General features: G+C 69.4%; 114 protein-coding genes, 1 tRNA gene, 4 pseudogenes and 2 riboswitches (2 of these 121 only partly in view). Of the genes and pseudogenes, 43 read left to right on the top strand and 76 right to left on the bottom strand.

The genetic code is table 11. The annotated features are described in order from the left end of the window. Positions 1-1052, top strand: the final stretch of a protein-coding gene (locus tag PV646_RS38495) for a Tex family protein (protein WP_500347354.1). The gene continues 1282 nt to the left of window position 1, outside the view; the window shows 1052 of its 2334 coding nt (coding positions 1283-2334); its start codon lies off the left edge, out of view; its stop codon occupies positions 1050-1052. A 54-nt stretch (positions 1053-1106) separates the two neighbouring features. Here PV646_RS38495 and PV646_RS38500 read toward each other — a convergent pair whose 3' ends face one another. Beyond that, positions 1107-2342, bottom strand: coding sequence for an ABC transporter substrate-binding protein (locus PV646_RS38500; protein WP_500347356.1), 1236 nt, complete (start codon positions 2340-2342; stop codon positions 1107-1109). A 430-nt stretch (positions 2343-2772) separates the two neighbouring features. Between PV646_RS38500 and PV646_RS38505 the strand changes: the two genes are divergently transcribed. Beyond that, positions 2773-4311 carry a phytoene desaturase family protein gene (locus PV646_RS38505; RefSeq protein ID WP_500347358.1) on the top strand — a complete coding sequence of 513 codons (1539 nt, stop codon included), beginning with the start codon at positions 2773-2775 and terminating at the stop codon, positions 4309-4311. On the opposite strand, the gene PV646_RS38510 is transcribed toward PV646_RS38505, so the two are convergent. The 8 genes from PV646_RS38510 to PV646_RS38545 form a co-directional block, all read right to left on the bottom strand. Beyond that, on the bottom strand, positions 4305-5165 hold the full coding sequence (locus PV646_RS38510; RefSeq protein ID WP_500347359.1) for an ABC transporter ATP-binding protein: 861 nt from the start codon (positions 5163-5165) through the stop codon (positions 4305-4307). The two genes, PV646_RS38505 and PV646_RS38510, sit on opposite strands and share 7 nt — an antisense overlap. 25 nt (positions 5166-5190) lie before the next feature. Continuing rightward, positions 5191-5568 carry a GntR family transcriptional regulator gene (locus PV646_RS38515; protein ID WP_500347360.1) on the bottom strand — a complete coding sequence of 126 codons (378 nt, stop codon included), beginning with the start codon at positions 5566-5568 and terminating at the stop codon, positions 5191-5193. A 36-nt stretch (positions 5569-5604) separates the two neighbouring features. Continuing rightward, the gene (locus PV646_RS38520; RefSeq protein WP_500347362.1) at positions 5605-6576 is read right to left on the bottom strand and encodes an ABC-2 membrane transporter-related protein; all 972 of its coding nucleotides are present in this window, start codon (positions 6574-6576) and stop codon (positions 5605-5607) included. Next, positions 6573-7307: an ABC transporter ATP-binding protein gene (locus tag PV646_RS38525; protein WP_500347363.1), complete on the bottom strand. Its 735-nt coding sequence runs from the start codon at positions 7305-7307 to the stop codon at positions 6573-6575. Before PV646_RS38525 ends, PV646_RS38520 begins: the two co-directional genes overlap by 4 nt. A 32-nt stretch (positions 7308-7339) precedes the next feature. Next, complete coding sequence (locus PV646_RS38530; RefSeq protein ID WP_500347365.1) at positions 7340-7789, bottom strand: SRPBCC family protein; 450 nt, start codon at positions 7787-7789, stop codon at positions 7340-7342. Positions 7790-7810: 21 nt separating this feature from the next. After that, on the bottom strand, positions 7811-8440 hold the full coding sequence (locus PV646_RS38535; RefSeq protein WP_500347366.1) for an SNIPE associated domain-containing protein: 630 nt from the start codon (positions 8438-8440) through the stop codon (positions 7811-7813). A 75-nt stretch (positions 8441-8515) separates the two neighbouring features. After that, positions 8516-9274 (bottom strand): LLM class flavin-dependent oxidoreductase, encoded by a 759-nt coding sequence (locus PV646_RS38540; protein ID WP_500347368.1) that lies wholly within the window; start codon positions 9272-9274, stop codon positions 8516-8518. A gap of 58 nt (positions 9275-9332) precedes the next feature. Continuing rightward, on the bottom strand, positions 9333-9803 hold the full coding sequence (locus PV646_RS38545; protein ID WP_500347370.1) for a hypothetical protein: 471 nt from the start codon (positions 9801-9803) through the stop codon (positions 9333-9335). A gap of 142 nt (positions 9804-9945) precedes the next feature. Between PV646_RS38545 and PV646_RS38550 the strand changes: the two genes are divergently transcribed. Next, the gene (locus tag PV646_RS38550; RefSeq protein ID WP_189155527.1) at positions 9946-10497 is read left to right on the top strand and encodes an NlpC/P60 family protein; all 552 of its coding nucleotides are present in this window, start codon (positions 9946-9948) and stop codon (positions 10495-10497) included. Here the strand turns inward: PV646_RS38550 and PV646_RS38555 are convergent. From PV646_RS38555 to PV646_RS38580, 6 genes are all read right to left on the bottom strand, one after another. Continuing rightward, a complete protein-coding gene (locus tag PV646_RS38555) occupies positions 10487-13345 on the bottom strand; it encodes an AfsR/SARP family transcriptional regulator (RefSeq protein WP_500347372.1) in 2859 nt (952 codons plus the stop codon). The genes PV646_RS38550 and PV646_RS38555 overlap by 11 nt on opposite strands. Positions 13346-13513: 168 nt before the next feature. Beyond that, entirely contained in the window at positions 13514-14008 is a 495-nt protein-coding gene (mug, locus tag PV646_RS38560; RefSeq protein WP_500347374.1) for a G/U mismatch-specific DNA glycosylase, read from the bottom strand. A gap of 10 nt (positions 14009-14018) precedes the next feature. Then, positions 14019-14336 carry a sunset domain-containing protein gene (locus tag PV646_RS38565; protein ID WP_500347375.1) on the bottom strand — a complete coding sequence of 106 codons (318 nt, stop codon included), beginning with the start codon at positions 14334-14336 and terminating at the stop codon, positions 14019-14021. A gap of 10 nt (positions 14337-14346) precedes the next feature. Next, entirely contained in the window at positions 14347-14805 is a 459-nt protein-coding gene (locus PV646_RS38570) for a hypothetical protein (RefSeq protein ID WP_500347377.1), read from the bottom strand. 74 nt (positions 14806-14879) lie between these two features. Next, complete coding sequence (locus PV646_RS38575; protein WP_500347378.1) at positions 14880-16553, bottom strand: bifunctional metallophosphatase/5'-nucleotidase; 1674 nt, start codon at positions 16551-16553, stop codon at positions 14880-14882. 65 nt (positions 16554-16618) lie between these two features. Continuing rightward, the gene (locus tag PV646_RS38580; protein ID WP_500347379.1) at positions 16619-17125 is read right to left on the bottom strand and encodes a hypothetical protein; all 507 of its coding nucleotides are present in this window, start codon (positions 17123-17125) and stop codon (positions 16619-16621) included. Between the two features lie 109 nt (positions 17126-17234). Here PV646_RS38580 and PV646_RS38585 point away from each other — a divergent pair, with 109 nt between their 5' ends. The 4 genes from PV646_RS38585 to PV646_RS38600 are packed head-to-tail and all read left to right on the top strand — an operon-like array spanning position 17235 to position 22895. Further along, on the top strand, positions 17235-17960 hold the full coding sequence (locus PV646_RS38585; protein ID WP_500347381.1) for a response regulator transcription factor: 726 nt from the start codon (positions 17235-17237) through the stop codon (positions 17958-17960). Continuing rightward, the gene (locus tag PV646_RS38590; protein WP_500347382.1) at positions 17938-19347 is read left to right on the top strand and encodes a sensor histidine kinase; all 1410 of its coding nucleotides are present in this window, start codon (positions 17938-17940) and stop codon (positions 19345-19347) included. Before PV646_RS38585 ends, PV646_RS38590 begins: the two co-directional genes overlap by 23 nt. Before the next feature lie 18 nt (positions 19348-19365). Further along, complete coding sequence (locus tag PV646_RS38595) at positions 19366-21087, top strand: ArnT family glycosyltransferase (protein WP_500347383.1); 1722 nt, start codon at positions 19366-19368, stop codon at positions 21085-21087. Further along, complete coding sequence (locus tag PV646_RS38600) at positions 21084-22895, top strand: ArnT family glycosyltransferase (protein WP_500347385.1); 1812 nt, start codon at positions 21084-21086, stop codon at positions 22893-22895. The genes PV646_RS38595 and PV646_RS38600 overlap by 4 nt, the downstream gene beginning before the upstream one ends. Before the next feature lie 201 nt (positions 22896-23096). On the opposite strand, the pseudogene PV646_RS38605 reads toward PV646_RS38600, so the two are convergent. From PV646_RS38605 to PV646_RS38640, 8 genes and pseudogenes are all read right to left on the bottom strand, one after another. Next, positions 23097-23636 (bottom strand): annotated as a pseudogene (locus tag PV646_RS38605) (SGNH/GDSL hydrolase family protein); the annotation flags it as partial. Between the two features lie 41 nt (positions 23637-23677). Then, positions 23678-24661, bottom strand: a complete 984-nt coding sequence (locus PV646_RS38610) for a phosphotransferase (protein WP_500347386.1) — start codon at positions 24659-24661, stop codon at positions 23678-23680. 474 nt (positions 24662-25135) lie between these two features. Beyond that, complete coding sequence (gene aspS / locus PV646_RS38615; protein ID WP_500347387.1) at positions 25136-26935, bottom strand: aspartate--tRNA ligase; 1800 nt, start codon at positions 26933-26935, stop codon at positions 25136-25138. 66 nt (positions 26936-27001) lie between these two features. Continuing rightward, the gene (locus PV646_RS38620; protein WP_500347389.1) at positions 27002-27358 is read right to left on the bottom strand and encodes a hypothetical protein; all 357 of its coding nucleotides are present in this window, start codon (positions 27356-27358) and stop codon (positions 27002-27004) included. Beyond that, complete coding sequence (locus PV646_RS38625; protein ID WP_500347390.1) at positions 27355-28383, bottom strand: hypothetical protein; 1029 nt, start codon at positions 28381-28383, stop codon at positions 27355-27357. The genes PV646_RS38620 and PV646_RS38625 overlap by 4 nt, the downstream gene beginning before the upstream one ends. Positions 28384-28461: 78 nt before the next feature. Then, positions 28462-29616, bottom strand: a pseudogene (locus PV646_RS38630) (S8 family peptidase); the annotation flags it as partial. A 118-nt stretch (positions 29617-29734) separates the two neighbouring features. Then, a complete protein-coding gene (locus tag PV646_RS38635) occupies positions 29735-30808 on the bottom strand; it encodes a S8 family peptidase (RefSeq protein ID WP_500347392.1) in 1074 nt (357 codons plus the stop codon). A 96-nt stretch (positions 30809-30904) separates the two neighbouring features. Next, the gene (locus tag PV646_RS38640; RefSeq protein WP_500347394.1) at positions 30905-32065 is read right to left on the bottom strand and encodes a S8 family peptidase; all 1161 of its coding nucleotides are present in this window, start codon (positions 32063-32065) and stop codon (positions 30905-30907) included. Between the two features lie 182 nt (positions 32066-32247). Between PV646_RS38640 and PV646_RS38645 the strand changes: the two genes are divergently transcribed. Then, a complete protein-coding gene (locus tag PV646_RS38645) occupies positions 32248-33147 on the top strand; it encodes a helix-turn-helix domain-containing protein (RefSeq protein WP_500347395.1) in 900 nt (299 codons plus the stop codon). On the opposite strand, the gene PV646_RS38650 is transcribed toward PV646_RS38645, so the two are convergent. From PV646_RS38650 to PV646_RS38685, 8 genes and pseudogenes are all read right to left on the bottom strand, one after another. Beyond that, positions 33087-33890, bottom strand: a complete 804-nt coding sequence (locus PV646_RS38650; RefSeq protein WP_500347397.1) for an alpha/beta fold hydrolase — start codon at positions 33888-33890, stop codon at positions 33087-33089. The genes PV646_RS38645 and PV646_RS38650 overlap by 61 nt on opposite strands. A gap of 13 nt (positions 33891-33903) precedes the next feature. After that, a complete protein-coding gene (locus PV646_RS38655) occupies positions 33904-35046 on the bottom strand; it encodes an acyl-CoA dehydrogenase family protein (RefSeq protein ID WP_500347721.1) in 1143 nt (380 codons plus the stop codon). Continuing rightward, entirely contained in the window at positions 35040-36887 is a 1848-nt protein-coding gene (locus tag PV646_RS38660) for an acetyl/propionyl/methylcrotonyl-CoA carboxylase subunit alpha (protein ID WP_500347399.1), read from the bottom strand. The genes PV646_RS38655 and PV646_RS38660 overlap by 7 nt, the downstream gene beginning before the upstream one ends. A gap of 5 nt (positions 36888-36892) precedes the next feature. Then, positions 36893-38443: an acyl-CoA carboxylase subunit beta gene (locus tag PV646_RS38665; RefSeq protein ID WP_500347401.1), complete on the bottom strand. Its 1551-nt coding sequence runs from the start codon at positions 38441-38443 to the stop codon at positions 36893-36895. Then, positions 38443-39555, bottom strand: a complete 1113-nt coding sequence (locus tag PV646_RS38670) for an acyl-CoA dehydrogenase family protein (RefSeq protein ID WP_500347403.1) — start codon at positions 39553-39555, stop codon at positions 38443-38445. Before PV646_RS38670 ends, PV646_RS38665 begins: the two co-directional genes overlap by 1 nt. Further along, positions 39552-41023 (bottom strand): annotated as a pseudogene (locus tag PV646_RS38675) (acyclic terpene utilization AtuA family protein). Before PV646_RS38675 ends, PV646_RS38670 begins: the two are co-directional and overlap by 4 nt. A 47-nt stretch (positions 41024-41070) precedes the next feature. Continuing rightward, positions 41071-41802: a TIGR03084 family metal-binding protein gene (locus tag PV646_RS38680; RefSeq protein WP_500347404.1), complete on the bottom strand. Its 732-nt coding sequence runs from the start codon at positions 41800-41802 to the stop codon at positions 41071-41073. After that, on the bottom strand, positions 41799-42380 hold the full coding sequence (locus PV646_RS38685; RefSeq protein WP_500347406.1) for a TetR/AcrR family transcriptional regulator: 582 nt from the start codon (positions 42378-42380) through the stop codon (positions 41799-41801). Before PV646_RS38685 ends, PV646_RS38680 begins: the two co-directional genes overlap by 4 nt. A gap of 72 nt (positions 42381-42452) precedes the next feature. Here PV646_RS38685 and PV646_RS38690 point away from each other — a divergent pair, with 72 nt between their 5' ends. Together PV646_RS38690 and PV646_RS38695 are read left to right on the top strand one after the other, a co-directional pair. Next, on the top strand, positions 42453-43184 hold the full coding sequence (locus PV646_RS38690) for a putative protein N(5)-glutamine methyltransferase (RefSeq protein WP_500347407.1): 732 nt from the start codon (positions 42453-42455) through the stop codon (positions 43182-43184). Positions 43185-43199: 15 nt separating this feature from the next. Beyond that, positions 43200-43547 carry a nuclear transport factor 2 family protein gene (locus PV646_RS38695; protein WP_500347409.1) on the top strand — a complete coding sequence of 116 codons (348 nt, stop codon included), beginning with the start codon at positions 43200-43202 and terminating at the stop codon, positions 43545-43547. A 52-nt stretch (positions 43548-43599) separates the two neighbouring features. Here the strand turns inward: PV646_RS38695 and PV646_RS38700 are convergent, their stop codons facing one another. Beyond that, a complete protein-coding gene (locus tag PV646_RS38700; RefSeq protein ID WP_500347410.1) occupies positions 43600-45576 on the bottom strand; it encodes an intein-containing Rv2578c family radical SAM protein in 1977 nt (658 codons plus the stop codon). Between the two features lie 38 nt (positions 45577-45614). Here PV646_RS38700 and pnuC point away from each other — a divergent pair, with 38 nt between their 5' ends. The 3 genes from pnuC to PV646_RS38715 are packed head-to-tail and all read left to right on the top strand — an operon-like array spanning position 45615 to position 48614. Beyond that, a complete protein-coding gene (pnuC, locus tag PV646_RS38705) occupies positions 45615-46187 on the top strand; it encodes a nicotinamide riboside transporter PnuC (protein ID WP_500347412.1) in 573 nt (190 codons plus the stop codon). Beyond that, on the top strand, positions 46184-47242 hold the full coding sequence (locus tag PV646_RS38710) for an AAA family ATPase (RefSeq protein WP_500347413.1): 1059 nt from the start codon (positions 46184-46186) through the stop codon (positions 47240-47242). Before pnuC ends, PV646_RS38710 begins: the two co-directional genes overlap by 4 nt. Before the next feature lie 34 nt (positions 47243-47276). After that, on the top strand, positions 47277-48614 hold the full coding sequence (locus tag PV646_RS38715) for a YibE/F family protein (RefSeq protein WP_500347415.1): 1338 nt from the start codon (positions 47277-47279) through the stop codon (positions 48612-48614). On the opposite strand, the gene PV646_RS38720 is transcribed toward PV646_RS38715, so the two are convergent. Continuing rightward, entirely contained in the window at positions 48535-48888 is a 354-nt protein-coding gene (locus PV646_RS38720; RefSeq protein ID WP_500347417.1) for a DUF1304 domain-containing protein, read from the bottom strand. The genes PV646_RS38715 and PV646_RS38720 overlap by 80 nt on opposite strands. A gap of 46 nt (positions 48889-48934) precedes the next feature. On the opposite strand from PV646_RS38720, the gene PV646_RS38725 reads away from it, so the two are divergent. Next, positions 48935-49771, top strand: coding sequence for a spermidine synthase (locus PV646_RS38725; RefSeq protein ID WP_500347419.1), 837 nt, complete (start codon positions 48935-48937; stop codon positions 49769-49771). Between the two features lie 14 nt (positions 49772-49785). Here the strand turns inward: PV646_RS38725 and PV646_RS38730 are convergent, their stop codons facing one another. From PV646_RS38730 to PV646_RS38740, 3 genes are read right to left on the bottom strand one after another with little or no spacing between them, the layout of a single operon-like run. Then, entirely contained in the window at positions 49786-50412 is a 627-nt protein-coding gene (locus PV646_RS38730) for a hypothetical protein (RefSeq protein ID WP_500347420.1), read from the bottom strand. Continuing rightward, a complete protein-coding gene (gene hisS, locus PV646_RS38735) occupies positions 50409-51656 on the bottom strand; it encodes a histidine--tRNA ligase (protein WP_500347422.1) in 1248 nt (415 codons plus the stop codon). The genes PV646_RS38730 and hisS overlap by 4 nt, the downstream gene beginning before the upstream one ends. 5 nt (positions 51657-51661) lie before the next feature. Further along, positions 51662-52351, bottom strand: a complete 690-nt coding sequence (locus PV646_RS38740) for an MBL fold metallo-hydrolase (protein ID WP_500347423.1) — start codon at positions 52349-52351, stop codon at positions 51662-51664. A 114-nt stretch (positions 52352-52465) separates the two neighbouring features. Between PV646_RS38740 and PV646_RS38745 the strand changes: the two genes are divergently transcribed. Further along, positions 52466-53323, top strand: a complete 858-nt coding sequence (locus PV646_RS38745; RefSeq protein ID WP_500347424.1) for a peptidylprolyl isomerase — start codon at positions 52466-52468, stop codon at positions 53321-53323. Between the two features lie 101 nt (positions 53324-53424). Here PV646_RS38745 and PV646_RS38750 read toward each other — a convergent pair. The 4 genes and pseudogenes from PV646_RS38750 to PV646_RS38765 form a co-directional block, all read right to left on the bottom strand. Further along, positions 53425-55659 (bottom strand): annotated as a pseudogene (locus PV646_RS38750) (RelA/SpoT family protein); the annotation flags it as partial. 173 nt (positions 55660-55832) lie between these two features. Continuing rightward, positions 55833-56009 carry a DUF397 domain-containing protein gene (locus PV646_RS38755; RefSeq protein WP_500347425.1) on the bottom strand — a complete coding sequence of 59 codons (177 nt, stop codon included), beginning with the start codon at positions 56007-56009 and terminating at the stop codon, positions 55833-55835. Further along, positions 55984-56838, bottom strand: coding sequence for a helix-turn-helix domain-containing protein (locus PV646_RS38760; protein ID WP_500347427.1), 855 nt, complete (start codon positions 56836-56838; stop codon positions 55984-55986). The genes PV646_RS38755 and PV646_RS38760 overlap by 26 nt, the downstream gene beginning before the upstream one ends. Positions 56839-56931: 93 nt before the next feature. After that, entirely contained in the window at positions 56932-58149 is a 1218-nt protein-coding gene (locus tag PV646_RS38765; protein WP_500347429.1) for an HNH endonuclease signature motif containing protein, read from the bottom strand. A gap of 303 nt (positions 58150-58452) precedes the next feature. On the opposite strand from PV646_RS38765, the gene PV646_RS38770 reads away from it, so the two are divergent. Together PV646_RS38770 and PV646_RS38775 are read left to right on the top strand one after the other, a co-directional pair. Continuing rightward, positions 58453-58728 carry a hypothetical protein gene (locus PV646_RS38770; protein ID WP_500347431.1) on the top strand — a complete coding sequence of 92 codons (276 nt, stop codon included), beginning with the start codon at positions 58453-58455 and terminating at the stop codon, positions 58726-58728. A 107-nt stretch (positions 58729-58835) separates the two neighbouring features. Then, positions 58836-59117 carry a hypothetical protein gene (locus PV646_RS38775; protein ID WP_500347433.1) on the top strand — a complete coding sequence of 94 codons (282 nt, stop codon included), beginning with the start codon at positions 58836-58838 and terminating at the stop codon, positions 59115-59117. 9 nt (positions 59118-59126) lie between these two features. On the opposite strand, the gene PV646_RS38780 is transcribed toward PV646_RS38775, so the two are convergent. From PV646_RS38780 to ruvC, 7 genes are all read right to left on the bottom strand, one after another. Next, positions 59127-59618 carry an adenine phosphoribosyltransferase gene (locus PV646_RS38780; protein WP_500347434.1) on the bottom strand — a complete coding sequence of 164 codons (492 nt, stop codon included), beginning with the start codon at positions 59616-59618 and terminating at the stop codon, positions 59127-59129. A 23-nt stretch (positions 59619-59641) separates the two neighbouring features. Further along, positions 59642-60796, bottom strand: coding sequence for a protein translocase subunit SecF (gene secF, locus PV646_RS38785; RefSeq protein ID WP_500347436.1), 1155 nt, complete (start codon positions 60794-60796; stop codon positions 59642-59644). Position 60797: 1 nt separating this feature from the next. Further along, positions 60798-62522, bottom strand: a complete 1725-nt coding sequence (gene secD / locus PV646_RS38790; RefSeq protein ID WP_500347438.1) for a protein translocase subunit SecD — start codon at positions 62520-62522, stop codon at positions 60798-60800. A gap of 189 nt (positions 62523-62711) precedes the next feature. Then, entirely contained in the window at positions 62712-63053 is a 342-nt protein-coding gene (gene yajC / locus PV646_RS38795; RefSeq protein ID WP_500347440.1) for a preprotein translocase subunit YajC, read from the bottom strand. Positions 63054-63155: 102 nt separating this feature from the next. Next, complete coding sequence (gene ruvB, locus PV646_RS38800; RefSeq protein ID WP_500347442.1) at positions 63156-64166, bottom strand: Holliday junction branch migration DNA helicase RuvB; 1011 nt, start codon at positions 64164-64166, stop codon at positions 63156-63158. After that, on the bottom strand, positions 64166-64747 hold the full coding sequence (gene ruvA / locus PV646_RS38805; RefSeq protein WP_500347444.1) for a Holliday junction branch migration protein RuvA: 582 nt from the start codon (positions 64745-64747) through the stop codon (positions 64166-64168). Before ruvA ends, ruvB begins: the two co-directional genes overlap by 1 nt. Before the next feature lie 30 nt (positions 64748-64777). Further along, complete coding sequence (ruvC, locus tag PV646_RS38810; RefSeq protein ID WP_500347446.1) at positions 64778-65344, bottom strand: crossover junction endodeoxyribonuclease RuvC; 567 nt, start codon at positions 65342-65344, stop codon at positions 64778-64780. A 136-nt stretch (positions 65345-65480) separates the two neighbouring features. Here ruvC and PV646_RS38815 point away from each other — a divergent pair, with 136 nt between their 5' ends. The 3 genes from PV646_RS38815 to PV646_RS38825 are packed head-to-tail and all read left to right on the top strand — an operon-like array spanning position 65481 to position 68207. Beyond that, the gene (locus tag PV646_RS38815; RefSeq protein WP_500347448.1) at positions 65481-66965 is read left to right on the top strand and encodes a diguanylate cyclase domain-containing protein; all 1485 of its coding nucleotides are present in this window, start codon (positions 65481-65483) and stop codon (positions 66963-66965) included. Further along, positions 66962-67393 (top strand): cupin domain-containing protein, encoded by a 432-nt coding sequence (locus PV646_RS38820; protein WP_500347450.1) that lies wholly within the window; start codon positions 66962-66964, stop codon positions 67391-67393. The genes PV646_RS38815 and PV646_RS38820 overlap by 4 nt, the downstream gene beginning before the upstream one ends. Positions 67394-67403: 10 nt before the next feature. Beyond that, positions 67404-68207, top strand: a complete 804-nt coding sequence (locus PV646_RS38825; protein WP_500347452.1) for an alpha/beta fold hydrolase — start codon at positions 67404-67406, stop codon at positions 68205-68207. A 3-nt stretch (positions 68208-68210) separates the two neighbouring features. On the opposite strand, the gene PV646_RS38830 is transcribed toward PV646_RS38825, so the two are convergent. Further along, a complete protein-coding gene (locus PV646_RS38830) occupies positions 68211-68891 on the bottom strand; it encodes an SDR family oxidoreductase (RefSeq protein WP_500347454.1) in 681 nt (226 codons plus the stop codon). 53 nt (positions 68892-68944) lie between these two features. Here PV646_RS38830 and PV646_RS38835 point away from each other — a divergent pair, with 53 nt between their 5' ends. After that, positions 68945-69979 (top strand): serine hydrolase, encoded by a 1035-nt coding sequence (locus tag PV646_RS38835; protein WP_500347456.1) that lies wholly within the window; start codon positions 68945-68947, stop codon positions 69977-69979. Positions 69980-70096: 117 nt separating this feature from the next. On the opposite strand, the gene PV646_RS38840 is transcribed toward PV646_RS38835, so the two are convergent. The 3 genes from PV646_RS38840 to PV646_RS38850 are packed head-to-tail and all read right to left on the bottom strand — an operon-like array spanning position 70097 to position 73039. Beyond that, complete coding sequence (locus PV646_RS38840) at positions 70097-70903, bottom strand: sugar phosphate isomerase/epimerase family protein (RefSeq protein WP_500347457.1); 807 nt, start codon at positions 70901-70903, stop codon at positions 70097-70099. Next, a complete protein-coding gene (locus PV646_RS38845; RefSeq protein WP_500347459.1) occupies positions 70885-71904 on the bottom strand; it encodes a dihydrodipicolinate synthase family protein in 1020 nt (339 codons plus the stop codon). Before PV646_RS38845 ends, PV646_RS38840 begins: the two co-directional genes overlap by 19 nt. Beyond that, the gene (locus PV646_RS38850) at positions 71897-73039 is read right to left on the bottom strand and encodes a Gfo/Idh/MocA family protein (RefSeq protein ID WP_500347461.1); all 1143 of its coding nucleotides are present in this window, start codon (positions 73037-73039) and stop codon (positions 71897-71899) included. Before PV646_RS38850 ends, PV646_RS38845 begins: the two co-directional genes overlap by 8 nt. Positions 73040-73161: 122 nt before the next feature. On the opposite strand from PV646_RS38850, the gene PV646_RS38855 reads away from it, so the two are divergent. The 3 genes from PV646_RS38855 (at position 73162) to PV646_RS38865 (ending at position 76625) form a co-directional block, all read left to right on the top strand. Next, positions 73162-74178: a LacI family DNA-binding transcriptional regulator gene (locus tag PV646_RS38855; protein WP_500347463.1), complete on the top strand. Its 1017-nt coding sequence runs from the start codon at positions 73162-73164 to the stop codon at positions 74176-74178. A gap of 114 nt (positions 74179-74292) precedes the next feature. Then, positions 74293-75603 carry a hemolysin family protein gene (locus PV646_RS38860; protein ID WP_500347465.1) on the top strand — a complete coding sequence of 437 codons (1311 nt, stop codon included), beginning with the start codon at positions 74293-74295 and terminating at the stop codon, positions 75601-75603. Next, the gene (locus tag PV646_RS38865; RefSeq protein WP_500347467.1) at positions 75600-76625 is read left to right on the top strand and encodes a hemolysin family protein; all 1026 of its coding nucleotides are present in this window, start codon (positions 75600-75602) and stop codon (positions 76623-76625) included. The genes PV646_RS38860 and PV646_RS38865 overlap by 4 nt, the downstream gene beginning before the upstream one ends. A gap of 4 nt (positions 76626-76629) precedes the next feature. Here PV646_RS38865 and PV646_RS38870 read toward each other — a convergent pair whose 3' ends face one another. Next, entirely contained in the window at positions 76630-76956 is a 327-nt protein-coding gene (locus PV646_RS38870) for a cupin domain-containing protein (protein WP_500347469.1), read from the bottom strand. Then, the gene (locus PV646_RS38875) at positions 76956-77732 is read right to left on the bottom strand and encodes a carbon-nitrogen hydrolase family protein (protein ID WP_500347470.1); all 777 of its coding nucleotides are present in this window, start codon (positions 77730-77732) and stop codon (positions 76956-76958) included. Before PV646_RS38875 ends, PV646_RS38870 begins: the two co-directional genes overlap by 1 nt. A gap of 25 nt (positions 77733-77757) precedes the next feature. Here PV646_RS38875 and PV646_RS38880 point away from each other — a divergent pair, with 25 nt between their 5' ends. Beyond that, positions 77758-78393, top strand: coding sequence for a GntR family transcriptional regulator (locus tag PV646_RS38880; protein WP_500347472.1), 636 nt, complete (start codon positions 77758-77760; stop codon positions 78391-78393). Here the strand turns inward: PV646_RS38880 and PV646_RS38885 are convergent. Further along, positions 78354-79712, bottom strand: coding sequence for an MFS transporter (locus PV646_RS38885; protein WP_500347474.1), 1359 nt, complete (start codon positions 79710-79712; stop codon positions 78354-78356). The two genes, PV646_RS38880 and PV646_RS38885, sit on opposite strands and share 40 nt — an antisense overlap. 46 nt (positions 79713-79758) lie before the next feature. Between PV646_RS38885 and PV646_RS38890 the strand changes: the two genes are divergently transcribed. Both PV646_RS38890 and PV646_RS38895 read left to right on the top strand, forming a co-directional pair. Further along, positions 79759-80451: a DUF2848 domain-containing protein gene (locus tag PV646_RS38890; protein ID WP_500347476.1), complete on the top strand. Its 693-nt coding sequence runs from the start codon at positions 79759-79761 to the stop codon at positions 80449-80451. Between the two features lie 50 nt (positions 80452-80501). Beyond that, positions 80502-81008 (top strand): GNAT family N-acetyltransferase, encoded by a 507-nt coding sequence (locus tag PV646_RS38895; protein ID WP_500347478.1) that lies wholly within the window; start codon positions 80502-80504, stop codon positions 81006-81008. A gap of 3 nt (positions 81009-81011) precedes the next feature. Here the strand turns inward: PV646_RS38895 and PV646_RS38900 are convergent, their stop codons facing one another. Further along, positions 81012-81668, bottom strand: a complete 657-nt coding sequence (locus PV646_RS38900; RefSeq protein ID WP_500347480.1) for an SDR family oxidoreductase — start codon at positions 81666-81668, stop codon at positions 81012-81014. A gap of 79 nt (positions 81669-81747) precedes the next feature. On the opposite strand from PV646_RS38900, the gene PV646_RS38905 reads away from it, so the two are divergent. From PV646_RS38905 to PV646_RS38920, 4 genes are all read left to right on the top strand, one after another. After that, the gene (locus PV646_RS38905) at positions 81748-82176 is read left to right on the top strand and encodes a winged helix-turn-helix transcriptional regulator (RefSeq protein WP_500347481.1); all 429 of its coding nucleotides are present in this window, start codon (positions 81748-81750) and stop codon (positions 82174-82176) included. Positions 82177-82186: 10 nt separating this feature from the next. Further along, complete coding sequence (locus PV646_RS38910) at positions 82187-82432, top strand: hypothetical protein (RefSeq protein WP_084401880.1); 246 nt, start codon at positions 82187-82189, stop codon at positions 82430-82432. Between the two features lie 90 nt (positions 82433-82522). Next, a complete protein-coding gene (locus PV646_RS38915) occupies positions 82523-83338 on the top strand; it encodes a 3-methyladenine DNA glycosylase (RefSeq protein WP_500347483.1) in 816 nt (271 codons plus the stop codon). A 63-nt stretch (positions 83339-83401) separates the two neighbouring features. Further along, a complete protein-coding gene (locus PV646_RS38920) occupies positions 83402-85108 on the top strand; it encodes a vWA domain-containing protein (RefSeq protein WP_500347485.1) in 1707 nt (568 codons plus the stop codon). Positions 85109-85121: 13 nt separating this feature from the next. On the opposite strand, the gene PV646_RS38925 is transcribed toward PV646_RS38920, so the two are convergent. Continuing rightward, positions 85122-85937 (bottom strand): aldo/keto reductase, encoded by an 816-nt coding sequence (locus PV646_RS38925; protein ID WP_500347486.1) that lies wholly within the window; start codon positions 85935-85937, stop codon positions 85122-85124. After that, a complete protein-coding gene (locus PV646_RS38930; protein WP_500347488.1) occupies positions 85925-86896 on the bottom strand; it encodes a helix-turn-helix transcriptional regulator in 972 nt (323 codons plus the stop codon). The genes PV646_RS38925 and PV646_RS38930 overlap by 13 nt, the downstream gene beginning before the upstream one ends. Before the next feature lie 49 nt (positions 86897-86945). Here PV646_RS38930 and PV646_RS38935 point away from each other — a divergent pair, with 49 nt between their 5' ends. From PV646_RS38935 to PV646_RS38950, 4 genes are read left to right on the top strand one after another with little or no spacing between them, the layout of a single operon-like run. Then, the gene (locus tag PV646_RS38935) at positions 86946-87323 is read left to right on the top strand and encodes a DUF3224 domain-containing protein (protein ID WP_500347490.1); all 378 of its coding nucleotides are present in this window, start codon (positions 86946-86948) and stop codon (positions 87321-87323) included. Positions 87324-87325: 2 nt separating this feature from the next. Further along, the gene (locus PV646_RS38940) at positions 87326-87985 is read left to right on the top strand and encodes a maleylpyruvate isomerase family mycothiol-dependent enzyme (protein ID WP_500347491.1); all 660 of its coding nucleotides are present in this window, start codon (positions 87326-87328) and stop codon (positions 87983-87985) included. Positions 87986-87996: 11 nt separating this feature from the next. Continuing rightward, positions 87997-88611, top strand: coding sequence for a class I SAM-dependent methyltransferase (locus PV646_RS38945; protein WP_452254860.1), 615 nt, complete (start codon positions 87997-87999; stop codon positions 88609-88611). Between the two features lie 13 nt (positions 88612-88624). Beyond that, positions 88625-88807 (top strand): hypothetical protein, encoded by a 183-nt coding sequence (locus PV646_RS38950; protein ID WP_500347492.1) that lies wholly within the window; start codon positions 88625-88627, stop codon positions 88805-88807. 45 nt (positions 88808-88852) lie between these two features. Here the strand turns inward: PV646_RS38950 and gcvP are convergent, their stop codons facing one another. From gcvP to PV646_RS38995, 9 genes are all read right to left on the bottom strand, one after another. After that, positions 88853-91747 carry an aminomethyl-transferring glycine dehydrogenase gene (gene gcvP / locus PV646_RS38955; RefSeq protein ID WP_500347494.1) on the bottom strand — a complete coding sequence of 965 codons (2895 nt, stop codon included), beginning with the start codon at positions 91745-91747 and terminating at the stop codon, positions 88853-88855. A 51-nt stretch (positions 91748-91798) separates the two neighbouring features. Continuing rightward, positions 91799-91899: riboswitch (glycine riboswitch) on the bottom strand. 3 nt (positions 91900-91902) lie between these two features. Next, positions 91903-92001, bottom strand: a riboswitch (glycine riboswitch). 56 nt (positions 92002-92057) lie between these two features. Next, complete coding sequence (locus tag PV646_RS38960; RefSeq protein ID WP_500347496.1) at positions 92058-93029, bottom strand: hypothetical protein; 972 nt, start codon at positions 93027-93029, stop codon at positions 92058-92060. An 87-nt stretch (positions 93030-93116) separates the two neighbouring features. Next, entirely contained in the window at positions 93117-93647 is a 531-nt protein-coding gene (locus tag PV646_RS38965; protein ID WP_500347722.1) for a MerR family transcriptional regulator, read from the bottom strand. A 390-nt stretch (positions 93648-94037) separates the two neighbouring features. Further along, positions 94038-94511, bottom strand: a complete 474-nt coding sequence (locus tag PV646_RS38970; RefSeq protein WP_030468959.1) for a bifunctional nuclease family protein — start codon at positions 94509-94511, stop codon at positions 94038-94040. A gap of 152 nt (positions 94512-94663) precedes the next feature. Further along, a complete protein-coding gene (locus tag PV646_RS38975; RefSeq protein ID WP_500347499.1) occupies positions 94664-95209 on the bottom strand; it encodes a MerR family transcriptional regulator in 546 nt (181 codons plus the stop codon). 48 nt (positions 95210-95257) lie between these two features. After that, positions 95258-95716 (bottom strand): glycogen accumulation regulator GarA, encoded by a 459-nt coding sequence (gene garA, locus PV646_RS38980; RefSeq protein ID WP_360392419.1) that lies wholly within the window; start codon positions 95714-95716, stop codon positions 95258-95260. A gap of 113 nt (positions 95717-95829) precedes the next feature. Then, complete coding sequence (gene gcvH, locus PV646_RS38985; protein WP_500347501.1) at positions 95830-96213, bottom strand: glycine cleavage system protein GcvH; 384 nt, start codon at positions 96211-96213, stop codon at positions 95830-95832. 42 nt (positions 96214-96255) lie between these two features. Next, positions 96256-96837: a cardiolipin synthase ClsA gene (gene clsA / locus PV646_RS38990; protein ID WP_500347502.1), complete on the bottom strand. Its 582-nt coding sequence runs from the start codon at positions 96835-96837 to the stop codon at positions 96256-96258. Positions 96838-96932: 95 nt separating this feature from the next. Continuing rightward, the gene (locus PV646_RS38995) at positions 96933-97148 is read right to left on the bottom strand and encodes a hypothetical protein (protein ID WP_500347503.1); all 216 of its coding nucleotides are present in this window, start codon (positions 97146-97148) and stop codon (positions 96933-96935) included. Positions 97149-97401: 253 nt separating this feature from the next. Here PV646_RS38995 and PV646_RS39000 point away from each other — a divergent pair, with 253 nt between their 5' ends. Then, a complete protein-coding gene (locus tag PV646_RS39000) occupies positions 97402-98070 on the top strand; it encodes an ANTAR domain-containing protein (protein WP_500347505.1) in 669 nt (222 codons plus the stop codon). Between the two features lie 180 nt (positions 98071-98250). After that, positions 98251-98607: an STAS domain-containing protein gene (locus PV646_RS39005; RefSeq protein ID WP_500347506.1), complete on the top strand. Its 357-nt coding sequence runs from the start codon at positions 98251-98253 to the stop codon at positions 98605-98607. On the opposite strand, the gene PV646_RS39010 is transcribed toward PV646_RS39005, so the two are convergent. Continuing rightward, complete coding sequence (locus PV646_RS39010) at positions 98570-99271, bottom strand: ATP-binding protein (RefSeq protein WP_500347507.1); 702 nt, start codon at positions 99269-99271, stop codon at positions 98570-98572. The two genes, PV646_RS39005 and PV646_RS39010, sit on opposite strands and share 38 nt — an antisense overlap. 169 nt (positions 99272-99440) lie before the next feature. Here PV646_RS39010 and PV646_RS39015 point away from each other — a divergent pair, with 169 nt between their 5' ends. Together PV646_RS39015 and PV646_RS39020 are read left to right on the top strand one after the other, a co-directional pair. Then, positions 99441-99809 carry an ATP-binding protein gene (locus tag PV646_RS39015; RefSeq protein ID WP_500347508.1) on the top strand — a complete coding sequence of 123 codons (369 nt, stop codon included), beginning with the start codon at positions 99441-99443 and terminating at the stop codon, positions 99807-99809. Beyond that, on the top strand, positions 99806-100636 hold the full coding sequence (locus PV646_RS39020) for a SigB/SigF/SigG family RNA polymerase sigma factor (RefSeq protein WP_500347510.1): 831 nt from the start codon (positions 99806-99808) through the stop codon (positions 100634-100636). The genes PV646_RS39015 and PV646_RS39020 overlap by 4 nt, the downstream gene beginning before the upstream one ends. Here the strand turns inward: PV646_RS39020 and PV646_RS39025 are convergent. From PV646_RS39025 to PV646_RS39055, 7 genes are all read right to left on the bottom strand, one after another. After that, a complete protein-coding gene (locus PV646_RS39025) occupies positions 100606-100926 on the bottom strand; it encodes a WhiB family transcriptional regulator (protein ID WP_500347511.1) in 321 nt (106 codons plus the stop codon). The two genes, PV646_RS39020 and PV646_RS39025, sit on opposite strands and share 31 nt — an antisense overlap. A 71-nt stretch (positions 100927-100997) precedes the next feature. Further along, the gene (gene argS, locus PV646_RS39030; RefSeq protein ID WP_500347513.1) at positions 100998-102731 is read right to left on the bottom strand and encodes an arginine--tRNA ligase; all 1734 of its coding nucleotides are present in this window, start codon (positions 102729-102731) and stop codon (positions 100998-101000) included. Positions 102732-102794: 63 nt separating this feature from the next. Then, on the bottom strand, positions 102795-103475 hold the full coding sequence (locus tag PV646_RS39035; protein WP_500347515.1) for a M50 family metallopeptidase: 681 nt from the start codon (positions 103473-103475) through the stop codon (positions 102795-102797). A 73-nt stretch (positions 103476-103548) separates the two neighbouring features. Then, positions 103549-104157, bottom strand: a complete 609-nt coding sequence (locus PV646_RS39040) for a DUF4383 domain-containing protein (RefSeq protein ID WP_500347517.1) — start codon at positions 104155-104157, stop codon at positions 103549-103551. A gap of 70 nt (positions 104158-104227) precedes the next feature. Next, positions 104228-104890: an SAM-dependent methyltransferase gene (locus PV646_RS39045; protein ID WP_500347518.1), complete on the bottom strand. Its 663-nt coding sequence runs from the start codon at positions 104888-104890 to the stop codon at positions 104228-104230. A 119-nt stretch (positions 104891-105009) separates the two neighbouring features. Continuing rightward, positions 105010-105081: transfer RNA gene (locus PV646_RS39050), tRNA-Glu, on the bottom strand. A 145-nt stretch (positions 105082-105226) separates the two neighbouring features. Then, the gene (locus tag PV646_RS39055) at positions 105227-106561 is read right to left on the bottom strand and encodes a PucR family transcriptional regulator (protein ID WP_500347520.1); all 1335 of its coding nucleotides are present in this window, start codon (positions 106559-106561) and stop codon (positions 105227-105229) included. An 81-nt stretch (positions 106562-106642) separates the two neighbouring features. On the opposite strand from PV646_RS39055, the gene PV646_RS39060 reads away from it, so the two are divergent. From PV646_RS39060 to PV646_RS39075, 4 genes are read left to right on the top strand one after another with little or no spacing between them, the layout of a single operon-like run. After that, entirely contained in the window at positions 106643-108064 is a 1422-nt protein-coding gene (locus PV646_RS39060) for a sodium:solute symporter family protein (protein WP_500347522.1), read from the top strand. Then, on the top strand, positions 108061-108999 hold the full coding sequence (gene speB / locus PV646_RS39065) for an agmatinase (protein WP_500347523.1): 939 nt from the start codon (positions 108061-108063) through the stop codon (positions 108997-108999). Before PV646_RS39060 ends, speB begins: the two co-directional genes overlap by 4 nt. Beyond that, positions 108996-110609: a thiamine pyrophosphate-binding protein gene (locus PV646_RS39070; RefSeq protein WP_500347524.1), complete on the top strand. Its 1614-nt coding sequence runs from the start codon at positions 108996-108998 to the stop codon at positions 110607-110609. The genes speB and PV646_RS39070 overlap by 4 nt, the downstream gene beginning before the upstream one ends. Continuing rightward, complete coding sequence (locus tag PV646_RS39075; RefSeq protein WP_500347525.1) at positions 110606-112009, top strand: aminobutyraldehyde dehydrogenase; 1404 nt, start codon at positions 110606-110608, stop codon at positions 112007-112009. Before PV646_RS39070 ends, PV646_RS39075 begins: the two co-directional genes overlap by 4 nt. On the opposite strand, the gene PV646_RS39080 is transcribed toward PV646_RS39075, so the two are convergent. Together PV646_RS39080 and PV646_RS39085 are read right to left on the bottom strand one after the other, a co-directional pair. Then, positions 111969-112328, bottom strand: coding sequence for a hypothetical protein (locus PV646_RS39080; protein WP_500347527.1), 360 nt, complete (start codon positions 112326-112328; stop codon positions 111969-111971). The two genes, PV646_RS39075 and PV646_RS39080, sit on opposite strands and share 41 nt — an antisense overlap. 17 nt (positions 112329-112345) lie before the next feature. Then, positions 112346-112497 carry the 3' end of a hypothetical protein gene (locus PV646_RS39085; RefSeq protein ID WP_500347529.1) on the bottom strand. It continues 454 nt past the right edge of the window, so only the last 152 of its 606 coding nucleotides appear in the window; the start codon falls outside the window, past its right edge; it ends in the stop codon at positions 112346-112348.

Consider the following 112497-nt stretch of genomic DNA (forward strand, 5'->3'; position numbering starts at 1 on the left):
CGTCGTCCGAGCTGCCTGGTCTCGACGTGTCGATCCGCGGCGCCGTCTCGATCGCACGGCGCCTGCAGGACCCGCTGGCCGAGCTCGTGAAGATCGACCCGAAGTCGATCGGCGTCGGCCAGTACCAGCACGACCTGGCGGAATCCAAGCTGTCGCGCTCGCTCGACGCGGTGGTCGAGGACTGCGTGAACGCGGTCGGCGTGGACCTCAACACGGCGTCCGTGCCGCTGCTGAGCCGCGTCTCCGGCATCACCGCCGGTCTCGCGGAGAACATCGTGCTGCACCGCGACTCCAACGGTCCGTTCAAGTCCCGCAAGGCGTTGATGAACGTCGCGCGGCTCGGCCCGAAGGCGTTCGAGCAGTGCGCGGGCTTCCTCAAGATCCGCGGGGGCGACGAGCCGCTCGACGCGTCCTCGGTGCACCCCGAGGCGTACCCGGTCGTGCGCCGGATCCAGGAGGCCGCCGGTGCCGAGCTGATCGGCAACACGGCGGTGCTGACGAAGGTGCGGCCCGAGCAGTTCGTGGACGAGCAGTTCGGTCTGCCGACCGTCACGGACATCCTCCGCGAACTGGAGAAGCCCGGCCGCGACCCGCGCCCTGCGTTCAAGACGGCGACCTTCGCGGACGGCGTCGAGAAGATCGCCGACCTCACCCCCGGCATGGTGCTGGAGGGCGTCGTGACGAACGTGGCCGCGTTCGGCGCGTTCGTCGACATCGGCGTGCACCAGGACGGTCTCGTGCACATCTCGGCCCTGTCCAACACCTACGTGAAGGACCCGCGCGACGTCGTGAAGTCCGGTGACGTGGTGCGGGTGAAGGTGCTGGAGGTCGACGAGGCCCGCAAGCGCATCGGCCTGACGCTGCGCCTGACCGACGAGCCGGGCAAGCCCGCTCCGAAGCAGCAGGGCGGCGGTGGCCGTGACCGCGGCGGCCGCCCGCAGCAGCGTGGCGGGCAGCAGCAGCGTGGGGGCCAGCAGCGCGGCGCCTCGACGCCGCCCGCGAGCGGTTCGATGGCGGACGCGCTCCGCAAGGCCGGTTTCGGCAACAAGTAGATCGACGAGAAACGGCCCCTCCCGGTGTGGGAGGGGCCGTTTCTCATTTGGTGGCTATTTGGCCCTGGTGCCCTTGGCCTTCACGAGCTCGGACTCGAACAGTTCCTCGACGGTCGTGAGACCGCCGGGCACCTTCGAGTCGACCTTGGTGATGTACGACTGCGTGGCGGACGGCCTGCCGACGAGCGAGTAGTGCAACGCGCTGGTCAGGCCCTGGGTGTCCAGGCCGTTGGTGCTGTGGAACGCGTCCAGCACGCCGTCACGCGTGAGGTCGCCCTTCTCGCAGGCCTTCTCGATGACCGAGAGGAACACCTTCGCGACGGTGTAGCCGTGGTCGACGTAGATCGCGGGCTTGTCGTTCGGGTAGTACTTGTTGAACGCGGCCGCGACCTCGCGCGGGCCGGGCTGGCTGCCGGTGAACGGCGCCACCGACGTCACCACGGACACCTGCTTCTCCACGGCCGGGCCGACCGGCGAGTCGAGGATCGCGGTGTCGAAGCCGACCACGTTGACCATGAACGGCACCTCCCACTTCAGCGCCGCGGCCACACCGACGGCGGCGGCGGTCTGGGCGGGGGTGGTGCTGAGCACGACGGCCTTGGCGCCCGCGGCCTTCAGGGCGGCGATCTGCTGGGAGAGGTCCGCGGCGGTCTCGCTGATCGGCTGCTCGACGATCTTCATGTTCCACTGCGTGCCGACGAACCGGCTGCCCTCGACGGCGTTGTCGCCGTAGCTGCCCTTGGCGTAGACGTGGCCGACGGTGTCCCCGTCCTTGATCACGCCCTTGCGCTTGTAGTGGTCGAGCCCGTTGATGACGTCGAGGTCGTACGTGGTGCCGACGATCATCATGTGCGGGTTGCCGAGCAGCGACGCGGCCCACGAGGCGGGCGCGGTCAGTGTGCGGGTCTGCATGATGTCGGGCTCGATCGCGGCGGTCATCGGCGTGCCCGCGAGTTCCAGCAGGCCGAGGACCTGAGGTTCGAGGTCGAAGTACGCGTCGAGCGCCTTCTGCACGTCGTACGCGTGGTCCTTCTGCTTGAGCTCGACCCTGCGCCCGCAGATCCCACCGCGGTCGTTGACCTGCTTCAGGTAGAGCTCGTAGCCCTTCATGCGGGTGAGAGCGGAGGCTTTGAACGGACCCGTCATGTCAGTGAGGATGCCGAGCGAGATCGTGTCGTCGGTAACGCCCGGCCCGGTCTTGACCTGGGCCTTTTCGGTCTCAGCACCGCAGCCGGCCGCGAGGACGGCGAGTGCCAAGGCTGCGGTGGGCAGTACACGGCGGAGGGGCATGCAGCAGTCCTTGTCCAAATGATCTCGGCATACTAAGCGGTAGCTCAGTATTGGGCGGGGATCCGATTAATGGCCCCTTATGTGCTACGGAACACAGACTCGTAAGGTTCATGTGACTACCGCTCGACTACGGAGTGTGCTAGCTCTTCGGTGCCGAACGAAATGAGATACGCGTGATCGGCCACATTCCGGGGTATCCACGGATGTGAAAAACGTCGTCACGGGTGGGTCCGGGAACGTCGGCACCGCGCCGCGCCGCCATTTGCCGTCCGAGGACGACCAAGTGGACGTGCGCGGACTGTCATCACCGAAAAACGCCTTCCGAAGTGCCGATGCGCACCACACGAGCACGGGGACAACTGGGATGGTGGCCCGAACACGACGCGCGTGATGTGCTGCGTGAGGTGATCACCGCAATGGGAGGACGTGCGTGAACGAGGTTGACGCGGTCGTCATCGGCTCCGGCCCGAACGGGCTGGTCGCCGCGACCCTGCTGGCGGACGCGGGCTGGGACGTGCTCGTCCTGGAGCAGCGCGACACACCCGGCGGTGCCGTGACATCGGCGGAGCTGACCGCTCCCGGCTTCACGAACGACGTCTACAGCGCGTTCTACCCCCTCGGTCTCGGCTCGCCGGTCATCGGCGCGTTGAACCTCGACGTGCAGTGGGAGCACGCACCTGCCGTGCTGGCCCACGTGCTGCCGGACGACCGGGTCGCGCTCCTCTCCCGTGACGTCGACGTCACCGCGAAGTCCGTCGGCACGTTCGCCCATTCCGACGCCGAGGCCTGGCAGGCCGAGTACGCGCGCTGGCGCAAGGTCCGCGACGGCGTGCTGGGCGGCTTGCTGCGCCCGTTCCCGCCCGTGCGCGGCGGGGTCTCGTTGCTGCGCACGCTCGGTCTCGGCGACACGCTGCGGCTGACGCGACTGCTGACCCAGCCCGTGCGGCGGCTCGGCGAGGAGCTCTTCGCCGGGGAGGGCGCCCGGTTGTTGCTGGCGGGCAACACGATGCACTCCGACCTCGGCCCCGACCAGGCCGGTGGCGCGGGCTTCGGCTGGCTGCTCGCGATGCTCGCCCAGGACGTCGGCAACCCCGTGCCGCGCGGCGGTGCGGGCGAGCTGACCGCGTCGCTCGTGCGCCGGTTCGGTGGTCGCGTCGAGACCGGCGCTCGCGTCACCGACGTGCTGCACGCGCGTGGTGTCGCCGTGGGTGTGCGTCTGGCGGATGGTTCCGTCGTGCGCGCACGCCGTGCCGTGCTGGCCGATGTGCCCGCCCCGAGGCTGTATCTGGACCTGATCGGTGGGGACGCGCTACCGGCGAAGCTCGCCGAGGACCTGAAGAGGTTCCAGTGGGACAGCGACACGATCAAGGTCGACTGGGCGCTGTCCGGCCCGATCCCGTGGACCAACCCCGAGGCCGCGCAGGCGGGCACCGTCCACCTCGGCGGCGACGTCAACGGCCTGGCGAACATCGCCCACGAACTGGCGTGCGGCAAGGTGCCGCGCAACCCGTTCATGATCGTGGGCCAGATGACGACGACCGACCCGACCCGCTCCCCCGAGGGCACCGAGGCCGCCTGGGCCTACACGCACGTGCCGCTGGGCGGGAACTGGACGCCGGACCGCCTCAAGCGCCGCGCCGACCGCCTGGAGCTGATGATCGAGGAACGCGCGCCGGGCTTCCGCTCCCGCATCGTCGGACGCTCGGTGCTCGGACCGGACCAGATCGGCTCGGTCAACGGCGGCACGGCGGCGATCCACCAGCAGCTGATCTTCCGGCCCGTCCCCGGACTCGGCCGCGCGGACACCCCGTTCGACCGGCTCTACCTCACGGGTTCGTCGGCGTGGCCGGGCGGCGGTGTGCACGGTGCGGCGGGCGCGAACGCGGCACGGGCGGCGCTGGCGCGGTGGGGTGCGGCCGGCGAGGTGTACAAGACCCTGATCCAGGGGCTGAACAAGGCGATCTACTGAGTGCGGGCGTGCTTGCGGGCGCGGGACGCCCGCAGGTACCCCATCACCAGCGCCTCCAGGTCGGGATGCGTTGTCTCCCAACCGGAAGGCACCGCGCCGCGCACCAGTGCCGTCGTCTGGCGCGGCGTGTGCGACGAGTCGACGACACCGTCCACGTCCAGCTCCAGCCCGGCGGGCCCGACCACGACGTGGTGGTCGTGCAGGATCTCGTCGATGTCGCCGGACACCTGCACGCGGCCCGCGTCCAGCAACAGCAGGTGGTCGCAGACGTCGCCGAGATCGGTGAGCAGGTGTGAGGACAGCAGCACCGTCGTGCCGCGCTCGGCGACCTCGGTCATGACTATCCGCAACGTCTCGTCGCGCGCCAGCGGGTCCAGATCGGACAACGGCTCGTCGAGCAGCAACACCCTGGGAAGCCGGCCGAGTGCCAGCGCGACGGCGACCTGCGTGCGCGCGCCGGCGGACAACGTGCGCACCTTCGCGTCCTTGTCCACTCCCGCAAGGAGATCCAGCACCTCGTCCGCGCGCTCGGACGACCAGCGGTCGTTCATCGCAGCACCCGCCCGCATCAGCTCGCGGACGGTGAACTGGTCGTAGAGCGGCCTTTTCTGGGTCAGCAGCGACACGTCGGGGTGCATCCGCCCGCGCACCTCCGTGCCGTGCACTCTGATCTCACCGCTGGTGGGCTTCGCGAGCCCGGCGATCAGGGACAGCAGGGTGCTCTTGCCCGCGCCGTTCGGTCCGACCAGCCCCGTCACGCTGCCTTCCGGCAACGAGAACGAGCACCCGTCGAGGGCCTTCGTGCGCCCGAAGTGCTTCGCGACGTCGCGAGCCTGCACTGGACCGGTGTTCATCGTGCTCCCACGTCCACAGTGGACATCAGTAGTGCGTGCCCCGCACGTCGGTGTAGATCGCGTCGACCTCGTCGGCCGAGAGCCCCTCGTCCACCGCGCGGTCCATCCACTGCTCCAGGTCCTGCCGCAGCGGCGCGTCCGCCCTGGCCGCGTCGGTGGCGAGCGAGGCCGTGACGAACGTGCCCATGCCCCGCCGCCCCTCCACGAGCCCCTCGTGCTCGAGCTCCCGGTACGCCTTCAGCACGGTGTTGGGGTTGACCCTGGTGGCCTCCACGACCTCCCGTGCCGTCGGCAGCTTGTCGCCGGGCCCGAGCAGGCCCATCCTCATGGCCTGCTTGACCTGTGCGGCGATCTGGAGATAGGTGGACACCCCGGAGTGCCGATCGATGCGAAACTCGATCACGCCGCTCAGCATAGGTGCCCACCCGTCCACCTCCGGTCACACCTGCCTGCGCACGGCCCACACCGCGCCCAGGACGAACAGCACCGCGAACCCCGCGAAGACCGACGCCTCCAGCAGGTGCAGCGTCGTCGCCTGCTCGGCGGGGATGATGTCGGCGTACCGCTGCGCGAGCCCGTTCTCCCGATAGCAGGTGTCCCAGTCCGGGATCTTCTGCGCGTCACCCTTGGCGGCGCAGTTCATCATCGGCGTCGGATCGGCGACGACGGCGCCCTTGGCGTCCAGGAAGCCCGACCGCACCACGAGCGGATTGCCGGGGAGGACGCGGTTGTCGTCCAGGTCGTTCGTGATCAGGCGGGTCGGCTCGATCAGGAACTCGCGCGCCCCGCCGACCACGACCCGTGCCGCGATGAACAGGCCGAGCGTCAGCGTCATCGCCACGAGCGTCCGCTTGAACAGCGCGCCCGCGACCATGCCGAGCGTGTAGGCGAAGATCGTGTAGGCGATCGGCGACACGCCCTGCGACTCGAAGGTCGTGAAGTAGAACTCGCCCGTCGACAGCGGCCCGAGATGACCGGCCACCTCCAGCCAGCTCTGCACGGCGAACTGGTAGACGGCCACCACGACCAGCGCGGGCACGGCCGCGACGAGGAACTTGGTCACCATCCAGCGCGTGCGGCTGACCGACTGCGTGAACGCCAGCGTGTGCGTGCCCTGCTCGAACTCCCGCGCGAACAACGGCGCGCCGACGAAGACACCGATCACCGCGGGCGCGGCGATCACCGTGCCCTGAGCGACGTGCAGCTTGTCGAACCAGGCGTCCTGGAAGTCGTCGGCGGCCTTCACCCGGCAGGCCTCGAAACCCTTCACGACGCAGTCCGCGAGGTTGCCCGCCGCGACGTCCGCGACCATTCCCGCCCGCCACAGCAGGATGGCGGTGACACTGACGACCAGGCCCGCGAAGAGCGTGATGAACACGGGCCGCTGCTGGCGCCACACGACCCACGTCATGCCGCCACCGCCGCACGCATGTGGGCGATCGCCAGCCCGCTGAGCGTCCGGTGCTCCGGGTACGCGGCGAGCAGTTCGCTCACCTCGCCCGCCAGCCGCACCCGTCCCTCGGTCAGCAGCACGAGGTGGTCGCACACGTCTTCCAGCTCCGCCAGCACGTGCGAGGACAGCAGCACCGTGATGCCCTGCGTCCGGCACTCGTCGACGAGCGTCCGCAACACGGTCTCGCGCGCCAGCGGGTCGAGGTCGGCGAGCGGCTCGTCCAGCATCAGCAACCGCGGCCGCTTCCCCAGCGCCAGCGCGAGCGCGACCCGCGTCCGCTGACCACCCGACAGCGTCCCCACCTTGGCCGCGAACGGCACCTGCGCCTTCTCGACCAGCTCCGCCGCGTACGCCTGGTCCCAGCCCGGGTTGGCGTTGCGGCCGTACCGCAGCGTCTCGGTGACCGTGAACTGCGGGTACAGCGGCTTGGCCTGCGTCAGGAACGCCACCGACCGGTGCATCCCGCTGCCGTTGGGCACGTCGCCGAACACGGAGATCCGGCCCGTCGTGGGCCGCAGCAGTCCGGTGATCATGCCCATCAGCGTGCTCTTGCCGGCTCCGTTCGGCCCGACGAGCGCGACGATCCGCCCCGCCGGGATCTCCAGCGTGCAGTCGCGCAGCGCCCAGCCCCGTGAGTACTTCTTCCCCAGCTCCTCCGCCAGGACCGGCGGGTGCTCCCTCTGACTCATGGGAGCAACCGTATCACCCTTTCACTAGTTACCTAGTTAAAGGGTGCAGCACGCCCCTTGGCCAGCGCGTTCAGGCGTTGCAGCGTCTCCTTGTTGCGCGGAGCCAGCAGCACGTCCTGCACGACCTTCGGCATGAGGGTCGACGGCCCGCGCACCACCCGCTCGGTCATCCGCACCTCGGTGAGCGACTCCGAGCGCGGGTGCAGGGTGAACGTGATCCGCGCGGCGCCCGCCGGCCACAGCCGTGCGTCCAGTTCCAGCAGCCTGTTCGGCTCGCACCGGACCACCCCGGTGGTGTCCTCGATGACCAGCGGCCACGGCCCCACGCTGTGGTGGATGCGCGTCTCCGGCTCGGGCCACCCCTTGTCCACGGCGCGGATGTGCGACGCGCCCACCACCCAGCCCGCGTAGGACCAGCCGTCGGCGAGTACCGCCCACACGGCGTCCACGGGTGCTTCGACGTTCAGCGAAACCTCGGCCATGCAGCCGGTGTACCCCGTGGGCTAGGACGCAATCCGGCGCGTGCGGCGGCTTTCCGCCCTGCGCTGCAGGTGGTCGGCCGTCAACTCCAGTTCGTACGCCCGCAGGGCCTGGTAACGCGGCGAGACGCGGAGCGCGAACGTCCCGCTGAGCCGTTCGATCGCCGACGCCGAGCGGTCGAGCCGCCTCCTCGCCGCGTCCAGGCCACCTGCTCGCAGCATGCGCAGGCAGTTCTCGGCCTCGCAGTTGTACGAGCGGAGCATCAGCGCCGACCAGTCCTCGACGAGCCTGCGCCCGGTCGCGTCCGATCCGTTGTAGGTGACCTGCCCGCCACCCTCGATCGCCGCGCCGGTCTTGATCAGGGTCTTCATCTCGTCGTGGATGAGGTCCAGCTGCGCCTGGTGGTCCGCGGTGGCGTCGGTGCGGAACACCCCTGCCCGTTGCAGGGTCAGTTCGTCCTTCAACGGCTGCAGTTCGGCGCGAGCGTTCGAGATCCGGTGCCGCAGCGCTACGAGTTCGGCACCGGCCCGGTCGACCTCCTCCAGCACGTCGGTCCGCGCTGCCTGGGCGTCACCGATCCGGGAGAGGAGTTCCTGCAGGCCGACAACGGCCCGCTCCAGCTCAGCGATCCGACGGTCCTTGCGACCGAGCATGCTTACCTCCCCGATCCGCGACGAAAGGCCCATGACCGTTCCATCGCAAGGGGGAATCCGTCGTTATCTACGACGCTATGCACTCACACCATCGAGTGATCCGACAAAACGAACGAACCCTTCGGGGTCCTCGCTCGTGGCGGACTGCTGCAGGATCACGCTGGTGGCACCCGCCGCGGCGACCTGGGCGACCAGGTCCGTCACGAACGCGCGGTCCCGCGAGTCCGTCTCCACGTAGACGATCACGGGGTGCTCGCGGGTGGAGCTGATGGCCCGGACGCGGTCCAGGTCGGCCGACGCGTCGAGGATCGTGCCGTCGCCCACCTCGCCCGCGAGGTCCAGGGTCTTCAGGCCGAGCCCGCCCACGTAGATCGGCATCGGCGCGGCCGGCGGCCAGTCCAGCGCCACGCCGGTCAGCTTCACGTACCGGCCCTCGACGGTGACGCGCTCGCCGGCCAGCAGCGCCTTCAACGCGTCGGTGTACTCGCGCAGCAACGTCAACGGGGACGCCACCCGCGCGCCGACCTGCCCCATCCAGTCCTGCACGCCGTGCCCGACGCCGATCGACACGCGGCCGGGGAACAACCGGTCGAGCGTCGCGGCCTCCATGGCGGTGATCGCCACGTTGCGCAACGGCACCGGCAGCAGTCCGACGCCGACCTTCAGCCGCGAGGTCCAGGCCAGGGCGGCGGAGGCGCAGGCGATGCCGCTCTCCAGGAAGCAGTCCTCCCACAGCCACAACGAGTCCACACCGGACTCCTCGGCCGCGAGGACGACGGATCGCAGGTTCTCGGGAGGGAGCTGGGGCCGGTAGACAGCGCCGAGTGTGGTCACCCGTCCACTACTACCGGCTCGCCCCTATTTCAACAAGCACAGCACTTCAGCAACCGCCTCAGCACCCGCAGTTGTGGTACGTGACGTCCCAGTGGTTCGACTCGAGGTAGTAGATGTTGCCCGCGTTCGACTTCCACTTGTTGCCACCGATGGACGAGAAGCTGCCCTTGATGTAGTTCGTGACGCAGCTGGACAGCCGGTAGTCCACCTTGTACCCGTTCCAGTGCGAGTACGTGCCCGACGCGTGGCCGGTCTCCGTGCCGCCGGTGATGGTCAGCGCACAGCCCGACGCGCTCTTGAACGTCTTGGCGCCGGCGATGGTCGTCTGGTTGATCTGCTCGAACGAGGTGCAGTTCGGCCTGTTGCGGTCACTGCACCCACCGCTCGACGTCCAGCCGATGCCGGCCGCGCGCAACTGCGCGGTCGCCTGCGAGTGCGTGTACTTGGCCGGGGCCGCCGACGCGACGGACGCGCCCATGATCAGAGCGGCGAACATCGCGACCACGGCAGCGATCGTGCGAACGAACATGTGCTCTCTCCTTATGCCCAAGGTGCGGCGGAAGTTAGGGAGAGCCGGTAAAGGAAGGCCTAAATCGGTCTTAGGCCGATCTTTGGCGCCTCAGTGGACAGTTCCGGTCATCACCAACAGCAAGTCGATCGGAGCAACAAGAATGCGCATTCGCCACGCCGTCGCGGCGACCGCGATCTCGCTCGGGCTCCTGGGGGGTCTGAGCGGGATCGCCCAGGCCGCCCCGGAGGGTCCTGCCGAGCAGGAGACCGCCATCTCGCAGGTCCAGGCGGCGGCCGGGTACGGCGGCTCCATCAGCCGTACCGAGGTCATCAAGCGCGCCAAGGACTGGTGGGACCGCAAGGTTCCGTACAGCCAGTCCGCCTACGCCTGGGACATCAACAAGGGCAAGAAGTACCGCACGGACTGCTCGGGATTCGTGTCCATGACGTGGAAGCTCACGACGAGCCGCAACACGGGCAACCTGGACGAGGTCGCCACCAAGATCTCCTGGGCGAACCTCAAGCCGGGCGACATGATCCTGCGCAACGGCCACGTGAAGCTGTTCGAGAAGTGGGCCAACTCGGCGAAGACGTCGGCGTGGATCTACGAAGAGGGCAGCACCTCGACGGACATGGACCACGAGACCGTGACCATCTCCTCGCTCAAGAGCGGTGGCTACGCCCCGTGGAAGTACAAGAAGATCACCGGCTGAGTGCCGGCGGGGCCCATTGAGCCGGCCACTGGTGCACCTCTTCCCTCTCTCTGGTGCCCAGTCGCGTGAACACGCCGGCGGCCTCGCCCCAGGAGCGGTCCGCGCCTTCGACGTCCCCCAGACGGGCGTGGACCGCTCCCAGGTCACGAAGACTCCTGGCCCGCCACAACGGCAGGCTCAGGTCGTTCCACACCGGCATCAGGCCGGTCAGCACGATCCGCGCGCCGGCGAGGTCGCCCGCCGCGAGCCGCCACTCCCCCAGCGTGCGGCGCACGAGGGCCTCACCGAACCGGTCGCCGACGTCACGGCACCCGTCCAGCGCCTGCTGGATCAGGCGTTCGGAAGGTTCGAGAACACCCTTGCGCAGCAACACCTTCGCCCACGCCTGGGCGGTGTAGCAGGCGAGCAGCTCGTCGCCCGTGCCCGCGACCATCTCGTGGGCGCGCCGGATGTGGTCCTCGGCGAGGTCGAGCTCACCGCGGGCGCGGTGGACGAGCCCGATCCCGCGGGCCGCCAGTGCCTCACCCCGCCGGCTGCGGGCCCGCCGGTAGACCCTCTCCGCGAGGCGCAGCGTCTCGAACGCGCCCTCGTCGTCGCCGAGTTCCCGTTTGATGGAGCCGATCCCGTACAGCGCGTGCGCCTCACCCTCGGGATCGTTGGACTCCAGCAGCTCCCGGGCCCGGCCCAAAGCCTCCAGCGCGCACGGGTACTGACCCAGATCGCGGCACACCATGCCGATGCCGTTCATCGCGACGGCCTCACCGCGCTGGTCGCCCAGGTTCACGAACAACGTCTGCGCGGTGTCGAACCACGACCGCGCCTGCGCCAGGTTGTCGCGCTTGTAGTGCATCTGACCGAGGCTGCACCGCAGCACCGCCTCCAGCCGCACGTCCCCTGTTCTCCACACGGCCTCCAGCGCCGCCGTGTGCGTTCGTTCCCAGGCCTCGTAACGGTTCCTGAGCCCGAACCACGCGAACACCAGCACCTCGGCCAGCTGGCACGCGATCTCCGTGAGGTCCAGCTCGGCCGCGCGTTCCACGAGCCTCGTCAGCAACGACTCCTCGCCCGCGAACCAGGCGTCCTTGTCGGTGGGACGCGCCGCCGACGTGACGACGCCCAGCGAGTCCTGCATGCGCGGCACGGCCAGGAAGAGCTGTTCCGTCAAGCCGTCCACAGTGGACAACGCGGCGACGACGGCTCTCCTGACGACGTCCTCGCGTTGCCGCTGCCCGTCCTCGGCCTCGGCGCGCTCGCGGGCGTGCAGCCGCACCAGCTCGTGCATCCGGTACCGCGCGCTGCCGATGACGTCGAGCAGCCGCGCGTCGACGAGCTGGTCGAGCACGTCCTCGTCGAGCAGGTGCGCCCACAGGAAGCTCGGCACCTCGGGCAGCCCGAGGAACCCGAAGATCCGGTACGCGCGCCGGGCGTTCTCGTCGAGGGCCCGGTACGACAGCTCCAGACCGGCCCGCACCGCGAGGTCGTCCGCGACCAGCTCGTCGAGCCGGGACCGTTCGTCGGACAGGCGGCGCACCAGCTTCGACACCGGCCAGTGCGCCCGCCCGGCGAGCCGCGCGCCGGTGATCCGCACCGCGAGCGGCAGGTACCCGCACAGCCGCGCGACCTCCCGCGCCTGGCCGGGTTCCGCGGACACCCGGTCGTCACCGAGGATGCGCCCCAGGAGCGTCACGGCCTCGTCGCCGCTCAGCACGTCCAGCGGGATGCGGCGCACGCCTTCGAGCCCGCACAGCCTGCTGCGGCTGGTGATCAGCGTCAGGCACCCCGGACTGCCCGGCAGCAGCGGCCGGACCTGCGAGACGCTCGTGACGCCGTCCAGCACGATCACCACCCGCCGCCCGCCGACCGTCGCCCGCCAGAGCGCCGCGCGTTCCTCGGCGGACTCGGGGATGCGTTCGCTCGGCACGTCCATGGCGCGCAGCAACGCGTCCAGCGCCCCGGACGGCGAGTGCAGGTCGACGAACAGCTGCCCGTCCGGATACCGGTCGGCGAGCCGATGGGCCGCGTGCACCGCGAGCGCCGACTTGCCGACACCCGCCGGTCCCTCGATCCACCAGACGCCGCCGTCGCTGTCGAGCAGCCGCGAGAGCTCCCGGTCGCGGCCGGTGAAGTCACCCGCGTCGCGCGGCAGGTAGTTGCGGCGGCTGTCCCTCGACCCCTCCAGCACGTCCCGATAGAGCTGCTGCAACTGCTCGCCGGGCTCGACCCCGAGCTCGTCGACGAGCACCTTGCGCGTCTCGCGGAACACCCGCATGGCGTCCGCCCGCCGACCGGCCCGCGCGAGCGCCGTCATGAGCTGCCCGCGCAGCCGTTCGGCCAGCGGGTACTCGGCGACGAACGTCCCGAGCCGGTCGATCAGCCCGGCGTGCCGGCCGAGCGCCAGTTCGGCGTCGACCCACGCCTCGGCGGCCGCGAGCCGTTGCACGTCGAGCGTCTGCGCGAACACCACCGGCGTGCCGCGCCAGAGCTGCAGCGCCCTGTTCAACGTGTCGGCCTTGACCTTGAGGTCGGGCTCGTCACCCGCATCGCTCACGAGCCCGCGGAACGCGTGCAGGTCGACGTTGCCGGGGTCGGAGTTGAGCACGTACCCCGCCGCCCGGTGCTCGACCGGCAGCCCGGCCCGGCGCAGGCTGGAGATGTGCACCTGCAGGGACTTGCGCGCCTGCGGCGGCGGCTCCTCACCCCAGATCAGGTCGATGAGCCGTTCGACGGGCACGATCTTCCCGCATTCCACGGCCAAGACAGCTAGGATCTGCGCGGGCTTCGGCGGCACCGAAGGTTCGACCGGCCCGAGAATCCTGACCTCCACTGTGCCCCCACCAGTGTTGAACATTCACCAAGTTCTGCACGGCATTGCCAAATGCTGACGCAATCCGGCTCACGGGGGTTCCACTTCGGAGTGAATGCACTCGAACGGACGCAGATCTGGATGCAACCAGACCAGGGGCCACTACGTCCAGCCCACTTTCAGTGGGCATGAATGTGAACTTTTGTTTCGTTTCTACAGACTGGCTTTGAGTCGTCCGAACTCTTCAGCCAACGCCGGCAACTGCCAGTGCGCGTTCAACCCGCTCGGATTGGGCAGGATCCACAACCTGGCTCCGCCCACCGTGTCCTGCTGAGCTCCTACCTGCGCTTTCTTGCGTCCGAAAGCCGCCCGGTAGACGGTCACACCGAGTATCGCCAGAACCTTCGGTGAATGATGATCGACCTTTTCGGCGAGTTCGACAGCGCCTTGCCGCATTTCGTCAATTGTTAATTCATCGGCACGCGCACTGGGCCGCGCGACCACGTTCGTGATGCCCAGCCCCAGATCGAGGAGCTTGCGTTGCTCGGCGGGCGCGAACTGAGACGGCGTGAAACCGGACAAATGAAGAGCGGGCCAGAACCGGTTTCCCGGCCGTGCGAAGTGATGCCCGGTGGCCTCCGACACGAGGCCGGGGTTGATACCGCAGAAGAGCACGTCCAGCCCGGGCTTGATCACGTCGAGAATCACGCGGCCGAGCCTACGAGGTGGTCGCCGGCACGCGCGGGCGTGGTGTCCACATCGTGTAGCCGGCGCGGCGGGCGTCCTCCGGCGAGTGGAAGAACGCGTCGCCCTTCATGCGCTTGTAGTACGGCGACTCCGGGGTGTGGAACATCATCGTGCGGGAGTTGGCCTTGATCGCGGGCGCGGCGGCGACCGGCTCCTCCATGATCGACAGAGGTGCCGCGTCCACGACGGCCGAGGGCTCGCGGGAGCGCATCGTCAGCCAGGTCAGCAGGACGCCGGCGAGGAACGCGCCCGCGCACAGCAGGAACATCTGGAAGAAGAACCCGAACACCGAACAGCTCCTAGCCCGTAGTCGTGAAGTCCTCGTCGACGCGCAGTCCGGGGGCGGCCGTGCGCAGGGCGTCGCTGAGCGAGCCCGCGCGCTCCGGGTCCGCGACGCGCGCCGACGCGGTCAGGTGTCCCTCGTGGACGACACCGGTGAAGTCGGTGACGCCCCGGTCGAGCACCGCGCCGAGCAGCCGGGCGGCCACGGCGGGCGGGACGGGCAGGCGTTCACCCGTGCCGGGCGTGATCAGGTCGGTGATCCGGTGGGCGGCGCTGAGCGCGCGCACGGCGTCCACGACCTCCTGGCGTTCGCGCGCGGACCCCGCGGTGCCCGCCAGCACGATCTCCGACGACCGCACCGCGAACACCAGCTGACCGGGCGGCACGGCGGGTGCGGGATGCGCCGCCAGCCCCACGGAGGCGAGCGTGGCCGGTACGACGATTGCGCCGACGACAACGCGTTGCAGCAACTGCACGCGCTTGGACTATCCCATCGGGCCGATCGGGTGCCACCGTCTCGACCGGAACCCGCAGGACAGCAAGCCCGAATTCACTCGATGGTGGACACCACGACGGGCTCGCCGCCGGCCACCAGGCGCCAGTCCGTGCCGGTGAACGTGGCGGGGTCCAGCACCCCCGCGGCCTTGACCCAGTCGATCAGCAGCTGCCGGATCTCCTGCTGCTGGTTGTGCAGCACGGGCGCGGCGGCGACGTGCGGGAAGTCGCCACCACCCGCCTGCCGGTAGTTGTTCACGGCCACGGCGAACTCGAACGAGTCCGGTACCTCCACACCACTGAACCGCAGGTTCACGATCCGCGAGCCGACCGGCTTCGAGATGTCGATGTCGTAGGTCAGCGGCGCGGTCAGCCCGTAGGCGATGTCGAAGTTGTAGTCCGGCACGTCGGCCGACACGTCCGCGGCCGCCACCGGACCGGCGGGCACCTGCCGGAAGTACCGCGCCGACTCCTCCAGGAAGTCGCGCACCTGCCCGGCGGTCATCCGCACGCCCACCAGCGTGTTGTCGAAGATGTAGAGCCCGGCGACGTCCCGGAAGGACACCTCCCCCGCCGGGATCGCCGCGGCCCGGTTGAAAGGCGCGCACAGCGACAGCACCGGCAGCGAGGTCGACTTCGCGACCTCCAGCGCCTGCACGTGGTTGATGAACCGCAACGCGGGCGTGTCCTCGAACCGGGAGCGCGAAGCCGACATCGCCGAAGCACACGTCCCGACCCGTGCGTTGACGTACGACACGACCCGCTCGTGGTCGTGCCGCAGCAGCCGCACGATCCGCGGGTCCTCCTGCACCGTGGCCGACGACAGCACGGACGACCGCGACGCCACCAGTTCCCAGTGCCCCTCGTGGCGCAGGTCGAACTCCATCACCGACAACCGCTTGCCCGAGTACAGCGGCTCGGTCAGCAGCACCGGCCGCCCGGTCACCTTGTTCGTCACGATCCGCTGCGGGATCTCCACGTGCGCGTGCCCGACCAGCACGGCGTCGATCCCCGGCACCGTCTCGGCCAGCAGTTCGGAGCAGTTCTCCGGGAACGGCACCTGGTCGCCCAGCGAGGACGACAGGTCGGCCCCGGAGTGCGCCACCACGATCACGAGGTCGGACTTGTGCCGGATCTCCGGCACCCAGTGCAGTGCCTGCTCCACCAGACCGGGGAACGTCAGCACGCCGTCCACGTGGGCGCGGTCCCACACGGCGATGCCGGGGTTCGTCAGCCCGAGGATGCCGACCCGCAACGGCGACCCGCCCGTGCGCCACACCGTCTTCACGACGTACGGCTGGAACGCGGGCAACCCGGTACCGACGTCCAGCGCGTTCGCCGCCAGCAACGGGAAGTCCAGCTGCCGCTCGAACGTCCGCAGCACGGGCAGCCCGTAGTTGAACTCGTGGTTTCCCAGCGCGGCGGCGTTGTAGCCGATGGCGTTCATCGCGGCGGCCATCGGATGCACGTGCGCACCACGCGTGATCGGCTCGACCTTCGCGTAGTAGTACGCGAGCGGCGTGCCCTGGATGGTGTCACCGGCGTCGAGCAGCAACGTCCGATGCCGGCCCACGGCCGAACGCACGTCGTTCACCAGCGTCGAGATCTTCGCGAGCCCGACGTCGTTGTGCGCGTAGTCGTCGAACTCGCGGTTGAGGTAGTAGTCCCAGTTGAACAGGTTGCCGTGCAGGTCCGTCGACCCCATCACAGTCAGTGTGAACGTGCGCACGCCGCTCACCTCCGGTTGTGGTCGGGCTGATCACCCGACCATAACCGCTCACACTTGACCCCAAATCACCTCGTGGGAGGGGCCTGTCCGTCCCGCTGGCCGCGCTGACCAGGTTCGACGACGCTCGAAGCGACGGACTTGCCGTCCTCTGTGCCGGCGATCACCGTGACGGTGTCCCCCTTCTCGACACCTTCGGCCACAGTGTCGGCGTCGATCACGTACGTCTTGGTGTACCCGTCGGTGGACTTCACCTCGACGGACGAGTCGCTGATCGCGGTGACCTCACCGGTCTGGAACTCGCCGTGGGTCGTGGTGCCGGTCCCGAGGCCGAAGCCGCCGCGCATGCCGCCCTGGCCGTCCGGAGGCATGCCTCCCATGCCGCCGGGGCCCATGCCGCCGGCGCCGGTCTGCTGGCTGGTGCCGCTCGCGGCGTAGATCGCGACGCCTCCGGCACCGGCGATCGCGACGGCGATGGCCACGGCGGCCACCGTCTTCTTCGCGGTCCACGAGGGGCGTGCCGCTTGCTCGGCGGGCTGAGGTGCGCCCCACTCCGGGGGCTGTTGTTCGGTCATGACACCAACCGTGGTGGCGCCGCCTGTGCCGAACCTGTGTGCGCCGTAGGCCTGAGCTGTGCGCATCGCTCACAGCTGGTACACAGGATCCGCGTTCACGATGGGAGCCATGCGCGCGATGAAGACCGAACTCCGCAGGCCGGACGGGCAACCGGTGCGGGTGCTCGTCGTGGACGACGAGTCCACACTGGCCGAGCTGATGTCGATGGCGCTGCGCATGGAGAAGTGGGACGTGCGCACGGCGCTGGACGGCACCACGGCGGTGCGGACCGCCCGCGAGTTCCGCCCGGACGTGGTGGTGCTCGACGTGATGCTGCCCGACTTCGACGGTTTCGAGGTGCTGCGCCGGATGCGGGCCGAGGCGCCGATCCTGCCGGTGCTGTTCCTGACGGCGAAGGACGCGGTGGAGGACCGCATCGCCGGGCTCACCGCGGGCGGCGACGACTACGTCACCAAGCCGTTCTCGCTGGAGGAGGTCGTGCTGCGGTTGCGCGCACTGCTGCGGCGCACCGGCGTGACCGACGCGGACGCGGGCACGAGGCTGATCGTCGGCGACCTGTCGCTGAACGAGGAGACCCGCGAGGTCGAACGCGCCGGCACCTCGATCGACCTGACCGCGACGGAGTTCGAGCTGCTGCGCTACCTGATGCGCAACCCGAAGCGCGTGCTGAGCAAGGCCCAGATCCTGGACCGCGTGTGGAGCTACGACTTCGGTGGCCAGGCCAACATCGTCGAGCTCTACATCTCGTACCTGCGCAAGAAGATCGACGCCGGGCGCACCCCGATGATCCACACGATGCGAGGCGCCGGATATGTCCTCAAGCCTGCGGCCTAGAACCCTGCGCGCCCAGCTCGTCTCGAGCCAGATCGTCCTGCTCACGGCGCTGTGCCTGGTGATCGGCGGCGTCTCGGTGCTCGCGCTGCACGCGTTCCTGATGAACAACCTCGACCACGAGGTCACGAGCTTCCGCCCTCCACCGCTCGGCCAGCAGTACGGCCCTCCCGGCGTCAACGCGCGGATCTTCCCCGACGGCACCATCAGCGGCACGATCGAGCTGCCCGGCTGGCAGGCCCCGCGCAGGCTCACCGACGACGAGATCGCGGTGCTGGCGGCCACCCCGTCGGGCCTGCGGACCGTCGACCTCGGCGAGGCCGGCGAGTTCCGCGTGTCCACCGACCGGATGGGGATCAAGGGCCTGCCGCTCTCGAACGTCACCGACATCGTGTGGCAGATGGTCTGGATCCTCGCCGGGCTCATCGTCGCCGGAGCCGCGGCGGTCGCGCTGGTGGGCAGGGTGATCGTGCGGCGCGCACTGGTGCCACTGGACCGCGTCGCCGAGACCGCCACGCGCGTCTCCGAACTCCCGCTGCACGAGGGCGAGGTCGCACTCGCCGAACGCGTGCCGGAGGAGGACACCGATCCGGCCACCGAGGTCGGCAAGGTCGGCCTGGCGCTCAACAGGATGCTCGGCCACGTCGACCAGGCCCTGAAAGCCAGGCACGACAGCGAGACGAGGGTCCGGCAGTTCGTCGCCGACGCCTCGCACGAGCTGCGCACGCCCCTCGCCGCCATCCGCGGTTACGCCGAGCTGACCCGCCGCACCGGCGCGGACCTGCCGCCCGAGGTCACGCACGCGATGGGCCGGGTCGAGTCCGAGGCGCTGCGGATGACGTCGCTGGTCGAGGACCTGCTGCTGCTGGCGCGCCTCGACGCCGGTCGCCCGTTGGAGAGCAAGGACGTCGACCTGTCCAGGCTGGTGCTCGACGTCGTCGGCGACGCCCGGATCGCGGGCCCGGAGCACAGCTGGAAACTCGCGCTGCCGGAGGACCCCGTCACGGTTCCCGGTGACGTGCAACGACTCCACCAGGTCATCGGCAACCTGCTGTCCAACGCCCGCGCGCACACCCCACCCGGCACCACCGTGACGACCGGCCTGTCCGTCCACAACGGACGCGTCGACCTGAGCGTCACCGACGACGGCCCCGGCGTCCCGGAGGGCCTGGAGGTCTTCGAACGGTTCGCGCGCGGCGACTCCTCGCGCTCGCGGGCCGCGGGCAGCACCGGTCTGGGCCTGTCGATCGTGGCCGCCGTGGTCGGTGCGCACGACGGCGAGGTGTCCGTGACGAGCAGGCCGGGCGCGACCACGTTCACGGTCTCGCTGAACACGTCCTCCGGGCGCACAGGTCGTTCACAGCAAGGGCACACGACCCACCCAGGCTAGGCCGCGACGCTCGTCGGCATGAGACGAGAACGCCTGGCGCTGGCGGTCCTGCTGATCGCGACCGGCGCGCTGTACCTGTGGCGGCTGGGGGACTCGGGCTGGGCCAACGCCTACTACTCCGCCGCCGCGCAGGCCGGTGCGACGAGCTGGAAGGCGTGGTTCTTCGGCTCCTCGGACGCCTCGAACGCGATCACCGTGGACAAGACACCCGCCTCGCTGTGGGTGATGGGCCTGTCCGCGCGGTTGTTCGGCGTCAACGCGTGGAGCATCCTGGTGCCGCAGGCGCTGATGGGCGTCGGCAGCGTCTGGCTGCTGTACGCGACGGTGCGCCGCTGGTTCTCCCCCGCCGCCGCGCTGATCTCCGGCGCCGTGCTCGCGCTGACGCCGGTGGCGGTGCTGATGTTCCGCTTCAACAACCCGGACGCGCTGCTGGTGCTGCTGCTGATCGCGGGCGCCTACTGCGTCACCCGCGCGGTCGAGAAGGCCAGTCCGTTCTGGCTCGCACTCGCCGGTGCCGCTGTCGGGTTCGGCTTCCTCACCAAGATGCTGCAGGCGTTCCTGGTGCTACCCGCGTTCGCGCTGGTCTACCTGATCGCCGCGCCGACGTCACCACTCAGGAAGGTCCTGCACCTGGCCGGCGCGCTGGGCGCCATGATCGTCGCGGGCGGCTGGTGGATCGCCGCCGTGGAACTGACCCCGGACCGGCCCTACATCGGCGGCTCGCAGACGAACAGCGTGCTCGAACTGACGCTGGGCTACAACGGTCTCGGCCGCCTCACCGGGGACGAGGTCGGCAGCGTCGGCGGCGGCCGCGGGTGGGGCTCGGCGGGCTGGAGCCGCCTGCTGAGCGCGGAGATGGGCAGTCAGATCGCGTGGCTGCTGCCGGCCGCGGTGGTCCTGCTGGTCGCCGGGCTGTGGCTGACGAAGGGCCGCGCCCGCACCGCGCTCGCCCTGTGGGGTGGCTGGCTCGTCGTCACCGCCGGGGTGTTCAGCTTCATGAACGGCATCATCCACTCCTACTACACCGTGGCCCTGGCCCCCGCGATCGCCGCCATCGTCGGCATCGCGGCCACCGAGCTCTGGGAGAAGCGCGCGGAACCCGTTGCCGCGGCAGTGCTTTCGGGTTCGGTCGCGTTGTCCGCAGTGCAGTGCTACGTGCTGATCAACGAGTTCTCGACGCCCGTCGCGCTCCTCGTGCTCATGACCGGACTGATCGCGGCGGTCGGCCTGGTGCTGTCGCTGCGCTGGGCCATCCCGGTCGCGCTCATCGCCGCGCTGCTCGGCCCCACCACGTACTCCTTCGCCACCGTCACCACCCCGCACACCGGCGCGCTGCCCGTCGCGGGACCGTCGAACGGCCGGATGGGCGGCATGGGCGGCGGCCTCCTCGACGCCACCACGCCCGATGCCGAGGTCGTGACCCTCTTGCAGGACAACGCCGACGCCTACCGCTGGGCCGCCGCGACCATCGGCTCCAACAACGCGGCCGGGCTCCAGCTCGCGAGCGGCCGTCCGGTCATGGCGCTCGGCGGCTTCAACGGCACCGACCCCGCGCCGACGCTGGAGGAGTTCCAGGAGATGGTCCGAAGTGGACAGATCCACTACTACGTCGCCGCCGGCCGGATGATGCAGGGCGAGACCGGCAGCGACGCCGCCCACGAGATCGGCGCGTGGGTCGCCGAGAACTACACCGCGACCACCGTCGCCGGTACCACCCTCTACGAACTGGACGGGTCATGACCGCCACGCTCGCCCCCGCGCCCGTCGCGGCGCCGCAACCGAAGCCACACCGGAACCCGAAGTCGTTGCACCGCCTAGCTTTCCTCGGCCTGCTCGCGGCGACCGCCGTGCTGTACCTGTGGAACCTCACCGCGTCCGGTTACGGCAACGAGTTCTACGCGGCGGCGACGCAGGCCGCGTCGCAGAGCTGGAAGGCGTTGCTGTTCGGCTCGCTCGACCCCGGCAACACGATCACGGTCGACAAGCCGCCCGCGTTCCTGTGGGTGAGCGGGCTGTTCGCCAAGCTGTTCGGGTTCTCCAGCTGGACCGTGCTCGCCCCGCAGGCGCTGGAGGGCGTCGCGGCGGTGGGACTGCTGTACGCCACGGTCAAGCGCACGTCCGGTCCGATGGCGGCCCTGTTCGCCGGAGCGGCCTTCGCCCTCACACCGGTCGCCACGCTGATGTTCCGGTTCAACCTGCCGGACGCGCTGCTGGTGCTGCTGATGGTCGCGGCCGCGTACTGCACGGTGCGGGCGCTGGAGAAGGCGAGCCCGCTGTGGCTGGCACTCGCGGGCTCGGCGATCGGCTTCGCGTTCCTCACCAAGATGCTGCAGGCGTTCCTGGTGCTGCCCGCCCTCGCACTGGCCTACCTGATCGCCGCGCCGACGTCACCGCTGAAGCGACTGCTGCACCTGCTCGGCGCCGGGGTCGCGGTCGCCGTCTCCGCGGGCTGGTTCATCGCGCTGGTCGCGTTGTGGCCCGCCGACAGCCGTCCCTACATCGGTGGCTCCACCGACAACTCGCTGTGGGAACTCGCCATCGGCTACAACGGACTCGGCCGCATCTTCGGCAATTCGGGCGGAGGTGGCGGAATGGGCGGCAACGGGAACATCGGATTCGGCGGGGAAACGGGAATCGGCCGGTTGTTCGGCGCCAGCATGGGCCCGGAGATCTCCTGGCTGCTGCCCGCCGCGCTGATCGGACTGGGCGCCGGGCTGTGGTTCCTGCGCCGTGCGCCCCGCACCGACCGCACGCGTGCGGCGCTGGTGGTGTGGGGTGGCTGGGTGCTCGTGAGCGGTGCCGTGTTCAGCTTCATGAGCGGCATCACGCACCCCTACTACACCGTCGCGCTGGCACCCGCGATCGCCGCCGTCGTAGGCATCGCCGGCAGTGAGCTCTGGCGTGGCCGCGGGCACTTCCCGGTGCGGATGGCGCTGACGGCGATGGTCGCGGTGACCGGCGTGTGGGGCTTCATCCTGCTCGACCGCACCCCGGACTGGACACCGTGGCTGCGCTGGGTCCTGCTGGCCGTCACCGCGGTCGCCGTGCTCGCGCTGGTGTTCGGCCTGGACCGGCGCTGGCTGGCCGCCGTGCTCGTCGTGGCGGCACTGCTCGGCACCTCCGGCTACGCACTCGCGACCGCGGCCACCACGCACAGCGGCTCGATCCCGTTGTCCGGCCCCCGTTCCCAGCAGGGCGGCGGCATGGGCATGCGCGAGGGCTCGTCGTCGACGGAGGTCGTGCAACTGCTCAAGGCCACCGGCACGAAGTGGTCCGCCGCGACGGTCGGTGCCCAGAGCGCGGCGTCACTGCAGCTGGCGTCCGGCAGGTCGGTGATCGCGATCGGCGGTTGGAACGGCAGCGATCCCGCGCCCACGCTCGAGGAGTTCCAGGCGCTCGTCGCCGAGGGCCAGGTGCGCTACTACGTCGAGGGCGGCCGCGGCGGCCCCGGTGGCGGCGGCAGCGACATCGGCGAGTGGGTCGCGGCGAACTTCCAGGCCGTTACCGCGGGCGGCCAGACGCTCTACGACCTGACCGCCGCGAAGTGACGCCCCGGAGCCGGCCTGCTCGTCGTGCCACAGCAACGGCAGCAGGTCGGCTCCGCGCCGCCACAACCACGGGATCCCCTTGAGCACCAGCCACGCCGCGTGGTGCCACACCGTCAGCTCGCGCCCGCCCGAGCACTCCAGGCTGACGTCGCCGAACCGGAGCCCGGTCGCGCGCAGTTCGGCCGCGAACGCCCGCGCCAGCATGCGGTGACCGCGCTCGGACGGGTGCAGCCGGTCGACCGCCCACGTCTCCAGCTCGTAGGCGCCGGGCATCGTGTGCAGGTCGACGCACCGCACGCCGTGCCGCGCCACCACCGCGTCGACCACGCGGTTGTACTCGTCGATGCGGTTCCTCAACACCCGCCGCAGCTTGCCGGGCAGCTTGAACACGCGCCCCTGGTCGTGGAACCGCACGGTGACGACCGAGGCACCCGCCGCGGTGAGCTCGCGGCAGACGTGGTCGAGGTCCTCGTGCATCCGCCGCACGGAGAAATCGGACCGGAGGGTGTCGTTCACCCCGGCGATGACGACGGCCGCGACCGGGCCGGCCCGCAGCGCCTGCGGCAGCTGAACCCGTCTGACGTCGGCCAGCCGCGCGCCGGAGACGGCGTAGTTGCGATAGCCGTTGTCCGAGTAGGCGGACGAGAGGATCGGGCCGAAGCCGCGCCATCCGCCGGGCACGAGGTCGCCGATCCCGACCGCTGTCGAGTCACCGAGTAACACCAGCACGCGGACCAGCATCAGCGGGCGCGGTGATGCGGGCGTGACCGTGCGGGAACGGTTCAGCGAAATGCTGGGTAAAGCGGGAGTTCGAGCACCTCGGAGCCGTAGCGGTCGGCCAGTGCCCCGATCACCGCGTCGGCGTGCGACGCGACCGTCTTCTCGCCGAGGATCAGCGCGTCGGACCGCAACCGGACCCACCGGCCGGTCAGCACCACGCTGCGCGGCGGCGCGTTGTCCGCCGTCGGCATCGGCTTGGACAGGGCCCGCCAGGTCGCGAGCCACACCCACAGCAGCTGGGCCTCCAGCAGCCGCGGTAAGAGGATCGCGTCGTCGTCCATCTCGGGCCACACCGACCCGACCTCCGCGCGCCAGGCGGCGACCATGGCCTCGGACATCCCCGGCGGCAGGCCCCACCCGCACCAGCAGGACGGGAACGGCACGCGCAGCGCAGCGGCGTCGAACACGATGTCGCGGACGCAGCCGCCCTCGAAGTCGACGAACCGCACCCCGCGCGAGGTGACCAGGTGGTTGTCCGGGCACGACGTCGACGGGCTGAACGCGCGCCGCCGCGAGGTGCTGAACGCCTTCGCGGCACCGGCGGCGAACTCGACGGCCTGCGTGGACGTGGCGATGCCCAGGGTGGACTCGAGCAGCGCGGGTAAGCCGGCGATCGCCGCGTGCACGTCGACGGCGATCGGGTCCTGGCAGCACTGCGCACCGGCGCGGCGCATCAACGCGTCGAAGTCGGCGTCACGGCCCGCCGTCGTGGCGTGCAGGCGGCCCATGGCGTGGGCCCACGAGAGCAGGCCTCGTTCTGCCGCCCGCGCGTCCTTGGCGTGCAGTTTCTCGGACAACCTCGGCGCCCGGCCCAGGTCCTCCAGCACGACCAGGCGTGACGCCGCGTCGTGGGCGAAGAGTTCGGGTGTGGCGCGTTCCTCCGCCGGCAGCGCCGTCAGCAGCTGGTGGCTCACGGCCTCGTGCGCCCACGGGTCGCGGTCGCCGGTCCCGGCGGGATAGCGCTTCACGACCAGTGTGCGGGGCATCGAGAACGGCGAGGACGCCACTCTCACACGAATGACGACGGAACGACCGGTACCCCCGAGAGTCTCGGGGTCCGCGAGGCGCACCTGTGCGCCCAGTCTCCTGGTCAGTACTCGCTCAGCAGCCCCGACAGCGTCTGCGATCTCAGGTGAAGTCGTGTCGGGAGGGCCCGCGGTGATCTCCACGCTCATCCCCTCCGACCCTACTCCCCAAGTCCGTGAGCCGGACCGACGCTAATCGGGCCAGGCTGCGACTACCACCACTCGTTGATAACGGCTCGTGCGGTTCCCGGATACCCCTCCGAGGTGTGGACGTGTGGAAACACCTTCCGTTGCCCACTACGTGGCGATCAAGACGATCGATCGGCACGCGCACCTCAATACCGATCAAGTAGCTGCTCGATCGGGCGAACCGGTCTCATGTTCTGGGACGCGCGGAGGCAGCCCGTGGGTTGCCTCCGCGCGGAAGAAAGATCGTCAGGCCTTCTGCTCGGCCTTCTCGGAGCCCTTCTCCTGGGGCTTGGCGTCCACACCGGCCTCCTTGCGCTGCAGCGCCGTGATGGGGGCCGGAGCCGCCGTCAGCGGGTCGTAGCCGCCGCCCGACTTCGGGAACGCGATGACCTCGCGGATCGAGTCGGCACCCGCGAGCAGCATGCAGAGGCGGTCCCAGCCCAGCGCGATGCCGCCGTGCGGCGGGGCGCCGAACTTGAACGCGTCGAGCAGGAAGCCGAACTTCTCCTGCGCCTCCTCGGCACCGATGCCCATCACGTTGAACGCGCGCTGCTGCACGTCCGCGCGGTGGATACGGATGGAGCCACCGCCGAGCTCGTTGCCGTTGAGGATCACGTCGTAGGCGTAGGCCAGCGCCTCGCCCGGCTTCTCCTCGAAGGTGTCGATCCACTCCGGGGTGGGCGAGGTGAACGCGTGGTGCAGCGCCGTCCAGTTGCTGCCGCCGACCGCGACGTCGCCGGCCTCGAGCTTGTCGACCGACTCGAACATCGGGAAGTCGACGACCCAGCCGAACGCCCAGGCGTTCTCGTCGATCAGGCCGACGCGGTGCGCGATCTCGACGCGGGCGGCGCCCAGCAGGGCACGCGCGTCACGCGGGTCGCCCGCGCCGAAGAAGATGCAGTCGCCCGCGTTGGCGCCGACGGCCTTCGCGAGACCCTCGCGCTCGGTGTCGGTCAGGTTCTTCGCCACCGGGCCGCCCAGCGTGCCGTCCTCCTGGATCAGCACGTAGGCGAGGCCCTTGTGACCGCGCTGCTTGGCGAACTCCTGCCACGCGTCGAGCGTGCGGCGCGGCTGCGAGGCGCCACCCGGCATGACGACGGCACCGACGTACGGCGCCTGGAACACGCGGAACGTCGTGTCCTTGAAGTACTCGGTGAGGTCGGTGAGCTCGAGCTCGAAGCGCAGGTCGGGCTTGTCCGAGCCGTACTTGGCCATCGCGTCGGCGTAGGAGATCCGGCGGAAGGGGACCGGGATGTCGATTCCCTTGGTCTCCTTCCAGATCGCGGCCAGCAGCTTCTCGGTCAGGGCGATGACGTCGTCCTGCTCGACGAAGCTCATCTCGACGTCGAGCTGGGTGAACTCCGGCTGGCGGTCCGCGCGGAAGTCCTCGTCGCGGTAGCAGCGCGCGATCTGGTAGTACCGCTCCATGCCGCCGACCATGAGCAGCTGCTTGAACAGCTGCGGCGACTGCGGCAGCGCGTACCAGGAGCCCGGACGCAGCCGCGCCGGCACCAGGAAGTCACGCGCGCCCTCGGGGGTGGACCGGGTCAGCGTGGGCGTCTCGATCTCGACGAACTTCTCGCCCTGCAGCACCTCGCGGGCGATGCGGCTGACCTCGCTGCGCAGCCGGATCGCCTGGGCGGGGCCGCTGCGGCGCAGGTCGAGGTAGCGGTGCTTGAGGCGGGCCTCCTCGCCTGGCTCCACGTCGCTCTCGACCTGGAACGGCAGCGGCGCGGCCTCGTTGAGGACCTCGAGCTCGCTGACGTAGACCTCGATGGCACCGGTGGCCAGGTCCGGGTTCTCGCTGCCCGCGGGACGCGCGCTCACGTCGCCGGTGACCTTGATGACGTACTCGCTGCGCAGCCGGTGCGCGCGCTCCGCCATCTCGCCCTCGCGGAACACCACCTGGGCGACACCGGAGGCGTCGCGGAGGTCGATGAAGATGACACCGCCGTGATCCCGCCGGCGAGCGACCCACCCGGTGAGGGTGACGGACTGCCCGGCGTGCTCGGCCCGGAGTGATCCGGCCTCGTGCGTGCGCAACACGGTGGTGGCTCCTTGTAGACGAAGTCAGCTTTGCCGTCAAGGCTAGCCGGAGCCACCGACCGATTTTCACGCAGGTCGGATCGCGGGCCTCGCTTTCGCCCACGCGTCGTGCCAGCCGGGGTCCACCTGTTCGGCGTTCTCGCCGTCGTCCGCGATCCGCTCGATCATGTCCAGCAGCGCGGCTCTGTGATCATCTCGGAGCACCGGCAGGACCTCGACCAGGAACGGCAGCACCGCCGTGGCGGCCGGGCACACGAACCCGCCTTCCTCGTGCACGGTCCGGTCCAGGTCCGTGACGGCCCGTGCGACGACCTCGGGATCGTTGGACAGCAACGCCCTGAGGTGCCCTGGAGTGTCCAGCGCGGGACCGTACGCGTGGTCGATGCTGTGCCACGCGACGTCGTCCAGTCCTTCGAGGCTCATCGCAGCTCCAGCAGCACCGACGTGGCCAGCGTCGAGACCTTCTGCCCCAACGACGTCACGGCGTGGTCGTGCACCCGCTCGGCGACGAGGTCCGTGTACTCCCGGGCCCGCGCGACACCGACCAGCCACACCGCGAACGCCCGCAGCCGGACGTCCGGATCGGCCACCCACACCGGCACGAACGGCACGACCAGGCCCACGTCCGTCGTGTCGCGCTCGAACAACCTGCGCAGGTAGTCGAGCGCCTCGGTCCGCCACGGCAGCACGTCCACCAGCGCCAGCACGAGGTCCATGCCCTCGAAGTCCTTGGGGCCCACCAGCCAGAGCACGTGCTCCAGCACCTCGTCGTAGCCCATCTCGAACGACCCGGTGGCGAGGAACAGCTCCAGGTCACCGGTCAGCCCGCGCAGGATCACGTCGGCGTCCGGCCTGGTCGCTGCGGACACGAGCAGCCGCACCAGGGGTTCGTCCGCCACCTCCAGCTCCCGCAACCACGAGACCGCGGCCTCGTCACCTCGCCCGGCGAACTCCGTCGCGACGAGCACGACGCACAACCGCGTGGCCGGATCGGTCTCGGCCTCCCACCGCGCGGACAGAGCGGGCAGCACGAGCGCGCTGTCCCCGAGTCCCTTGCCCAGCACGAACAGCACGCCCCGCCGCACCCCCGCGGAGCTGTGGTCGAGCAGGGCGAGCAGGGCGGGTTTCGAGGCCTCGAACGCGGGTGGCCAGCTCGGGTGGACGCCGTCCGAACCGCTGCCCCCGGCGACCGCGATCGCGCCGCAGAGGTTCTCGAGGAGCCACTCGCGGCTGGGGGTGTTGTCGTGGGCGACCAGGTCCAGCAGGAACGGCCAGGCCGCCGCGGTCGCCTCGCTGACCTCCGACTCCTCGCCGATGAGGACGCCCACCAGCTCCTCGTGCGGCTCGACGGAGGTCCGGGCCTGCTTCAGCAACCGGGGAAGCTCGTCGGCGTACCCGTTGTGACCGCGCAACCGGTACCAGTCGATCTTCCTCAGAGCCTCCACCATGGACCCAACAATAGGAAAAGGCCGCGACCGGGTAGGTCGCGGCCTTGTTCACAGCGAGCTAGCTCACGCGGTCGGCGCGAGGTAGAGCAGGCGGTTCGGCGAACCGGTGCCCGGGTTCGTCACCTTCGACGGCGTCGACTGCCCGATCAGGTACGAGGCGACCTGGGCCGGCGTCGCCGCGCGGTTCGTCGAGAGGTAGCGAGCGGCGGCACCCGCGACGTGCGGGGTGGCCATCGACGTGCCCGAGATGGTGCTGGTGGCGGTGTCGGAGGTGCTCCAGGACGAGGTGATGTCGCGGCCCGGGGCGAAGATGTCGAGCACCGCGCCGAAGTTCGAGAACGACGAGCGGGCGTCGGTGCGGTCGGTGGAGCCGACCGTGATCGCCTCGGTCACGCGGGCCGGTGAGAAGCCGGACGCGTTGGCGTTGGAGTTGCCGGCCGCGACCGCGAAGGTCACGCCCTTGGCGACGGCGTTGCGGACGGCGGTGTCGAGGGTGGCGTTGGCGCCACCGCCGAGCGAGAGGTTCGCGACGGCGGGCTTGGCGGCGTTCGCGCCCACCCAGTCGATGCCGGCGGCGACACCCGCGAGGGTGCCGGAGCCGTTGTTGTCGAGCACGCGGACGGCGACGATGCGAGCGGCCTTCGCGACGCCGTACTGCGAGCCCGCGATGGTGCCGGCGACGTGCGTGCCGTGGCCGTTGCCGTCCTGCGCGACGTTGTCGTTGTCCACGAAGTCACGGCCGTTCGAGGCGCGGCCCCCGAACGTCGAGTGGCTGATGCGGACACCGGTGTCGATGACGTACGCCGTCACGCCGGAGCCGGTCGAGGTGTAGCTGTAGGACTGGTTGAGCGGCAGGTTGCGCTGGTCGATGCGGTCGAGACCCCACGACGGCGGGTTCGTCTGCGTCGCCTGCGTGTGGACGACCTGGTCGGCCTCCACGAACTCCACCGACGGGTCGGCGGCCAGGCGCTTGGCCTGCTTCTCGGTCAGCTTCACGTTGAAGCCGCCGAAGGTCTTGTACTCGCGCTCGACGGTGCCGCCGAAACGGGAAGCGAGGGCGTGCCCGTTCGCCTTGCCCTCCTTGAGCTTCACGATGAAGCTGCCGGAGATCTTCTCGGGAGCGTTGAGCGACAACACCTCGCCCTCGGCGGCGGAGGCGCTGGGAACCATCAGAACCGACACGGCGAGAGAGGCCACGCCGGCACCGGCCAGGAACCGGATCTTTCGCGTCATGATTGCATTCCGTTCATTGCAGGGGAACGAAGCGCTTTCGACGTTATGGAGAGATCCGGTTCCTGCCAAGGGTGTCTTACGTTTTAGGACGGGCTTGCATTGCCGGACAATTCACCTTTCACAGGGAAGGCGGCCAGTAGAGGATACGAGTGACGGGTGGTGTCCCCGGAGTGCCCGTGGTAACCAGCGCGCGCTCGACCTGGGCGGGCGTGGCTGCGCGGTTCCGTTCCAGGAACCGTGCCGCGACACCGGCCGCGTGCGGTGCGGCCATGGACGACCCGCTCAGCGTGTTGGTCGCCGTGTCGGAAGTGTTCCAGGCAGAGGGAATGCTCACGCCCGCCGCCCAGATGTCCACCAGGGGACCGTAGTTCGACGACGAGGACTTGGTGTCGTTCTGCGTCAACGCACCCACGCAGATCGCGGCGGAAACCCGTTGTGGCGACGAGTTTCCCGGGTCGGTGTTGCTGCCACCCGCTGCGACCGTGTACGAAACACCGGAGTCGATCGACTTCTTCACAGCCGTGTCCAGTGCCGCGGAAGCACTGCCTCCCAACGACATGTTCGCCACCGCGGGCTTCACGGCGTTGCGCGTCACCCAGTCCACTCCGGCGATGACACCGGAGATGGTGCCGGAACCCGACCCGTTGAGCACGCGCACACCCCACACCGTCGCCTGTTTCGCGACGCCGTACGTCTTGCCCGCCGCGATGCCGGCGACGTGCGTGCCGTGGCCGTTGTCGTCCTGCGCGATCGCGTCGTTGTCGACGGTGTCCCAGCCGTTGCGCGCACGCCCGCCGAACTCCGCGTGCGTCACGCGCAGGCCGGTGTCGATCACGTAGATGTTCACGCCACGGCCGGTGGTCGTGTACTCGTAGCGCTGGTCCAGCGGCAACGCGCGCTGGTCGATGCGGTCGAGACCCCACGGCGGGTTGAGCTGGACGGAGTTGGCGTGCACGATCCCGTCACGCTCCACAGAGGACACGGTGGGGTCGGCCTTCAGCGCACGCACCTGGGACGATGTCAGCCGGGCACTGAAACCGTTGAGGACACTGGTGTAGCGGTGCTCGACGGCACCGCTGAACGACGACACGGCTCCGTCCCGGAGCACGACGATGTACGACGACGTGGCGGCGGACGCGGGGGCGACCACGACCGCTGCCACGACGGCGGCGACTGCCAGCAGGGCTCTCACGGGCAGACTTCCTTTCGATCACAGGGATTCCGGGCAGGGCGAACGGCCCCGGCTCGCGAGAGGAACCGGGGCCGCACGTCACATCAGGGGCCGCGCTCAGCTGGTCGGCGGCCAGTACAGGAGCCTCGTCGTCGTGTTGGCGCCGGGGTTCGTCACCTTGCCGTTGGTGGCGTTGGACGTGATCGCGGTCGCCACCTGGGCGGGCGTCACGTTCCGGTTGCCCTGCAGGTACCGGGCCACCACGCCGGCGACGTGCGGGGCCGCCATCGAGGTGCCGGAGATGGTGTTCGTGGCCGTGTCACTGGTGTTCCACGTCGACGTGATGCCACCACCGGGTGCGAAGACGTCCACCACGGGACCGTAGTTGGAGAAGGAGGAGCGGGCGTCGGTGCGGTCGGTGGACCCCACGGTCAGCGCCGCCGCCACACGGGCGGGCGAGGTGTTCGCCGCGTTCGTGTTGGAGTTGCCCGCCGCGACGGCGAACGTCACGCCACGCGTGATCGCGCCGGACACGGCGTTGTCGAGCGAGGTGTTGGCGCCGCCGCCGAGCGACATGTTGGCGACAGCGGGCTTGACGTGGTTCGACGCCACCCAGTTCACGCCGGCGACGACACCGGCGATGGTGCCGGAACCGGAGTTGTTGAGCACGCGGACGCCGATGATGTTGGCCTGCTTGGCGACACCGTGCAGCGTGCCCGCGACGGTGCCGGCGACGTGCGTGCCGTGCCCGTTGCCGTCCTGCGCGACGGCGTCGTTGTCCACGAAGTCGTAGCCGTTCTTCGCCCGGCCGCCGAAGTCGCGGTGCGTGATGCGGACACCGGTGTCGATGATGTAGGCGTTCACACCGGAACCGGTGCTGTTGTAGGTGTAGCGCTGGTCGAGCGGCAGGTTGCGCTGGTCGATCCGGTCGAGCCCCCACGACGGCGGGTTGACCTGCGTGGCCTGGATGCTGACGACCTGGTCGCGTTCCACGTACTCGACCGAGGGGTCAGCGGCGAGTCTGCGCGCCTGCGCGTCGCTCATCTTCACCGAGAAGCCCTGGAAGACCGTGTCGTAGACGTGGCCGACCTGGCCGCCGAACCGGGAACCGAGAGTCTGCGCGCTCGCGGTGACCCCGCCCTCCTTCAGCTTCACGATGAAGCTTCCGGCGATGTTCTCACCGGGCGAGACGCGGATCTCGCCCGCCGCGGCGGTGGCCGGTGCCGCGAAGACGGCGATCATGGCCGCCGAGCCCAGCAGAGTTGCGGTCTTGCGCATTGTGCAGTCCTGTTCGTCGCAGGGATGCAGCAGGAACCTCAAACGGGGGTATTGGCGGCGTAATAGTCCCGAGATCTGAACCTGCCGAGTTTCGAACCCGGACAAAACCGCCGATCGGCTGTACCGCGTTCCCTTTGCTGCCGATAGCCTTCCGAGCTTGACTCCGTGAAACGGAGGAGTGGATGCTCACGATTTACCCACCGCGCGAGGAGCTCGCCGACCTTCTCGTGACGGGCCCGTTCGCGGACGCGTTGCGCGTCGCGATCCAGGTGCGGGGACTCAGTCTCGAACGGCTGCAGCACCGTCTGAAGGTGCGGGGAGCGCCGATCAGCGTGACGGCGCTGAGCTACTGGCAGTCGGGTCGCCGCAGACCCGAGCGGCCGGAGTCGATGATGGCCCTGGCCCACCTGGAGGACGTGCTCGGACTTCCCGCGGCCGCGTTGAGCCGCCTGCTCGGCCCACCCCGGCCGCGCGGTCGTTCCCGCAGGCGGGAGCAGTCGGCGCGGACACCGTGGGACGGGTCCGGACTGGTGACGACCGCCCAGCACGACCGGGTCGACGTCGCGCCCTGCGGCGGTGTGCGCGGCGTCCGGTCACGCCAGGTCATGCGGGCGAACACCGCCAATGTGGACCGCTGGATCCTCTGCCAGGAAACGGGTTCCGCTCAGCCCGCGCTCACCGCGGTCCGTTCCTGCCGGGTCGGCCGGATCGCGCGGGAACGCACGAACGGCGTGCTGGTCGCGGAGATGTTGTTCGACGAACCGATCTCCTCCGGCGAGTCGATCGCGATCGAGTACGAATTGATCTATCCACATCCGACTGTCGAGCACACGCATTTCCGGCGCTTCGGCGACCGCGTGCACGACTACGTGCTGGAGATCAAATTCCAGGACTCACCGGAGTCGTGCGAGCAGTTCTCGTCCGGCCCGGCCGGCGCGGAAATGCCCGGCGGAGCCCGCGCGGCCCCCGTGGACGAGGGCGGTTACGCGCACGCCGCCGCGCTCGACTTCGGCCCCGGCCTCTACGGCATGCGCTGGACGGTCGCCGCGAACGCCCCGGGGTCATCCACCCAGGGGAAGTGACCGGCACCGGGCTGCACGACCAGCGTCGCTCGTGCGAACAGCTCCGCGTACTCCCGCGCGCGCTTCGGCGGCAGTGACACGTCGACCTCGCCGGTGACCAGAAGCGTTGGCACGTCGAGCTTCTGGACCTTCTCGCGCACCTTCGCGGGGTCGAACCTGGCCTCCTTGTAGTACTCCACGGCGGCCTTGGGGTGGCGCGGGTGGGCGTCCACCGCACGCGCGGCGTCGTCCCAGCGGCCGTGGAAGAACGGCGTGATCTTCGCGAACGCCTCGGGCGTCACCCGGCCCGCCCACAACTCCTCGAACCCCTCGATCGCCTCGGCGTACCAGGGTTCCCCACTGCGCCGCAGGGCGATCTCGCGGCGGTCGTCGTCGCCGACGTCGATGCCCACCACGAACGGGCTGGGCGCGACGAGCACGAGTTCCTCGACGCGCTCCGGGTAGCGCGTGGCGTAGAGGACCGCGAGCGTGCCTCCCGCGGAGTGCCCGAGCAGCCGGATCCGGTCGAGCCCGAGGTGCCGGCGCAACGCGTCGACGTCGCCCACCTGCTCATCGACGCCGTACGCGGTCGCCTCGTCCGAGTCGCCCGTGCCGCGCAGGTCCAGCCGGATCACGTCGGGCAACGGCAGACCGGCCAGGTACGACGAGTCCTGCATCGGCCCACCGGCCAGGCAGATCAAGGGGTTCTCGGCCTCACCGTGGTAGGCGAGGCCGAGCCCGTCCGCGTTCGTGAAAGTCCCCATGCACCGCAGTGTGTCAGTAGCTGCGCGGCAACTTCAGCGAGTTTTGCGCGACGAAGTTGAGCACCATCTCGCGGGACACCGGCGCGATGCGGGACAGGCGCGACGACGCGAGCATCGACGCGAGGCCGTACTCGCGGCTCAGGCCGTTGCCGCCGTGGATCTGGATCGCCTGGTCGACGGCCGCGGCGATGGCCTCGCCCGCCGCGTACTTGGCCATGTTCGCGGCCTCTCCCGCCTGCTTGTCGCGGCCGGAGTCGTAGAGCGCCGCGGCCTTCTGCGTCATCAGCCGGGCGAGCTCGACCTCGACGTGGACCTTCGCCAGCGGGTGCGCGAGCCCCTGGTGGGCGCCGATCGGGGTGTCCCAGACCGTGCGCTCCTTCGCGTACTTCACGGCCTTGCCGATCGCGAGCCGCGCCGACCCGGTCCCCATGCTCGCACCCATGATCCGCTCGGGGTTGAGCCCGGCGAAGACCTGCAGCAGTCCCTGGTCCGGCGAGCCGACGACGGCGTCGGACGGCAGCCGGACGTCGTCGAAGAACAGCGTGAACTGCTTCTCCGGCATGAAGAGGTCCATGTCGATCTCCTGCCAGGTGAAGCCCTCGGCGTTCGTCGGGACCACGACGAGCACGGGACCGGTCTCCAGGATCGCGACGACGAGCACGGCGTCGACCTCGTCGACACCGGAGATGTAGGTCTTGCCGCCCCTCAGCACCCAGTCGTCACCGTCGCGGCGCACGGTCGTCCGGAGCTTGTGCGAGTTGGAGCCCGCGTCCGGTTCGGTGATCGCGAACGCCATCTTCAGCGTGCCGTCCGCGAAACCGGGCAGCCACTTCGACTTCTGCTCCTCGGTGCCGAAACGCGCGATCACCGTCGCGCAGATCGCGGGCGAGACCACCATGAGCAGCAACGGACATCCCGCCGCCGCCAGCTCCTCGCACACCGCCGCGAGGTCACCGATGCCGCCGCCACCGCCGCCGTACTCCTCGGGCACGGCCACGCCGAGGTACCCGAGCTTGCCGGCCTCTTCCCACAGCTCGGTCGTCTTCTCCCCCGCCCTGGCCTTGGCGATGAAGTACTCGTGCCCGTACTTGGCGCCGAACTCGGAGACCGCCTTGCGCAGCGCGATCCGCTCTTCGGACTCGACGAAGCTCACGATCGATCTCCATTCATTTCGGCTACCACTGCCAGGACATCGCCGGCGTTGACCTGCTGGGCCTGCTCGACGAGGAGTTCGGTGACGGTGCCCGCGTTGGTGGCTAGCACGCGGTGTTCCATCTTCATGGCCTCCAGCACCAGGAGCTCGGCACCGGCCTCGACCACGTCGCCCTGCCGCACCGACACCCTCACAACGGTCCCGGGCATCGGTGCGATGGTCGCCCCCGGCGCGAGCTTCGTCTCCGGTTCGGGGAAGCGCGGCACGACCTTCAGCGTCACCGACCCGCGCGGCGAGTCGACCTCGACCAGATCCCTGTACCGGGCCACCTGGAACGGCGTCCGCACGCCGTCGAGGTCGAGCGCGACCACATCGGCAGTCGCCTGCGATGGGTCGTACTCGACCTCGACCAGTTCCTCGCCGAACAGGAACTTCGCCTTCGGCTGCTGCGACCGCACGTTGCGCCACCCGAGCGGCAGACGCCCGATCCTCCGCGACGCCGCCAGCGCCAGCGCCGCGGCACGCGCAAACGGTTGCGGGTCAACGGTCCTGGTGAGGTCGTGCTCCTCCAGGAACCCGGTGTGCGTGTCCCCGTCGAGGAACGCCTCGTTGCCAAGGATGTCCACGAGCAGCTGGCGGTTCGTGACCAGACCGTGGATCTGAGCGCTCTCCAACGCCGTCGCGAGCTTGCGAGCCGCGCCCCGGCGCGTCGGCGCGTACGCGATCACCTTGGCCAGCATCGGGTCGTAGTGCACGGAGACGACGGACCCGTCCTCGACACCGCTGTCCAGCCGGACGTCGCCGGGCACGTGGAACCGGTGCAGCGTGCCGCTCGCCGGTCGCCAGTCGTTCGCGGGATCCTCGGCGTACAACCGGACCTCGATGGCGTGCCCGCGCGGTTCCGGCACTTCCACCGGCAACCGCGCACCCTCGGCGATCCGCAGCTGCCACTCGACCAGGTCGACGCCGTACACGAGCTCGGTGACCGGGTGCTCGACCTGCAGGCGGGTGTTGACCTCCAGGAAGTGGAAGTCCTCGCCCTTCAGCATGAACTCGACGGTGCCCGCGCCGACGTACCCGATCGACTCGGCCGCCGCGGTGGCCGCCGCGAACAGGCGCTGGCGGACGTCGTCGGTGACCGCCGGGCTGGGCGACTCCTCGACGATCTTCTGGTGCCGCCGCTGGATCGAGCACTCGCGTTCGCCGAGAGCCCACACCGTGCCGTGTGCGTCGGCGAGGATCTGCACCTCGACGTGCCGCGCCTGCTCCAGCAACGGTTCGCAGAACACCGTGGGATCACCGAACGCCGACTCGGCCTCGCGCCGCGCACTCGCCAGCGCGTCGGCGAACCCGGCCTTCTCGCGCACGATCCGCATGCCCCGGCCACCACCACCGGCCGATGCCTTGATCAGCACCGGGAAGTCCGTGACGGTCTCGGGGTCCAGCTCCGGCAACGTCGGCACGCCCGCCGCCGCCATCCGCTTCTTCGCGGCGACCTTGGAGCCCATCGCCTCGATCGACTCCGGTTCCGGCCCGACCCAGGTCAGTCCGGCGGCCTGGACCCGACGCGCGAACTCCGCGTTCTCGCTGAGAAACCCATAACCGGGGTGAACGGCGTCCGCACCCGCGCGCACCGCCGCCTCGACCAGCAGGTCGGCCCGCAGATAGGTCTCGGACGGCGAGGCACCAGGCAGCCGGACCGCGAAGTCGGCCTCGCGCACGTGCGGTGCGTCGGCGTCGGGATCGGAGAACACCGCCACGGTCCGGATGCCCTCGGCCTGACAGGTGCGGATGATCCGGCGGGCGATCTCGCCGCGGTTGGCGATCAGGAGTGACTTGATCACGGGGCTCACATCCGGAAGACGCCGAAGCCGTCGGCGCCCTTGATCGGTCCGCTGTGGACAGCGGAGAGGCAGAGGGCGAGCACGGTCCTGGTGTCGCGCGGGTCGATCACGCCGTCGTCGTAGAGCTTCCCGGACAGGAACGGCGCCAGCGACTGCTCCTCGATCTGCGCCTCCACCATCTTGCGCATGGCGGCGTCGTGCTCCTCGTTGTACTCCTGCCCCTTCGCCATCGCGGCCTGCCGCCCGACGATCGACAGCACCCCGGCGAGCTGCGCCGGGCCCATCACGGCCGACTTGGCGTTGGGCCAGGTGAAGAGGAAACGGGGGTCGTACGCGCGGCCGCACATGCCGTAGTTGCCGGCACCGTACGACGCGCCCATCGTGATCGTCAGGTGCGGCACGCGGCTGTTCGACACGGCGTTGATCATCATCGAGCCGTGCTTGACGATGCCGCCCTGCTCGTACTGCGCGCCGACCATGTACCCGGTGGTGTTCTGCAGGAACACGAGCGGTGTGTCGCTCTGGTTCGCGAGCTGGATGAACTGCGTGGCCTTCTGCGACTCCTCGCTGAACAACACGCCGCGCGCGTTGGCGAGGATGCCGACCGGGTAGCCGTGGATGCGCGCCCACCCGGTGACGAGGCTGTTGCCGTACAACGGTTTGAACTCGTCGAAGTGCGATCCGTCGACGAGCCGCGCGATGACGTCCCGCGGGTCGAACGGCACGCGCTGGTCCTCGGAGACGACGTCGAGGATGCTCTCGGCGTCGAACTCCGGCTCCTCGATCGCGGCCGGCTCAGGCCCGAGCTTGCGCCAGTTCAGCCGCGCCACGACCCGGCGAGCGAGCCTGATCGCGTCGGTCTCGTCCTCCGCGACGAAGTCCGCGAGCCCGGACGTGGCGCCGTGCATGGTCGCGCCACCCAGCGACTCGTCGTCCGAGTCCTCACCGGTCGCCATCTTGACCAGCGGCGGACCGCCCAGGAACACCTTGGAACGATCCTTGATCATGATCACGTAGTCGGACATGCCCGGCACGTACGCGCCACCGGCCGTCGCGTTGCCGAACACCGCCGTGATCGTGGGGATCCCCGCGGCCGACAACCGGGTCAGGTCGCGGAACGCCCGGCCGCCCGGGATGAAGATCTCGCTCTGCGTCGGCAGATCAGCGCCCCCCGACTCGACCAGGCTGACCAGCGGCAACCGGTTCTGCAGCGCGATGTCGTTCGCCCGCAGCGACTTGCGCAGCGTGTACGGGTTCGACGAGCCACCGCGCACCGTCGGGTCGTTCGCGACGATCACGCACTCGACGCCCTCGATCCGCCCGATGCCCGTGACGACCGAGGCGCCGACCGGGAAGTCGGTGCCCCAGGCCGCCAGAGGCGACAGCTCCAGGAACGGGCTGTCCTCGTCGATGAGCAACTCGACCCGTTCCCGGGCGAGGAGCTTGCCGCGCTTGTGGTGCCGCTCGACGTACTTCGGCCCACCCCCGGCCAGCGCTTTCGCGTGTTCGGCGTCCAGACCCGCGATCTTCGCGAGCAGCGCCTCCCTGTTGCCCATCAGGCGAACCCCAATCGTCGTGCCGCGAGCTCGGTCATCACTTCACTCGCGCCGCCCCCGATGCCGAGGATGCGGGCGTCCCGGTAGTGACGCTCCACTTCGGACTCCCGCATGTAGCCCATGCCTCCGTGCAACTGCACCGCTTCGTCGACCACCTCGGCGCAGGCGTCCACGGCCGCGTTCTTCGCGAAGCAGACCTCGGTGACGCAGTCGTCGCCGCGCTGGATCCGCGCGGCGACCTCCCGCGTGTAGGTCCGCGCCAGGTCGATCTTCTGCGCCATCGCGGCCAGCTTGTGCCGCACCACCTGGTTCTTGATCAGCGGTTTGCCGAACGTCTCCCGGTTGCGGGTCCACTCGACGGTCAGGTCCAACGCCCTTTGTGCCGTGGCGTAGGCCTCGACCGCCATCGTCACGCGCTCGACCTGGAACTGCTGCATGATCAGCGCGAACCCCTGGTTCTCCTCGCCCACCAGGTTCGCCACCGGCACGCGCACGCCGTCGAAGTGCAGTTCGGCGGTGTCGCTGCAGTGCCAGCCCATCTTGTCGAGCTTGCGGCGGGTGAACCCGTCCTCGATCACCAGCAGCGAGATGCCCTGGTAGCCCTCGCCACCGGTGCGCACCGCGGTGGTGACGAAGTCCGCCCGGCACCCGGAGGTGATGAACGTCTTCTCACCGGTGACGACGTAGTGGTCACCGTCCCGGACCGCCTTGGTCCTGATCGCCGCGACGTCGGACCCGGCACCGGGTTCGGTGACCGCGAGGCTGCCGATCTTCTCGCCCCGGATCGCGGGCTTCGCGAACCGCTCGATCAGATCGGCGTTCCCGCTCTGCCACAGGTGCGGGATCGCGATGCCGAGCGTGAACAACGCCGCCATCACGCCCGACGAGCCGCCGTTCTGGATGATCTCCTCGGTCAGCGCGACCGAGTCGAGCAGGTCGCCGTGCTCGAACCCGATGCCGAGCAGGTCGAGCTCCGCGGCCTTCTTGTGCAGCTCACGCGGAACCTCGCCGTCGCGCTCCCATTGGTCCAGGTGCGGCGCGATCTCCCTGCGGGTGAAGTCGCGGACGAGCTGCCGCAGCTCCTTCCGCTCGTACAGGTCCTTCGTGATCACAGGAGCTCCTCGGGGATCTCGACTTCCCTGGCACGCAACCACTCGCCCAGTGCCTTGGCCTGCGGGTCGAACCGCGTGCTGCTCGCCACCCCGTCACCGAGCAGGCCGTGCAGCACGAAGTTGAGCGCCCTCAGGTTCGGCAGCTCGTACCGGCTGACCTCGCCGGCCTCCGGCAGCAGTTCCCTGAGCTTCTCCACCGTGAGAAACCCGTTCAGCCACTCGAAAGCCTCGTCCGACCGCACCCACACACCGAGGTTCGCGTCGCCACCCTTGTCCCCGCTGCGCGCGCCGGCGATCACTCCCAGAGGCCGCTTCACAGCAACACCGCCTTGGCACTGACCTCGTCACGGTGCACGTACGCCGCCTTGTACACGCCGAACGGCGTCCCGTCGCCAGGTGGTGCGGTGACGTGGAACCCGGGATAACTCGCCAGCGCCAGTTCGATCGCGGCCCGGCTGAACCCCTTGGCCCGCTTCGGGTCCGCGGTCTTGATGGTCACGTGCAGCAACGCGCTGGCCTGCTCCTCGGTGGCCGCGTCGGCCTGGTCGGTCCGCGCCAGCGTCCACGTCAGCCCGTCGGTGCCGATGGCACCTTCCAACTGCCCGCGCACCAGCTCGGCCTTGGCGTCGACGTCGAGCCCGGTGAGGACGAACGTCGTCGAGTTCCTGAAGCCGCCCAACGTGTTCAGGCACACCTTCAGCGTGTCCGGCGGCGGACTCCCCTGCACACCGCTGATCCTGACCCCGCGCTCGTGCGCGTCGAGCCTGATCGTGTCGAAGTGCGTGGTGACGTCCGGCCCCAGGTATTCCGGCGCCCCGATCTCGTACAACAGCTGCGCCGTCACGGTGTCGACCGTGACCGCGCCACCCGTGCCGTCGTGCTTGGTGATCAGCGACGACCCGTCCTCCTCGATCTCCGCGATCGGGAACCCCGGCCGAGTCACGTCGATCTCGGTGAAGAACGAGTAGTTCCCGCCCGTCGCCTGCGTGCCGCACTCCAGCACGTGCCCGGCGACGGTGGCACCGGCCAGCCGGTCCCAGTCGTCACGCGCCCAGCCGAAGTGCGCCGCGGCGGGCCCGACCACGAGACTCGCGTCGGTGACCCGCCCGGTCACCACGACCTGAGCGCCCTGCCGCAGGCACTCCGCGATCTCCCACGCGCCGAGATAGGCGTTGGCGGTCAACGCCTCCGGGAACCGCGCCTTGAGGTCATCACCGGTGACGTACCCGACCTTGGCATCGAGCTTGCGCGCCAGCCCCTCGGGGTTCAGCCCGCCCGCGTTGACCACGATCTTGACGCCCTGGTCGAGCGCCAGCGCCAGACAGTCCTCCATCTGCCGCAGAAACGTCTTCGCGTATCCCAGCGACGAGTCCTTCATCCGGTCGCGGCCGAGGATCAGCATCGTCAACTCGGCCAGGTAGTCCCCGGTCAGGACGTCGAGCTCGCCGCCTTCGAGCTGCTCCCGCATGGCGGACAGCCGATCGCCGTAGAACCCGGACGCGTTGCCGATCCGGATCACCGGCCACCTCCGGGAGGCCCCGCGAACGCCTGCGCGATCGGCACCCACTCCTCCGCCACCGGACCGGTCGCCTCGATCGCGAGCTCCTTGCGGTTGCGGCGCTGCGTCACCAGCCACGCGAAGTCCAGCGCAGGCCCCGAAACGCGGTTCTCCGCGTCCTCCGGGCCCCAAGTCCAAACCTCGCCGCCGGGCCCGGTCAGCTCGACCCGCACCTCGTCCGTCGGCACCGCCAACCCGTTGAGCAGGAACGCGAAACCCATCGTCCGCACACCGATGTGACACACGTGCTTCAACCGGGCGGTCGGCTCCCGCACCACGCCCAGCGCGTCCGCGACGTCCTGCCCGTGCGCCCAGGTCTCCATGATCCGCGCGGTGGCCATCGACGCCGGGCTCATCGGCGGCCCGAACCAGACGATCTTGCCCGAGGCCTGCGCGAGGTGCTCCCGCAACGCGGAACGCCCGTCCCGCCACAGTTCCAGCAGATCCGGCAGCACCGCCGCCTCGGCCGCGGTCCGGTCCACCACGTCGGCCGTCAGCGGTTGCGCCTGGAACGCCTCGGGGTCGGTGATGGCGAGGATCGCCGCCTTGTCCGTCCACATGAGATGCCCGATCTGATGCCCGACCGTCCAGCCCTCCGCGGGCGTGGGCAGAGTCCAGTCGGCTCCGTCGACGATCGCGTCGAGGTCCCGCGACTCGGCGTCGAGGTCGGCCAGCAGTTCCGTGATCACAGCTGCTCCTCCAGCATCCGCGCCCAGTAACGCACCACGTGCGCCCGGCGCTTGGCGTCATCGGCGAGCTGGTTGGCGAGCGCCAGCCCGCGCACAAGATCAAGGGTTGCCTGCACCGCGTCCTTCACACCCGGCCTGGTGTCGTCCACCTCGAGCAGCTCCAGCGCGAGCCCGTACACCTCGCGCCCCAGCCGTGCCTGCAGCTCCAGCACCTGCTCACGAAGCTCGGGATCCGTCCGCGCGGCCACCCACAGCTCCAGCGCGGCCGTGAACAGGTCGCTGGCGTGGAAGTCCGCGATCAGCTCGACCACGGCGTGCGTGCTCTTCTCGGCGACCTCCGCACGCTGCTTGAGCACCTCGACGCTCTCCGCGCCCACGTGCTCCACTGCCGCCGCGACCAGTTCCCCGCGCGTGCGGAAGTGGTGCAGCTGCGCGCCGCGCGACACCCCGGCCCGCTCGGCCACCTCGGTCGTCGTGGTGCCTGACCAGCCGCGTTCCACCAGGCACTCGACGGTCGCCTCCATCAGCTTCCGCTTCGTCTCCCGCGTGCGGTCGGCCTGGCGCTGCCTCGTCTCCACGCCGCCGAGTCTTCCGCCGAACAAACAAACAGTCAAGCCTGCTTGTAAATGTCCCGAGTAGCGTCCGTCCCGATGAGCATCGTGGAAAGACTCAGGGCCGCCGGCTGCGTGTTCGCCGAGGAGGAGGCCGCCCTCCTAGAAGAAGCAGCCACCAGCCCGGAGCACCTCGAAGACCTGGTCACCCAGCGCGTCAACGGCCTCCCGCTGGAGCACGCCGTCGGCTGGGCGATGTTCTGCGACCAGCGGATCGTCGTCACGAAGGGCGTCTTCGTCCCCCGCCACCGCACCGAACTGCTGGTCGACCTCGCCACCGACCTGAAGCCCTCCACCATCGTCGACCTGTGCTGCGGCTCGGGTGCGGCGGGCGCGGTGCTCCAGCACAGACTCCCGGACGCCACGGTCCACGCCGCCGACATCGACCCGGCAGCGGTCGCCTGCGCGCGCCAGAACCTCACGAACGTCTACGAAGGCGACCTGTTCGACGCCCTCCCGGCACACCTGAAGGGCGCCATCGACGTCGTGGTCGCCAACGTCCCGTACGTACCGACCGACGACATCCGATTCATGCCCGTCGAAGCCCGCGACCACGAGGCGCGCGTGGCACTGGACGGCGGCGCGGACGGCCTGGAGGTCCTGCGCCGCGTGGCAGCCCAGGCAGCGACCTGGCTACGCCCCGGCGGCCACCTGCTGTCCGAGACCAGCGAGCGCCAGGCACCGGCCGCACTCGCCGCGTTCACCGCCGCCGGACTCGACGCCAAGCTCGTGACCAGCGAAGACACGACGGCAGTGGTCGGCAAAAGCTAGCGTACAATGTACGGTATGTCGTACGACGAGGTCATGCAGTGGTTTGCGAAGTGGGACGCGCTCGCGGTGAAGGGCGACGTCGAGGCGATGGCCGACATGGCGCTGTTCCCGATCAACACGGTCACCGACGGTTCGGCGACGTCGTGGGACCGCGAGACGTTCCTGACGGAGATGGGCGCGCAACTGGGCGGTGACGTGCAGATGGAGTCCACCAGGACCCCGCACTTCATCAACGACAACCTGGTCTTCGTGATCACGGACGGCACGATCAACGGGATCACGGTGCGCTACGGCGACCTGCTCACGCGGGTCGGCGGCGAGTGGAAGTTCCAGACGATGGCCCAGGGCGGCTGGGCCGAGTAGAGGAACACCCTGGGGAAGAGGGCGTCCACTCGTAGTCCTCACAAGGGGAAGTTCACAGCAGGGTGAGCTGTTCCTGATCGACGCGCGGCGCCGGCACACCCACCGGCAGGCTGCCGTCGGGCCACACGCCGTCGTCGTCGCCGGGCACACCGGTGACGGCGTCGGTGGACCGCCCTCGCGGCGCCAGTCCGTGCTTCTCGATCAACGGGACCACTCGCGCGGCGAGCCGGGCGCGATACCGCTTGTCCACATAGGACCGATTGCCGTACAGGTACCGGTACGTCTCCACGAGGTCCGGGTGCTCGCGGCGAAGCCAGGCCGCGAACCACTCCTTGGCGCCGGGCCTCAGGTGCAACGGCAGCACCGTGACGCCGGTGGCACCGGCCGCCGCGATCTGCTCCAGCAGGAAGTCCAGCTGCTCGGTGGAATCCGTGAGCTCCGGTAACACCGGCGCCACGAACACCCCGCACGGCAAACCCGCCTCGCGCACCTTCCGCACGAGGTCCAGCCGGGCGGCGGGTGTCGGCGTGCCGGGTTCCAGCGACTTGTGCAGGTCCCGGTCCATCAACGCGAGCGACACCGCGATGCCGACCGGCACGACCTCGGCGGCCGCGGTCAGCAACGGCAGATCACGCGCCAGCAGCGTGCCCTTCGTGAGGATCGAGAAAGGCGTGCGGGAGGCGGTCAACGCCTCGATGATCCCTGGCATCAAGGCGTACCGCCCCTCCGCCCGCTGGTACGGATCGGTGTTGGTGCCGAGCGCCACGTGTTCCTGCTTCCAGCGGTTCGACCGCAGCTGGCGCGACAGCACCTCCCCCGCGTTGACCTTGACGATCAACTGGTTGTCGAAGTCCTTGCCGGTGTCGAGGTCCAGATACGAGTGCGTGTTCCGCGCGAAGCAGTTGTGGGACACGATCCCGTTCGCGATGAAGTCCGCGGTACCGGTCGAGATGTCGTAGAGCGTCATCTCCCCCAACGGTTCCACCGACACGACGCCGAGCGGCTGCTGCGACTTGATCGCCACGCCGTCGATGTCGCGCTTGCGGGTGATCGACGGGTCGACGGTGTGGAAGAACCGCAGGTTCTCCCGCAGCCCGCCGCGCAGCCGCACGACCCGCACACCACGCCGGCGGCGCAGCTCCTCGATCGCGAAGTCGAAGTCGAAGTGCTTGAGAGCCAGGCAGATCGCTTCCAGAACGGTGGCGTTGCGCGTCGACATCCGCAGGATGCTGCGCGAGCAGGTCCCGAGGTAGTCGAACGCGCCGGCCAGGAATCCCTTGAGCCAGTCGGGGTTCGGGGCTATCTGCCAGTGCGCTAGCTCGCGCACCTGGTGCAGAAATCCCCTCCCTTCTCGCACTCCGAAGTAGTCGAGATACTCCTGAGTGCGGTCCATGGCCTCGATGTCGGCCAGGGGGATGTGGAACTCGGTCTCGTCGTCCACCATGCCGCGCAGGTAGCCGCGGCGGTAGTCGTCGGTCACGGACGGCTGCTCGACGAACGCGCCCGTGCCCATCAGCTTGTTGCCCGTCGTGAGGTGCGGCCTGCGCCCGACCCCCGCCGTCTCACCCGTCACGTGCTTCCAGCCGCGGTCGGTCAGGAACCGGTGATCACCGGACGCGACCACGGTCGTGCCGTCCTCCAGCGTCAGCCGGTACGCGGTCTTGCGCGTTTCCCACTGCGCGAGAACGGTCGTGAGCTTGTAGCGCCGGTAGTTGCCGACGAGCTCGGTGCCGTAGATCTCGTCGCCTTCACGCAGCTCGGACAACGGTTTCGTGCGACCGTTGCCCATGAGGATCGGCGTGTCACCGGCCAGGCAGTAGGTGCAGGCGTGTGAGCAGCCGCGATACGGGTTCACCGTCCACGAGAACGGCAGCGACGAACCCGGTACCCCGTTGAGCACGGATTTGGCGCGGACCTCGTGGAACACCACGTCCGCGAACTCAGGAGTTCGTACGCTGCGCACCAGTCCCGGTAGCCCCGGTAGTGCCTGCTGCGGCTCTGCCTCGAGTTTCTGTCCGTCCCATCGCACACTTCGATTCGAACACATGTTCGAACAGCGGTCAAGGAGTGCCCGTGTCACCCGTTGAGGTAGCAGGCTTCGTCACCGGCGCACTGTGCGTGTGGCTGGTTGCCCGTCAGAACCCGTGGAACTGGCCCATCGGGATCGCCAACAACGTCGCGTTCCTCGTGCTGTTCTGGGGCAGCGGCCTCTACGCCGACTCCGGTCTCCAGATCGTCTACATGGCACTCGCGGTCTACGGCTGGTGGGCGTGGGTGCGCGGTGGTGAGCAGCACTCGACGCTGCACGTCACCCGCACCACGACGCCGCAGTGGGTCTGGCTCGCGGTCGCCGGCGTGCTCGGAACCGGCCTGCTGCACTGGGTTCTCGTCACCTTCACCGAGTCGACCGTGCCCTTCTGGGACGCCATCACGACGGTGCTGTCGCTGCTCGCGACCTGGGGTCAGGCGCGCAAGAAGGTCGAGTGCTGGTGGCTGTGGATCGCCGCGGACGTGATCTACGTACCGCTCTACGCGTACAAGGAGCTGTACCTGACGGCGGTGTTGTACGTGGGGTTCATGGTGCTGTGCGTGATCGGCCTGCGGAACTGGACGAAGGACCTCAAGAAGGTGACCGCGTGAAGGAGTTCGGCCACGCGCTCGTGCTCGGCAAGTTCTACCCACCGCACAACGGCCACCACCACCTCATCGAGACGGCCGCCTCCCGCAGCGAGCGCACGACCGTCACGGTGCTGGCGGCCTCGCACGAGACCATCCCGCTCGACCACCGCGTGCGCTGGCTGACCGAGACCCACACCGATCCGGGCATCCGGATCATCGGCGACCTCGACGACCACCCGATGGACTTCGATTCCGACGAGATCTGGGACCTGCACGTCGCACTGACCCGTGCGGTGCTGGCCCGGCGCGCGATCGCGGACGGGGACCCCGCGCTGGCCCCGGTCGACGTCGTGTTCTCCAGCGAGAAGTACGGCGACGAACTGGCCCGCAGACTCGGCGCCCAGCACGTCCTCGTCGACCTCGACCGCCTCGCGCACCCGGTCTCCGGCACGGCGATGCGCACCGACCCCGTCGCGAACTGGCACCACCTCGCGCCCGCGACCCAGCGCGGCCTGGGCCGCAAGGTCGTGGTCGTCGGCGCGGAGAGCACCGGCACGACGACGCTCTCGAAACAGCTCGCCGACCACTTCGGGGCGCCCTGGATCCCGGAGTACGGCCGCGAGCACACCGAACACAAGCTGACGGCCGCACGGGCGTTCGATCCGGAAGCCACGGTGGACGGTCTGGTGTGGACCCTGGGTGACTTCGAAGACGTTGCGCACGAACAGGAACGCCGAATCCAGGTCGAGACGGCACCGCTCGTGATCGCGGACAACGACGCCTTCGCCGCCACGGTCTGGGGCGAGCGCTACCTCGGTTTCCGGCCGGAACTCCCACTTGGCAGCGAACCGGACCTGTACCTGCTGACCGACCACGTGGGCGTTCCGTTCGAACAGGACGGCTGGCGTGACGGCGAACACCTCCGCGAGTGGATGACAGCACTGTTCGAACGCGAGCTCACGAAACGTGGCGTGCCGTGGCTGAAGCTCACCGAGGACAGGTTCGCCGCAGGCAAAACGGCCATCGAACATCTCATGGGGCAGGATGTCGCGCGTGGGTCACGGTCACGGGCATAGCCATGCGCTGAACGAGGAACCGGCATCGCAGCGCGTGCGCACGTTGCTGATGTGGCTGTTGGTGCCGTTGGCACTGGCCACGGTCGTCGGCGCCGCGCTGCTGTACCCGTTCGGGGTCGAGCAGAAGACCGGCGCGGAGATCGGCCTGCACCAGACTCCCGTCGAGGCCGTCGTCACGGGCGTGGCCGAGAACTGCGGCGAGAAGTGCGTCGCGGTGACGGTGAAGATGACCGACGGCGCCGCGAGCGGGCAGAGCATCACGATCCCGAGCGTGAAGGGCCCCGGCGCGCCGAGCTTCACGCTGGGCGACGAGGTGGTGCTGTCCTACGCGGGCAGCCAGCCGCAGGCCGCCGAGTCGTACCAGATCGTCGACTTCCAGCGCGGCTGGTCGCTCGCCGTGCTGGCACTGCTGTTCGCGGCGGCTGTACTGCTGCTCGGACGCTGGCAGGGCCTCGCCGCGCTGGGCGCGTTGCTGCTGAGCTTCGTGGTGCTGGTGCTGTTCGTGATGCCGTCGATCCTGGCGGGCGAGAACCCGCTGATGGTCGCGGTGGTCGGCGCCGGACTGATCATGTTCGTGGTGCTGTACCTGACCCACGGCATATCGGCGCGCACGTCGACCGCGGTGCTCGGAACGCTGGTCAGCCTGGCGCTGATCGGCGTGCTGGGCGCGGTGTTCTCGGCCCTGTCGAGCCTGACCGGCATCGACGACGACACCACGAACCTCGTCACGCTGCTCGGCACCGAAATCGACACGCGCGGCCTGTTGCTCGCGGGCACGCTGATCGGCGCGCTGGGTGTGCTCGACGACGTGACGGTCACCCAGACCAGTGCGGTGTGGGAGCTGCGCCGGGCCAACGACAAGCTGACGTGGCGCGAGCTCTTCGCGGCGGGCTCGCGGATCGGGCGCGACCACATGTCGTCCGTCGTGAACACGCTCGTGATGGCCTACGCGGGCGCCGCGCTGCCGTTGCTGCTGGCGATCTCGCTGGCCGGGCGGTCGCTGGGCGAGGTCCTCACCGCCCAGCAGATCGCGCAGGAGATCGTGCGGACCCTGGTCGGCAGCATCGGCCTGGTGGCGGCGATCCCGGTGACCACGGCACTCGCGGCCCTGATCGCGGTGCGCCAGGAGGTCGCCCCGATCTCCGCTCCAGAGCCCGACCCCGAACCTGAGCCCGAGCCCGAGACCAAGACCGTGAAGCGCGCCGCGAAGCCCGTGGCGAAACCACGGCCCGCGCGCATCGAGGGCGACCTCTTCACCGGCTACGACCCCGACAAGGGGCCGTGGGAACGCCCTAGTGAGCCAAGAGCACGAAGAGCAGCGTCAGCACGCCCGGCACCACCTGCACGAAGAAGATCTTCCGGCTCGCCGTGAACGTGCCGTAGAGGCCCGCGACGATCACGAACACCGTGAACAGCACGGACGCGCCGAAGTCCTGGCGGATCAGCGCGTAGATCAGGCCGGCGGCGAGGAAGCCGTTGTAGAGGCCCTGGTTCGCTGCGAGGGACTTCGACGCCTGAGCGAACTCGGGCGTGATACCGAACGCCTTCTGGCCGCGCGGGGTCGTCCAGAGGAACATCTCGAGCACCACGATGTAGAGGTGGATCAACGCCACGAGGGCGAGCAGAACGTTGGCGATGACCTGCACTTGGGTTCCTCCTCAGAGCTGACACACGCGGTGAGACAATAGAGCAGTGGGAAGACAACGGCCCGACACAGAGGCGATCACCGAGTCGATCGACTCCGGTGTCGCGGAGCTGGTCCCCGATCTCGGCGGCCGGAACTCCTGGACGTTGCGGGTCAACGGAACCCCACAGTCGCATGTGGACCTCGACGACCCGACCTACCTGGAGTTCGAGTACGTCCGCCGGTTGGGTCACATCGTCGATCTCACCGCGCCTTCGCGTGTGCTCCACCTCGGTGGTGGCGCTCTGACGCTAGCGCGCTACGTGGCCGATCTACTCCCCCGCGCGTCTCAGCAGGTGGCCGAGATCGACGCGGGCCTGATCGCGTTCGTCCGCCGCGAACTCCCGCCACCCCCGCGAGTGAAGATCACCACAGGCGACGCCCGCGCCGTGCTCGTCAAGGCACGCCCCGGCTCGTTCGACCTGATCGTCTCCGACTGCTTCGCCGGCGCCCGCACACCGGCCCACCTGACGTCGGTCGAGTTCGTGCGCCAGGCGTCGAACGCGCTGGCCGACGACGGCATCTACGCCGCGAACATCGGCGACGGCAACGGCCTGCAGTTCGCCCGCGCCCAGTGCGCGACCGTGCGCGAGGTGTTCGAACACGTCTGCGTGATGGCCGAACCGGGCGTGTTCCGAGGCCGCCGCTTCGGCAACTTCGTGATCATGGCCTCGCACACGGGCCTACCGATGCAGCAGTTGACCCGCGCGACGGCCGGCGACCCGTTCCAGGGCCGGGTGGAGCACGGCACGGGGCTGACCAAGTTCATCGGCGGCGCGCTGGTGACCACCGACGCGACCGCCACGCTCTCCCCCGCGCCGCCGTCGGGCCTCTGGGGCACCTGAGGCAGGGGTCGAGCTCAGTCCAGTGAGGTCACGAACTTCGAGACGGCCTCCGGATGGAGCTTCTGCGCCATCCGCCCGGCCGGCGCGAGCGAGCCGAGCCGGTACAGCGGCCGTTCCGCGGCGGCGAGCCCACGCGCCTCGGCCCGCAACTGCGCGACGAGGAGCTCCGAGAACACCAGGCCTGGCGTGTCCCCTCGTGCGGCCAGCGCGTCGGCGAGGCGGCGGAGCTGGTAGACGCCCAGCTCACGGCCGCCCGTGCCCGCGTACATCGACAGGGCGACGTTGATCGCCTTCTTGTTCCCGCGCACGAACAGCCCGACGGTCCGCGCGCCACGCAGGTCGGTGACCAGCAGGTCGAGGCCGTCCGCCGTCGCGAGGTCGACCTTGCGCGTGCCGAACGCCCGCACGTACACCGTCGTGGCCTCGAGCCACACCGTGCGGCGCGCCTCGGACATCGCCAGCAGGATCACCGGCACCGACACGACCGCCCCGGCGATGACACCGGGCCAGCGGCCACCGATCAGCCCCACGATCGCGCCGAAGGCGAGGGCGACCATGATGCCGCCGATCGCCACCATGCGCGCCCGCTTGCGGACCGTCGCCTTGTCGAGCAGGTCGAGAACGAGCTTGTCGTCGCTCACAGCGCCTTCCGCACCTCTTCGACCACGTCCGCCAGCGCCACGTCGACCTGGTCTCCGGTCGCGAGGGTCTTCACCCCGATGGTGCCGGCCTCCAGGTTGCGCTCACCGAGCACAAGAGCCAAACGAGCGCCCGACTTGTCGGCCGCCTTGAAGCCCGCCTTCATCGACCGGCCGCCGTAGACCAGGTCGGTCCGCACACCCGCGGCCCGCAGTTCACCGGCGATGGCGACCAGACGAGCCCGTGCGGCCTCGCCCAGCGGCACGCCGATCACGTCGACGCGGCTGAACTCCGGCAGCACGCCCTCGGCCTGCGCCGCGAGCAGCGCCCGGTCGACACCGAGGCCGAAGCCGACGCCGGAGAGCTCCTGGCCGCCGAGCTGCGCCATGAGTCCGTCGTACCGGCCGCCGCCGCCGATGCCCGACTGGGCACCGAGACCGTCGTGGACGAACTCGAACGTCGTCTTCGTGTAGTAGTCGAGACCGCGGACCATGCGCGGATTCTCGACGAACTTCACGCCCAGCTCGGTCAAGTACCCCTTGACGAGCTCGTAGTGCTCACGGCACCCGTCGCACAGGTTGTCGACCATCAGCGGCGCCTCGGCGACCAGCTCGCGCACCTCGGGACGCTTGTCGTCGAGGACGCGCAGCGGGTTCAGCTCGGCGCGCTGCCGGGTCGGCTCGTCGAGCGGGAGCGTCGCGAGGAACGCCTGCAGCTTCTCCCGGTACGCGGGACGGCAGTTCGCGTCGCCCAGCGACGTGAGCTCCAGGCGGTACCCCGTGAGGCCGATCGCGCGGAACCCCGCGTCGCCGACCGCGATGACCTCGGCGTCGAGCGCCGGGTCGTCGATGCCGATCGCCTCGATGCCGACCTGGTGGAACTGCCGGTACCGGCCTGCCTGCGGCGCCTCGGCGCGGAAGAACTGACCCGCGTAGTAGAGCTTCGCCGGCAGCGAGCCGCGGTCGAGGCTGTGCTCGATCACGGCCCGCATCACGCCCGCGGTGCCCTCGGGGCGCAGCGTGATCGAGCGGTCACCGCGGTCGAGGAAGGTGTACATCTCCTTCGACACGACGTCGGTCGACTCGCCGACACCGCGCGCGAACAGCGCCGTGTCCTCGAAGACCGGCAGCTCGATGTAGCCGTAGCCCGCGAGCTCGGCGGCGCGGGTCAGCGTCGACCGGACGTGCGCGAACGCGGCGGACGTCGGCGGGATGTAGTCGGGAACGCCTTTGGGTGCGGAAAACACGTCTCTCAGAGTCCTCGGTGCGGGGCGGCCGCGCCCAGCTGAAGCAGGTAGGGGTTCGTCGAACGTTCGCGGCCTATGGTCGTCGTCGGGCCGTGGCCGGGCAGCACCACTGTGTCATCGGGCAAGGTCATGACCTTGCTCTGCAGAGACGACAGCATCGCGGAGTGGTCGCCACCCGGCAGGTCGGTGCGTCCGATGGAACCGGCGAAGAGCGTGTCACCCGAGATCACCAGGCGACCGCCCTCCTGCACACCGGATCGGAACATCACCGACCCGCCGGTATGGCCCGGCGTGTGGTCGACGGTGATCTTCAGACCGGCGAGGTCCAGGTCGACGCCGTCGGTCAGCTCGCGGACCTCGGACGGCTCCCGCATCTCCAGGTTGCCGCCGAAGAACGCGGCCGACTCGCGGCTGATGCCCTTCAGCGGGTCGGAGAGCATCGCTACGTCATCCGGGTGGATGTACGCGGGGATGTCGTTGCCGTCGCAGACGGGGGTGACGGAGAAGGTGTGGTCGAAGTGCCCGTGCGTGAGCAGCACGGCGACAGGCGCGAGACGGTGCTCGCGCAGGGCCTGCTCGATCGGCTCGACCGCGTCCTGACCGGGATCGATGATCACGCAGGGCTCGCCCGCGCCGGCCGCCAGGACGAAGCAGTTCGCCTGGAGCGCACCAGTGGGGAACCCGATCACGAGCACGAAAATGACCTCCCTGTTCAACGACAGCCTAACCACCACACAAAGCTCATATGCCCAGGCCCTAGACTCCCGAGCCGACCGCCCTATTCGCATGAGTCCCTGGGGAGGGAGCACGTGCCCACCAACGAGCAGCGACGCGCGAACGCCAAGCGCAAGCTTGAGCGTCAAATGGTCTACCGCCATGAGCGGGCCAAGAAGCGTCGCATCATCGCCGTCGTGTCGACGGTCGTCGTTGTTGCGCTCGTCGGAGGTGGCGTGTGGTTCCTCGCGACCAACAACGTCTTCGGCAATGGCGACGCCGCCGCGTCGGAGACTCCTACCCAGGAGTCGGTGGACAAGGCGGAGAACATCCCCACCGAGATGCACCAGATTCCGAAGCGCCCGGCCGCGCTTCCGGCAACGGTGAATTGTGAATACACGAAGGGCCAGGAGCCGGCGGCCAAGCCGAACACGCCTCCCGCGAACGGCGAGCAGCCCACCACGGGCACCGTCGGCGTCACGCTCGGCACCTCCATCGGTGACCTGAAGCTGAACCTCGACCGCTCGCTCGCCCCGTGCTCCGTCCACAACTTCGTGGAGCTGGCGAAGCAGAAGTACTTCGACAACACCACGTGCCACCGCCTCACGGTGACCGGCATCCAGGTCCTGCAGTGCGGCGACCCCGGCGGCAACGGCATGGGCGGCCCCGGCTACTCGTTCAAGGACGAGGTCTACCCGGAGCTCACCTACGGCCGCGGCGTGCTCGCCATGGCGAACTCGGGCCCGGACACCAACGGCTCGCAGTTCTTCATCGTCTACGGCGACGCCTCGAACCTGCAGGCCAAGTACAACGTGTTCGGCACGGTCGACCCGGAGTCGCTGAAGAAGGTCGACGAGGTCGCCAAGACCGGCACGATCTCGCAGCAGCCCGGCCAGGGTGACGGCAAGCCGAAGACCCCGGTCGACATCAAGTCGGCGCTGGTCGCGAACTAGGCGCCGGCCGGCACCACTCGCACACGACCTCGCACACGACGGAGCCCCCGCCCTTCTCAGGACGGGGGCTCCTCTCGTCTTGCCCCAGTTGCCGTGACTCGCTACGACGCCGACGTCACGCGGTACACGTCGTAGACGCCCTCAATGCCGCGCACGGCCTTCAGAACGTGGCCGAGGTGCTTCGGGTCGCCCATCTCGAACGAGAACCGGCTGACGGCCACCCTGTCGCGCGACGTCGTCACCGACGCCGACAGGATGTTCACCCGCTCGTCGGCCAGCACCTTCGTGACGTCCGAGAGCAGCCGATGCCGGTCGAGCGCCTCCACCTGGATGGCGACCAGGAACACGCTGGAGGCCGACGGCGCCCACTCGACGTCGAGGAGCCGTTCCGGCGACTTCAGCAGCTCCTCGGCGTTCGTGCAGTCGGTGCGGTGCACGGACACGCCGCCGCCCCGCGTCACGAAGCCGAGGATGTCGTCGCCCGGCACCGGGGTGCAGCAGCGGGCGAGCTTCACCCAGACGTCGCCCGCGTCCTTGACGATCACGCCCGCGTCGCCGGTGGGGCGGCGCCGGGTGACCGTGGACGGGGTGGCGCGGTCGGCCAGTTCCTCCTCGGCGTGATCCACACCGCCGAGCTGCGCGACGAGCCGTTGCACGACGTGGCGGGCGCTCGTGTGGCCCTCACCCACCGCCGCGTACAGCGCGCTCATGTCCGGGTAGTGCAGTTCCTTCGCGAGGGCCTGCATCGAGTCGACCGAGACCAGGCGCTGGATCGGAAGCCCGACACGCCGGACCTCCTTGGTGATCGCGTCCTTGCCCTGCTCGATCGCCTCTTCCTTGCGCTCCTTGGCGAACCACTGCTTGATCTTCGCCTTGGCGCGCGGGGACGCCACGAAGCTCAGCCAGTCGCGGGACGGGCCCGCACCCTCCGCCTTGGAGGTGAAGATCTCGACGACCTCGCCGTTCTCGAGCTTGCGCTCCAGAGCGACCAGGCGACCGTTCACGCGGGCACCGATGCACCGGTGACCCACCTCGGTGTGCACGGAGTAGGCGAAGTCGACGGGCGTGGACCCCGTCGGCAGCGTCTCGACGTCCCCCTTGGGCGTGAACACGAAGATCTCGCGCGCGGCGAGGTCCCAGCGCAGGCCTTCGAGGAACTCACCGGGGTCTGCGGCTTCCCGCTGCCAGTCGAGGAGCTGGCGCATCCACGCCATCTCGTCGATCTCGACGGACTTGCCGTTGTGCGTGCCCTTGGTCTCCTTGTAGCGCCAGTGCGCCGCGATCCCGTACTCGGCCCGCTGGTGCATCTCGGACGTGCGGATCTGCACTTCCAGAGGCTTGCCGTCGGGACCGATCACGGTCGTGTGCAGCGACTGGTACACCCCGAACCGGGGCTGCGCGATGTAGTCCTTGAACCGGCCCGGCATCGGCTGCCAGGCGGCGTGCACGACGCCCATCGCGGCGTAGCAGTCACGCACCTCGTCCACGAGGATCCGGACGCCCACGAGGTCGTGGATGTCGTCGAAGTCCCGCCCGCGGACGATCATCTTCTGGTTGATCGAGTAGTAGTGCTTCGGCCGGCCCTCGACCTTCGCGACGATCCGCGCGCTCTCCAGCTGCGTGGTGAGCTCGCTGACGACAGACCTCAGGTACGTGTCGCGACTCGGCGCGCGCTTCGCGACCAGGCGGACGATCTCGTCGTACTTCTTGGGCTGCAGGATCGCGAACGCGAGGTCCTCCAGCTCCCACTTGACCGTCGCCATGCCGAGGCGGTGGGCGAGCGGCGCGAGCACTTCGAGCGTTTCCCGGGCCTTGCGGGCCTGCTTCTCCGGCGGCAGGAACCGCATGGTGCGCATGTTGTGCAGCCGGTCGGCGAGCTTGATGACCAGGACACGGGGGTCCTTCGCCATCGCGATGACCATCTTGCGGATGGTCTCGGCCTCGGCCGCAGCCCCCAGCTTGACCTTGTCGAGTTTGGTGACGCCGTCGACCAGCCGGGCGACTTCCTCGCCGAAGTCTTCCTTGAGCTGGTTGAGCGAGTAGTCGGTGTCTTCCACGGTGTCGTGCAGCAGCGCGGCCACCAGCGTCGTGGTGTCCATGCCCAGCTCGGCGAGGATGGTCGCCACGGCGAGCGGGTGGGTGATGTACGGGTCGCCGGACTTGCGGCGCTGCGGGCGGTGCTTCTCCTCGGCAACGTCATATGCGTGCTGCAGAAGCGCCAGATCGGCCTTGGGATGGAGGTCACGGTGCACGGCGGCGAGAGGTTCGAGGACCTGCTTCACCGGGGCCGCACGTTGGGCGGTGATACGCCGCGCAAGGCGGGCGCGCACACGCCGGGTAGCCGACGGTTGAACAGCCGTCGCAGCGGGTTCGGTGTCTTGACTCAACCCCACGCTCCTCGGGTCTCGCGAGTACCGAGGATAACGCGTTTACGCTGACGAAACTTCCGATGGGGCGCTGAGCGGCACAGCTCACACGGTGAACGCCGCGCAAACTTCCGTTGAGCCGATCAGGCGACGAGCCTCACGAACGCCTGCCAAGCGGTGACCGAGAAGGCCAGAACTTCACCCCGGGTGGCCTTCGAATCCCGCACGAGGGCGTCAGTGGACAGCGACACCTCAACGCACGCACCGCTGTCCATGTCGCCGCTGTAGGTGCTCTTACGCCAGCTCCGGTCGAGCATCATGAAGGTCCTCTCGGAGTCCGCTGATGTAGTGCGTCAGCATGCTCCTCGATTGTCCCTCATCGAGCGCCAGGGCATCCAGCCACTTGAAGAACTCCCGGCTCCCGGCGATGGCTTTGCCGTCGTGTGCGAACACCTTCGCGAGGTCTGTTTCGCTGTAGGCGACCGGCACCAGCTTCTCGAACTGGAACAGCCGCCGAGCGGACCTCGTCGCGATGGCGATGCCCGCCGACATGGGGATGATGCGCAGGCAGTGCGTCTCGAAGAGCAACCGCAGGTACTGCTCCTCCATGATCTGAGCGCTGCCGACGCGCATTCGGAGCGCGAGCTCGTGCACGTAGAAGACACATTCCGGCCGATTGGGCCGCCGCATGATCGTCTGCCGATCGATGCGCAGTTGCACGTATTTCTCGACGTTCTCGGGTGCTTCGTTGCCTCCCTCGGTCAACAGGGCACGGGCGTACTCCGGGGTCTGCGCCAGGCCGGGCATGGTCAGCCCGTCGAAGCTGGTGATCTTCATTGCCTGCGCCTCAGCCAGGGCGAGCGTGCGCAGGTTGTCTGGCACGACCAGCACGTACGGGTCGAAGGCGTAGCGGTAGCGGTCTCGGAAGGTTTCGAAGTGGACGGTGTCGCGGCCGCAGGTCATCAGGTACTGGATGAGGTCGATCTCGCTCGCACGCGCTTTGCCCTTCTCGATGTTGGAGACCTTGCTCGGGTCCCAGCCGAGTTGTTCCGCGAAGGCGTGGCCGGTCAGGCCGGTGAACTTCTCGCGGAGGCGGCGCAGTTCGTCGCCCAGGTCGCGGCTGTAGGCGGTGGAGGTGATCGCAGTCATTCGTCCGACGGTAGGCATTGGCCCTCCTCCACGAACCAGCTCGTTCGGGTGAAAACGGGTGCTCTAAGCGCAGGTCGCGCGCCTGGTGGCGGGCTAGGCGACCTGGTGGTGGCGGACGGCGGTGTTGACCCTGGGGATGCGGTCGGGGTCGAGCCAGGCGGGCGGGACGAACGTCGGGATTCCATTGTGGAGCTTCACCTCCCAGTCGCTGTGGTGGATCAGGGTGTGGTGGTGGCGGCAGAGCAGTGCGGCGTTGTCCACTGAGGTCTCGCCGCCCTCCGACCAGAATCTGAGGTGGTGGGCGTCGCAGTGCTTCGGCGGGCGGTCGCAGCCTGGGAAGGTGCAGCCCTGGTCTCTCGCCACGAGCAGGCGGCGGATGGACGCCGGGAACGTCCGGGCCTTGCGGCCTATGTCCATCGGTTCGGAGCGGCCGCTCAGGACCACCGGGATCACTCCCGCGTTGCAGGCGAGGCGCCGCACCAGCGTGGCCGGGACGCGCGCTCGGGTGTCGAGCGTGGCCAGGCCCGTCTGACTGACGAGGCCCTCGTAGGACATCGTCAACGTGAGCGTGACCGGCTCACCGCCGTGCTCCGGCAGGCGGTCGGAGCGCAGCACGAGGTCGATCAGGTCGGCGAACGCGTCGCCTTCGCGCTCGGCACGGGACCGGGCGTCCACGCCTTCCTCCGGGGTGGTGGGACGGGGCTTGGCGAGCGGGTCGATCAACGTCTCGAACTTCACGCCGGCCTCCTTGCCGAGCCTGGCCGAGATCTCCAGCTGGTCGCCCTTCCACTCCATGCGCAGCCGGTTGACCGGACGCAGCGCCTCGACGGGCTCACGAGGCTCCTCCTCCCGCTGGTAGGCCAGGTACGCCAGCTCCTTGCCGAACGAACGCACCGCGCTCGGCTCGTGGGCCTGGGCGTACTCGACGAGGGACTGCTCCGCCGCGGGCGGCAACTCCTTCATCACCTCGGCCAGCACCGACACGTGTTCACCGGAGAGCAAGCCCTCTCCCGCCGCGGCGGCGGTGAGCGGCAACTCGGGCTCCAGCACCGAGCCGGACGGCGTGATCTCCCCCGTCACCGCCTCGGCACGGGCGACCCACTGACGCGCGGTCTTCAGGTCCCACCGCACGGCATGGCGCAACACGTGAGCCACATTCCGATAACCCAGTTCAGCAGCGGCGCCACGCCGTTCCAACTCGGCGATCTTCCGCATCATCACATTCTCGAGAACGCGAATTTCCGCCACGTCCCCGACGACTGCGGCAAGCAGCTCGTCGGTGGCCAGAAGGCGGAAGTCTCGTTCGCTCATGCGTTCGACAGTACCGCAAGATCACACCGTAAAAGCACGTCAGAGCTGCCACGTTCGGGTGAACCGACTGGACAAACCGCCATAGGCACCGTTACGCGACATCTCTCTAGAGGCAACGCAACCACGAACAACCACGCACGCAACAAAACGCGAATAAAGCACACCAACCACGCCCCACAACCACGCGGACAAAAGGACCACGACATTTCGTTCCGGCACACACCCGACGAAGGAGGGCATGTGCCGGCTCCGCGAAGCCGTGCCTTTGCGGGTGACCCACGCACACCTGACAGACTCAGCCGAGTGAGGACTCTGCTCTGGTGCGCCGCGATGACGTTCGTGTGGCTCGGCACGATGGCGTACCTCGCCCTCGACGACCCCAGCTACATCGATCCGCGGTCGATCATCGGCTCCACGGTCGGCTGGGTGGTCGCGACGACGCTCAGCTGGCTGGTGCTGCGCCGCGCGAAAGCCCCGAAGCTGTGGGAGTTCGCGGTCGTGACGGCCCCGGCGTCGCTGGTCACGCTGGTCTTCGTCAGCATCGGCGCCGCGATCGTGGCACCGCCGCCGGTCGCCTGACGTGCGGGAATCTCGTGGCGCTGCTGATCTACTTCGTGCCGTGGCCACCGACCAGAGGCGTCATGGGCGCTGTCTTCCGCATGATGGTCGGCTGACAAGCTGAGCCCATGCACTCACACCGGCCGATCTGGCACTGCCTGGCGTTCGCGGGCATCTGGTACGCCGCGATCATCCTGCTCAACCTCGTCACGGGCGGCACGGACGAAGGCGTGCTCGCGGCGACGCTCGGAGTGGTGCCGTGGCTCGGTGCCTCCGCCGCCCTGACGCGGGTCGGGCACGGCGAGATGAAGGCGTGGCGCCTGATCCTGCTGGGGCTGCCGATCTACTTCTTCCTGCATGCGATCACCGTGGTGGTCGCCTACAGGTTCGTGGTGCCGGTCTCGGGCTAGGCGGCGGGGCTAGACGGCCAGCAGTGCGCTGACCTCACGCCCGGCGAGCCTGGAGCGGCCGCCCAGGGCGGCGATCTCCAGCACCACCGACACACCCGTCACGATGCCGCCCGCGCGCTCCACGAGCTTGCAGGCGGCCTCGGCGGTGCCTCCGGTGGCGAGCACGTCGTCCACCACGACCACGCGCTGGCCGGGCTGGATGGCGCCGGCGGGGAGCTCCAGCGACGCGGAGCCGTACTCCAGGTCGTAGGAGACCGAGTCGGCGACGACCGGGAGCTTGCCCGGCTTGCGCAACGGCACGACGCCGTAGCGCCAGCCGTAACCCAGGGCAGCACCCAGGAGGAAGCCGCGCGCCTCGATGGCGGCGATCACCTGGGTGCTGTCGTCGATCTTGTCCTGAAGGGCGTCGACCACGGCGCGCAGGGCGTCGGGGTCGGTGAGAACCGGCGTGAAGTCCCGGAAGACGACCCCCTGCTGGGGGAAGTCCGGGACTTCACGCATCAGTCCCAGAGCACGATCCAATTTCAACGCTGGCGCTTCCCGGTCGGACGGCGGCGGGCGTCGCCTGCCTTGGCGGTGCGGTGGGGCACCGACGCGGCGGCGGCGTACGCCTCTTCCTTGCGCAGGTCGGCGGCGAGGGCGTCCTCGTCGACCGACTCGATGCCCGCGGCGACCTGCGGGCCCGCGGCCTTGGCGCGGCGGGCGGCCACGCGCTTGGCCTGCGCGATGTACTTCTGGTCGCGCATCTTCAGGTCCACCAGCACCGGGGTGGCGAGGAAGATCGAGGACAGGGCGCCGATGAACATGCCGACGAGCTGCACGAGCGCCAGGTCCTGCAGCGTGCCGACGCCCAGGATGCCGACGCCGACGACCAGCAGGCCGACGACCGGGAGCAACGCGATCAACGAGGTGTTGATCGAGCGCATCAGGGTCTGGTTCAGCGCCAGGTTCGCCGCCTCGGCGTACGTGCGGCGGGTCAGGCCCAGCAGGCCTCGGGTGTTCTCCTTGACCTTGTCGAACACGACGACCGTGTCGTACAGGGAGAAGCCGAGGATCGTGAGCAGACCGATCACCGTCGCCGGCGTCACCTCGAAGCCCAGGAGCGAGTACACGCCCGCGGTGATGATGACGTCGTGGAACACGGCGACGAGCGCGCCGACGGCCATCTGCCACTCGAAGTAGAACACCAGGAAGATCGTCACCGCGACGAAGAACCAGAACAGGGCCCACAGGGCCTTGCCGCTGATCTCACCGCCCCAGGACGCCGAGACGGCGCTGTCGGAGATCGCGCCGGCACCGCCCTGCGGCTGCAGGTCCTGTGCCAGGCCCGCCTTGAGGCCCGCGACCTCGGCGACGTTCAGGGCCGGCGACTTGAGCTGGATCGACGCGCTGGCGCCGGAACCGACGGCCTGCACGGCGGTCGGCCTCTTGCCGGGGACGGCCTTGGCGTACGCGTCCTCGACGGCGGTCGTCGAGATCGGCTGCCCGCTCGCCGAGACCGAGGGCAGCGAGATCTTGGTGCCGCCCTTGAAGTCGATGCCGAGGTTGAAGCCGTTGAACACCATCGAGCCGATGCAGACCAGCAGGATGATGGCGGAGACGATGTACCAGCGAACGCGCTTGCCGACGATGTCGAAGGCGCCGTTGCCCACGTAAAGGCGCGAGAACACGCTGCTCATGTCAGGCCTCCTTCACGGCGGTGGTCTTGCCGGTCGTGGTCGCGCGGTGTGCGGCGCCCTCGCGGGCGGCACCCCCGAGGCCCGACAGGCTCGAGTTGGACAGGAGCTTGGACTTCGACGCGATCGCGACCAGCGGGTGCGTCACGAGGAACACGACCACGAGGTCGAGGACCGTCGACATGCCCAGGGTGAACGCGAAGCCCTTCACCTGGCCGACCGCGATGACGTACAGCACGGCGGCGGCGATGAAGCTGACCGCGTCGGCGGAGAGGATCGTGCGTCGCGAACGGACCCATGCGCGTGGCACGGCCGAACGGAACGTGCGGCCCTCACGCACCTCGTCCTTCAATCGTTCGAAGAAGACGATGAACGAGTCCGCTGTGATACCGATGGCGACGATGAACCCGGCGATGCCGGCGAGGTCGAGCGTGAACCCGATGACGCGGCCGAGCAGGACCAGCACCGCGTAGATGACGACCGCGGACAGCACCAGCGACAGGATCGTCAGGATGCCGAGCAGGCGGTAGTAGAACAGGCAGTAGACGAAGACCAGAGCGAGGCCGATGCCGCCGGCGATGAGGCCCGCCTTGAGCGACTGCAGGCCGAGCGTCGGGGACACCGTCTGCGCCTCGGACGAGTCGAAGGACAGCGGCAGCGCGCCGTACTTCAGCGTGTTCGCGAGGTTCTGGGCTTCCTTCAGCGTGAACTTGCCGCTGATCTCGGTGGAACCACCCGAGATGGCCGACTGGATGGTCGGCGCGGACATGACCTCGCCGTCGAGCACGACCGCGACGGCCTGCTGGACGTTGGCCGCGGTGAACGAGCCCCACTTCGTGCCGCCCTCGGACTTGAAGTCCAGGTTGACGACGTAGCCGGTGCCGTTCGGGTTGTTGTTCGCGGCGGCGTTGCTGATGTCCTCACCGGTCAGGCGGGAGTAGTTCGTGTAGTCGTCGGCCTTGGTCTGGGTGTCCTCCTTGGGAGGGTTGACCGGGGCCAGCGTGTACTTGAACTCGCCCTTCTCGTCACACGTGACGAGAGGCTTGTCCAGGTCGTCGTTGCCGCGCAGCGGGTCTGCCTTCGTGCAGTCGAGCATGAGCGCGGCCTGCTGCAGGATCTGCGGGTCCGTGGCCTGGCGGAGCGCCTTCGCCTCCTGGATCTCCTTCGCGACCTTCGGGTCGATGTTGGAGGGGGCGGGCGGCGTGCTCGGCGCGGGGCTGGACGGCGCGGTGCTGCTCGACGGCGGCGCGCTGGACGGCTGCGCGGCCAGGTTCGGCGCGGGGCGGCCCTGCGGGGCACCGCTCGAGGGCGGCGGCGTGCCGGCGCTCTGGCTCGTCGGCGCTGACGGCGGCGTGCTCGCGGTGCCGGACGGCGGGGTGCTCGTCTGGGGCTGCGGCACGGCACCGGCCGGGACCGGCTGGCCGATGACCTTGCGGAACGCGAGGCGGGCGGTCTGGCCGAGGCCCTTCGCGCCTTCGCTGTCCGCGCCCGGGACCGTGATCACCAGGTTGTTGCCGTCTCGCACGACCTCGGCACCGGAGACGCCGAGACCGTTCACGCGGACCTCGATGAGGTCACGTGCGCGGTTGAGCGCCTCCTCGCTGGGTTGGGCTCCGTCTTCCTGACGTGCGGTCAGTGTGACGAGCGTGCCACCCTGCAGGTCGATTCCGAGCTTGGGTTTGGCCGAACCGTTCCCGGTCAAGAAGACCAGGGCGTAGAGCGCGACCACGATGAGGACAAAACTCGCCAAATACTTCGCAGGGCGAATTTGCCCGGCCGGAGGTGCCACGATCCGTCCGTCTCCTAGTAGCGATGGTTTACGAGCGCGCAGCGTAACGCGCGCCAGGTGAGCTGCGCGTCACTACCTGGAGTTGGCGGTGTTCACAGTTGCCAACTCCAGGTGTCACGCGCCAGTTCGTTACTTCTTGGCGCTGTGGTCCAGGGGCTCTGCGACCTGTGCGGTGGTCGCGGGCACCTCTTCCTCGACGTCGTCATCGGACTTCTCGACAACGGCCTCGTCGGTCTCGGCGACCTTCTCGCGAATGGCGGCACGCAACCAGCGCGTGACGACACCCTCGGAGATCTCGATGTCGATGGTGGTGTCGTGGCTCGCGTCGGCAACGGTGCCGTACAGGCCTGACGTCGTCATCACCTTGTCGCCAGGAGCGAGCGAGTCCTGCAGGTTCTTCTGCTCGGCCATCGCCCGCTTCTGCTTGCGCGCGCTGAGGAACAGCGGCACCGCCAGCAGAACCAGAAGCAACGGGAACATCAAAGACGAAAGGTTGCCCATCATTCTCCGATCAGGTGGACATGCCTCGACGCACGTCCGATATGTCCAGGTGCTTTCACCGATTGTGCCAGGTCACCACAGTTGATCACCGGCGGGCGGCTCCAGCCCCAGGTGGTACCACGCTGCCGGCGTCGCCACTCGGCCTCGCGGTGTCCGGGCCAGCATGCCAGCCCGCACCAAATACGGTTCGCACACCTCTTCCACGGTGGTCGGTTCCTCACCGACCGCGACCGCGAGGGTGGCGACGCCCACGGGGCCGCCGTTGAAGCTCTTGACCAGCGCGTTCAGCACCGCGCGGTCGAGCCGGTCGAGACCCAGTTCGTCGACGTCGTAGACGACCAGGGCCTGCTTCGCGATGTCCTCCGTCACGCGGCCGTCTGCCCTGACCTCGGCGAAGTCGCGGACGCGGCGCAGCAATCGGTTCGCGATGCGGGGGGTGCCCCTGGACCGGCCGGCGATCTCGATGGCGGCGTCCTCGGCGATGTCGACGCCGAGGATCTTCGCGCTGCGCTTCACGATGAGGTCGAGCTCGGCGGCGGTGTAGAACTCCATGTGGCCGGTGAAGCCGAAGCGGTCCCGCAGCGGCCCTGTGAGCGCGCCGGACCTGGTCGTGGCTCCGACCAGCGTGAACGGCGCGATGTCGAGCGGGATGCTGGTCGCGCCGGGGCCTTTGCCGACCATCACGTCGACGCGGAAGTCCTCCATCGCGAGGTAGAGCATCTCCTCCGCCGGCCGGGCCATGCGGTGGATCTCGTCGATGAACAGGACGTCGCCCTCGACCAGGTTCGACAGCATCGACGCGAGGTCGCCCGCACGTTCGAGCGCCGGGCCGCTGGTGATGCGGATGGCGGCGCCGAGCTCCTTGGCGATGATCATCGCGAGGGACGTCTTGCCCAGGCCGGGAGGGCCGCTGAGCAGGACGTGGTCCGGGGCCGCACCGCGGCGCATGGCACCGTGCAGGACGAGTTCGAGCTGTTCGCGGACGCGCTGCTGGCCGACGAACTCGTGCAGGTCGGCGGGACGCAGGCTGGTCTCGAGGTCGCGCTCGGCGGGCGCGACGTACGGACTGAGCTCGTCCTCCATCACTTGCGCCCCAAGGTCGCGAGCGCCCGGCGCAGGACGGCGGACGTGGACTGCTCGGGGTTGTCGGCCAGCACGCTGTCGACCGTGGACTCCGCGGACTTGGCCGGGAAGCCCAGGCCGAGGAGCGCCTCGACGACGTGGTCACGCGTCTGGCTGTGCGCGGGCGTCGTGGGCGCGGCGAGCTGACCGACCTTGTCGCGCAGCTCGATGATGAGGCGTTCGGCGCCCTTCTTGCCGATGCCCGGGACCTGGGTGAGCACGGTGATGTTGCCCTCGGCGAGCGCGTGGCGCAGCTTGTCCGGCTCCAGCACCGCGAGGGTGGCCAGCGCGATCCGCGGGCCGATGCCGCTGACGGTCTGCAGCAGGCCGAACAGCTCGCGGGCCTCGGCGTCGGCGAACCCGAACAGGGTGAGGCTGTCCTCGCGGACGATCAGGGTGGTGGCGAGGCTCGCCTCCTCGCCGCGGCGCAGGGTGGCGAGGGTGGTCGGGGTCATCTGGACGGCGAACCCGACACCGCCCACCTCGACGACGGCGTGGTCGAGGCCGACGTGCTGCACCTGGCCGCGCAGTGACGAGATCACCTTGTTCCTCCGGACTTCACGATCTGGACGTTAGTTGCTGCGCCTGGCCGCTTCGGCCAGCTTCGCCTTGTGCACGCGGGCCAACTCCGCCGCTTTCGCCTGCGCTTCCTCCAGGCGGCTGCGCATCGGCGCGCGCCAGTGGTGGCAGATCGCGATCGCCAGCGCGTCCGCCGCGTCGGCCGGCTTCGGCGCGACCTTCAGGCCGAGCAGCTTCGTCACCATGGCGGTCACCTGCGCCTTGTCCGCGCGACCCGAACCGGTGACGGCGGCCTTCACCTCGGACGGCGTGTGGAACTCGACCGGCAGGCCTCGTTGCGCGGCAGCGAGAGCGACTACGCCCGATGCCTGCGCGACCCCCATCGCGGTGCGGACGTTGTGTTGCGCGAAGACCCGTTCGATCGCGACGACCTGAGGTTCGTAACGGTCCAGCCACACGCAGAGGCCGTCGTACAGCTCATGGAGGCGCACGGACAGCGGAGCGTCAACGGGCGTGCGGAGGACGTCGACGGCCACGGCGCGCACGACCCGGCCCGGCCCGCCGTCGACGACGCCGAAGCCGCACCTGGTCAGACCGGGGTCGACCCCGAACACCCGCACGACAGCTCCCCGGATCGCGAACGAACAACAGTTCGAACCATATCCGGTGCACCTATAGGTGACTCGCACCGACACGGTTCGACAAGTCCACTCCGGCGTTACTACGGTGGTCGGGTTTCGATCACGGGAGTCGCGGGTGAAGAGGTTCTGGGTCGTTGCGGGATGCGTCGGCACCTGCATGGCGATCGCCATCCTCACCGCACTGACCGCACCGCGCGATATCGGTATCGCAATCGACAAGGTCGTCCAGCTGCTGTTCGCCGTCGCCGCTCTCGTGGTCTATGCGGGCAAACGCGACCGGTGGATGACCGCGGCGATGATCAGCCTCGTGATCGGGCTGTCCGCGTGGATCTGGGGCCAGCAGATCATGGGCGTGCAGCTGCCGTCGTCGACGATCGCGCCGCTCGGGTTCACGATGGTGCCGGTCCTCTGCCTGGCCGCGGTCGTCGTGAAGGCGCAGAAACGGCGTGCCGACGACCTGCTGCCGAACTACCGCAGCCGCACGGTGGTCGTGCTCGACGGGCTGATCGTGATCGGGTCGCTGTTCGTGCTGACGTGGGTGTCGGCGCTCGAGTCGCTGAGCCGTGCGTGGGCCACGGAGGGTCCCGGGTTCGCCACCGTCGTCGCGCATCCCGCCGCGTACCTCGTGCTGCTCGTGGCGATCGTGGTGATGTCGTGGACGCATCAGGCCGTGCGTCAGTGGCCGATGCTCTTTCTCGCGTTGGCCGGTATCGCGCAGTCGTCGTCGGGCTGGGTGTTCGCGTTCTACATCTCCAAGGGCAACACGGCGATCCCGGCGACCGCGGACATCGGGTTCATGCTGTGCCCGGCGTTCTTCCTGCTGAGCGCGCTGGCTCCGGTGCGCAACCTCGACCCCACGCCCGGACGCATGCGCACGGCCGACATGCTGCACCTGCTCGTGCCGTACCTGCCGCTCGCGATCACCGGCCTGTTCGTCATCTGGAACACCGCGACCGGCGGCCGGCTCAACCCGGTCGAGATCTACGTCGGGCTGTTGGTGATGTGTCTCGTGATCGTGCGTCAGCTGGTCACGATGATGGACAACGTCCGGCTGATGGACCAGCTGCGCGTCTCTCGTGAACAGCTACGGCACGAGGCGACGCACGACCCGTTGACCGGTGTCGCGAACCGCTCGCTCTTCCGCGAACGGCTGGAGCGCGCGCTGGCGGTTCGTGACCGCTCCAGGCCGTTGATCCTGCTGTTCATCGACGTGGACGGCTTCAAGGCCGTCAACGACAACAACGGGCACGCCGAGGGCGACATCGTCCTGCGCAACGTCGCCGCACGGTTGCAGAACAACGTCCGCGACGAGGACGTCGTGGCGCGGCTCGGCGGCGACGAGTTCGGCGTGCTGGTCGACGGCGGCGACGCCGACGAGGTCGGCGGCCGGCTGCTGACGGCGCTGGGACATCCGCACGAGGTGCTCGGCCGGGTGCACCGGGTGCACGCCAGCATCGGTGTGGCACAACGGTTCTTGTACGATCCCATGATCACCGCCGACGACGTGCTCGGGGCCGCGGACGCCGCGATGTACACGGCGAAGCGGCTCGGCAAGGGCATGGTCGTCGTGCACGGTTCACCGCTTCCGGAGATGACGTGACCCCTGAGCAGTTGATTTCCTCGCTGGGCATGCAGGAACTCCCCGTCGAGGGCGGGTACTTCGCGCAGACGCACCGGTCGGAGGAGGCGTCCGCGATCGCGTACCTGTTGCGCCGCCCGGACTTCTCCGGCATGCACGTGCTGAAGCACCTGGAGATCTACCACTTCCACGCCGGGTCGCCGTTGCGGATGGTGCTGCTGCACCCGGACGGTTCGGCCACCGAGCCGGTGCTGAGCGCGTCGAACCCGCAGGTCGTGGTGCCCGCGGGCGTGTGGCAGGGCAGCACTCCGGCGGGCGACTGGTCGTTGGTCGGGACGGTGGTCGTGCCGCCGTACACCGATGACGTCGTGGAGTTCGGGCACGCGGACGACCTGTGCGCGCGTTATCCCTCCCACGCTTCGGTGATCAGGCCTCTGTGCAGGTTCTAGGATCTTCGGAATGGCGCTTGTCCCGCTCAACGGCATCGAGCTGAACGTCCAGACCGAGGGTTCCGGCGATCTCGTCGTGCTCGTCATGGGCACCGCCAGTCCCGGCAGGGTCTGGCGCACGTACCAGGTGCCCGCGCTGGTCAAGGCCGGTTATCGCGTCGCGTACTTCGACAACCGCGGCATCAGGCCGTCGTCGGAGTGCGCCGGTGGTTTCACGCTCGACGACATGGTCGCCGACACCGCCGCGCTCATCGAGCACCTGGGTGGCCCGGCGCACGTGATCGGCACGTCGCTGGGCGCCCGCATCACCCAGGAACTGGCTCTGGCGCACCCGTCGCTGGTGCGGTCGGCGGTGATGATGGCGACCGCGGGGCGGCCGGAACCGGTGCAGCAGGCGTGGTCGCAGGCGCTGTGCGACCTGCACGACAAGGGCGTCGAGATCCCGCTGCCGTTCTACGCGGCGGCGTCGGTGGTGCGGAACCTGTCGCAGACGACGCTGGCCGACCCGGTCGTGGCCCGGGACTGGCTGCAGATGTACGAGTTCGCCGGCTCCGGTTTCAGCGCGGGCGAACGCGTCCAGCTCGGTCTCGCCGAGTACGACTCACGCCTGGAGGCCTACCGCGCCATCGCCGTGCGGTCGCTGGTGATCGGGTTCGCCGACGACGTCGTGCTGCCGCCGCGGTTGTCGCGCGAGGTGGCGGACGTGATCCCCGGCGCCCGGTACGCGGAGGTCTCGGGCACCGGGCACATCGGGTACCTGGAGCGGCCGGACGAGGTCAACCGGCTGCTGGTCGAGTTCCTGGGCGGAGCGTGACCCTCATCGGTGCGCGGCCTGTCCGGTGGGTCGCAGCAGGATCTCGTTCACGTCCACAGTGGATGGCTGGGACACGGCGTAGAGCACGGCCCGGCCGACGTCCTCCGGTGCCAGCTTCGGGTCGTCCACTCGCGACGGCGGGATGGCGTCGGTGTCGACGAGGCCCGGCTGCACCACGGTGACCCGGACGCCGGTGCCCACGGCTTCGGCGCGGATCGCCTGTGCGAGGCCGGTGATCGCCCACTTCGTCGCCGAGTACAGGTTGCCGGGGCGGACGCCTCGGCCGGCGGCGGAGCCGGTCAGCACGAGGTGGCCTCCCGCGCGCATCAGCGCGGGCATGGCGGCGCGGGCCGTGAAGGCCGGGCCGCACACGTTCGTGACGACCATGTCCGTCCATTCGGACGGGTCCGCACCCGACGAAGAGACGAACGACGTGTCCACCGAAACGCCCGCGTTGGCGAAGACGACGTCGATTCGGCCCCAGCGCGATTCCACACGGGACATGAGATCCTGCACGGAATTCCAGGAAGAAACATCGCATCGGGCGTCCCAGCCGCGATCCCCGACAGATTCTTCGGCCGAACGTGAGGCCCTGACCACGCGATAGCCCGCCTGGGCCGCCAGGGAGGCTGTCGCCGCCCCGATTCCGCGGGAAGCGCCGGTCACGACGAAGACGTTTTCCATGATCCGGAACCCTAGTCAGGGAACTGTCAGTGCCGCCTGTTTTGATGTCGCCCATGACTTTGAACCGCAGGTCCGTGTTCGGGCTGGGGACCGTCGCCGCCGCGACGGCCGTGCTCGGCTCCAACGGTGCAGCACAAGCGCAGGAAGACGCGGAGGTGGAGATCGAACGCTCGCCGGCGACGGCCGACCGGTCGCGCAAGCGCGTGGCCCAGGTCTACAAGCGGCAGGCTCGCAAGGCGCGCGGCAGCTGGTCGTCGCTGATCACGGTCGCCGACCTCGACGGCACGACGAAGTCCGCCGTGGACGAGAACGCCGACAAGGTCGTCGAGGCCTACAGCGTCAACAAGATCGCGGTCGCCGTCGCCGTGCTGGACAAGGTGGACCGCGGGCTGATCAAGCTCGACCAGACGGTCACGGTGTCGGCCGCGATCGTCATCCAGGACACCGACGGCATCTTCGCGCTTGACGGCGCGTACCCGAGCGAGGTCACCGTCGGCCACGCGTTGGCGAACCTGCTGACCGTTTCGGACAACACCGCGGTCCGCCTGTGCGGCCTGGTCGTGCCGGCGCTGGAGCTCAACGAGATCCTGCGGTCCAAGGGTTTCGTGCACACCCAGGTCGTCCCGGTCGCGAACCCGAACCGGTTCTTCCTCGGCACCACGACGGCGCGCGAGACGCACACGTTGCTGCAGAAGCTGGTCGATGGTCAGCTGCTCTCGGCCGCGTCCACCGCGTACCTGCTGAACATCCTGCGCGCCACCGCTAGCTTCACCGACGGCGTGCGGCTCAACCTCACGACGAACGAGCGGCTGCGCGTGGCCACGAAGGCCGGCTGGTTCGAGGACGGCCGCAACGAGGCCGGGATCATGTTCAGCGCGGACAACCGGGCGATCCTGATCTACTCGTTGTTCGCGTCGGGCGAGTTCTCCGGTGACAAGGCCGTGAACGACGAGGACTTCAGCACCACGCACCCGGCCGTCGCGGCCCGCGCGGAGCTCGGACGGTCGATGTTCGACGCCGTCATCAAGATCACGACCACGAAGCCGAAACACCGCGCAAAGGTTTACAGGTTCGTCAACGGCGGCTGATTCTGGAGAATTTCTCCCGAATCTGCTCCAAACAGCGCTGGTTCTCAGCTATACACGTACCAACGCCGGGGTCGGTCGTCGCCGCCGTCGACGACCGGCTTCCCCGCGTCGGTGTGGTTACAGCGCCGGTTCCACAACGTCGTGGTACCTGCGTGCCACCTCTTCGATCACCTCGTCGAAGTCCGCCGCCCAGATGGCCGCGTTGAAGATCTCCACCTCGACGTCCTTCGTGTATCCGGTCGCCGCGACCTGCCTGGTCAGGCGGGGCAGGTCGATGTCGCCGTCACCCGGATACCCGCGTCCGAGCAGGACGTCCGCGGGCACGGGCGTGAGCCAGTCGCACACCTGGTACGACGCGATGAGCCGTCCGGCGCGGGCGATCTGCTCGTCCACGGCGGGGTCCCACCACACGTGCAGCGCGTCCACGACGACACCGACCGACTCGTGCCGTTCGGCGATGTCGAGAGCCTGGGACAACGTCGACAGCACGCCGCGATCCGCGCAGAACACCGGGTGCATCGGCTCCAGCGCCAGGACCACGCCCGCCTGCGCCGCGTACACGGAGAGTTCCGCGATGGCGTCGGCGACGCGCTGACGTGCGCCGACGAGGTCCTTGTCACCCGCCACTCCCCCGACGACCATGACGAGCGTGTCGGTGCGCAACGCCGCCGCCTCGTCGATCGCGCGGCGGTTGTCGTCCAGGGCGCTCCGGTTGTCCACGGCGGTGAGGAACCCGCCACGGCACAACGACGACACCCTCAGCCCGGCGTCCGCGACGAGCTTCGCCGTGCGGTCGAGGCCGTGGTCGGCGACGGGGTCGCGCCACAGCCCGATGGACTCGATGCCGTGCCGCGCACAGCCCTCGACGGCTTCGGCGACCGTGGCGCGTTTGATCGTGGCCTGGTTCAGCGAGAGGCGAGCCATTCGCTCCACCGCCGTTCCACGAACTCCGGTTCGATCACGCCGGCGATCTCGGCGAGACGTTTCGCCTCGGCCAGGTGCTCGACGCTGCGCGCGGACTCCAGACCGCCGAGCAGCTGGAACCGTTCCTGGTGCCCGGCGAGCCACGCCAGGAACACGACGCCCGTCTTGTAGTAGTAGGTCGGCGCGCTGAACAGATGGCGGGACAACGGAACCGTCGGCGCCATGATGCGGTGGAACTCCTCGGTGTCGCCCTCGTCCAGCTTCGCCAGTGCCTTCGCGGCCACCGGCGCGATCGGGTCGAAGATGCCGAGCAGCGCGTGGCTGTACCCCTCGGCGTCGCCCGCGATCAGCTCCGGGTAGTTGAAGTCGTCGCCGGTGTAGCAGCGGACGCCCTCCGGCAACGCGCGCCGCAGCCCGATCTCGTGGCCGGCGTCGAGCAGCGAGACCTTCACACCGTCGACCTTGTCCGGCCGCGAGTGGATGATCTCCAGGAAGTTCCGGGTGGCCAGGGAGATGTCGGGTGAGCCCCAGTAGCCCTCGAGCTTCGGGTCGAACGCGGTGCCGAGCCAGTGCAGGACCACGGGTTCGCTGACGCGGTCGAGCAGTGTGCCGTAGACCTTCTCGTAGTCCTCCGGGCCCCGTGCGGCCGCCGCGAGCTGGCGTGAGCACATGAGCACCGGCTGGGCGCCGGCCTCCTGGACGACGTCGAGCTGTTCCAGGTAGGCGTTCAGCACGGCGTCGAGGCCGGGTTCGCCGTCGAGGTGGTCGGTCGCGACGCCCGCGCAGATCCTGCCCGTCTTCTCGGCGGCGCTGCGGCGGATGAGCTCGGCGGCCGTCGGCCAGTCGAGGCCCATGCCTCGTTGTGCGGTGTCCATGGCCTCGGCGACACCCAGGCCGTGCGACCAGAGGTGGTGCCGGAACGCCAGAGTGGCGTCCCAGTCCACGGTCCGCTCGTCCTTCGCCACCACGTGTGCCGCGGCGAACACGATGCGGCTAGACATCGGCGATCTCCACCCGGCGTCCCTCCGAAGAGGACCGCAGACCGGCCGCCGCCAGCGCGACACCCCGTGCGCCCGCGCGGAAGTCGTGCGGGAACGGCGCGCCTTCGTAGACGTGGCGCAGGAACTCCGCCCACTGCACCTTGAAGCCGTTGTCGAAGTCCTCGTTGTCCGGCACCTGCTGCCACTGGTCGCGGAACGGGTGCGTGACCGGCAGGTCCGGGTTCCACACCGGTTTCGGCGTGACGGCGCGGGGCTGCACGAAGCACTCGCGCAGTCCCGCGACCGCACTCCCCTCGGTGCCGTCCACTTGGAACTCGACGAGCTCGTCGCGGCGCACCCGCACGCACCAGGACGAGTTGATCTGGGCGATGACGCCGTTCTCGATCTCGAAGATCCCGTACGCGGCGTCGTCCGCGGTCGCCTCGTAGGCGTTGTCCTGCTCGTCCCACCGGGTTGGAATGTGCGTCACGGCCTTCGCGGTGACGGCCTCGACGCGGCCGAACAGGTCGTGCAGCAGGTAACTCCAGTGGCAGAACATGTCCGAGACGATGCCGCCGCCGTCCTGCGCCCGGTAGTTCCAGCTCGGGCGCTGCGCGGGCTGCCAGTCGCCCTCGAAGACCCAGTAGCCGAACTCGCCGCGCACGCTGAGGATCCGGCCGAAGAAGCCGCCGTCGATCAGCCGCTTGAGCTTGCGGATGCCCGGCAGGTACAGCTTGTCCGCCACCACGCCGTGCCGCAGGCCCCGCTCGTCGGCCAGGCGCGCGAGTCCCAGCGCCTGCTCGACCGTGTCGGACACCGGCTTCTCGGTGTAGACGTGCTTGCCCGCCTCGAGCGCCTTCGTGATCGACTCGACGTGCCTCGACGTGACCTGCGAGTCGAAGTAGATCTCGACCGACGGGTCGGCGAGCGCTCCGTCGAGGTCCGTCGTCCAGCGCGCGAGGTCGTGGCGCTCGGCGATCTCCTTGAGCTTGTCGGCGTTGCGGCCCACGAGGACCGGTTCCACCTTCAGCACGGTCCCGTCCCGCAACCGCACGCCCTCGTCGCGCAACGGCAGCAGGGACCGGACCAGGTGCTGGCGATATCCCATCCGCCCGGTGACGCCGTTGACCGCCACGCCAATGGTCCGAACCGCCATCGCACCTCCCTGGTAGCAGCGCTGGAAAGCGCTTTCCAACCACGCTAATCGGGGCGCTTCACGGACGTCAAGCTCCTCGCGAGTTAGTCTCAGCGCTCACATGTGTGTTGACGGAGGTGGTCGTGTCCGCCCGACAGGTGACGCTCGCCGAGGTGGCGAAGCAGGCGGGTGTGTCGTTGGCGACCGCTTCTCGCGTGCTCAACGGCAGCACGCGGCAGGTGAGCGAAGAGCTGAGCGAGCGCGTGCTGCGCACCGCGGAGGAGCTCGGTTACGTGCCGAACGCCTCGGCGCAGGCGCTGGCCCGCAACTCGAGCTCGCTGGTCGGGCTGGTGGTCCACGACATCACCGACCCGTACTTCTCCTGCATCGCGGCGGGGGTCACGCGGGTGGCCGAGGCCGCCGGGCTCTCCGTCGTCCTGGGGACGACCGGGCGTCGTCCTGAGCGTGAGGCGGAGCTGCTTTCTACTCTACGTGCGCATCGGGCGCGTGCGGTGGTGCTGGCGGGTTCCCGCACCACGGACCGTGCGGCGCAGTCCAGGCTGGCGACGGAGATCGACGCGTTCACCGAGCAGGGCGGCCGGGTGGCGTGCGTGTCGCAGGCGAAGCTCGGCACCGACACGGTCGTGCCCGGCAACAGGGCGGGTGGGCGCGCTCTCGCCCGTGCGCTCACGGAACTCGGGCACAAGAAGTTCGCCGTATTGGGTGGTCCTTCCGAACTGGTGGTGGCTCGCGACCGGCTGGCGGGGTTCAAGGCGGGCCTGACGGACGCCGGCATCGCACCGCCGGTGGTGGTCAACGGCGCGTTCACCCGGGACGGCGGGTACGAGGCCGCGATGGAGCTGCTGGCGTCGAAGTCGCGCACCACCTGCGTGTTCGCCGTCACCGACGTCATGGCGATGGGCGCGATGGCGGCGCTGCGCGAACGTGGCGTGCGGATCCCGGAGGACATGTCGATCGCCGGGTTCGACGACATCCCGACGCTGCGCGACACGGTGCCCGCTTTGTCCACCGTGCGGCTTCCGCTGGAGGAGATGGGCGAGATCGCCGCAGGTCTCGTGCTGGACGGCGGTGGTGACGAGGCCCGCACCGTCCGGGTGGCGGGTGAGGTGGTGCTCCGGGCCTCGACTGCCCACAATTAGACTCGTCTGGCTATTCACGTACTTAGTCACGAGGAGTTGAGCCGTCCCCATGGGGTCTGGCCCTGATTGGCATACCAGTCCGGTCGACCGTTCGCGCTGTTCGGGAGCGCGTAGGTGACCGGAATACTTCTGAGCGTGCTCGGTCTGCTCGCCGTCGTGGCGCTGACCGCGGGCACCTTCATCGCGGTGGCGGCGGAGTTCTCGCTGACCGCGCTGGAACGGAGCACCGTCGAACGTCACGTCGCCGAGGTCGGTGACGCGAAGGCGAAGACCATCGACCGTGCGCATCGCACTCTCTCGTTCCAGCTCTCCGGCGCCCAGCTCGCCATCACGCTGACCACGCTGATCACCGGTTACATCGCGGAGCCCGCGATCGCGAACCTGATCGAGCCCGGGCTGACCGCCGTCGGCGTGTCCGACCCGGTGGCCGACTGGTTGTCGCTGGCCCTGGCGCTGGCGATCGCCACGGCGTTGTCGATGGTGTTCGGCGAGCTGGTGCCCAAGAACCTGGCGATCGCGAAGCCCCTGGAGACCGCGCGCGGCGTGGTCGGCATCCAGGCGGGGTTCTCCACGGTTTTCCGCTGGTTGATCCACTGGATGAACAACTCGGCGAACTGGCTGGTCCGGCGCTTCGGCGTCGAGCCGGTCGAGGAGCTGGCGTCCGCGCGATCGCCGGAGGAACTGGGCGCGCTGGTCCGCACGTCGGCCGAGCACGGCACGCTGGACCGGGGCACCGCGGTGCTGCTGGGCCGCTCGCTGCGCTTCGGTGATCGGACGGCGGGAGAGCTGATGACGCCGCGTGTGCGCGTGGAGGCTCTCCGGGCCGACGCGACGGTGGCGGACCTCGTGCTGAAGGCGCGGGAGACCGGGTTCTCGCGGTTCCCCGTGCACAACGGCTCGTTGGACGAGGTGAGCGGGATCGTGCACGTGAAGCAGGCGTTCGGCGTGCCTTCCGCTCTGCGCGTGTCCACTCCCCTGTCGGCGTTGACGCGGCCCGTGTACTCGGTGCCGGAGACGCTGGAGGGGGACGCGCTGCTGGACCGGCTGCGCGCGTCCGGGCTGCAGACCGCGCTCGTCGTCGACGAGTACGGCGGCACGGCCGGGATGGTGACGCTGGAGGACGTGGTCGAGGAGATCGTCGGCGACGTCCGCGACGAGCACGACCGCGGTGAGGCGGCGCCCGTGCGGTCGCTGGGGTCGGACAGCTGGATCGTGTCCGGGCTGCTGCGCGACGACGAGGTGGCCGACGCGACCGGGTTCCAGATGCCCGAGGGTGACTACGAGACGCTGGCCGGCCTGGTGCTGGCGCGGCTCGGGCGGATCCCGGACGTCGGCGACGAGATCCGCGTCGACGGGTGGAGGGTGACCGTCATGAGGATGGACAAGCACCGCGTGGCCGAGCTCCGGGTGGTGTCGTCCTCGTGAACTTCCTCGTCATCGCTCTGCTGCTGGCGGGCAACGCGTTCTTCGTCGGCGCCGAGTTCGCGGTGATCACCGCGCGCCGGGACCGGCTGGAGGCACTGGCGGACAAGGGTTCCGCCCGCGCCCGCACCGCGATCAAGGCGTCGCAGGAGCTGCCGTTGCTGATCGCGGGCGCGCAGCTGGGCATCACGCTGTGCTCCCTGGGGCTCGGTGCGATCGCCGAGCCCGCGCTGGCGTCTGTGCTGGAGGGGCCCCTCAGCGCCGTTGGGCTGCCGTTGGCCGTGGTGCACGGTGTGGCGTTCGCGGTGGCGTTGGTCATCGTCGTCGCGCTGCACACGATCCTCGGTGAGATGGTGCCGAAGAACCTGGCGATCGCCGGTCCCGAACGGGCCGCGGTGTGGCTGGTCCCGGTGCACTACGGGTTCTCGCGGATGATCGCGCCGGCGTTGGCCCTGTTCACCGCCGTGGGCCGGTGGGTGCTGCGCCGGTTCGGCGTGGAGCCGGTCGACGAGCTGGAGTCGGCCTACACGAGCGACGAGCTCGCGTTGCTGATCGGGCAGTCCCGGTCGGAAGGGCTCCTGGAGGTCTCCGAACACCGGCGGCTCGCGCAGACGCTGTCGTCCGCCGCACGCACGGTGTCCAACGTCCTGGTGCCGCTCGACCGGCTGACAACGGTGTCCGCGACGCCGACCGTGGGCGAGATCGAGGCCGCCGTCGCGGCGACCGGGTTCTCGCGGTTCCCGGTGCTCGCCGACGCCGGACTGGTCGGGTACCTGCACGTCAAGGACGTGCTGGACCTGGAGGGCGCGGCGACGCTGGTGCCTCGTGACCGGGTGCGCGGACTGCCGGAGGTGCGCGCGAGCGCCCGGCTGGACGAGGCGCTGGCCGCGTTGCGCCGGGCGCAGTCGCACCTCGCGCGGGCAGTGTCGGCCGACGGTGTGGTGCTGGGTGTGGTGGCGCTGGAGGACCTGCTGGAGGAGTACGTGGGCACCGTGCGCGACGGCACCCACGTGCGCTGGGTCTAGGGCTCTAGGGCGCGGTGCGGATCTCCAGCATCACGCAGCCCTCTTCCGTCCGATAAGGACCGTGGGGCATTCCGGGGCGGCGGCTCGCGAAGTCGCCGCCCCGGAACGTTCTGCCCAGCGTCAGGTCGGTGAGGTCGCCCTCCAGGAGGTAGACCTCCTCGTGGTACTCGTGGCGGATCACGCCCGTGGTCTCGAGGCCCGGTTCCCAGCGCGCGATCCTCGTGAGGGTCGTGGTGTCCGGGTCGCGGCTCAGGACCCGTTCGGTGACGCCCGGATCGGCCGGGTGCCAGTCGAGTTCTCCGGTCGGGAAGAACTCGTGTTCCTCGCGCATCACAGCCTCCGGTTGGCGAGCACGGGCAGCTTCGCGCGCGCCTCTTCCACGAGCGTCAGGTCCACATCGGACAGGATGGTGCCGGGGGCGCCTTCGAGCCGTTCACGCACGGAACCCAGCGGGTCGATCACGGCGCTGCGGCCGATTCCCGTGGGGGCGGAGCCGTGGTCGGCGTCCGGGTCGGCCTGGCCGCAGGCGAGGACCCACGAGGTGGCGTCCAGCGCGCGGGCGCGGACCAGGAGGTCCCACTGGTCGGCCTTGCCGGGGCCCGCTCCCCAGGAGGCGCCGAGCAGGATGACCGGCGCGGTGTCGGCGAGGGTGCGGAAGAGTTCGGGGAACCTCACGTCGTAGCAGGTGGCGAGGCCGATCGTGGTGCCGTCGACCTCGAACGTCACCGGCTTGTCGCCGGGGGTGACGGTGTCGGACTCGCGGAAGCCGAACGCGTCGAACAGGTGGATCTTGGCGTAGCCGAGGTGCAGGCCGGCGCCGGTGACGAGCGTCGTGTTGGTGACCCGGTCGCCCTCGCCCGGGGTGAACATGCCGGCGACCACGACGACGCCGTGCTCGTCGGCGATCTCGCGGACGGCCTTCGCCCACGGGCCGTCGAGGGGTTCGGCGATCGGCTTCAGTGGCACGCCGAAACGGCACTGAGTGGCTTCCGGGAGGTGCACGACCCGTGCGCCGTTCGCGGCAGCACTGGCTACTTCGGCGCGCACGGTGGCAAGGTTCTCCTGCGGATCAGCGGTGGAGCTGATCTGGCAAAGCGCGAAGCGCATGATCCTCCTCTGGTATACATGTTGTATGCAATCCGCAGACTCGTTGTCCGGCAGGGAAAAGGCCTACGAGTTCCTGAAGGACACCATTCTCGCCGACCCCGAGATGCAGGGGCGGTTCATCAGCGAGCAGGACGTCGCCAACCAGATCGGCGTCTCCCGCACGCCGATCCGTGAGGCCCTGCTGCTGCTCGCGGCCGAAGACCTCGTGCAGCTCGTGCCGAAGAAGGGCGCGTACGTCGCGCCGTTGTCCTCGCGGCAGATCAGCGAGTTGATGGAGTTGCGCGGTGTCGTCGAGCGGTACGCGGCCGAGCGCACCATGGGCGAGGGCACGGTCCCGTTGCGGCAGATGCAGGAACTCATCGAGCAGCAGCGGTTCCTGGTCGAGGACGCGCGGCAGTTCATCGACGTCGACAGGCAGTTCCACGCGCTGCTGGTGGCGGCGACGGGCAACGACCTGCTGACGAAGACCTACGAGGGGTTGCGCGCACGGCAGGTGCGCGCGGGTGTCGTCGCGTTGTACCGGGCGCACGGCCGGCAGCAGGCCGTCATCGACGAGCACAACGAGATCGTGGCCGCGCTCGAGTCCGGAGACGTCGGCGCGGCCACCGCGGCGATCACCGCTCACTTGGACACCACGCTGAAGGTGCTGCTCAACGGCTGATCTGGGGGCTGAATCTCCTCCTCCGGCTGCGGGTCGTGACCGAGCCAGAGGCCGACGAGCGTCACCACGCACGCCACGGTGACGTAGAGACCGACGATCACCCACGTGCCGAATCCGGCCAGCAGTGCCGTGAAGAGCAACGGGGCGATGGCGCCGCCGATGACGCCGGCGAGCGTGTAGGCGAGCGAGCTTCCGGTGTAGCGCAGGCGTTCGGTGAACTGCTCGGCGATGAACGCGGCCTGCGGCCCGTACATGAACGCGTGGAAGGCCAGGCCCACCACGACGCCGAGCACGATCAGCGACCACGACCTCGTGTCGATCAGCGGGAAGAGCACGAACGGCCACACCGCGCCGAGCACGGCGGCCGCCGCGTACAGGCCGCGCCGGTTGACCTTGTCCGACAGCCAGCCGGCCAGCGGCATCAGGAACAGCTGGAAGCCCGAGGCGATCAGCACGGCGACGAGGCCGACGTTGCGCGGCAGCCCGAGCTGGGTCGTGAGGTAGGTCAGCACGAACACGGTGTGCAGCGCGTAGAGCACGTCCGGGCCGACGCGGCACAGCACGGCGGCGATCAACGGCCGGGTCTGCGTGCGGAACACCTCGCTGATCGGCGCGGTCGGGCGGTCGCCGCGGGCCTCGATCGCCTTGAAGACCGGGGTCTCCTCCAGCTTCACGCGGATCCACAGGCCGAAGATCACGAGCACCGCGGACAGCAGGAACGCCACGCGCCAGCCCCACGACATGAACGCGGCGTCCGACAGCGCGACGCCGAGGAGCGCGAGCACGCCGTTGGCCATCAGGTTGCCGGCGGGCGGGCCGATCTGGGCGGCGCTCGCCCAGAAGCCGCGTTGCTCCGGGTTGCCGTACTCGCTGGACAGCAGCACCGCGCCGCCCCACTCGCCACCGAGGCCGACGCCCTGCGCGAACCGCAGCACGACGAGCAGCACACCGGCTGCGGGGCCGATCGCGGCGTGCGTCGGCAGCAGGCCGATGAGCAGCGTCGCGATACCGGTGATCAGCAACGTCGTGACGAGCACGCGTTTGCGGCCGATCTTGTCGCCGAGGCGGCCGAACAGGAATCCGCCGAGCGGCCGGGACAGGTAGCCGACCGCGTACGTCGAGAACGCGAGCAGCGTCGCGGTGAGCGGTTCGGAGCTCGGGAAGAACAACGGGCCGAGCACGACGGCCGCGGCGACGTTGTAGATCGCGAAGTCGTACCACTCCAGGGCGGTACCGGAGAGCGAGGCCACGAAGGCACGTACCAGGGCGCTGCGGGGTACGTCCTGTGGTGCGGCTTGCGTTGAAGAGACTGGCGACATGCGGTAATACTGCCTGTATACAACTCGTATGCGCAAGGAGTACCGCATGTCTACCGTTCGTACACAGCTCGCCACGCTGCAGTTCGACCTGCCCGACGGGACCGTCGCCGAGGTCGCCGTGACGACCCTGCTCAACGGCGGCTACGCAGGTCGCAGCCAGGACGACGTGGCCGCTCACGTACGTGAACTCGCCGAACTGGGCGTGCCGGCGCCGTCCGTGACGCCGGGCCTCTACCCCGTCTCGCCGTACCTCGCGCAGCAGACCTCGACGGTGCCCGCGCAGCACGGCAGGACCTCGGGCGAGGCCGAGTGGGCGTTGGTGGTCACCGACGACGACGTCCTGCTGACCGTCGCATGCGACCACACGGACCGCGCGCTGGAAGTGCACGGCGTCGCGTGGAGCAAGAACGCCGGGCCGGACGTGCTGGGCCGCAGGGCGTGGCGGTTGTCCGAGGTGGCGGAGCGGATCGACTCGATCGAGCTGACGGCGTGGGCGGACGGCGCGGAGATCCAGCGGGGCACGCTGGCCGAGTTGCTGACCCCGCAGTACTGGGTGGAGCGGCTGCGCGACCTCGACCTGCTGCGGCCCGGCACGGTGCTGCTGTCCGGCACGATCCCGATGCACCACGGCGTGGACCAGTTCGCGTCGCGGTGGCGCGTCGAGCTGCGCGACCCGGCCACCGGGGACGTCCTCGACTGCGACTACGAGGTCACACGCCTGCCCGACCCCATCGGCTGAGCGCGGTAATTCAGTCCTCTGCCGCCACCGGCCTGCGGTACAAGGTGGAGATGAAGATTCGACGGGTGACCGAGGCCGACGCGGAGGAGCTGTTCCGGACCGTCACGGAGTCGCTCCCGCACCTGAGCCTGTGGATGCCGTGGGCGGCCGGCGGCTACGACGCGTCGATGCTCGCGGAGTTCCTCGCCGACGCCGAGGCCGGCTGGGAGCGCGGGACGTTGTTCCCCCACGCCATCACCGTCGACGACGCGATCGTCGGCCTGGTGACGGCGAACCGGAACGGCCGGGGCGACGACCTCGTGGAGATCGGCTACTGGCTGCACCCCGCCCACACCGGACGGGGCCACGTCACGGCGGCGACGGCGGAACTGGTCGAGTTCGCGTTCGCGCTGGAGGGCGTGCGCAGGGTCCAGATCTGGCACGACGAGGCCAACGTCGCGAGCAGCGGTGTGCCGCGGCGGCTCGGGTTCACCGAGATCGATCGCCGCACACCGCCGCGCGAACCCGCGATCGGCAACCGCGTCGGGGTGGACGTGGTGTGGGAGCTCCGGCGTTAGGACTCAAGACGCCAGCGACGCCTTGACCGCACGGGTGCCCTCGTCCGCGAGCACCTCGTCGGCACCGTTCTCGATCGCCCGCAGGACCTGCGAGACGACGTCCTCCGGCTGGACCTTGGGCCCGTCGATGTGCGCCGCCATGTCGGTGTCGATGTAGCCGACGTGCACGCCGACCACCCGGGTTCCCTGCTCCCGCAACGCATCCCGGGTGGACTTGGTGAACGACCACGCCGCCGCCTTGGACGCCGCGTAACCGCGCGCGGCCGGGTAGCCGAGCCACGACAGGATGCTCAGCACGTTGACGAGGGTGCCGCCGCCGTTGGCCTTCAGCACGGGCGCGAACGCGTCCGTCGTGCGCACGACCCCGTAGAAGTTGACCTCGAACTCCGCCTTGATGCTGTCCACGCCCTCGCCGGAGCCGGTCACGCCGGCGTTGTTGACGACGATCGTGACGTCTCCGAGCTCCTTCGCCGCGGCGGCGACGGACGCGTCGTCGGTCACGTCGAGCTGGACCGGGGTGACGCCCTCGTCCACGACGGACGCCGGATTGCGCGCGCCACCGTAGACCTTCGCCCCGCGCTTCACGAACTCCTGCGCGAACGCCCTGCCGAGTCCGCGGTTGGCTCCGGTCACCAGCACCGCTGCACCGTTGAAGTCCATCACTACCTCCTGAGTTGGCTTTCCCAACTCACGTTAGCGAGGTAAGTTTGATTTGCCAATCCACTGATAGGATGGTCACATGGCACCCCGAATCTGCTCCGTGGCGAACGCGCTGGAGGTCGTGGGCGAGCGCTGGTCACTGCTGGCGCTGCGCGAGGTCTTCTTCGGCAACACCCGCTTCGACCAGATCGCCGCGAACACGGGCGCGTCCCGCGACGTCCTGACCGTGCGACTGAAGAAGCTGGTCGCCGCCGGCGTGCTGGAGAAGCACCAGTACTCCGAACACCCGCCGCGGCACGAGTACCTGCTCACGGACTCCGGGCGCGCGCTGCACAACGTGCTGCTGGCACTGAAGGAGTGGGGCGACGCCTACGCGACCGAAGGGCCCCTCCCGCTCGTCTACGAGCACTCGTGCGGCGCCGTGCTGGAGCCACGCGTCGTGTGTGCGGCCTGCGGAGAGGAAGCCACACTGGAGTCGCTGACTCGTGCGGCGGAACTGACCCACTAAGTTGGGCGGCATGAGTGAGGACGACGAGGACGAGTTCGCCGAGGACGACGACTTCGAGGACGAGGAAGACCCGGACGACCTCTTCGCCGTCACGCCGGAACCGCGCACGGTCTGCCACCTGTGCGGGGGCGCGAGCTACATCGCCGCGCCGACGCTGGCGATCATCGGCGGTGCGCCGCGGACCGTCGACAACGGGCGCGAGTGCCCGCACTGCAACGGCGCGCGGACGTTCACCGGGCTCGTGCCACCGCTTTAGCCCTGTTCTCGGCGTCGCGTACGGTAGTCGCCCGTGGAGGTCCTGACCCGAGCCGAATGGCACCAGTCGCGCGACTCGCACCTTGAGCGCATGCGCCGGTTCACGGGGCCGCACCAGGAGCGGAAGCTTCGTAAAGAGAAGCACCCGGTCATGGACTTCCTCTTCACGTATTACAGCCATCGGCCCGTGCGGCTCGAACGGTGGCATCCGGGTCCTGGCGTCGTCCTCGAGGACGCGGCGGAGTACCTGGAGTTCCCGCACTACAAGCTCACGACCGAGGGCGTCACGCTCGACGTCGAGAGTTTCGTCGGACAGCGGGCGAAGACGCTGGAGTTCGTGCAGGGGCTGGTCACGGCGACGCTGAGCCGACCGGCCCGCCTCGGCTGCTTCGGGCTGCACGAGTGGGCCATGGTCTACCGGCAGCAGCCCGAGGAGGTCCGGCACAACGCGTGGCCGCTGCGGCTGGGCAGCGACGGCACCGACGAGGTGGTCGAGGCGAGCCGGATCCAGTGCGGGCACTTCGACGCCTTCCGGTTCTTCACACCACCCGCTCGGCCGCGTAACGCTCTGCAGCCCACCCGCGACGAACAGTTGCTGAACGAACAGCCGGGCTGCCTCCACGCGAACATGGACCTGTTCAAGTGGGCCTACAAACTGGAGCCGGCGACACCCTCGGAGCTGGTGGCCGACTGCTTCGAACTGGCCGCTGACGTGCGCGAACTCGACATGCAGGCCTCCCCGTACGACCTGGCCGACCTCGGGTACGGACCGGTGCGGATCGAGTCGCCGGAGGGGCGCGCCGAGTACGTGCGACGGCAGGCGGAGTTCGCCGAACGGGCACGACCGTTGCGAGAACGGCTCATCTTCGTATGCCAGTCGATACTTAAAGTGACTTCACTCTGCTGACCGAGTTCACCTGTTAGCGTGATCGGCGGTCGTCGGGGGCCGCTGAGTAGTTGTGAGGGATCGATGTCTCGACACCGCACTCTGCGGGCGAAGGTGAAGCGCGGAATCGCCAAGTGGCCCGTGCTCATCGTCGTGCTCGTGGTGCTCCTTGGCCTGAGCTGGCTCGCCCTGTCGTGGGCCGGCGACATCCTCGACAAGCGCTCCCAGGCGTTGGCCCAGAACTGCAGTGAGGGCGACTCCGTGCTGCGCGTGTCCGTGACGCCCAGCGTCGCCGGCGCCGTCAGGGACGTCGCGAAGGAGTACAGCGCGACACGGCCCGTGGTGTACGACCACTGCATCGCGATCGAAGTGACTTCCGCGGACTCCGCAGCGGTGCTGGAAGGCCTGACGACGACCTGGGACGAGCAGAAGCTCGGCAGGCGCCCGCACGCGTGGCTGCCCGACTCGACGCTCTGGGCGAACCGGCTCTCCGCGCTGAACGCGAAGCTGGTCGGCTCGGCGCCGAAGTCCGTCGGCACGTCACCGGTGCTGCTCGCGGCTCCCGAGGCCGCCGCGCCGGTGCTCAAGGACTTCCGCTGGTCGGACATGCCCGAGGTGACGGACTGGAACAAGTTCGGCCAGCCCTGGGGCCGCTTCAGCGTCGCGATGCCCGATCCCTCCGCGAACACGGCGTCCGCGCTCGCGATCCAGTCGGCGCTGGCCGGCGGCAAGGGCCCGGTCACCGCCGAGTCGCTCGGGTCGGACGCCGCCAAGGCCGCTCTGTCCAAGCTCGCGGCCACCGTGCCGCCCGAGGTGCCGGCGACGACGCGCGACGCGTTGGCGCGCCTGGGCGACAGCGCGACGGTCAACGCGGCGGGCTTCTCCGTCACGCCGGTGTCCGAAGTGGACCTGTTCAAGCACAACACCGGCAAGGACGCCCCGTCGAAGCCGCTGGTGGGCGTGCTGCCCGCCGGACCGGCGCCGGTGGCGGACTTCCCATACGTGGCGCTCGGCGGCAGCGAGGTCGGCGAGGCCGAAGTGCGTGCGGCACAGGCGTTCCGCGACTTCATGACCGAGCCCGCGCAGCAGGCGATCCTCGCGAAGGGCGGCCTGCGGGTGGAGTCCACTCAGGACCGTCCGTCGCCCTCGCCGGGCGTGTCCTGGTCCCCCGTCACGGAGAACCTGGTCGCCGCCGACGCGACGACCACGCAGCAGATCTCCTCGGCCTGGACGTCGGCGGACCGCGGCGGGCAGGTCGTCACGGTGCTGACGGACGTCTCCACGTCGATGAAACCCCGGCTGGACAAGGTGAAGGCGGCTCTGCGCGGCCAGGTCGACCGGTCGGTCTCCGGCTCGTTCGGGCTGTGGGAGTTCGCCCGCGACCTCGACGGGTCGAAGCCGCACAAGCAACTGGTCGCGACCGCCCCCGTCAGCGAGAAGCGCGACGCGCTGCGCAGGTCGATCGACTCGTTGAAGACCTCGGACGGCTCGCAGCTCTACACCGCGCTGGCGGTCTGCTACGAGACGGCGCACGACGGGTTCGTGGCCGGGCGGGTCAACCGGGTCGTCGTGATCACCGACGGCACGTCCGACGGCGGCATCGACCTGAACGCGCTGAAGTCGCAGCTGCACGGGAAGGACCTGCCGGTCAGCTTCATCGCGATCGGCGGCGAGGTGGACAACGCGGCGCTGACGGACATCGCGCAGACGACCGGCGGATCGGTGTCGGTCGTGGAGAACGTGGACGGTGTGGAGGCCGCGCTCGGTCAGGTGCTCTCGACGAAGGCCTGACCGGGCACGGTCTTCAGGCGACGTTGAAGCGGTCGGGGTCCGGGCCGGTGCGGGTGCCGTTGTCGAGCTCGGTGATCACCAGCATGTCGTCCTGGGCCAGTTCGAAGTCGAAGATGTCGATGTTCTCCTTGACCCGGTAGGGCGTGACGGACTTCGGGATCACGACGGTGCCGAGCTGGACGTGCCAGCGCAGCACGATCTGGGCCGGGGTCTTGCCGTACTTCTCGGCGAGGCCCGCGATGTCGGGCTCGCGCAGCAACGCGCCGCCCTGGGCCAGCGGCGACCAGGCCTCGGTGACGATGCGGTGCGTCACGTGCACCTTGCGCATCTCTTCCTGCTGCAGCAACGGATGCAGCTCGATCTGGTTCACCGCCGGGGTGGTCGGGAACTCGTCGAACAGGCGCTGCAGGTGCGGGGTGTGGAAGTTCGAGACGCCGATCGCGCGCACCCGGCCGTCGGCGTAGAGCTGTTCCAGCGCGCGCCACGATTCGGCGTAGAGGTCGCGTTTCGGGGCGGGCCAGTGGATGAGGTAGAGGTCGAGGACGTCGAGGCGCAGCCGGCGCAGGCTCTCGTCGAACGCGCGCAGCGTGGCGTCGTAGCCCTGGTCGGCGTTCCACAGCTTGGTCGTGATGAACAGGTCGGGGACGCCGGCGATCGCGTCGCCGACTCCGGACTCGTTGCCGTACGCCGCGGCCGTGTCGATGCTGCGGTAGCCGGCCTCGATCGCCGTCGTGACCGCACCGGCCACCTGGTCCTCCGGCACCTGGTAGACGCCGAAGCCGAGTTGAGGGATCCGAACTCCGTTGTTCAACGAGATCAGCGGAACCATGCGGGTAGCTTCGCACCGTTGTAGACGTCCTGCATCGCCTCGATTGCGCCGATCAGTTCGGCCCTCACCTCGTTTGGCGCCAGCACTTCCACGTCCGCGCCGAATTTGAGCAGGTCAGCGACGACGTGCCGGTACGACTCGGTCGGGAAGCCGAACTCGTGGCCCGGTTCCGGCGCCAGCTCCCGGATCACGCGCGCCTGGTACCCGCTGAGCAGGTACTGCGACTTGTCCAGCCCGGAGCGGGTCATGCGGACCGTGACGCGTTCGCCGTACATGCGGGCCTCGAACTGCTCCGACCACTCGGCCCAGAACCGCGCGAGGTCGAAGTCGTCCGGACGGTCGAACGTGTCCGATGTGGCTTCGAGGGTGAGCACGCGCGAGACGCGGTAGGTGCGGCCGCTGCCGACGAAGTACCAGGTGCCCGCTTTGAGCACGAGGCCGTACGGGTCGACCTCGCGTTCGACGGTCTCGTTGCCCCACCGCTGGTAGGTCATGCGCACGCGGCGTTGCTCCCACACGGCGTCGGCGATCGTGGCGAGGTGCTCGGTGGGTTCGTCGCCGCGGAACCACGTCGGGGTGTCGAGGTGGAACCGCTGGCGGATCTGCTCGGCGCGCGAGCGCAGTTCGGTGGGCAGCGCGGCGAGGAGCTTGAGCTGGGCGGCGGCCGCGAACTCCCCCAGCCCCAGCGCTTGCGCGGGGCCGGGAAGTCCCGCGAGGAACAGCGACTGCGCCTCGTCGGTCGTCAGGCCGGTCAGCCGGGTGCGGTAGCCGTCGACCAGCTGGTAGCCGCCCGCCGGGCCGCGGTCGGCGTAGATCGGGATGCCGGAGGCGCTCAGGGCCTCGACGTCGCGGTAGATCGTGCGCGGCGAGACCTCCAGTTCCTCGGCGAGTTCGTCCGCCGTCATCCGGCCCCGGGACTGCAGGAGCAGGAGGACCTGGATGAGCCGGCCGGATTTCATGGGATGAACCTGACACGATCTGTCAGGAATTGCCAGCAGAGTGGGCCCCATGAAGGCAACCGGAACCATCGAAGTGAAGAGCTGGGACGAGAAGACCTGGGACGGCCGGTCCTACCAGGACGTCGAGGGACGCAAGCTCACCGAGGCGCACGTGCAGTTCGGGTACGCCGGTGACGTCAGCGGCGTCGGCAGCTGCCGGTACCTCATGTACTACGGCGCCGACGTGGCGTGGACGACCGCGCTGGAGGAGATCACGACGGACGAGGGCACGCTGGTGCTGCGGCACGTCGGCGCGTACCGGTCCTCCGTGGAGGCCGTCATCGAGATCGTCGACGGCACCGGGAAGTACCTGAACGCGCGAGGTGCGGTGACGGTGGACTGGGCGGAGGATGGCAGCGGCACCTACACCCTGGACTACGAGGTCTGACCATGACCAACGCCCCCATCTACGACGCGGCCAAGGCCCGGATCACCTCTCTCGTCGAGGGCCGTGATCCCCAGACACCCGTGGCGGCGACGCCCGGCTGGTCGGTCAAGGACGTGGTGGCGCACCTCGCCGGCGGTCTGCGCGACTTCGCGGACCGCCGGTTCGACGGCGTCGAGTCGGGCGAGTGGGGCGAACGGCAGGTGCGCGACCGCCGCGACAACTCCCTCGCCGACGCCTTCGCCGAGTGGGACGCGAACCTCGTCCTCGCCGCGGACCTGTTCGACACGCCGATGGGGCCGGTCCTGGTCTCGGAGGTGGTCGCGCACGAGCACGACCTCCGTGCGGCGCTGGGGGTTCCGGGCGACCGGGACGGCGTCGAGGTGCGGTCGGCGCTGGTGCGGCCGTTGCAGGAGCTCGACCAGCGGATGCGGGCGAACGACGTGCCCGCGTTGCGGATCACGCTGGAGCACGGTGACCGCGTGCTCGGGCACGGCGAGCCCGCCGGGACGTTGCGGACGACGTCGTTCGAGCTGATGCGGGCCATCGGCGGGCGGCGGTCGGCCGACCAGATCAAGGCGCTGCCGTGGGACGGTGATCCGGACGTGTGGATCTCGTCGCTGGCGTTGTTCGGTCGGCACCGGCCGGAGCCGTTCGAGGAGTAACTTCCTCGGCTGTGAGCGACTGGCTGGCGGACACGCGCGACTCCTACGACACGGTGGCGGTCAGCTACGCGGACCTCACACGCGGCCTGCTCGACGGCCTGCCGCACCTGCGGGCGGCGCTGCGGCTGTTCGCGGAGGAGGTCAGCGGCCCGGTCGTGGACGTCGGCTGCGGGCCCGGTGACATCACCGCGCTGCTGCACGGGTTCGGTGTGGACGTGTCCGGGATCGACCTCTCCCCCGCGATGATCGCGCTCGCGCGGGAGAGCCACCCCGGGCTGCGGTTCGAGGTGGGGTCGATGACCGAGCCGATCGGCGGTGAGCTCGGCGGGATCCTCGCCTGGTGGTCGTTGATCCACGTGCCCGACGAGCTCGTTCCCGTGGTGTTCGGGCACTTCCGCGAGGCGCTGCGGCCGGGCGGGTTGCTGCAGCTGGGTTTTCACGTCGGGGACCGCACCAACCGCAAGACCACGGGCTACGGAGGGCACCCGATGCGGGTGGACGTGCACCTGCGGCCGCCGGACCGGGTGGCGGGCTGGCTGCGGGACGCGGGCTTCACCGTCGAGGCGCGGTGGCTGTTCGGCGAGAACGGCGAGGACGGCGCGGTGCTGTTCGCCAGGCGCGGGTGAGACCATCTGCGCCGTGTCAGAGGAACAGACCTGCCAGCGTTGCGGTGAGACGGTCGAGCTGGAGACCGAGGACTTCGAGCTGTTCGAGCGGATGCACCCCGACTGCTTCCACTTCGCGTTCGAGCACGACCAGAACCAGCCCGGCCTGAGCACCGACGAGAACTGCGGCGACGACGCCTGCCCCGTCAGGGCGTGAAAAAGGGGCGCACCCCCGAGTGCGCCCCTTTCCCGTCGTCCTAGATCAGCTGCTGTACGCCTCGAGCGGCGGGCAGGAGCAGACCAGGTTGCGGTCGCCCTTCGCACCGTCGATGCGGCGGACCGGCGGCCAGATCTTCGGGGTGCTGCTCTGACCCGCGGGGAAGACGGCCTCCTCGCGGGTGTACGGGTGGTTCCACTCGCCGACCGTCACGCAGGCCGCGGTGTGCGGGGCGTTGCGCAGCGGGTTGTCCTCGACGGGCCACTCACCGGCGCCGACGCGGTCGATCTCGCGCTTGATGGCGATCATGGCGTCGATGAACCTGTCGATCTCGGCCAGGTCCTCGGACTCGGTCGGCTCGACCATCAGGGTGCCGGCGACCGGGAACGACATCGTCGGGGCGTGCAGGCCGTAGTCGGCGAGGCGCTTCGCGACGTCGTCCACCGTCACGCCGGTGGCCTTGGTGATCGGGCGCAGGTCGAGGATGCACTCGTGGGCCACGAAGCCGCCCTCGCCGGTGTAGAGGACCGGGTAGTGCTCGTCCAGGCGGCGGGCCACGTAGTTCGCGGCGGCCACGGCGGTCAGGGTGGCGCGGCGCAGGCCGTCGCCGCCCATCATGCGCACGTACGCCCACGAGATCGGCAGGATCGACGCGGAACCCCACGGGGCGCCCGAGATCGGGCCGACACCGGTAGCCGGACCCGCCGTCGGCTGCAGCGGGTGGTTCGGCAGGAACGGGGCGAGGTGGGACTTCACGCCGATCGGGCCGACGCCGGGGCCACCGCCGCCGTGCGGGATGCAGAACGTCTTGTGCAGGTTCAGGTGCGAGACGTCCGAGCCGAACTTGCCGTAGCGCGCGAGGCCGATCAGAGCGTTGAGGTTCGCGCCGTCGACGTACACCTGGCCGCCCGCGTCGTGGACCAGGCCGCAGACCTCGCGGACGGTGTCCTCGTACACGCCGTGCGTCGACGGGTAGGTGATCATGATCGCGGCCAGGTCGTCGGCGTGCTCCGCGACCGTGGTGCGCAGGTGGCCCATGTCGATGTTGCCCTTGTCGTCGCACTTCACGACGACGACGCGCATGCCGGCCATGACGGCGGACGCGGCGTTGGTGCCGTGCGCGGAGGACGGGATCAGGCAGACGTCGCGGTCGGCGTTGCCGTTCGCGCGGTGGTAGGCGCGGATCGCGAGCAGGCCCGCGAACTCACCCTGCGAGCCGGCGTTGGGCTGCAGCGAGACGGCGTCGTAGCCGGTGACCTCGGCGAGCCACGCCTCCAGGTCGGACACGATCTTCAGCAGGCCGCGGGCGTCCTCGACGGGCGCGAACGGGTGCAGCGTCGAGAACTCCGGCCACGTGATGGACTCCATCTCCGCGGTGGCGTTCAGCTTCATCGTGCAGGAGCCGAGCGGGATCATGCTGCGGTCCAGGGCAACGTCCTTGTCGGACAGCGCACGCAGGTAGCGCAGCAGCGCGGTCTCGGAGCGGTGCGCGTGGAAGACCGGGTGGGTCAGGTAGTCCGAGGTGCGGCGCAGGTCGGCCGGGATGCCGTCGGCGGTGTCGGCGTCGATCGCGTCCACATCGGACCCGGTGACACCGAAGGCCGCCCACACGGCGACGATGTGCTCACGCGTGGTCTTCTCGTCGCAAGCGATTGCGACGATGTCGGCGTCGACGAGACGCAGGTTGATGCCGGCCTCGCGGGCCTTCGCGACGACCGCCGCGGCCTGGCCCTCGACGCGGACCTCGACGGTGTCGAAGAACTCGCCGTGCACGACGTCCAGACCGGCCTCGCACAGGCCCGTGGCGAGCACGGTCGCGAGGCGGTGCACGCGGGTCGCGATCGACCGCAGGCCCTCGGGGCCGTGGTAGACGGCGTACATGGACGCGATGACGGCCAGCAGCACCTGCGCGGTGCAGATGTTCGACGTGGCCTTCTCGCGGCGGATGTGCTGCTCACGGGTCTGCAGCGCGAGGCGGTACGCCAGCGAGCCGTCCGAGTCGACGGAGACACCGACGAGACGGCCGGGCAGCTGACGCTCCAGACCGGACCGGACGGCCATGTAGCCCGCGTGCGGGCCGCCGAAGCCGATCGGGACGCCGAAGCGCTGCGTGGTGCCGACGACGACGTCCGCGCCGATCTCGCCGGGCGCGCGCAGCAGCGTCAGCGCCAGCAGGTCGGCGACGACGACGGCCTGCGCACCGGCGGCGTGGATCTCCTCGATCAGACCGGCCTGGTCGCGCACCACACCGGACGCGCCGGGGTAGGACAGCAGCACGCCGAAGAAGTCGCCGCCGAGGCCGAGTCCCTCGATGCCCTGCGACAGGTCGGCGACGACGATCTCGATGCCCAGCGGCTCGGCGCGCGTCTCGATGACGGCGAGCGTCTGCGGCAGCGTGTCGGCGTCGATGACGAACTTGTTCGACTTGGACTTGCCCGCGCGGCGCACCAGCGTCATCGCCTCGGCGGCCGCTGTCGACTCGTCCAGCATGGACGCGTTCGCGACCGGCAGGCCCGTCAGGTCGCCGACCATCGTCTGGAAGTTCAGCAGCGCTTCGAGGCGGCCCTGCGAGATCTCCGGCTGGTACGGCGTGTACGCGGTGTACCAGGCGGGCGACTCGAGCACGTTGCGCAGGATCACGCCCGGCGTCACGGTGTCGTAGTAGCCCAGGCCGATCATCTGCGTCATCGGGCGGTTCTGCGACGCGAGCTCGCGCAGTTCCGCGAGCGCCTCGGTCTCGGTGGCCGGGGCGGGCAGGTCCAGCACGAGATCGCGCTCGTGGATGGACGACGGCACCGCGTGCTGCGCCAGCTCCTCGAGCGACCCGACGCCGATGACGTCGAGGATGCGCGCGAGTTCGGCGGGACGCGGGCCGACGTGGCGGTCGGCGAACGGGGTGCCGTGCTCGAGAGCGGCGAGCGGAATGCGGTCCTGCGTCATCAAACGCCTCCGGGGGCTGGCTTCGGGCACACGTGTCTTGTGCCCTCCCCGCTCTGTCCGTACCCCGAAGGGCGCCTGAGAGGTTCACCCACCTGCACAGGCTGGGCTTTCACCGTCGGCGGGATTCCCTTGCGGGGATCCACTTTCCAGAGGCGTCTCGCTCGGCGGTCCTGGATGCCTGAGAGGTTCCCGGGGAGGGACTTGCTCCTTCGGCGCCGGGCTCGTGAAACCCCGGTCTCTCCCGCCTGAGTTCAGCGACTACCCGAGAAGAATACCCGCAGGCAGCCCGGGTAGTCGCTAGGGAGGCGACCTACGTCTCAGTGGCGAGACCGGCGAGCACCCCCGAAACGGGGTCCGCCGGGTCGTCGCGCACCGCCACGAGCAGGTGCCGGGTGTCCACGACGGTGTCTCCGCGCCGGGCCGCCACGAGCTTCGCCCGTTCCAGCGCGCGCTCCACGGTGCCGCCGGCGGGCAACGCGGCCGGTTCCACTCCCGCCTCGCGCAACGCCGCCGCGCCGCTCGACTCGAACTCCGGCTTCAACCGGCGTCCGGACGCGGTCAGCTGCCGGTCGACCGTCAGTACGGCCTCCACGAGGTCACGAGACGAGACGTCTCGTCGCGCGGCGACCGCGAGGCGTTCGGCCTCGTTGCGCACGACGGCCAGCACCGGACCACCGAGACCACCGCGTCCGCGCGAGACGAGGCGCATCAGCCAGCGCACGTACCCGCCGCCGGAGTCGCCTTCCAGTGCTCCCGCCTTGCGCAGCAACCAGACGGCGGGCGCCTCCTCGACCTCGGCGTACTTCCGCGCGGCGTCGGCCCGCACGGCTGCGGCCGTCGCCTCCACGTCCACGCCGTGCACGAGCATCAGGTCGGCGACCCGCCCGGAGTCGAGCGACAGCAGCGCCAGCGCGAGATGGGTCGTGGTCAGCACGCCGTCGCCGGCCTGGGCCACGGCGGCCCGCAGACAGGACTCCAGCGCGTGACTGACGGGCAGAAGGGTGTCGACGCGGGCGTGGTGGTGGGCGGCGCTCATCAGCGCCGTGACGTCCGGGTGAGGCTCGGGGACGACGCCACCGTCGTCGTCGGGCCAGAGGTCGGTCCCCCGCGCCATCGCCTGCGCCGTGAGCGACGTCGTGCCGAGCTTGCGGCCGGGGCCGATGGTGTCGACCAGCGAGATCAGCAGGTTCTCGGTACCCACGAAGCCGAAGTCCAGCCGTGCGGCGCGCCGCACCGCCGCGGCGAGGACCTTGACGACCTGTGACGAAGGGGTGTGCGTCATGCCGGAAACGCTAGGGACGCACGTGATCACCGCGCTTCTGCCGACCGGCCACCCACGGCGGCCAGTCGGCCACGATCAGCGGGCCGGTCAGCCGGTGGCGCGCTCGCGACGCCGGCGGGTCAGCTCGTCCTCGGTCATCGGGGCGATCTCGACGCCGTCCGCACGTTCGGCCGGGAACTCGTGGATCGTGCCGGAGATCTCGCGCATCGCACCGCTGACCGCGATGCCGAACACGCCCTGACCGCCCTGCAGCAGATCGACGACCTCCTCGGGCGAGGTGCACTCGTAGACGGTCGTGCCGTCGGAGAAGAGCGTGATCCTCGCCAGGTCCTGCACGCCGCGGCGGCGCAGGTGGTCGACCGCGACCCTGATGTTCTGCAATGAGACACCGGTGTCCAGCAGCCGTTTGACGACCTTGAGCACCAGGATGTCCTTGAAGGAGTACAACCTCTGGCTGCCGGAGCCGTGCGCCATCCTTATCGTCGGCGCGACCAGCCCGGTCCTTGCCCAGTAGTCGAGCTGCCGGTACGTGATGCCCGCGATCTGACACGCCGCGGGTCCTCGGTAACCGACGAGCTCGTCCGGCAGCGAGGAGTCCGGGAACAGTTCACCCTGCAGCCCGGATTCGGCCCGCAAGGGCGCTTCCTCGACCACGCCTGCCTCCCCTCGGAACGGCCACGAAACTCATGGCCGTCAAGCCGCCGCGTCCACTCTCGTGAAGCAGCGACGTCCACTCGGGTTCGACGGTAGGACCGGTCCGATGGCAGGTCAACGCGACGCGCGGAGAGTTCCGACCCTCAACCTCAAGTAGAGAGTCACAGCGTCACCCGAACTAGGACGTTCAGGTGACGTTTAGTGATCGTTTAGCGGTCAAAACGACCGTGAGTAGTCCGACCGAGGGACGTCCAAACGAACTGACCTCACGACCATGCGAGACGGAGTGCGACACCCGGAAAACTCAGGTATCCGCTCCGCGACGGTGTTTGCGTATCCGCTCCGCGACGGTGTTTATGTATCCGCTCCGCGGAAGTCTTCCGGGGAGACCGAGTCGAGGAACTCGCGGAACTTCTCCACCTCGTCCTCTTGCTCGTCCGGGATGATCAGGCCCGCCTCGGCCAGCACCGACTCCTCGGCGTGGATCGGCACGCCCACGCGCAACGCCAGCGCCACCGAGTCCGAGGGCCGCGCGGACACCCGCACGTCGCCGTCGAACACGAGCTCCGCGAAGAACGTGCCCTCCTGCAGGTCGGTGATCCGCACCTGCTCGAGGTTGCGCCCGAGTGCCCCGATGACGTCCTTGAGGAGGTCGTGGGTGAGCGGACGAGCAGGACGCACGCCCTGTTGCTCCAACGCGATCGCCGTGGCCTCGACGCTGCCGATCCAGATGGGCAGGTACCGCTCGCCCTCGGTTTCGCGCAGAAGAAGGATCGGCTGGTTCTGGGGCAGCTCCACCCGCACGCCGACGACGCGCATTTCGCTCATCGGGCCTCGCCTCCCTCTGGTCATTCGGGGACGACCCGGTTTTCACACCCGAGCATCCCCCGGCGTACCTGTCCGACGCTACCCGCCAAGCGGGCCGTGTGCTCAATCGTTTCGGGCGGATCGTGATCAAGGAGGCACACATCTCCGGCTGATCAGGACTGGCGCAGACCCGCTCTCACCAACAACGTGTGCAACGAGGTGAAGAGGTCGGCCAATTCCCGGACCGTCTCGGGATCTGAGAACGACTTCAGCAGAACCACCTCGTGGTCCGCTGCCGCGCGGACCGCGCGCAGGTGCTCGCGCTCGACGCCGAGCCCGGTCATCGTCCGGATCGTGCGGAGCGCGGTGACGTCTTCGGTGGTGAACCGGCCGCCGGGGCCGGGGCGCAGCAGACCGTCGCGTTCCAGCTGGGACAGCTGGTCGGCACCCAGACCGGTCTGGGTCAGCAGGTCGATCCGGGACAGCGAGCCGGACGCCGCGGCGTCCGTGACGGCGTCGAGCTGCTCGCGGATCACCTTGAGCGGCAGGTACCTGTCCCGTTGTGCGGACAGCACAAAACGCAGCCTCTCGACGTCCGCCACGCTGAACTGGCGGTAGCCGGAGGCGGTGCGTGCCGGGCGGACCAGCCCCTCCGCTTCCAGGAAGCGGATCTTGGAGATGGTGACGTCGGGGAACTCCGGTCGAAGCTGTGCGAGCACAGCTCCGATGCTCGAGCCCCCGCGTTGTGGCCGCCCGGCCGTCACGCGTCAGGCTCCCGCGGAGCCAGGACCCGTCAGGAAGACGAGGCGGAACTTGCCGATCTGGACCTCGTCACCGTTCGCGAGAACGGCCTGGTCGACCGGCTCGCGGTTGACGTAGGTGCCGTTGAGGCTGCCGACGTCGATGACGACGAACTCGCCGCCCTCCCTGCGGAACTCGGCGTGCCGGCGCGAGACCGTCACGTCGTCCAGGAAGATGTCGCTGTCGGGGTGGCGCCCGGCGCTCGTCGTGTCTCGGTCCAGCAGGAACCGGGATCCGGCGTTCGGACCGCGCTTGACCACGAGCAGCGCGGAACCGGCGGGAAGGGCGTCAACACCGGCAACGGCCGGCTCCTGTGCGGGCGCCTCGGCGCCGCCTTCCATCTCCTGGAGGAAGTCCGCCCGGAAGACGGAGGTCCGCTCCGGGGACTGCTCCGGCGGAACGCCTGGGCCGTCGTTCGTGCTCACCTGAGCTCTCCTCCTGCTGCTGGATCCGTCACTTCCGGTAAAACCTATCGCGTTGGGGTCACCGCCTTCAGCGCGGCTCCCCTTCCGGCCGAAGATCCGGCGAAAGATCGACGTCACTCCTTCTCCACCAACGCCTTGTACCCGTCCGCGTCCAACAGGCCTTCCAGCGCTTCCGGGTCGTTCAGCCGGATCTCGACCATCCAGCCCTCGCCGTACGGATCGGTGTTCACCGAGTCCGGCGTCTGGACCAACGCGTCGTTGATGGCGACGACCTCACCGTCGAGCGGCGAGTAGAGGTCGGAGACGCTCTTGGTGGACTCGACCTCGCCGAACGTGTCACCCGCCGCCACGGTGTGACCGACCTCGGGCAGCTGGACGAAGACGACGTCACCGAGCTGTTCCTGGGCGTAGTCGGTGATGCCGACGCGCACGGTGTTCTCGCCTGTGCTGGCGATCCACTCGTGCTCCTCGGTGTAACGAAGCTCCTCGGGAATCAACTGACTGCGCTCCTCGTGCTCAACCTGTATGGGGTGATCTTTTCACGCGACCGTGCGAGGTGTGACCCGCAGGGCCAGGAAGAACTGGTAGACGTACAGCAGCGCCGACCACAGGTAGAGCGCTCCGCCCCAGGCCGTGAACGCGTAGGCCAACGGCAGGGCGACCTGGGCCCACGCCGAGTCCCCCTGCGCGAGCAGCAGCAGGGGGAAGGCGTAGAGCAGGTTGAAGGTCGCGGCCTTGCCGAGGTAGGTCACCTCGAACGTGCCCCAGCCCCGCTGCCGCAGGATCAGCAGGCAGATGCCGACGACGATCTCGCGGCTCACGAGCACGACGGCGACCCACAGCGGGACGATGTCCCTGATCACGAACGCCAGCAGCGTGCAGAACACGTAGAGGCGGTCGGCGGCGGGGTCGAGCAGCGCGCCGAGGTTGCTCATCTGGTCGAGCCAGCGCGCGAGCTTGCCGTCGAGCCAGTCGGAGAACCCCGCGAACATGAGGATGAGCAGCGCCCAGCCGTCTTCGCGGGGTCCGAGCAGCAGGTACAGGAAGAGCGGGACACCGGCCAGCCGCAGCACGCTGAGCAGGTTCGGAATCGTCAGCAGGCGATCAGCCGGATCACGCACACCCGCACTCTAAACGAGTGACTGCGCAAGGGCTGCCGGATGGCGTCACGGCACGCTGTGCGACTGGTTGCGGGAGTGCGGTGGTGCTGTCTTGCTCAGGCTGTGTGGGTGAGGGTCCAGCCCCGGCGCTGCATCTCGGCACCGGTGATGGCGTGCGGGCGGCCCCGGTCGTCGCGGCCCACCCAGCGAGCGCGGAAACCCTCGAGCACGTAGGCGTGACCCCGGCTCCACACCACGCTGCACGGCGTGGTCGGCAGCGATGAATCGGACTCTGCGTCCTGCTGCGGCTGGGTTTCCATGGCGGTTCTCATTTCTGTCCTCTCGTGACATCAGGGATGTCGCGTACCGGGGCTCCGGCGTTATCCCTTGAAACGAATTCTGTCGGACTGTGGTTCAGAACACTCATGTGTTTTGGGTCCTAAGCGACGGGTGGATCAATCCGCGCGCCGAGCTGTTCGGGTCCGAAGTGGAACGGAACTCCCGGTCCTTGCCTGTGCAACCGTTCGTCGTACGCCGATGACCGCACAACGTCCGCCGGGGATCGGCCGGGCCTAACATCGACGCGTGGACCAGGTGAAATTCGGTACGGAACTCATTTCGCGGTTGATGGACCACCTGTGCTCGCAGCTCGACGGCTGCGAGGGCGTCGGGCTCAGCGTGTGGCCCGAGGGCACGTTGCTGCGGGCCGTGGGTGTCGCCGTGGAACTGGACGCCGAGCAGTTGTCGAGCGGCGCGGGGCCGCTCGTCGACGCCTCGCGCGACGAACGGCAGGTGTCCGGTCAGGTGGCCGGCACGCACGTGCTCGCGGTGCCCGGCAGCTGGGGCGACAGCGGGCCGGTGGTGCTGACGGTCTACCTCTCGCACGCGCCGACCGTCGAGGACCTGGCGGCGATCGAGGAGATCGAGCCGCTCGTCGCGACCGCGGCCGCGGTGGTCGAGTTCTGCGCGGGCGAGGTCCTGCGGGCCGACCAGATGGTGCGGATGGTGCAGCACCGCCGCTACATCGATCAGGCGAAGGGCCTGGTGATGGGAGCCCGGCCGTGCGCGCCCGGCGAGGCCTTCGAACTGCTGGTCCGCACGAGCCAGCACGCGAACGTGAAGCTGCGGGACGTGGCCACGGCGCTGGTGCTGACCGTCGGCGGGACGCTGGAGGACGGCGCCGAGGACGTCGTCGCTCCGCCGGACGCCGCGCACGACGTCGCCAAGAGGCTGTGGGAGGCGCTGCGGAGCTGACGATCGGGGTGACGAATCCGGCAAGCGCGGTGTTTGAACCGACCATTGTCCGGGTACCGACTCCTCGACCTGTCCTGTTGACCGGCCGCTCCCGTACGGTGGTGGCCGCAGCGGTTGAGCCAGCAGCCGCGTCCGGGGCCGCTGCGTGGCGGCTCCCTGTTCGCGAGAGGGAGTACTTCGGTGACTGTGCAAGACCCACGTACGGAGCAGATCGAGCTGAAGGTGCGGCAGCCGGCGCCCGGAGTCACCGTCCTCGCCGTGTCCGGCGAGGTCGACATGGTCTCCGCGCCCGCGTTGCGCGAGGCCCTGGTCAACGGCCTCGGGGACGGCGGCGTGTTCGTCGTGGACATGTCGAGCGTGACGTTCCTCGGTTCCGCCGGGCTCGCGGTGCTCGTCGAGGCCGCGAAGCTGGCGCAGCAGCAGAGCGCCGCTCTCAAGGTCGTCGCGACCGCTCGGGCCGTGACGCGCCCGCTGGAGGCCACCGGGCTCGGTGAGGTGTTCAGCCTCCACCCGTCCGTGGACTCGGCCCTGGGCTAGAGCGCCGGACGGTGAGGCGGTTCCCCGCCTGGCCGAGCGCCGCGGCGACGTCGCGGAGGGCCTGCTCCACCCCGCCCTCCTCCGGGCCGAGGCCGTTGAGGTCGACGGTCAGCGGGACGGTGCCGCCCCGGGCCGCCGCGGTGAGCGTGCGGCGCAACGACGGACCTGCCTCCACGGGCACGTCCCCGCGCACCACCGCTACTACGCCCGAGGAGGTCTCGTGGACCCGCACGTCGCACTCCAGCGCGGCACGGCCCGCGGGACCGACGGGCGAACGGGCTCGGCGCAGGCGCACGGTCGTGCCGCTCGCCGTGCGGTCGATCTCGACCTCGTCCACGCTCTCCCGCATGAGCAGGAGACCCCGCCCCCGCATCGTCAGCGCGGGTGGCGGTACGCGCCACCGGCCGTGGTCGGCGACGTCGACGCGGACGGTCCCGTCCTGTTCGGCCCGGGCCCGCACCTCGACGGTGCCGCGAACGGGCCCGGGATAGGCGTGCTCGACGGAATTGTTGATCGCTTCACTGACCGCGAGCACGAAGTCGCTCGCTTCGTCCTCGCCGAATCCGCTGTCCTCCAGCCAATGGCGAAGGCGGTGCCGCACAGGCGCTACTTCTCGCGCGTCTGCCGGGAAGCGGAAGGCCAGGAAGTCTTGATGCACCAGCACAGCGCTCCTCCCAGGTGATCCTTGTGGCTTCCAGCAGGTGATTTCCCGGGGAGCGGCTCGAATACACGTGTAAAGCGAGATCGATTCGGGTACGGCATAGGACATGCCGGCCTTCAGCAGAACGGACTACGAGGTGGCTGTGACTCAATTGTCAGGCGTCGAGCTTCGGATGGCGGCGGACCCCACGCAGCTGTCCATCGTGCGCGCGGTCGCGGCGGACATCGCGATGCGGCAGGACTTCGACCTCGACTCGATCGAGGACCTGAAGCTCGCCGTGGACGAGACGTGTTCCACGCTGATCACGCTGGCGGCCCAGGACGCGGTGCTCAGCTGTCACTTCGCGGTGGACGACAGGGGTGCCGTCCACGTCTCGGCGAAGGTATCCGCGAAGTCCGCGGCCGGTCCGGACGAGGCCAGCTTCGGCTGGCGCGTGCTGACCGCGCTGGTCGACTCCGTGCGGACCAACGTCGAGGAGTCCGAGGGATTCGTGGTGCACATCGACCTCGTCAAGTCGACGGCAGGGGCGGTGGATGCGTGACCGGGGCGGAAGAAGCGATCAAGACGGCGGAGACCGAGCCGGCGGAGCCCAAGGCCGAGGAGAAGAAGTCCCGGTCGGGTGACTACGACCACCTGGCTCCGCTGTTCGCCGAGCTGGCGGGCACCCCCGCGGGCCCGAAGCGCGAGACGTTGCGGGACAGACTGGTCACCGAGCACCTGCCGGTCGCCCAGCACATCGCCCGCAGGTTCGGCCACCGCGGCGAGCCGCACGAGGACCTGGTGCAGGTCGCGACGGTGGGCCTGATCAACGCGGTCGACCGCTTCGACCCGGACCGCGGCAGCGACTTCCTGTCGTTCGCGGTGCCGACGATCATGGGTGAGGTCCGGAAGTACTTCCGCGACTCCAGCTGGTCGGTGCGGATGCCGAGGCGGCTCAAGGAGCTGCACCTGGCGATCAACGCGGGCACGTCACGCCTGTCGCAGTCGCTCGGCCGCGCGCCGACCCCGTCGGAACTGGCCGAGCACCTGGGTCTGTCCCGCGAGGAGATCCACGAGGGACTCGCGGCCGGGAACGCCTACCAGAGCGCGTCCCTGGACGACATGCTGATGTCGGAGGACTCGTCGATCTCGCTGGGTTCGACCATCGGCGAGGAAGACCCCGAGATCGCGATGATCGAGCAACGCGAGGCTCTGCACCCGTTGCTGGAGAAGCTGCCCGAGCGCGAACGCAAGATCGTGGTCATGCGCTTCTTCGGCAACATGACCCAGACCCAGATCGCGCAGAAGGTCGGCATCTCCCAGATGCACGTCTCGCGACTGCTCGCGAAGACGCTGCGTCAGCTCCGGGACGTGTTGGAAGAGGCGTAGGCACGGATCCGGCGCCGGGCCGCGTTGACGATCTGGCGCCGTTCGTCCTCTCCCATGCCGCCCCACACGCCGTACGGCTCCTGAGCCTCGAGCGCGTGGGCGCGGCACTGCTCCAGCACCGGGCAGTGCCCGCAGATCGCCTTCGCCTTGTCCTCCCTGGCCGCCCGCGCGTAGCCGCGTTCGTTGTCCGGGTGGAAGAAGATCGCGCTGTTCTCACCGCGGCACAGTCCATCCATCTGCCAGTCCCACACGTCGGTGACCGGCTTGGGCAGACGGGTCGTACAGGTCATCGCGACTCCCGGAGGCCTAGGGGAAAGAGTTGCGATCTCTGCGTACCTCTGCCTGACCTGGGATAAACCTGTTAGAGCCTTTCGGGTGCCCCGATACCCAGCAGGGACAGCCCCAGGGTGAGCACCCGGGACGTCAGCGTGAGCAGGTGCAGGCGTGAGTCCTGCAGTTCCCGCGTCTCCGCCGTCGCGACCGGACAGTCGTTGTAGAAGGTGGAGAACGCCGTCGCCGTCTCGAACAGGTAGGTCGTGAGCTTGTGCGGCGCGAGCTCGTCGATGGCCGCCTGGATGGCCGTGGGCAGCTGCAGCAGCTTCAACGCCAGGTCCCGCTCGGCCTGCTCCTGGAGCACCAGCGGCGCGTCCTGGGGGGCCTCACGCCCGACTTTGCGGCCGATCGAGAGGATGCGGGCGTTGGCGTACTGGATGTACACCGACGTGTCGCCGGTCTTGGCGAGCATCTTCTCCCAGGTGAAGACGTAGTCCTTCTCCCGGTCGTTGGAGAGGTCGGCGTACTTCACCGCGCCGAGGCCGAGCGTGCGGGCGAGTTCGTCCTTCTCCGCACCCTCCACATCGGACGTCTCGGGCATGACCTGGTACGAGTTCTCGACGGCCTCGGTGAGCAGGTCGATGAGCTTGATCGTGCCACCCGCGCGCGTCCGGATGGTCTTGCCGTCGGAGCCGAGGATCGTGCCGAACCCGGTGTGCACGGCGGTGTGCGCGTCGTCGAGCCAGCCCGCCTGCTTCGAGGTGGCGAAGATCATCTGGAAGTGCTGGGCCTGCGGCGAGCCGACGACGTAGATCAGGTCGTCGACCTTGCGCTCGCGCACCCAGTACCGCACGGTCGCGAAGTCCGTGGTGGCGTAGCCGTAGCCGCCGTCGCTCTTGCGCACGATCAGCGGCAGCCGGTCGCCCTCGCGGTTCGAGAACCCCGGCGGGAACACGCAGAGCGCGCCGTCGCTGGTCTCGATGAGACCCTTCTGCTGCAGCTCGGTGATCGTGTCCGCGAGGTACGGGTTGTAGAAGCTCTCGCCGTAGTTGTCCTGTGCCGACAACCCGATGCCGAGCAGTTCGTAGACCTGGTTGAAGTGCCGCTGCGACTCCCCCACCAGCTCGTGCCACAGCGCGAGCGTCGCCTCGTCGCCGCCCTGCAGCAGCACCACCCGGCGGCGCGCGCGGTCCGCGAAGCCCGGCTCGTTGTCGAACTTCTGCCGCGCCTGCTGGTAGAACGCGTTGAGGTCGCTGATCTCGTGGTCGGCCCCGTGGCCCTCGTCGGTCAGGTGCTCGATGAGCATGCCGAACGGGGTGCCCCAGTCACCGAGGTGGTTGTGCGGGATGACCTCGTGCCCGGCGAAGGTCAGCAGCCGGCAGAACGCGTCGCCGATGATCGTCGAGCGCAGGTGGCCGACGTGCATCTCCTTGGCCACGTTGGGGCTGCTGTAGTCGATCGCGATCCGGCGCGGCTCCTCGGTCTCGGGCACGCCGAGCCGGTCGTCGCGGAGCAGGTTCGCGGTCTGCGTCTCGAGCCACTCGCGGCGCAGCTTCAGGTTGATGAAGCCGGGGCCGGCGATCTCCGTGCTCTCGACCGCGTCCTGGGCGTCCAGGTGCTCCACGATCAGCGTGGCGACCTCGCGGGGGTTCTTGCCGACCTTCTTGGCGAGACTCATCGCGACGTTGCACTGGTAGTCGGCACCGTCTCGGTTGGACGGTCGGATCAGCGCTTGTTCCGCGGTGATGTCCACGTCCAGGGCGACGCGCAACGCCCGCGCGACCCGCTGGCCCAGTTCGAGCCCGACATCCCCACGCAGCACTGAACCCACCTCTCGACCACCGGCTTGTTCGGCTCAGTATTTCACCCGTGGCAAAACGGTTCCTCACCACCGCCCGAGCAGCAGCGCCCCTCCGCCGACGAGGGCGGCGACGCTGACCACGCCGAACAACGTGACCCAGCCCAGGGCGGGCACGCCGGTGAGCCAGGCGAGCTGGTCGGCGTCGGACTTCGGCGCCTGCCGCCGCCACCGCTTGACCTGCAGCTCCCACACGGGCCGGACACCGCCCAGCAACAGGAACCAGGCGAACACGTACGCGGCCACGTCGCGGACCTCGGCCGTGGCGTAGAAGGAGACGAAGAAGAACGCGCCGCCCGTGACGATGATCGAGAGCACGCCGAACACGTTGCGGATCATGATCAGCATGGCGGCGAGGAACCCGATGCTGATCCACAGCATCAGCTGGATCTTCTCGTTGGTGATCAGCACGGCGGCGCCGAAGCCGAGCAGCGACGGGGCGATGTAGCCCGCCAGCGCGGTGAGCACCATGCCGGGTCCGCGCGGCTTGCCGCGGGAGACGGTGAGGCCGGACGTGTCGGAGTGCAGCTTGATCCCGCTCAGCCGGCGGCCGGTCAGCACGGCCAGCAGCGCGTGCCCGCCCTCGTGGGCGATGGTGATGACGTTGCGGGTGACCCGCCAGAGTCCGTGCAGCGCGACGGCCAGGAACGCGGCGGCGGCCGTCCCCCACGTGATCAGCACTTCGTGGGTCAGCAACTCGGAAGGCATCGCGACATCGAAACAGACGCGCCGTGAGAGCCGCATGTGGGCTCTCACGGCGCGTCTGCGCCGGACAGGGCAACTAGTGCTTGATCTTGTCCTTGCTCACCCGCTCGGTCTTGGGGTCGACCACCGCCTGTTCGTGGGTGATCGGCTCCTCCCGGCGTGCCGCGGTGGGCAGGGGCTCGGTGATCGGCGTGGTGTCCCGCTCGCCGCGGAACGCCTCCGAGCGCGGCTCGGGCAGCACCGGCTCCTCGTCCTCGACCAGCTTGCGGCGGGCGGGCACGACCGCGAGCAGCAGACCGAACACCGAGATGCCGAGGTGCAGCCAGTTGTCGTTCGCGTTGATCGCCAGCGGGTTGCCGTACTGCTCCGCCGGGTTCTGGGCGAGGATCCCGGTGATCATCAGGTCCCACACGAAGATCGCGGCGAAGCCGGCGAACAGCAGCCAGCCGTACAGCCGCGAGAGACCCGATCCGAGTGCCATCAGCAGGCCCAGCACGCCGACGGCCACCATCACCGTGTTGTGCAACGGGTTCACCGAGAACCCGAGCACGTAGGACTGGGCGGCCCAGTCGCCGATCCCGGTGCGGGTGAAGCCCACGACGCCGAACACGATGAACGCGATGCCGGCCAGTCCGGCCAGCAGCTGCGCCGGCTGCAGACCGGCGACCTTGATGCGGTGGGTCATGTCAGCCCTCCAGGCTCCGTTCTTGTGACCGGCTGACTACCCCGGCCTCACAGGAACCAAACGTTCCGGGTCAGCGGGGGGCCTTGCGGCCGATGCCCGCGTACGCGCCGGGAACGACGGCCGGCGCCTCGATCGTCAGCCCTTCCATGAGCTGCTCGACCGGGGTGGGGTGCGAGACCACGAGGAATCCGCCCGCGGGCAACGCGTGCCGGTAGCGGCGCACGACGCGGCCCGGCCCGGTGGTGTCGTCGACGTACCTGAGGACGTCGACCATCAGCACCGCGTACGGCTCACGCAGGTCGAAGTGGGACAGCACGCCCGGATGCCGGAGCACCTGGTCGGGACGGCGCAGGTCCGCCTCGACCGCGCACGCGCGCGGTTCGCCGCGCAACAGTCCACGGGAGAACGCGACCGTGACCGGATCGGAGTCCACGTAGACCACGCGCGCGTCGGGCAGCGTCTGGTGCGTGGCACCGCACGTCGGGATGCCCGAGCCGAGGTCGAGGAACTGGCGCACACCCGCCGCCCAGCAGTGGCGGACGGCGTGGCGCAGGAACGTTCGCTGGGCCCGGGTCACGAGCGGCAGTTCGGGGTCGATCCGGACCGCCTGCTTGGCGAACGCGCGGTCGGCGGCGTAGTTGTGCGCGCCGCCGAGGTAGAAGTCATGGATGCGCGCGGCGTTCGGCCGACGTACGTCGACCTCGTAGCGTGCGAAGGCGGGGACCGCAGCCATTCGCAGAGCGTAACTGGCGCCTAGACCATTCGGGCGAAGTTTTCGAAGATTCTTTGGGTCCGTCTGACATGGACCGTCCTGCGGGAGGGCCCGGTCCACCCCACGAAGACCGGGCCACGTAGCGCGTACGGGGATCGAACCCGTGTTTCCGGATTGAGAGTCCGACGTCCTGACCACTGGACGAACACGCCTGGAACGAGCATTCAAAGTGAAATGCTCGCAAGAAATAGAAGAAAGTGAACTAGCAGGTCACAGCTTGGAGGGCGCTCCGGCCCATTCGTCTGCTCGGATCATGTGAACAATGATGACCGACAGCGCACACCGGCCGCAAAGGAATTAATCGAGCCACCTGAGCGCGAGCCAGAGCGACGCCCGCGCGTCGGCCGTTCCAAGATCACGACCGAGCAGCCGTTCGACGTGGGAGATTCGGTGCCGAACGCTGTTGCGGTGCACACCGAGCACCGTCGCGGCCCGGTCCCAGCTGCCGTGCTGGCCGAGCCAGGCCCTCAGGGTGTCGACCAGTTCGGGGCGGCCGAGGAGGCCCGCTAGCTCGCGGCGGGCGAAGGCGCGGGCAGCCACGGGGTCCACCAGGGAGGACAGGTCGGACGCGGGCAGGGCGGGTTCACCGGTGGCGAGCGCGCGTGGGAGCAGGGCCGAGGCCTCCGCCACCGCCGCGCCGATCCCGGACCCGTCCACCGGCGACGAGACCCCCACCGGCCCGGACAGGTCCAGCCCTCCGGCCACCAGCGCGAGGAACCCGTCCTCCACCTTCGACACCAGCGGCCCGTACCGCTGCGCCAGCACGTCGTAGTCCGCCCGCGACTCCCCCGCCACCACGCGGTGCGGACCGGGCCCCAGCACCGCCTCCACTCCGGATGCCTCCGGCCGCAGCAACGCCGAGGCCGCGAGCCGCGCGATCTGGCCGCGCTCGCTCTCCAGGTCGCGGCGCAGCAGCCCGAGCAACGCCAGCGCGACCGCGACGACAGCGCGTTCGGCGGGGGACAGCGGGGCCGGGCGGCGCACCACGAGCACCGCGGACTCGACCGGGTCCAGCGTCACGTGGTCTTCACCCACCTGGGCCGAGGCCGAACGTGGTCCCGTGCCGGACGCGACGCGTGCCACGAGAGAGGACACGTCCTCATGCGCGTGCGCGGCGTCCACGAGATCGGCGCGGCAGTTCAGCACCACGGCCAGCGTCGTCAGCACCGACTCGACCGGACGGACGCGCGTCGCGGCGCGGGTCAGCGCGCGCTGGCTGTCCGCGAGCATCCGTTGCTCCCGCACGGCGATCTCCGCGAGCACCGCGCCGAGAGCCGTCGACACCGCGAGGAACGGCGTCGACGGCGGCACCTCCAGCAGCGGCATGCCCTGCGCCGCACAGGCTTCCACCAGCGACGGCGGCACCGTCGGGAACTCCGGTTCGACGCCGAAGCCGATCGCCGAGACGCCGGAGGACACCAGTCCGGCGACGTAGGCGGGCACGTCGGACGGGAACCGCACGCCGGCCGTGAGCAGCAGCTCCTCACCGACCAGGTACGGCGTCGGGTCCTCCAGTTCGGACACGTGGGCCCAGCGGATCGGCCGGTCCAGCGCTTCTGCTCCACACAGGACGGTCAGCCCGAGGTCGACTCGCGCGACGAGGTCCTTCAACGGGACGGTGTGCACAACCACAAGTCCAGGATTGTGCACAACGACCACTTACCAGCGCCAGCACGCGTTCCTACTGTGACCTGCAACCCAAGGAGGTCGGCAGTGGCTCTCGACTACGCGGTGATCGCCGCCTACGTGCTCGGCATGATCGGCATGGGCTGGTGGGGCATGCGCCGCGCCACCAGCAAGAGCGAGTACCTGGTCGCCGGGCGCCGGCTCGGGTTCGGCATGTACTCCGGCACCATGTCGGCCGTCGTGCTCGGGGGCGCGTCGACCATCGGCGGCGTCGGGCTCGGCTACAAGTTCGGCATCTCCGGCGCCTGGATGGTGTTCGCCATCGGTCTCGGCATCCTGTTGCTCAGCGCGTTGTTCGCTCGGCGGATCGTCCGGCTGAAGGTCTACACCGTCTCCCAGATGCTCGACCTGCGTTACGGCGGCAACTCGTCGATCGTGTCCGGCTCCGTGATGTGGGCCTACACGTTGATGCTCACCGTCACGTCGACGATCGCGTACTCCACGATCTTCACCGTCCTCTTCGGACTGCCGAAGACCGTCGGTGTGATCATCGGTGGTTCCGTCGTCGTGCTGTACAGCGTTCTCGGGGGCATGTGGTCGATCACGCTGACCGACATCGTCCAGTTCGTGATCAAGACGATCGGCATCCTGTTCCTGCTGCTCCCGATCAGCATCATCTCGGCCGGTGGGTTCGACGGAATGCGTGATCGGCTCGATGATCCGGCGATGTTCGACGTCGGCAACATCGGCATCGGCACGATCATCACGTTCCTGCTCATCTACGTCTTCGGTCTGCTGATCGGCCAGGACATCTGGCAGCGGGTGTTCACCGCCAAGTCGCCGGAGGTCGCGACCTGGGGTGGCATCACGTCCGGGCTGTACTGCCTGGTCTACGCCGTCGCGGGCGCGTTGATCGGCACGGCGGGCAAGGCGCTGTACCCGGACATCGCGAACAAGGACGAGGCGTTCGCGGTGATGGTCGAGAACCTGCTGCCCACCGGCGTTCGTGGTCTGGTGCTGGCGGCGGCGCTGGCGGCGATGATGTCCACGTCGTCCGGTGCGTTGATCGCATGTTCGACCGTGGCCGCCAACGACATCTGGCGGCGCAAGACCGACGTCCACTCCAACCGGATGTTCACGCTGGTCCTGGGTGTGCTGGCGATCGGCATCGCGGTGGTGCTCAACGACGTCGTGGCCGCGCTGACCGTCGCCTACAACATCCTCGTCGGCGGCTTGCTGGTCGCGATCATCGGCGGGCTGGTGTGGAAGCGCGGCACTCGTGTGGGCGCGATGGCGTCGATGGCGGTCGGTGCGCTGACGTCGATCACGTTCATGATCGTCGATGGTGTGCTCGCCGATTCGCCCGTCTACTACAGCCTCGGCGCGTCGTTCGTGACGTACGTCGTGGTCAGTCTGGCCACGCCGGCCACGTCACCGGAGGTGCTCGCGAACTGGGAGCGCCGGGTGGCGGGCGAGGCGACCGAGGAAGAGGAACTGGTGAACGCATGATCGGCCCCGTCGACTCCTCGCGGGTCCCGCGCTACGCGGGCCCGGCGACCTTCGCCCGGCTGCCGCGCCTCGACCAGGTGGCGCACGCGGACGTCGCGGTCGTGGGAGTCCCGTTCGACACCGGTGTCTCCTACCGGCCCGGTGCGCGGTTCGCGCCCTCGGCCGTGCGGGAGGCGTCCCGGCTGCTGCGCCCCTACAACCCCGGCCTGGACGTGTCGCCGTTCGAACGGCTGCAGGTAGTGGACGGAGGGGACGTCGCGGTCAACCCGTTCCACATCGGCGAGGCCATCGAGACGATCGACCAGGCGGCCGCCGACCTGCAGGCCGGCGGCACCCGGTTGGTGACCATCGGCGGTGACCACACGATCGCGCTGCCGTTGCTGCGGGCGGTGTCGCGGATCCACGGACCGGTGGCGCTGCTGCACTTCGACGCGCACCTCGACACGTGGGACACCTACTTCGGTGAGCCGTACACGCACGGGACGCCGTTCCGGCGCGCGGTCGAGGACGGCATCCTCGACACCGAGGCGATCTCGCACGTCGGCACGCGGGGACCGTTGTACGGCAAGAAGGACCTGGAGGACGACCGGCGGCTCGGGTTCGGCATCGTGACGTCGTCGGACGTGATGCGGCGGGGTGTGGACGAGACGGTGGACGCGCTGCGGCAGCGGATCGGCTCACGGCCGTTGTACGTGTCGGTCGACATCGACGTGCTGGACCCGGCGCACGCTCCCGGCACCGGGACGCCCGAGGCGGGCGGCCTGACCTCGCGCGAACTGCTGGAGATCCTGCGGGGGCTGCGCGGGCTCAACCTCGTGGGGGCCGACGTGGTGGAGGTGGCGCCGGCCTACGACCACGCGGACATCACTTCTGTGGCAGCTTCACATGTGGCGTACGACCTGGTGAGTTTGCTGGCGCTCGAGGAGGGGCAGTGACGCGCAACGGTGGCGATGTCGTGGTCGAGACGCTGGAGGCGCTCGGCGCGAGCACCGTCTTCGGCATTCCCGGCCAGCACGCGCTCGGGCTCTTCGACGCGCTGCGGCGGTCGGACCTGCGTTACGTCGGCTCGCGGACCGAGGTCAACGCCGCGTTCGCCGCCGACGGGCACGCGCGGACCACCGGTTCGGTGACGCCGCTGCTGGTGTCGACCGGGCCCGGCGCGTTGCAGACCCTGGCCGGACTGCAGGAATCGGCCGCCGCGTCGGCGCCGGTGCTGGGCCTCTCGTCGCAGATCCCGTCCGCCGGGCTCGGGGGCGTGCGCGGCGGGTACCTGCACGAGCTGACCGACCAGCTGGCGTCGTTCCGCGACGTCGTGAAGCACGCCCGCGTGGTCCGGCAGGTGTCGCAGATCCCGTCGGCGCTGGCCGAGGCGTGGGAGATCGCGCTGACCGCGCCGTTCGGGCCGGTGTGGCTGGAGATCCCGCAGGACGTGCTGCTCGCGCCCGCCACCGTGCCGCCGGTGACGTCGGTGCCGTGGTCACCGCGCGAGCTGCACCCGCGCGCCGAACTGGTCGAGGAGGCCGTGCGGTTGCTCGACGGCGCTGCGCGACCCGTGATCCTGGCCGGCGGTGGTGTGCTCGGGTGTCCGGGCGAACTGCTGGAGCTGGCCGAGAAGCTGCGCGCGCCGGTGGTGTCGACGTTCGGCGGCAAGGGCGGTTTCCCCTGGGACCACCCGCTTTCCGCGCAGTCGTGGGTGGAGGACTGGCACACCACGGAGTTCCTCGCCGACGCGGACGTGCTGCTCGTCGTCGGGTCGGGGCTCGGTGAGCTGTCGAGCAACTACCGGACGTTCCGGCCGCGCGGTGCGGTGGTCCAGATCGAGGCCGACCTCGGCAAGCTGGAGTCGAACTACCCCGCGCTCGGCATCCACGCCGATGCCCGGCATGCGTTGCGCGCCTTGACTTCCGGCGTGATGGCCCGCGCGGTGGACGGTGTCGCGGAGGAACGGGTGCTGGGGCTGCTGGCGAGCGTCCGGGAACGACTTCGGGGGCAGGGGCTCGACCTGGAGTGGCAGGTGCTCGACGCGCTGCGGGCCGCGGTGCCGGACGGCACACCCACGTGCTGGGACATGACGATCCTCGCCTACTGGGCCTGGTCGGCGTGGGACCCGCGGGGTGGCGCGCAGCTCACCGCGCAGGGCTCCGGCGGGCTCGGCTACGGGTTCCCGGCCGCGCTCGGCGTGGCGGCGGCGGTCGACGGGCCGGTGCTCGCGGTGTCCGGCGACGGCGGCGCGATGTACGGGATCTCGGAGCTCGCGACGGCCGCGCAGCACGGCTCGCGGGTCGTGTGGCTGATCGTCGACGACGGCGGCTACGGCATCCTGCGCGAGTACATGACCGACGCGTTCGGGCAGGCCACCGGCACCGAGCTCACCCGTCCGGATTTCGTGGCACTCGCCGGCGCGTTCGGGGTGCCCGCCACCCGCAGCACACCCGAGTCGCTGCGCGAGGACCTCGCCAAGGCGTTCGCCGGGGACGGCTCGCACGTCGTCGTGCTGCCCGCGGTGTTGCGCATGTTCGCCCCCACGCACCTGGAGCACACGTGATCGTCGCGAACTTCGTCAACGGCACCTCGGCTGGTGCCGAGGAGACCTCACCTCTCGTCGATCCTGTTGCGGGACAGGAGTTCGGCCGCGCGGTCGTCTCCCGGTCCGCCGAGGTCGACGCGGCGGTCCAGGCGGCCCTCCGGGCATTTCCCGCCTGGTCGCGCACCACCCCCGGCGAACGTCAGCAGGCGTTGCTGAAGCTCGCGGATCTCCTGGAGGCCAACGCTTCCGAGGTGGCGGACGCGGAGGTGCGCGAGACCGGCAAGATCCGCGCGGTCCTGCTGGACGAGGAGATCCCGCAGTGCGTGGACCAGATCCGGTTCTTCGCCGGTGCCGCCCGCGCGCTGGGCACCGCCGCCGCGGGTGAATACATCCCGGGCCACACCTCGTACCAGCGGCGCGAGGCCGTCGGGGTGATCGCGCAGATCACGCCGTGGAACTACCCGCTGATGATGGCCGTGTGGAAGATCGCGCCGGCGCTGGCCGCGGGCAACACGGTGGTCCTGAAGCCCGCCGACACCACGCCGTCGTCCACGGTGCTGCTCGCGACTCTGGCCTCCTCTGTGCTGCCGGCGGGCGTGTTCAACGTCGTGCTGGGCGACCGCGACACCGGCCGGTTGCTGGTCGAACACCCCGTGCCCGCCATGGTGTCGATCACCGGATCCACCCGTGCCGGCATCGAGGTGGCCCGCAGCGCCGCCGCGACCGTGAAGCGCACGCACCTCGAACTCGGTGGCAACGCGCCGGTTCTGGTGTTCGACGACGTGGACGTGACGGCCGCGGCGGAGGGGATCGTCGGTGCCGCGTTCTACAACGCGGGCCAGGACTGCACGGCCGCCTCGCGCGTGCTGGTGCACTCCGCCGTGCACGACGAGTTCGTGGCGGCACTGGTGAAAGCGGCGTCGGCGCAGGTCCCCGGCACCGACTTCGGGCCGTTGAACAGCCAGGCCCAGCTGGACCGCGTGCTCGGCCTGCTCTCGCGCTCGTCCGGTGTCGTCCACTGTGGAGGCAGGCGGTTCGGCTCCAGCGGCTTCTTCCTGGAGCCGACGGTCGTCTCGGGGCTCTCCCAGGACGACGAACTGGTGCAGGAGGAAGCGTTCGCCCCGCTGATCACCGTGCAGCGGTTCAGTTCCGACGACGAGGCGATCGCCTTGGCCAACGGGGTGCCGCAGGGCCTCGCGTCGTCGATCTGGACCCGCGACACCGGCCGGGTCGCGTCACTGACCGCACGGCTCGACTTCGGCATCGTCTGGGTGAACACGCACGGCCTCGTGGCGGCCGAGATGCCGCACGGCGGTTTCGGCGCATCGGGCTACGGCAAGGACCTGTCGATGCACGGCCTGGAGGACTACACGCGCGTCAAGCACGTGATGATCGCGCATGCGAGTGGTAGAGCCTGATGAGCTCGTGCTCCTGGATCTCCAGGAAGTCGAAGGCCTCCCAGTCGTCCACGTCGTCCTCCACGAGGACGAACCGGTCCGCCAGCACGTAGCCGTCCGGGAAGTCCGGCGTGGACAACGAGTAGCCGCCGTCGACGACGTCGATCGTGAGATCGCGCAGGATCGGCTGGACCTTCATCTCCCGCACGTCGCCGAACATCAGGTCGACGTGCGTGGCCTCGGTCTCGCTCTTCTCCGCGCGGTACGACAGCGTCTTCGTCTCCGGCTCGAACATCCGCAGGAAGAACTCCCTCGGCCGGTTCACCGGAAAGATCGACACCTGCACCCCTTTCCCGCTCAGGACCCGACGACGTGCTCCAGCACGCGGTCCGGGCCGCCCTGGACGGTGAGGCCGGTCGCGGCGACGGTGCCGTCGAAACCCTCGACGGCGAAAACCTTCGCCCTGATCGCGTAGCCGCCGTCGGACAGGCTGATCTTCGGACTGTGGA

It is taken from the genome of Streptomyces sp. ID05-26A (assembly GCF_033794685.1).
Classification (GTDB): domain Bacteria; phylum Actinomycetota; class Actinomycetes; order Mycobacteriales; family Pseudonocardiaceae; genus Lentzea.

Coding starts and splice junctions, on each gene's coding strand:
- PV646_RS38845 (WP_500347459.1), bottom strand. CDS start 71,904: ATGTCTAGCCGCATCGTGTTCGCCGCGGCACACGTGGTGGCGAAGGAC.
- PV646_RS39025 (WP_500347511.1), bottom strand. CDS start 100,926: ATGACCTGTACGACCCGTCTGCCCAAGCCGGTCACCGACGTGTGGGAC.
- PV646_RS38755 (WP_500347425.1), bottom strand. CDS start 56,009: ATGATGCTCGACCGGAGCTGGCGTAAGAGCACCTACAGCGGCGACATG.
- PV646_RS38520 (WP_500347362.1), bottom strand. CDS start 6,576: ATGACGTGGGTCGTGTGGCGCCAGCAGCGGCCCGTGTTCATCACGCTC.
- PV646_RS38905 (WP_500347481.1), top strand. CDS start 81,748: ATGGCACCCCGAATCTGCTCCGTGGCGAACGCGCTGGAGGTCGTGGGC.
- PV646_RS38890 (WP_500347476.1), top strand. CDS start 79,759: ATGTCTACCGTTCGTACACAGCTCGCCACGCTGCAGTTCGACCTGCCC.
- PV646_RS38930 (WP_500347488.1), bottom strand. CDS start 86,896: ATGAAATCCGGCCGGCTCATCCAGGTCCTCCTGCTCCTGCAGTCCCGG.
- PV646_RS38935 (WP_500347490.1), top strand. CDS start 86,946: ATGAAGGCAACCGGAACCATCGAAGTGAAGAGCTGGGACGAGAAGACC.
- speB (WP_500347523.1), top strand. CDS start 108,061: ATGATCGGCCCCGTCGACTCCTCGCGGGTCCCGCGCTACGCGGGCCCG.
- PV646_RS39035 (WP_500347515.1), bottom strand. CDS start 103,475: ATGCCTTCCGAGTTGCTGACCCACGAAGTGCTGATCACGTGGGGGACG.
- PV646_RS38925 (WP_500347486.1), bottom strand. CDS start 85,937: ATGGTTCCGCTGATCTCGTTGAACAACGGAGTTCGGATCCCTCAACTC.
- PV646_RS38600 (WP_500347385.1), top strand. CDS start 21,084: ATGACCGCCACGCTCGCCCCCGCGCCCGTCGCGGCGCCGCAACCGAAG.
- PV646_RS38610 (WP_500347386.1), bottom strand. CDS start 24,661: ATGCCCCGCACACTGGTCGTGAAGCGCTATCCCGCCGGGACCGGCGAC.
- PV646_RS38640 (WP_500347394.1), bottom strand. CDS start 32,065: ATGCGCAAGACCGCAACTCTGCTGGGCTCGGCGGCCATGATCGCCGTC.
- PV646_RS38900 (WP_500347480.1), bottom strand. CDS start 81,668: ATGGACTTCAACGGTGCAGCGGTGCTGGTGACCGGAGCCAACCGCGGA.
- PV646_RS38880 (WP_500347472.1), top strand. CDS start 77,758: ATGCAATCCGCAGACTCGTTGTCCGGCAGGGAAAAGGCCTACGAGTTC.
- PV646_RS38650 (WP_500347397.1), bottom strand. CDS start 33,890: ATGGGGACTTTCACGAACGCGGACGGGCTCGGCCTCGCCTACCACGGT.
- PV646_RS38835 (WP_500347456.1), top strand. CDS start 68,945: ATGACTTTGAACCGCAGGTCCGTGTTCGGGCTGGGGACCGTCGCCGCC.
- gcvP (WP_500347494.1), bottom strand. CDS start 91,747: ATGACGCAGGACCGCATTCCGCTCGCCGCTCTCGAGCACGGCACCCCG.
- PV646_RS38665 (WP_500347401.1), bottom strand. CDS start 38,443: ATGGGCAACAGGGAGGCGCTGCTCGCGAAGATCGCGGGTCTGGACGCC.
- PV646_RS38885 (WP_500347474.1), bottom strand. CDS start 79,712: ATGTCGCCAGTCTCTTCAACGCAAGCCGCACCACAGGACGTACCCCGC.
- PV646_RS38995 (WP_500347503.1), bottom strand. CDS start 97,148: ATGAGAACCGCCATGGAAACCCAGCCGCAGCAGGACGCAGAGTCCGAT.
- PV646_RS38775 (WP_500347433.1), top strand. CDS start 58,836: ATGCACTCACACCGGCCGATCTGGCACTGCCTGGCGTTCGCGGGCATC.
- PV646_RS38620 (WP_500347389.1), bottom strand. CDS start 27,358: ATGAGCCTCGAAGGACTGGACGACGTCGCGTGGCACAGCATCGACCAC.
- PV646_RS38970 (WP_030468959.1), bottom strand. CDS start 94,511: ATGAGCGAAATGCGCGTCGTCGGCGTGCGGGTGGAGCTGCCCCAGAAC.
- PV646_RS38765 (WP_500347429.1), bottom strand. CDS start 58,149: ATGAGCGAACGAGACTTCCGCCTTCTGGCCACCGACGAGCTGCTTGCC.
- PV646_RS38915 (WP_500347483.1), top strand. CDS start 82,523: ATGCGCCGGTTCACGGGGCCGCACCAGGAGCGGAAGCTTCGTAAAGAG.
- PV646_RS38910 (WP_084401880.1), top strand. CDS start 82,187: ATGAGTGAGGACGACGAGGACGAGTTCGCCGAGGACGACGACTTCGAG.
- PV646_RS38825 (WP_500347452.1), top strand. CDS start 67,404: ATGGCGCTTGTCCCGCTCAACGGCATCGAGCTGAACGTCCAGACCGAG.
- PV646_RS38625 (WP_500347390.1), bottom strand. CDS start 28,383: ATGGTGGAGGCTCTGAGGAAGATCGACTGGTACCGGTTGCGCGGTCAC.
- PV646_RS39015 (WP_500347508.1), top strand. CDS start 99,441: ATGGCGGCGGACCCCACGCAGCTGTCCATCGTGCGCGCGGTCGCGGCG.
- secF (WP_500347436.1), bottom strand. CDS start 60,796: ATGAGCAGCGTGTTCTCGCGCCTTTACGTGGGCAACGGCGCCTTCGAC.
- PV646_RS38850 (WP_500347461.1), bottom strand. CDS start 73,039: ATGGCGGTTCGGACCATTGGCGTGGCGGTCAACGGCGTCACCGGGCGG.
- PV646_RS38690 (WP_500347407.1), top strand. CDS start 42,453: ATGAGCATCGTGGAAAGACTCAGGGCCGCCGGCTGCGTGTTCGCCGAG.
- PV646_RS38555 (WP_500347372.1), bottom strand. CDS start 13,345: ATGTTCAACACTGGTGGGGGCACAGTGGAGGTCAGGATTCTCGGGCCG.
- PV646_RS38525 (WP_500347363.1), bottom strand. CDS start 7,307: ATGAGTCAGAGGGAGCACCCGCCGGTCCTGGCGGAGGAGCTGGGGAAG.
- PV646_RS38940 (WP_500347491.1), top strand. CDS start 87,326: ATGACCAACGCCCCCATCTACGACGCGGCCAAGGCCCGGATCACCTCT.
- PV646_RS38840 (WP_500347457.1), bottom strand. CDS start 70,903: ATGGCTCGCCTCTCGCTGAACCAGGCCACGATCAAACGCGCCACGGTC.
- ruvB (WP_500347442.1), bottom strand. CDS start 64,166: ATGGAGGACGAGCTCAGTCCGTACGTCGCGCCCGCCGAGCGCGACCTC.
- PV646_RS38920 (WP_500347485.1), top strand. CDS start 83,402: ATGTCTCGACACCGCACTCTGCGGGCGAAGGTGAAGCGCGGAATCGCC.
- PV646_RS39040 (WP_500347517.1), bottom strand. CDS start 104,157: ATGACCCACCGCATCAAGGTCGCCGGTCTGCAGCCGGCGCAGCTGCTG.
- PV646_RS38580 (WP_500347379.1), bottom strand. CDS start 17,125: ATGACCGAACAACAGCCCCCGGAGTGGGGCGCACCTCAGCCCGCCGAG.
- PV646_RS38500 (WP_500347356.1), bottom strand. CDS start 2,342: ATGCCCCTCCGCCGTGTACTGCCCACCGCAGCCTTGGCACTCGCCGTC.
- PV646_RS38530 (WP_500347365.1), bottom strand. CDS start 7,789: ATGGCCGAGGTTTCGCTGAACGTCGAAGCACCCGTGGACGCCGTGTGG.
- PV646_RS38870 (WP_500347469.1), bottom strand. CDS start 76,956: ATGCGCGAGGAACACGAGTTCTTCCCGACCGGAGAACTCGACTGGCAC.
- PV646_RS38535 (WP_500347366.1), bottom strand. CDS start 8,440: ATGCTCGGTCGCAAGGACCGTCGGATCGCTGAGCTGGAGCGGGCCGTT.
- PV646_RS38590 (WP_500347382.1), top strand. CDS start 17,938: ATGTCCTCAAGCCTGCGGCCTAGAACCCTGCGCGCCCAGCTCGTCTCG.
- PV646_RS38550 (WP_189155527.1), top strand. CDS start 9,946: ATGCGCATTCGCCACGCCGTCGCGGCGACCGCGATCTCGCTCGGGCTC.
- PV646_RS38510 (WP_500347359.1), bottom strand. CDS start 5,165: ATGAACACCGGTCCAGTGCAGGCTCGCGACGTCGCGAAGCACTTCGGG.
- PV646_RS38645 (WP_500347395.1), top strand. CDS start 32,248: ATGCTCACGATTTACCCACCGCGCGAGGAGCTCGCCGACCTTCTCGTG.
- PV646_RS38545 (WP_500347370.1), bottom strand. CDS start 9,803: ATGTTCGTTCGCACGATCGCTGCCGTGGTCGCGATGTTCGCCGCTCTG.
- PV646_RS39045 (WP_500347518.1), bottom strand. CDS start 104,890: ATGGCTGCGGTCCCCGCCTTCGCACGCTACGAGGTCGACGTACGTCGG.
- PV646_RS38760 (WP_500347427.1), bottom strand. CDS start 56,838: ATGACTGCGATCACCTCCACCGCCTACAGCCGCGACCTGGGCGACGAA.
- PV646_RS38780 (WP_500347434.1), bottom strand. CDS start 59,618: ATGCGTGAAGTCCCGGACTTCCCCCAGCAGGGGGTCGTCTTCCGGGAC.
- PV646_RS38875 (WP_500347470.1), bottom strand. CDS start 77,732: ATGCGCTTCGCGCTTTGCCAGATCAGCTCCACCGCTGATCCGCAGGAG.
- PV646_RS38960 (WP_500347496.1), bottom strand. CDS start 93,029: ATGACGCACACCCCTTCGTCACAGGTCGTCAAGGTCCTCGCCGCGGCG.
- PV646_RS38830 (WP_500347454.1), bottom strand. CDS start 68,891: ATGGAAAACGTCTTCGTCGTGACCGGCGCTTCCCGCGGAATCGGGGCG.
- PV646_RS38895 (WP_500347478.1), top strand. CDS start 80,502: ATGAAGATTCGACGGGTGACCGAGGCCGACGCGGAGGAGCTGTTCCGG.
- PV646_RS38695 (WP_500347409.1), top strand. CDS start 43,200: ATGTCGTACGACGAGGTCATGCAGTGGTTTGCGAAGTGGGACGCGCTC.
- PV646_RS38585 (WP_500347381.1), top strand. CDS start 17,235: ATGCGCGCGATGAAGACCGAACTCCGCAGGCCGGACGGGCAACCGGTG.
- PV646_RS38595 (WP_500347383.1), top strand. CDS start 19,366: ATGAGACGAGAACGCCTGGCGCTGGCGGTCCTGCTGATCGCGACCGGC.